The 114462-nt window shown below is 60.9% G+C and carries 104 protein-coding genes and 5 tRNA genes (2 of these 109 running past the window's edge); 42 read left to right on the plus strand and 67 right to left on the minus strand.

Annotated elements, in window-relative coordinates; all coding sequences use genetic code 11:
• Positions 1-185, plus strand: partial view of a hypothetical protein gene (locus tag ONG87_RS17410; RefSeq protein ID WP_192152099.1) — the 3' portion only. Its footprint begins 424 nt before the window's first position; the window shows 185 of its 609 coding nt (coding positions 425-609); its start codon lies off the left edge, out of view; its stop codon occupies positions 183-185.
• A 401-nt stretch (positions 186-586) separates the two neighbouring features.
• On the opposite strand, the gene ONG87_RS17415 is transcribed toward ONG87_RS17410, so the two are convergent.
• Entirely contained in the window at positions 587-2116 is a 1530-nt protein-coding gene (locus tag ONG87_RS17415; RefSeq protein WP_245226975.1) for a DNA polymerase, read from the minus strand.
• Between the two features lie 16 nt (positions 2117-2132).
• Complete coding sequence (locus ONG87_RS17420; RefSeq protein WP_192152101.1) at positions 2133-3950, minus strand: RNA-directed DNA polymerase; 1818 nt, start codon at positions 3948-3950, stop codon at positions 2133-2135.
• An 868-nt stretch (positions 3951-4818) separates the two neighbouring features.
• Between ONG87_RS17420 and ONG87_RS17425 the strand changes: the two genes are divergently transcribed.
• Positions 4819-6891, plus strand: a complete 2073-nt coding sequence (locus tag ONG87_RS17425; RefSeq protein WP_264381737.1) for a bifunctional diguanylate cyclase/phosphodiesterase — start codon at positions 4819-4821, stop codon at positions 6889-6891.
• Positions 6892-6898: 7 nt separating this feature from the next.
• Here ONG87_RS17425 and ONG87_RS17430 read toward each other — a convergent pair whose 3' ends face one another.
• Positions 6899-8113, minus strand: a complete 1215-nt coding sequence (locus ONG87_RS17430) for an MFS transporter (protein ID WP_122475240.1) — start codon at positions 8111-8113, stop codon at positions 6899-6901.
• 228 nt (positions 8114-8341) lie between these two features.
• Here ONG87_RS17430 and ONG87_RS17435 point away from each other — a divergent pair, with 228 nt between their 5' ends.
• Together ONG87_RS17435 and ONG87_RS17440 are read left to right on the plus strand one after the other, a co-directional pair.
• Positions 8342-9211 (plus strand): oxaloacetate decarboxylase, encoded by an 870-nt coding sequence (locus ONG87_RS17435; protein WP_122475242.1) that lies wholly within the window; start codon positions 8342-8344, stop codon positions 9209-9211.
• Between the two features lie 357 nt (positions 9212-9568).
• On the plus strand, positions 9569-10732 hold the full coding sequence (locus ONG87_RS17440; RefSeq protein WP_264381738.1) for a type III PLP-dependent enzyme: 1164 nt from the start codon (positions 9569-9571) through the stop codon (positions 10730-10732).
• Between the two features lie 42 nt (positions 10733-10774).
• On the opposite strand, the gene ONG87_RS17445 is transcribed toward ONG87_RS17440, so the two are convergent.
• Both ONG87_RS17445 and ONG87_RS17450 read right to left on the minus strand, forming a co-directional pair.
• Positions 10775-11533: a tetratricopeptide repeat protein gene (locus ONG87_RS17445; RefSeq protein ID WP_264381739.1), complete on the minus strand. Its 759-nt coding sequence runs from the start codon at positions 11531-11533 to the stop codon at positions 10775-10777.
• Positions 11530-12210: a Fe2+-dependent dioxygenase gene (locus ONG87_RS17450; protein WP_264381740.1), complete on the minus strand. Its 681-nt coding sequence runs from the start codon at positions 12208-12210 to the stop codon at positions 11530-11532. The genes ONG87_RS17445 and ONG87_RS17450 overlap by 4 nt, the downstream gene beginning before the upstream one ends.
• A 204-nt stretch (positions 12211-12414) precedes the next feature.
• Here ONG87_RS17450 and ONG87_RS17455 point away from each other — a divergent pair, with 204 nt between their 5' ends.
• Both ONG87_RS17455 and ONG87_RS17460 read left to right on the plus strand, forming a co-directional pair.
• A complete protein-coding gene (locus ONG87_RS17455) occupies positions 12415-14724 on the plus strand; it encodes a TonB-dependent siderophore receptor (RefSeq protein ID WP_192102626.1) in 2310 nt (769 codons plus the stop codon).
• Between the two features lie 159 nt (positions 14725-14883).
• Complete coding sequence (locus ONG87_RS17460) at positions 14884-17409, plus strand: sulfite reductase flavoprotein subunit alpha (protein ID WP_264381741.1); 2526 nt, start codon at positions 14884-14886, stop codon at positions 17407-17409.
• Between the two features lie 276 nt (positions 17410-17685).
• Here ONG87_RS17460 and ONG87_RS17465 read toward each other — a convergent pair whose 3' ends face one another.
• Genes ONG87_RS17465 through ptsP form a run of 3 tightly spaced genes read right to left on the minus strand, consistent with a single transcriptional unit; the run spans position 17686 to position 23242 of the window.
• Entirely contained in the window at positions 17686-19416 is a 1731-nt protein-coding gene (locus tag ONG87_RS17465; protein ID WP_122715150.1) for a PTS fructose-like transporter subunit IIB, read from the minus strand.
• An 11-nt stretch (positions 19417-19427) separates the two neighbouring features.
• Positions 19428-20369, minus strand: a complete 942-nt coding sequence (gene pfkB / locus ONG87_RS17470; RefSeq protein ID WP_122795355.1) for a 1-phosphofructokinase — start codon at positions 20367-20369, stop codon at positions 19428-19430.
• On the minus strand, positions 20369-23242 hold the full coding sequence (gene ptsP, locus ONG87_RS17475; protein WP_264381742.1) for a phosphoenolpyruvate--protein phosphotransferase: 2874 nt from the start codon (positions 23240-23242) through the stop codon (positions 20369-20371). Before ptsP ends, pfkB begins: the two co-directional genes overlap by 1 nt.
• Positions 23243-23576: 334 nt before the next feature.
• Between ptsP and cra the strand changes: the two genes are divergently transcribed.
• Both cra and ONG87_RS17485 read left to right on the plus strand, forming a co-directional pair.
• Positions 23577-24572, plus strand: coding sequence for a catabolite repressor/activator (gene cra, locus ONG87_RS17480; RefSeq protein ID WP_122475257.1), 996 nt, complete (start codon positions 23577-23579; stop codon positions 24570-24572).
• A gap of 2 nt (positions 24573-24574) precedes the next feature.
• On the plus strand, positions 24575-25363 hold the full coding sequence (locus ONG87_RS17485; RefSeq protein ID WP_264382879.1) for a TatD family hydrolase: 789 nt from the start codon (positions 24575-24577) through the stop codon (positions 25361-25363).
• Between the two features lie 93 nt (positions 25364-25456).
• Here ONG87_RS17485 and ampE read toward each other — a convergent pair whose 3' ends face one another.
• From ampE to ONG87_RS17500, 3 genes are all read right to left on the minus strand, one after another.
• Positions 25457-26293 carry a regulatory signaling modulator protein AmpE gene (gene ampE / locus ONG87_RS17490; RefSeq protein ID WP_264381743.1) on the minus strand — a complete coding sequence of 279 codons (837 nt, stop codon included), beginning with the start codon at positions 26291-26293 and terminating at the stop codon, positions 25457-25459.
• Entirely contained in the window at positions 26290-26853 is a 564-nt protein-coding gene (gene ampD, locus ONG87_RS17495; protein ID WP_264381744.1) for a 1,6-anhydro-N-acetylmuramyl-L-alanine amidase AmpD, read from the minus strand. Before ampD ends, ampE begins: the two co-directional genes overlap by 4 nt.
• A gap of 93 nt (positions 26854-26946) precedes the next feature.
• Complete coding sequence (locus tag ONG87_RS17500; protein WP_122475262.1) at positions 26947-29169, minus strand: DUF1631 domain-containing protein; 2223 nt, start codon at positions 29167-29169, stop codon at positions 26947-26949.
• A gap of 276 nt (positions 29170-29445) precedes the next feature.
• Between ONG87_RS17500 and nadC the strand changes: the two genes are divergently transcribed.
• The 5 genes from nadC to ONG87_RS17525 all read left to right on the plus strand — a co-directional run bounded on the left by nadC (position 29446) and on the right by ONG87_RS17525 (position 32198).
• Positions 29446-30294, plus strand: coding sequence for a carboxylating nicotinate-nucleotide diphosphorylase (gene nadC, locus ONG87_RS17505; RefSeq protein WP_264381745.1), 849 nt, complete (start codon positions 29446-29448; stop codon positions 30292-30294).
• Positions 30295-30338: 44 nt separating this feature from the next.
• Entirely contained in the window at positions 30339-30593 is a 255-nt protein-coding gene (locus tag ONG87_RS17510; protein ID WP_122475266.1) for a hypothetical protein, read from the plus strand.
• Between the two features lie 194 nt (positions 30594-30787).
• Positions 30788-31372 (plus strand): SMI1/KNR4 family protein, encoded by a 585-nt coding sequence (locus tag ONG87_RS17515; protein WP_264381746.1) that lies wholly within the window; start codon positions 30788-30790, stop codon positions 31370-31372.
• A gap of 221 nt (positions 31373-31593) precedes the next feature.
• Positions 31594-31845, plus strand: a complete 252-nt coding sequence (locus tag ONG87_RS17520) for a type II toxin-antitoxin system HicA family toxin (RefSeq protein WP_264381747.1) — start codon at positions 31594-31596, stop codon at positions 31843-31845.
• Positions 31842-32198, plus strand: a complete 357-nt coding sequence (locus tag ONG87_RS17525; protein WP_122475270.1) for a type II toxin-antitoxin system HicB family antitoxin — start codon at positions 31842-31844, stop codon at positions 32196-32198. Before ONG87_RS17520 ends, ONG87_RS17525 begins: the two co-directional genes overlap by 4 nt.
• Positions 32199-32229: 31 nt before the next feature.
• Here the strand turns inward: ONG87_RS17525 and ONG87_RS17530 are convergent, their stop codons facing one another.
• The 5 genes from ONG87_RS17530 to ONG87_RS17550 all read right to left on the minus strand — a co-directional run bounded on the left by ONG87_RS17530 (position 32230) and on the right by ONG87_RS17550 (position 35572).
• A complete protein-coding gene (locus tag ONG87_RS17530) occupies positions 32230-33003 on the minus strand; it encodes an EAL domain-containing protein (RefSeq protein ID WP_122475272.1) in 774 nt (257 codons plus the stop codon).
• Between the two features lie 90 nt (positions 33004-33093).
• Complete coding sequence (locus ONG87_RS17535) at positions 33094-33711, minus strand: TPM domain-containing protein (RefSeq protein WP_122475273.1); 618 nt, start codon at positions 33709-33711, stop codon at positions 33094-33096.
• Between the two features lie 18 nt (positions 33712-33729).
• The gene (locus ONG87_RS17540; protein WP_264381748.1) at positions 33730-34497 is read right to left on the minus strand and encodes a YgcG family protein; all 768 of its coding nucleotides are present in this window, start codon (positions 34495-34497) and stop codon (positions 33730-33732) included.
• Positions 34494-35093: a LemA family protein gene (locus ONG87_RS17545; protein WP_122475276.1), complete on the minus strand. Its 600-nt coding sequence runs from the start codon at positions 35091-35093 to the stop codon at positions 34494-34496. The genes ONG87_RS17540 and ONG87_RS17545 overlap by 4 nt, the downstream gene beginning before the upstream one ends.
• Before the next feature lie 260 nt (positions 35094-35353).
• Positions 35354-35572, minus strand: a complete 219-nt coding sequence (locus tag ONG87_RS17550; protein WP_192058563.1) for a hypothetical protein — start codon at positions 35570-35572, stop codon at positions 35354-35356.
• A 124-nt stretch (positions 35573-35696) separates the two neighbouring features.
• Between ONG87_RS17550 and ONG87_RS17555 the strand changes: the two genes are divergently transcribed.
• Positions 35697-35876 (plus strand): hypothetical protein, encoded by a 180-nt coding sequence (locus ONG87_RS17555; protein WP_122475279.1) that lies wholly within the window; start codon positions 35697-35699, stop codon positions 35874-35876.
• Positions 35877-35931: 55 nt separating this feature from the next.
• Here the strand turns inward: ONG87_RS17555 and ONG87_RS17560 are convergent, their stop codons facing one another.
• On the minus strand, positions 35932-36177 hold the full coding sequence (locus ONG87_RS17560; RefSeq protein ID WP_264381749.1) for a hypothetical protein: 246 nt from the start codon (positions 36175-36177) through the stop codon (positions 35932-35934).
• A gap of 166 nt (positions 36178-36343) precedes the next feature.
• Between ONG87_RS17560 and ONG87_RS17565 the strand changes: the two genes are divergently transcribed.
• Complete coding sequence (locus ONG87_RS17565; RefSeq protein ID WP_264381750.1) at positions 36344-37111, plus strand: hypothetical protein; 768 nt, start codon at positions 36344-36346, stop codon at positions 37109-37111.
• Here ONG87_RS17565 and ONG87_RS17570 read toward each other — a convergent pair.
• On the minus strand, positions 37108-37518 hold the full coding sequence (locus tag ONG87_RS17570; protein ID WP_264381751.1) for a VOC family protein: 411 nt from the start codon (positions 37516-37518) through the stop codon (positions 37108-37110). The genes ONG87_RS17565 and ONG87_RS17570 overlap by 4 nt on opposite strands.
• A gap of 471 nt (positions 37519-37989) precedes the next feature.
• On the opposite strand from ONG87_RS17570, the gene ONG87_RS17575 reads away from it, so the two are divergent.
• Entirely contained in the window at positions 37990-38295 is a 306-nt protein-coding gene (locus ONG87_RS17575) for a DUF1484 family protein (protein WP_192137714.1), read from the plus strand.
• 75 nt (positions 38296-38370) lie between these two features.
• Here ONG87_RS17575 and ONG87_RS17580 read toward each other — a convergent pair.
• Positions 38371-38446 (minus strand) — tRNA-Thr (locus ONG87_RS17580).
• Between the two features lie 261 nt (positions 38447-38707).
• On the opposite strand from ONG87_RS17580, the gene ONG87_RS17590 reads away from it, so the two are divergent.
• From ONG87_RS17590 to yacG, 6 genes are all read left to right on the plus strand, one after another.
• A complete protein-coding gene (locus ONG87_RS17590) occupies positions 38708-39133 on the plus strand; it encodes a pilin (RefSeq protein ID WP_301335539.1) in 426 nt (141 codons plus the stop codon).
• Positions 39134-39419: 286 nt separating this feature from the next.
• Complete coding sequence (pilB, locus tag ONG87_RS17595; protein ID WP_264381752.1) at positions 39420-41120, plus strand: type IV-A pilus assembly ATPase PilB; 1701 nt, start codon at positions 39420-39422, stop codon at positions 41118-41120.
• 3 nt (positions 41121-41123) lie between these two features.
• Positions 41124-42338, plus strand: a complete 1215-nt coding sequence (locus tag ONG87_RS17600; RefSeq protein WP_264381753.1) for a type II secretion system F family protein — start codon at positions 41124-41126, stop codon at positions 42336-42338.
• A 1-nt stretch (position 42339) separates the two neighbouring features.
• Positions 42340-43209, plus strand: a complete 870-nt coding sequence (locus ONG87_RS17605) for an A24 family peptidase (protein WP_264381754.1) — start codon at positions 42340-42342, stop codon at positions 43207-43209.
• On the plus strand, positions 43206-43829 hold the full coding sequence (coaE, locus tag ONG87_RS17610) for a dephospho-CoA kinase (protein WP_264381755.1): 624 nt from the start codon (positions 43206-43208) through the stop codon (positions 43827-43829). The genes ONG87_RS17605 and coaE overlap by 4 nt, the downstream gene beginning before the upstream one ends.
• Positions 43826-44029 (plus strand): DNA gyrase inhibitor YacG, encoded by a 204-nt coding sequence (gene yacG / locus ONG87_RS17615; protein ID WP_192102642.1) that lies wholly within the window; start codon positions 43826-43828, stop codon positions 44027-44029. Before coaE ends, yacG begins: the two co-directional genes overlap by 4 nt.
• 189 nt (positions 44030-44218) lie before the next feature.
• Here the strand turns inward: yacG and ONG87_RS17620 are convergent, their stop codons facing one another.
• A complete protein-coding gene (locus tag ONG87_RS17620; protein ID WP_264381756.1) occupies positions 44219-44644 on the minus strand; it encodes a DUF3830 family protein in 426 nt (141 codons plus the stop codon).
• Between the two features lie 100 nt (positions 44645-44744).
• Between ONG87_RS17620 and ONG87_RS17625 the strand changes: the two genes are divergently transcribed.
• Both ONG87_RS17625 and ONG87_RS17630 read left to right on the plus strand, forming a co-directional pair.
• Complete coding sequence (locus tag ONG87_RS17625) at positions 44745-45374, plus strand: DUF1780 domain-containing protein (RefSeq protein ID WP_122475299.1); 630 nt, start codon at positions 44745-44747, stop codon at positions 45372-45374.
• Positions 45375-45703: 329 nt separating this feature from the next.
• Complete coding sequence (locus ONG87_RS17630; protein ID WP_122795377.1) at positions 45704-47005, plus strand: NAD(P)/FAD-dependent oxidoreductase; 1302 nt, start codon at positions 45704-45706, stop codon at positions 47003-47005.
• Positions 47006-47172: 167 nt separating this feature from the next.
• Here ONG87_RS17630 and ONG87_RS17635 read toward each other — a convergent pair.
• The 7 genes from ONG87_RS17635 to rluD all read right to left on the minus strand — a co-directional run bounded on the left by ONG87_RS17635 (position 47173) and on the right by rluD (position 52497).
• Positions 47173-47249 (minus strand) — tRNA-Pro (locus ONG87_RS17635).
• Positions 47250-47346: 97 nt separating this feature from the next.
• Positions 47347-47422: transfer RNA gene (locus tag ONG87_RS17640), tRNA-Lys, on the minus strand.
• Between the two features lie 5 nt (positions 47423-47427).
• Positions 47428-47504 (minus strand) — tRNA-Pro (locus tag ONG87_RS17645).
• 10 nt (positions 47505-47514) lie between these two features.
• Positions 47515-47590, minus strand: a tRNA-Asn gene (locus ONG87_RS17650).
• A gap of 394 nt (positions 47591-47984) precedes the next feature.
• Positions 47985-50549, minus strand: coding sequence for an ATP-dependent chaperone ClpB (gene clpB, locus ONG87_RS17655; protein ID WP_122795378.1), 2565 nt, complete (start codon positions 50547-50549; stop codon positions 47985-47987).
• 251 nt (positions 50550-50800) lie between these two features.
• Entirely contained in the window at positions 50801-51538 is a 738-nt protein-coding gene (gene pgeF / locus ONG87_RS17660) for a peptidoglycan editing factor PgeF (RefSeq protein WP_264381757.1), read from the minus strand.
• Positions 51535-52497 (minus strand): 23S rRNA pseudouridine(1911/1915/1917) synthase RluD, encoded by a 963-nt coding sequence (gene rluD, locus ONG87_RS17665; RefSeq protein ID WP_122475306.1) that lies wholly within the window; start codon positions 52495-52497, stop codon positions 51535-51537. Before rluD ends, pgeF begins: the two co-directional genes overlap by 4 nt.
• Before the next feature lie 150 nt (positions 52498-52647).
• Between rluD and ONG87_RS17670 the strand changes: the two genes are divergently transcribed.
• The 4 genes from ONG87_RS17670 (at position 52648) to ONG87_RS17685 (ending at position 56950) form a co-directional block, all read left to right on the plus strand.
• The gene (locus ONG87_RS17670) at positions 52648-53670 is read left to right on the plus strand and encodes an outer membrane protein assembly factor BamD (protein WP_185795218.1); all 1023 of its coding nucleotides are present in this window, start codon (positions 52648-52650) and stop codon (positions 53668-53670) included.
• 112 nt (positions 53671-53782) lie between these two features.
• Complete coding sequence (locus tag ONG87_RS17675; protein ID WP_122475309.1) at positions 53783-54016, plus strand: PP0621 family protein; 234 nt, start codon at positions 53783-53785, stop codon at positions 54014-54016.
• Positions 54017-54050: 34 nt separating this feature from the next.
• Entirely contained in the window at positions 54051-55601 is a 1551-nt protein-coding gene (locus ONG87_RS17680) for a PAS domain-containing sensor histidine kinase (RefSeq protein ID WP_192054939.1), read from the plus strand.
• Positions 55598-56950, plus strand: a complete 1353-nt coding sequence (locus ONG87_RS17685) for a sigma-54 dependent transcriptional regulator (protein WP_122475311.1) — start codon at positions 55598-55600, stop codon at positions 56948-56950. The genes ONG87_RS17680 and ONG87_RS17685 overlap by 4 nt, the downstream gene beginning before the upstream one ends.
• Positions 56951-57245: 295 nt before the next feature.
• Here ONG87_RS17685 and thiO read toward each other — a convergent pair whose 3' ends face one another.
• The 7 genes from thiO to ONG87_RS17720 are packed head-to-tail and all read right to left on the minus strand — an operon-like array spanning position 57246 to position 64065.
• On the minus strand, positions 57246-58346 hold the full coding sequence (thiO, locus tag ONG87_RS17690; protein WP_264381758.1) for a glycine oxidase ThiO: 1101 nt from the start codon (positions 58344-58346) through the stop codon (positions 57246-57248).
• Between the two features lie 20 nt (positions 58347-58366).
• Entirely contained in the window at positions 58367-58762 is a 396-nt protein-coding gene (locus ONG87_RS17695; RefSeq protein WP_264381759.1) for a type IV pilin protein, read from the minus strand.
• Between the two features lie 8 nt (positions 58763-58770).
• Positions 58771-61866, minus strand: a complete 3096-nt coding sequence (locus ONG87_RS17700; RefSeq protein WP_264381760.1) for a pilus assembly protein — start codon at positions 61864-61866, stop codon at positions 58771-58773.
• Position 61867: 1 nt separating this feature from the next.
• On the minus strand, positions 61868-62377 hold the full coding sequence (locus tag ONG87_RS17705) for a PilX N-terminal domain-containing pilus assembly protein (RefSeq protein WP_192054757.1): 510 nt from the start codon (positions 62375-62377) through the stop codon (positions 61868-61870).
• Positions 62378-62387: 10 nt separating this feature from the next.
• The gene (locus ONG87_RS17710) at positions 62388-63122 is read right to left on the minus strand and encodes a PilW family protein (protein ID WP_185795213.1); all 735 of its coding nucleotides are present in this window, start codon (positions 63120-63122) and stop codon (positions 62388-62390) included.
• Positions 63119-63595 (minus strand): type IV pilus modification protein PilV, encoded by a 477-nt coding sequence (gene pilV / locus ONG87_RS17715; RefSeq protein WP_192054759.1) that lies wholly within the window; start codon positions 63593-63595, stop codon positions 63119-63121. Before pilV ends, ONG87_RS17710 begins: the two co-directional genes overlap by 4 nt.
• Entirely contained in the window at positions 63592-64065 is a 474-nt protein-coding gene (locus ONG87_RS17720; RefSeq protein WP_185795211.1) for a GspH/FimT family pseudopilin, read from the minus strand. The genes pilV and ONG87_RS17720 overlap by 4 nt, the downstream gene beginning before the upstream one ends.
• Positions 64066-64188: 123 nt before the next feature.
• Here ONG87_RS17720 and ONG87_RS17725 point away from each other — a divergent pair, with 123 nt between their 5' ends.
• Positions 64189-64713, plus strand: a complete 525-nt coding sequence (locus ONG87_RS17725; RefSeq protein WP_185795210.1) for a GspH/FimT family protein — start codon at positions 64189-64191, stop codon at positions 64711-64713.
• Here ONG87_RS17725 and ispH read toward each other — a convergent pair.
• From ispH to murJ, 6 genes are all read right to left on the minus strand, one after another.
• Positions 64710-65657 (minus strand): 4-hydroxy-3-methylbut-2-enyl diphosphate reductase, encoded by a 948-nt coding sequence (gene ispH / locus ONG87_RS17730; protein WP_185795209.1) that lies wholly within the window; start codon positions 65655-65657, stop codon positions 64710-64712. The genes ONG87_RS17725 and ispH overlap by 4 nt on opposite strands.
• Before the next feature lie 16 nt (positions 65658-65673).
• Complete coding sequence (locus ONG87_RS17735; RefSeq protein ID WP_264381761.1) at positions 65674-66111, minus strand: peptidylprolyl isomerase; 438 nt, start codon at positions 66109-66111, stop codon at positions 65674-65676.
• Positions 66104-66625 carry a signal peptidase II gene (lspA, locus tag ONG87_RS17740; RefSeq protein WP_264381762.1) on the minus strand — a complete coding sequence of 174 codons (522 nt, stop codon included), beginning with the start codon at positions 66623-66625 and terminating at the stop codon, positions 66104-66106. The genes ONG87_RS17735 and lspA overlap by 8 nt, the downstream gene beginning before the upstream one ends.
• The gene (ileS, locus tag ONG87_RS17745; protein ID WP_122475329.1) at positions 66618-69449 is read right to left on the minus strand and encodes an isoleucine--tRNA ligase; all 2832 of its coding nucleotides are present in this window, start codon (positions 69447-69449) and stop codon (positions 66618-66620) included. The genes lspA and ileS overlap by 8 nt, the downstream gene beginning before the upstream one ends.
• A 15-nt stretch (positions 69450-69464) precedes the next feature.
• Positions 69465-70400, minus strand: coding sequence for a bifunctional riboflavin kinase/FAD synthetase (gene ribF / locus ONG87_RS17750; RefSeq protein WP_122475330.1), 936 nt, complete (start codon positions 70398-70400; stop codon positions 69465-69467).
• 130 nt (positions 70401-70530) lie between these two features.
• Entirely contained in the window at positions 70531-72069 is a 1539-nt protein-coding gene (murJ, locus tag ONG87_RS17755; protein WP_264381763.1) for a murein biosynthesis integral membrane protein MurJ, read from the minus strand.
• A gap of 253 nt (positions 72070-72322) precedes the next feature.
• On the opposite strand from murJ, the gene rpsT reads away from it, so the two are divergent.
• The gene (gene rpsT, locus ONG87_RS17760; RefSeq protein ID WP_043192805.1) at positions 72323-72601 is read left to right on the plus strand and encodes a 30S ribosomal protein S20; all 279 of its coding nucleotides are present in this window, start codon (positions 72323-72325) and stop codon (positions 72599-72601) included.
• Positions 72602-72873: 272 nt separating this feature from the next.
• Here rpsT and ONG87_RS17765 read toward each other — a convergent pair whose 3' ends face one another.
• The 5 genes from ONG87_RS17765 to rplU form a co-directional block, all read right to left on the minus strand.
• On the minus strand, positions 72874-73332 hold the full coding sequence (locus ONG87_RS17765; protein WP_122475332.1) for a CreA family protein: 459 nt from the start codon (positions 73330-73332) through the stop codon (positions 72874-72876).
• Positions 73333-73351: 19 nt separating this feature from the next.
• Complete coding sequence (gene proB / locus ONG87_RS17770) at positions 73352-74470, minus strand: glutamate 5-kinase (RefSeq protein WP_122475717.1); 1119 nt, start codon at positions 74468-74470, stop codon at positions 73352-73354.
• Between the two features lie 193 nt (positions 74471-74663).
• Entirely contained in the window at positions 74664-75884 is a 1221-nt protein-coding gene (gene cgtA / locus ONG87_RS17775) for an Obg family GTPase CgtA (RefSeq protein ID WP_122475333.1), read from the minus strand.
• Positions 75885-76069: 185 nt separating this feature from the next.
• A complete protein-coding gene (rpmA, locus tag ONG87_RS17780) occupies positions 76070-76327 on the minus strand; it encodes a 50S ribosomal protein L27 (protein WP_008371588.1) in 258 nt (85 codons plus the stop codon).
• A gap of 34 nt (positions 76328-76361) precedes the next feature.
• Positions 76362-76676 carry a 50S ribosomal protein L21 gene (gene rplU / locus ONG87_RS17785; protein WP_003176051.1) on the minus strand — a complete coding sequence of 105 codons (315 nt, stop codon included), beginning with the start codon at positions 76674-76676 and terminating at the stop codon, positions 76362-76364.
• Positions 76677-77006: 330 nt separating this feature from the next.
• Between rplU and ONG87_RS17790 the strand changes: the two genes are divergently transcribed.
• From ONG87_RS17790 to ONG87_RS17800, 3 genes are all read left to right on the plus strand, one after another.
• The gene (locus tag ONG87_RS17790) at positions 77007-77975 is read left to right on the plus strand and encodes a polyprenyl synthetase family protein (protein ID WP_264381764.1); all 969 of its coding nucleotides are present in this window, start codon (positions 77007-77009) and stop codon (positions 77973-77975) included.
• A 348-nt stretch (positions 77976-78323) separates the two neighbouring features.
• A complete protein-coding gene (locus ONG87_RS17795; protein ID WP_122475337.1) occupies positions 78324-78665 on the plus strand; it encodes a zinc ribbon domain-containing protein YjdM in 342 nt (113 codons plus the stop codon).
• Positions 78666-78807: 142 nt separating this feature from the next.
• Positions 78808-79050, plus strand: coding sequence for a hypothetical protein (locus ONG87_RS17800; RefSeq protein ID WP_122475338.1), 243 nt, complete (start codon positions 78808-78810; stop codon positions 79048-79050).
• A gap of 212 nt (positions 79051-79262) precedes the next feature.
• On the opposite strand, the gene ONG87_RS17805 is transcribed toward ONG87_RS17800, so the two are convergent.
• From ONG87_RS17805 to ONG87_RS17815, 3 genes are all read right to left on the minus strand, one after another.
• Positions 79263-79880, minus strand: a complete 618-nt coding sequence (locus tag ONG87_RS17805; protein ID WP_264381765.1) for an FKBP-type peptidyl-prolyl cis-trans isomerase — start codon at positions 79878-79880, stop codon at positions 79263-79265.
• Positions 79881-80021: 141 nt separating this feature from the next.
• On the minus strand, positions 80022-80510 hold the full coding sequence (locus ONG87_RS17810; RefSeq protein ID WP_043192796.1) for a TIGR00645 family protein: 489 nt from the start codon (positions 80508-80510) through the stop codon (positions 80022-80024).
• 195 nt (positions 80511-80705) lie between these two features.
• Positions 80706-83147, minus strand: a complete 2442-nt coding sequence (locus ONG87_RS17815) for a Lon protease family protein (RefSeq protein WP_185795204.1) — start codon at positions 83145-83147, stop codon at positions 80706-80708.
• Positions 83148-83374: 227 nt separating this feature from the next.
• Here ONG87_RS17815 and ONG87_RS17820 point away from each other — a divergent pair, with 227 nt between their 5' ends.
• The 3 genes from ONG87_RS17820 to ONG87_RS17830 all read left to right on the plus strand — a co-directional run bounded on the left by ONG87_RS17820 (position 83375) and on the right by ONG87_RS17830 (position 86528).
• Entirely contained in the window at positions 83375-83863 is a 489-nt protein-coding gene (locus tag ONG87_RS17820) for a DUF3015 domain-containing protein (RefSeq protein ID WP_043192793.1), read from the plus strand.
• A gap of 69 nt (positions 83864-83932) precedes the next feature.
• A complete protein-coding gene (locus ONG87_RS17825) occupies positions 83933-85786 on the plus strand; it encodes a DUF4105 domain-containing protein (RefSeq protein ID WP_192058534.1) in 1854 nt (617 codons plus the stop codon).
• Between the two features lie 244 nt (positions 85787-86030).
• On the plus strand, positions 86031-86528 hold the full coding sequence (locus tag ONG87_RS17830; RefSeq protein ID WP_122475353.1) for a GreA/GreB family elongation factor: 498 nt from the start codon (positions 86031-86033) through the stop codon (positions 86526-86528).
• 84 nt (positions 86529-86612) lie between these two features.
• Here the strand turns inward: ONG87_RS17830 and ettA are convergent, their stop codons facing one another.
• Positions 86613-88277, minus strand: a complete 1665-nt coding sequence (gene ettA, locus ONG87_RS17835; RefSeq protein WP_122475355.1) for an energy-dependent translational throttle protein EttA — start codon at positions 88275-88277, stop codon at positions 86613-86615.
• A gap of 652 nt (positions 88278-88929) precedes the next feature.
• Between ettA and ONG87_RS17840 the strand changes: the two genes are divergently transcribed.
• Both ONG87_RS17840 and glyA read left to right on the plus strand, forming a co-directional pair.
• Positions 88930-92271 (plus strand): bifunctional diguanylate cyclase/phosphodiesterase, encoded by a 3342-nt coding sequence (locus tag ONG87_RS17840; protein ID WP_264382881.1) that lies wholly within the window; start codon positions 88930-88932, stop codon positions 92269-92271.
• 231 nt (positions 92272-92502) lie between these two features.
• Positions 92503-93756, plus strand: a complete 1254-nt coding sequence (gene glyA / locus ONG87_RS17845) for a serine hydroxymethyltransferase (protein ID WP_192137697.1) — start codon at positions 92503-92505, stop codon at positions 93754-93756.
• 161 nt (positions 93757-93917) lie between these two features.
• Here the strand turns inward: glyA and yjiA are convergent, their stop codons facing one another.
• From yjiA to ONG87_RS17860, 3 genes are all read right to left on the minus strand, one after another.
• The gene (gene yjiA / locus ONG87_RS17850; RefSeq protein ID WP_264381766.1) at positions 93918-94877 is read right to left on the minus strand and encodes a GTPase; all 960 of its coding nucleotides are present in this window, start codon (positions 94875-94877) and stop codon (positions 93918-93920) included.
• 146 nt (positions 94878-95023) lie between these two features.
• Positions 95024-95221, minus strand: a complete 198-nt coding sequence (locus ONG87_RS17855; protein WP_122475360.1) for a YbdD/YjiX family protein — start codon at positions 95219-95221, stop codon at positions 95024-95026.
• An 18-nt stretch (positions 95222-95239) separates the two neighbouring features.
• Positions 95240-97306 carry a carbon starvation CstA family protein gene (locus ONG87_RS17860; protein ID WP_122475362.1) on the minus strand — a complete coding sequence of 689 codons (2067 nt, stop codon included), beginning with the start codon at positions 97304-97306 and terminating at the stop codon, positions 95240-95242.
• Positions 97307-97478: 172 nt separating this feature from the next.
• Here ONG87_RS17860 and ONG87_RS17865 point away from each other — a divergent pair, with 172 nt between their 5' ends.
• Both ONG87_RS17865 and ONG87_RS17870 read left to right on the plus strand, forming a co-directional pair.
• Positions 97479-97940, plus strand: a complete 462-nt coding sequence (locus tag ONG87_RS17865) for an isoprenylcysteine carboxylmethyltransferase family protein (protein WP_192137694.1) — start codon at positions 97479-97481, stop codon at positions 97938-97940.
• Between the two features lie 40 nt (positions 97941-97980).
• Positions 97981-98349 (plus strand): PilZ domain-containing protein, encoded by a 369-nt coding sequence (locus ONG87_RS17870; protein ID WP_192058522.1) that lies wholly within the window; start codon positions 97981-97983, stop codon positions 98347-98349.
• A 51-nt stretch (positions 98350-98400) separates the two neighbouring features.
• Here ONG87_RS17870 and ONG87_RS17875 read toward each other — a convergent pair whose 3' ends face one another.
• The 3 genes from ONG87_RS17875 to radA form a co-directional block, all read right to left on the minus strand.
• Positions 98401-99093, minus strand: coding sequence for an HAD-IA family hydrolase (locus tag ONG87_RS17875; protein ID WP_185795199.1), 693 nt, complete (start codon positions 99091-99093; stop codon positions 98401-98403).
• A gap of 112 nt (positions 99094-99205) precedes the next feature.
• Positions 99206-100441, minus strand: a complete 1236-nt coding sequence (locus ONG87_RS17880; RefSeq protein WP_264381767.1) for a M20/M25/M40 family metallo-hydrolase — start codon at positions 100439-100441, stop codon at positions 99206-99208.
• A 151-nt stretch (positions 100442-100592) separates the two neighbouring features.
• Entirely contained in the window at positions 100593-101960 is a 1368-nt protein-coding gene (gene radA, locus ONG87_RS17885) for a DNA repair protein RadA (protein ID WP_122475371.1), read from the minus strand.
• A 211-nt stretch (positions 101961-102171) separates the two neighbouring features.
• Here radA and mscL point away from each other — a divergent pair, with 211 nt between their 5' ends.
• Positions 102172-102624, plus strand: coding sequence for a large-conductance mechanosensitive channel protein MscL (gene mscL, locus ONG87_RS17890; RefSeq protein ID WP_122475373.1), 453 nt, complete (start codon positions 102172-102174; stop codon positions 102622-102624).
• A 227-nt stretch (positions 102625-102851) separates the two neighbouring features.
• Here mscL and ONG87_RS17895 read toward each other — a convergent pair whose 3' ends face one another.
• On the minus strand, positions 102852-103628 hold the full coding sequence (locus tag ONG87_RS17895; RefSeq protein ID WP_122475374.1) for a ferredoxin--NADP reductase: 777 nt from the start codon (positions 103626-103628) through the stop codon (positions 102852-102854).
• A gap of 378 nt (positions 103629-104006) precedes the next feature.
• Here ONG87_RS17895 and ONG87_RS17900 point away from each other — a divergent pair, with 378 nt between their 5' ends.
• The gene (locus ONG87_RS17900) at positions 104007-105131 is read left to right on the plus strand and encodes a class I SAM-dependent methyltransferase (RefSeq protein ID WP_192175832.1); all 1125 of its coding nucleotides are present in this window, start codon (positions 104007-104009) and stop codon (positions 105129-105131) included.
• Positions 105132-105227: 96 nt separating this feature from the next.
• Here ONG87_RS17900 and ONG87_RS17905 read toward each other — a convergent pair whose 3' ends face one another.
• From ONG87_RS17905 to ONG87_RS17955, 11 genes are all read right to left on the minus strand, one after another.
• Positions 105228-105389: a DUF2474 domain-containing protein gene (locus tag ONG87_RS17905; RefSeq protein ID WP_082223659.1), complete on the minus strand. Its 162-nt coding sequence runs from the start codon at positions 105387-105389 to the stop codon at positions 105228-105230.
• 50 nt (positions 105390-105439) lie between these two features.
• Positions 105440-106447 (minus strand): cytochrome d ubiquinol oxidase subunit II, encoded by a 1008-nt coding sequence (gene cydB, locus ONG87_RS17910; RefSeq protein ID WP_122475377.1) that lies wholly within the window; start codon positions 106445-106447, stop codon positions 105440-105442.
• 2 nt (positions 106448-106449) lie between these two features.
• The gene (locus tag ONG87_RS17915) at positions 106450-107886 is read right to left on the minus strand and encodes a cytochrome ubiquinol oxidase subunit I (protein WP_264381768.1); all 1437 of its coding nucleotides are present in this window, start codon (positions 107884-107886) and stop codon (positions 106450-106452) included.
• A gap of 328 nt (positions 107887-108214) precedes the next feature.
• On the minus strand, positions 108215-108748 hold the full coding sequence (locus tag ONG87_RS17920) for a C39 family peptidase (RefSeq protein WP_264381769.1): 534 nt from the start codon (positions 108746-108748) through the stop codon (positions 108215-108217).
• Positions 108749-108846: 98 nt separating this feature from the next.
• Positions 108847-109125 carry a hypothetical protein gene (locus ONG87_RS17925; RefSeq protein ID WP_264381770.1) on the minus strand — a complete coding sequence of 93 codons (279 nt, stop codon included), beginning with the start codon at positions 109123-109125 and terminating at the stop codon, positions 108847-108849.
• An 11-nt stretch (positions 109126-109136) separates the two neighbouring features.
• Positions 109137-109658, minus strand: coding sequence for a transporter (locus ONG87_RS17930; protein ID WP_264381771.1), 522 nt, complete (start codon positions 109656-109658; stop codon positions 109137-109139).
• Between the two features lie 36 nt (positions 109659-109694).
• The gene (locus tag ONG87_RS17935) at positions 109695-110102 is read right to left on the minus strand and encodes a hypothetical protein (RefSeq protein WP_264381772.1); all 408 of its coding nucleotides are present in this window, start codon (positions 110100-110102) and stop codon (positions 109695-109697) included.
• Positions 110103-110163: 61 nt separating this feature from the next.
• Positions 110164-110667 carry a hypothetical protein gene (locus tag ONG87_RS17940; RefSeq protein WP_264381773.1) on the minus strand — a complete coding sequence of 168 codons (504 nt, stop codon included), beginning with the start codon at positions 110665-110667 and terminating at the stop codon, positions 110164-110166.
• A gap of 32 nt (positions 110668-110699) precedes the next feature.
• Positions 110700-111290 (minus strand): hypothetical protein, encoded by a 591-nt coding sequence (locus tag ONG87_RS17945; protein ID WP_122475383.1) that lies wholly within the window; start codon positions 111288-111290, stop codon positions 110700-110702.
• A 471-nt stretch (positions 111291-111761) separates the two neighbouring features.
• On the minus strand, positions 111762-113951 hold the full coding sequence (locus tag ONG87_RS17950; protein ID WP_264381774.1) for a xanthine dehydrogenase family protein molybdopterin-binding subunit: 2190 nt from the start codon (positions 113949-113951) through the stop codon (positions 111762-111764).
• On the minus strand, positions 113948-114462 hold the 3' portion of the coding sequence (locus ONG87_RS17955) for a xanthine dehydrogenase family protein subunit M (protein WP_122475387.1). Its footprint extends 475 nt past the window's final position; the window shows 515 of its 990 coding nt (coding positions 476-990); its start codon lies beyond the right edge, outside the window — the gene reads right to left on this strand; its stop codon occupies positions 113948-113950. The genes ONG87_RS17950 and ONG87_RS17955 overlap by 4 nt, the downstream gene beginning before the upstream one ends.

Consider the following 114462-nt stretch of genomic DNA (forward strand, 5'->3'; position numbering starts at 1 on the left):
GCCTCGCAACAGGCAGCATGGCGATGACCTGCATCAGCATCTTGTCGATGGCAGTGCCTTTCTCGATCCTTGCTATCAAGTGGAGCTATCGAGCTTGGCAGGTACTCACCGGAACGTTGTACGTCGAAGGCGCATTCAAGCAGTTTGTGAAGCGTGGGCTTTGGCTTCCAGGGGTGGAGGCATGATTGCGCATAAGTTTGTCCAAGGCGAACTGGTGATCTTAGATTCAGCCTATTGGGCGGCACTGGAATACGCTGCCGATCAGTTTTTGGCTCGTGAGGCCGCGTCTCGAAAATCCCGCCGAGACAATGCCATCCGCTCCGCTCGGGCCAAAGGGGCCTTGCCCCTCTGGACGCCCAAGTCTGCCTTGCGACGCGGCGGGAAGGTGATGGGAAGAGCGCCCATCACCTTCCTTGCATAGGCTTGGGTCGTTCCAACCGCATCAAGGGTGAAGGCTTCGCCCCGGCGCTCCGTTCGACGGGCAAGCCCGACGAGCCGGTGCGGCGGCCCTTGACCCGGCTTTCACTCAGAACAGATATGCTCAGTCCTTAAAGCTATTCGAAAACTGGATAACGCCGAAGTAGAATCATGAGTTTAATTTAGATGAGAAAGGGCTAAGCGACGCCTTACCGATAATCTTGCCACTAAAGTGGTCAGTCATCGTGCTCGAAAATAAATCGGCGACAACTTGAGGGTTGAATTCTAGTGAGTGCTCGAATAGGACAGCATCATGCATAGGAACTTTTAAGCCTGCCCCCGCCTCGTCCCGAAGTTTCATCAAGGATTTCTTGAAAATTAAAGACGCTGTACCTTGCACTAACTGGCTCACAGCAGATCGCTTTTCTTTGTCTGTTAGAGGACCCGTTCGATCTCGCTTGAGGTAATTACCTAGTACTGTGCCGATTCTCTGATCTGTACCAAATGAATCATGGACGGAAATTTTCCACTCTTCAAATTTGCAGAATTGCTTGAAAAAGGCTTTGGTTGCACGCCGATCAGCGCCATACCCGAAAGCTGCATCTATTAGATGTCTATTTTTCATACCATAGGCGTAAGAGAGGAAAAGCCGTTTGGCTTCTTTTCGCCGGCCCTCACCTTCAAATATATCCTTGGCCACCTGCTTATAAAGGTCGCCATCCGCATACAATTCTAACAACTTCTCGTCGCCGGATAAAGCAGCCATAATTCCCGCTTCATATTGCTCATAGTCCACATAAGAAAAAGCGCGGCCTTCATCGGGAACAAGTATATCTCTATGATGCTTTGCTAGATTTTGCAGAGACGGATCTTTAAAGTAAATTCTCGATGTAATGGAGCCGAAGCAATCAACTATGGGATAAATTCTTTTTTGGCTCAGCGGGATAGCGTTGAGAACACTTCGAGATTTTGCGATTTTTCTCAATTTTAGGAGATCGATCGCGAAGTTATCATTCATCGGAACAAAGTTGAGTACATACTCAACATCTACGCCCAAAAAATCGTAACCCATAGGTTCAAGCCGGCGAATTATGTCGTCATTTGATGGCAGCTCAAGGGGTACGTCGTATTTTGCGGAGAACTGCTTCAGAGCCATATAATAATCGAACTCGATATTCTCTTTATGAATCCGAAGCCTTGTCGTGTCAATTGCAATTCCCGCCGCTGCGGAACTAATCAGGTAGTCAGCAACAGGGCGCTCCACTGTTGTATACCTTGCCCATTCATTATTATCTTTAGCAACTAATTCTGCCTTCACCGATAGATTGAATAGAGCTTCCCCAATCGTCTGCAATATAACCTCGTCAATTGGAGATTTTTTCTGAAATATATCAATGTATGATTTAATCACCTCGCTATCAGCGAAATCTTGAAGCGCACTCGAAATATCTATTTTTTCTCGTTTTTCACGATCACCCTTTACGCCTGAGGACATTATTCTAAGTTCCTCCAAATCGGTTACAGTTTTCGGCAATCTACGAGCAGACGCAAATATCCTTGGAGCTATCAGCCAATAATCATGGCAAACTATTTCAGCTTCTTCGAGCACCAATTGCTGAATAGTAACACTACTCAGCGTGCTATCTCCCCAAAAGAAAAACTTATCATTTCCTGAGTCAGTATAATCCCGGACAAACATAAGCACTTTCTTTGCTCTAATCATAGGGAGTTATTTCTTCATATAGGTCTAGTGGGCTTCGCGGCTCCCTATCAAGAAGAGGCAAGCCATTATTATAGTGTGATCGAGCTCGATCAACTGTCCCCTTGAGTTTAATGGATAACTCAGGGATCAGTGGCTTAAGGGTATCCCTATCTAGGTCACTAGTTGCCAGTAGAAAATTTCGCTGATGGTAATAGGGCCAGGCTGAGCTGAACCTTTCTATCAGCGGCACTAGCAACACACTCTTGCCTACGCAGCGAAGATATATAAATATTGCGGGAATTTCGGGCTGGAGTAGGTCAAGGCGAATCCGATCAAGTGCAAGTTCTATCAGGCTTTCAGACTTATACAATTTTTTTGAAAGCAGCAACCACAGATGGAAATTTTGCCAAGAGTGTATAGATTTTTCATAATCACTAAGGTGCTGGGAAATCTGATCTAGATCATTCTCATTGAGTGCTAACACTCCGAGTATTCTGCAATACTGATCTGTTGATGCAGCATGTTCTTCCAACGTTTCAATTAGCAATTTTTTGAGATCTGTAGCTACAGAGTTATGGACGTCAAACAGGTTTGATTCAGCTAATTGTATGAGTCTGTTCACAGCAAACCGAAACTGTCGGGACTGCGTCTGCCTATTATCTATACATTCCTTTAGAAGATCGTAAATATATTTTGCAGAGCGAGCGATGACTCTTCGACTCCTAGAGCGCCACATGGTATCAATCGTCATGGTGCGATCATCGGTTGTGGGAAAGTGCTCTGCTATTTCCGTGTCTGAATTATCCTTAGTAAGTATTATAGTCTTTCCGGAGTTGATATTCATACCGACCGTTCGGAGCTGACTAATGAGCTCCGTTAGAACTTTTTTCGCGGAGCGCGGTGATGTGCATATTATTCTAATATCATCCACATAGCGGTAATAGTCATGCCCCATTGTGACCATGGCCTGGTCAACAGAATTAAGCACAATGTTAGCGACGAAGGATGATGCATCTCTATTTTGGGGAAGCCCATGAAGGTCATCATAGCTCCATCTAGCTAAAAGCTCACACAGCGTATGTATAGCGTTTCGTATCAAAGATTTTTCTGGACCTGTCGCGTTAACTTTCGGCAATAGCTCTTCGAATGCGCTTTTTATCGAAGCAACAGTAATATTTTCATAATAATTCAACAGATCAGTGACCAGTAGGCTCTGATTGTTTTTTAGCGCCGTCTTTGTTACCCCCTCAAAGGTTTTCCAAAGCTCAATCCTGCTTTTAAATATGTATCGCTCGGATGTTCTGTGCTTATTATAGCGATGACTCAAAACCCGATGGGAGAGTAAGGGATCGAAAAAAGGCATCAAATAGGAGCAGATTGCTTGGTATATGAATCGATCATAAAAATCCGTCTCTAATGAGTATCGGATTCCGAGCCCTTTTTTGGGTATGTCATAAATCTTTCTATCGCCTCCCAAATATCTACCGTTATCAGCTGACAACAGCATTCTCAAAGTATCACTAAGCGATGATTTATTCTCAAATAAATCTCGATGCTGGATCGCATCTACGAACCAGTCACTTCTCATATCCTGGTTCAGATGCTGTAGCACGGCTTCTGTATTTATGGTAAATGCCAACAGTTCAAAGCTCTCAATTTTTGTCTTAGCTCTGAGGTGTCGAGCGTTACACTCATCAACTAGTTTTGAGAGCTTCGAGCGAACAGACTTTCCTCTGACAAGTGAGTCATTATTTGCAATTGAACTTATCAGGTCATCAATTTTTTTGATTAAAGAATTAGCATCTTCTGGAATAGAGGATTGGTCGACCATTTTAATCTCCTTGATTCCATCTCGTAGTCATGACCGTTCCGTGTCTCTGCCATGCCCGTATAGTGAAGCGAGACAGGAGAGCTTTTGACGATGAGTAGCATCGCGTTTAATCAGGCATCTAAAAATCTTCCATAAAGATGGCTATGATGGCCACGAACCTCTGAATTGCCTCCGGACACCCCTATACCAGGATGTCCCCCTGGACCGGCGAGGACCTGCTGGTGCGTTCTGAGCCTCCAGGACGAGGCGGTAAACGACGCATGGCCACAGTCCGATGCCTCAACAATTGATTTTGCCGGGAAACCCACATTTTCGCACCATAATGCATTCACATCTGCGTCCGTCATCTCAGTCACGTAGCTAACCTCTGCACTAGGCCGTAGTAACAACCGGGAGGGTCAACCGTGCTTTAGCGATACTTTGTCCTTCCACGCGTCGACCACCGAGTGACGTGCGGACGCCTAATGGTTCGTCTGACGCGAATCAGCGGTTATCGGTCGATACTACATGGGAATGATTCGGTGCTATCTGGTGGCCGAATGAAGCAGAGAAGTGGCAGATGAGTATAAAATCGAGTACAAAATTGTCTTTTTATCAATTAATCGTTAATAAACAAGCACATAGACAGATATAGACGGTTTAACGTCTGAGCCGACCCGCTACACCGCCTCACGCGCCCCTCGAAAGCCCCGTCATCGCCCTGCGATACGGGGCTTTTTGCATTCAGGCTCCAAGGGTCGCCAGGCGCTAAAGATAGCGCATGGCCAGCCGACAACCTGTAGACCAGACACGTGCACGGGTTACCGCGCCCTGGTGACCACCCGCTGCCCTCGACCGCGCCGTAGTTTCCCCCAGCAGACGCCACCCCATGAACGAAAATTCCGATGTGATGTACAGGCTGCTCGTACAGGGCGTGGTGGATTATGCGATCTACATGCTCTCGCCGCAGGGGATCGTTTCGAATTGGAATGCCGGGGCGCAGCGGGCCAAGGGGTATCGTGCGGAGGAGATCGTCGGGCAGCATTTTTCGTGCTTCTACACCCCCGCGGACCGCGCCTGTGGCTTGCCGGCGCAGAGCCTGGCGACGGCGCTGGAGGCGGGGCGTTTCGAATGCGAAGGCCAGCGGGTGCGCAAGGACGGCACGCTGTTCTGGACCCATGTAGTGATCGAGCCCATCCATGACGACAGGGGCCAGTTGCTCGGCTTCGCCAAGGTCACGCGCGACATCAGCGAGAAGCGTGCGCGGGACTTGAGCCTGCTGGAAGCCAAGCGCCTGGCGGAAAGTCACAGCGCCGAAATGGCCTCGTTGTCGATGTTTCTCGATTCGGTCATCGCCAATATTCCGTCCAGCGTCATCGTGCAGGACGCCGTATCGCGGCAGATCCTGCTGGTGAATCTGCAGGCTGAGCGGCTGTTCGGCAATGCCCGTGAGCAGATGATCGGTCGGCAGCTGGAAGAGTGCCTGGCGCCGGCGTTGAGCGGTTATCTGCGCCGGTTGACCGACCAGTGCGTGCGTACCGAGGGGTTGCACCATGCCCAGAGCCAGCAGCACACCCTGCTGGGCCTGCGGACCTTGCGCAGCAAGACGGTGACCATACGCGGCAAGGAACTGGGCAGCAGTTACGTGCTGCTGATCGTGGAAGACATCACCGACGAAAACGCTGCCCAGGCGCGCATTCGCCACATGGCTCACCACGACAGCCTGACCGGGCTGCCCAATCGGGCGCTGTTCCGCCAACGTCTCGAAGAGGCCTTGCGTGAAGACGCCAGCCGCGACCGCGTGACGGCGACCCTGTGCCTGGACCTGGACAACTTCAAGAACGTCAACGATGCCCTGGGCCATGAGTTCGGCGACCGTCTGCTGCGCGCCATCGCCACGCGCCTGCGCGACGTGCTGCGGGTCAAGGACACGTTGGCGCGCCTGGGCGGCGACGAGTTCGCGGTGATCCTGCCCGAACTCAAGAACGGCGAAGACGCGCAGCTCACCGCACAACGCCTGATCGACACCATCGAGCCGGCTTTCCTGATCGAGGGGCACAGCCTCTGCGTGGGCTTGAGCGTGGGCATTGCGCTGGCGCCCAGGGATCAGAACACGCCCGAAGAATTGCTGCGCTGCGCCGACATGGCCCTGTACGAGGCCAAGCGCAACGGCCGCCATCGCTACGAATACTTTCATCCACGCATGGATGCCTTGGCGCAGAAGCGCCGCACCGTGGAAAGCGATCTGCGTCAGGCCATCGTCGACAAACAGCTGCATCTGTATTACCAACCCATCATCGACAAGCGCGACACGCGGATCATTGGCTATGAGGCACTGATGCGCTGGCAGCATCCGCAACATGGCATGATCATGCCGCTGGATTTCATCGCCATCGCCGAAGAAACCGGGCTGATCCACGAGCTGGGTGCGCTGGCTTTGCGCGAAGCCTGCCACGAAGCTCAACGCTGGCCCGGCGACCTGACCGTGGCGGTCAACCTGTCGCCGGTGCAGTTTCGCAACAATTGCCTGGTGGAGCTGGTGCAGGCAGCGTTGAGCGAGTCGGGCCTGGACGCCGCACGGCTGGAGCTGGAGATCACCGAATCGGTGCTGCTGGACAACAACCAGGCCAACATCAGTATCCTGCAGCGCCTGAAAGCCCTGGGTGTGCGCATCGCCCTGGACGATTTCGGCACTGGGTATTCGTCCCTCAGCTACCTGCGCGCATTTGCCTTCGACAAGATCAAGATCGACAAGTCGTTCGTGCACGACATGGGCGACAGCAACGAAGCCATCGCCATCATCCGCGCGATCACCGGCATGGGCCGCAGCCTGCAGATGCAGGTCACGGCCGAGGGCGTGGAAAGCGACGAGCAGTTCATGCGGCTCAAGGCCGAAGGCTGCTCGCATTTCCAGGGCTACCTGTTCGGTCGCCCGCAGCCAGCCGAGCACCGCGCCCGCTAGCGCTGCCTCACACCGCCTTCTTGGTGCTCGGCAGCAGGATCGTCAGGATGCCGAACAAGGGCAGGAACGAGCACAGCCAGTACACGTACTCGATGCCGTGAATGTCCGCCAGATGGCCGAGCAGCGCTGCGCCAATGCCGCCGAAACCGAACATCAGGCCGAAAAACACCCCGGCGATCATGCCCACGTTGCCTGGCACCAGCTCCTGCGCATACACCACGATGGCGGAGAATGCCGACGCCAAAATGAAGCCGATGACCACGCTCAGCACACTCGTCCAGAACAGGTCGACGTAGGGCAGCATCAGGGTGAACGGCGCCGAGCCCAGAATGGAGAACCAGATCACCGCCTTGCGGCCGATCTTGTCGCCGATGGGCCCGCCGAAGAAGGTCCCGGCCGCCACCGCGCCGAGGAACAGGAACAGGTGCAACTGCGAACTGGCCACCGACAGGTCGAACTTCTCGATCAGGTAGAAGGTGAAGTAGCTGGTGAAGCTGGCCATGTAGAAATACTTGGAGAACACCAGCAATGCCAGCACCACCAGCGCGGCCTTGACTCGCCCCTTGGACAGACCGTGGCTGGCGCTCTGGCCGGCGCGCGCCTTGAACTGGTTGAGATGGCCACGGTACCAGCGGCTGATGCCGTACAGCAGCGCCACGGCGAACACCGCGATCAGGCCGAACCAGGCCACATGCCCCTGCCCGAACGGAATGACGATGGCCGCCGCCAGCAGTGGACCGAACGCCGACCCGGTATTGCCCCCCACTTGGAAGGTGGATTGCGCCAGGCCGAAGCGTCCACCGGAGGCCAGTCGCGCCACCCGCGAAGTTTCCGGGTGAAAGGTCGAGGAGCCGATGCCGATCAGCGCCGACGCCAGCAGAATCATCGGGAAGCTGCCGACCATGGACAGCAGCATGATGCCAATCAATGTGCAGACCATGCCGGCGGGCAACAGCAGCGGCTTGGGATGGCGATCGGTGTAGAAGCCGATCCACGGTTGCAGCAATGATGCGGTGACCTGGAAGGTCAGGGTGATCAGGCCCACCTGGGTGAAGGTCAGCCCGTAGCTGGCCTTGAGCATGGGATAGATCGACGGCAGCACCGCCTGGATCAGGTCGTTGACCAGGTGCGCGAGGGCGCAGGCACCCAGGATGCGCATCACCAGCGGGCTGGTCTGTGCAGCGCCTGGCGCGGGGTTGGCGATTGTTGTGGGAGTGGCCATGGGAATTCCGTTGGCAGGCAGGCATGGCCGGACACTCTGCCATTTTGCGTGCGCCGTCGCCAGTTGCCGACGCAGGCGAATCAGGCACGGCGCAATGGCGCCAACGAATACAACTTCACCCGTGCGGTGATAAACTGGCGCCAGTCACTAAAAACCCATGAAGAATCGATAAAGTTCCAGAAACCCTCCGCATGAGGCATTGGGGTTTCGCCAGAATCAGGAGCGATCATGCCCAAAGTTTCCCACACGGCCCTGCGTCGCCAGTTCCGTGAGCTGCTTGCTTCAAAACAGTGTTATCACACCGCTTCGGTGTTCGATCCGATGTCTGCCCGCATTGCCGCCGACCTGGGCTTCGAGGTCGGTATTCTCGGCGGTTCGGTGGCGTCGCTGCAGGTGCTGGCGGCCCCCGACTTCGCCCTGATCACCCTGTCCGAGTTCGCCGAGCAGGCCACACGCATCGGTCGTGTAGCGCAGTTGCCGGTGATTGCCGACGCCGACCACGGTTATGGCAACGCGCTGAACGTGATGCGTACCGTGGTCGAACTGGAACGCGCCGGCATCGGTGCCTTGACCATCGAGGATACCCTGCTGCCGGCGCAGTTCGGTCGCCGCTCAACCGACCTCATCTCGGTGGCCGAAGGGGTCGGCAAGATTCGCGCAGCGCTCGAAGCGCGGGTCGATCCAGAGTTGACCATCGTCGCCCGGACCCACGCCGGGGTGCTTTCGACCCAGGAAGTGATCAGCCGCACCCAGGCCTACCAGGCCGCTGGTGCCGATGGCATCTGCATGGTCGGCGTGAAGGACTTCGAGCACCTGGAACAGATTGCCGAAAACCTCAGTGTGCCGCTGATGCTGGTGACCTACGGCAACCCTGCGCTGCACGACGACGCACGCCTGGCGGCGCTGGGTGTGCGCGTGGTGGTGGACGGCCACGGTGCCTATTTTGCAGCGATCAAGGCGACCTACGACTCGCTGCGCGAACAGCGCCAGCAGTTCAGCAAGAGCACCGACCTGAGCGCCACCGAACTGACCCACACCTACACCCATCCAGAGAGTTACGTAAGCTGGGCCAAGGAATTCATGAACGTGAAGGAGTGACCGACGGGCCAGCCCCTCGGGAACATCATGCGGTCATGTGGGTCGGTTAAAGGGAACCGCTGCAGCAGTGTGCAGCGGTTGCAGTGCCAGCAATCGAGCAACGTACGAAAACGCGACATTTTTAGTTGCTCTCAAGCCTTCCACGCCCTAAAGTTCGCGCCGACCGTCCATGCTGGAAACGATCCATCCGGCTCAAGTACTGACGACGAGACAACAGGCCACCGGAAAGCAGCTTTCCGTGGCCTTTTTGCTTTCGCCCGACATGCCTTGGGAAGTAGGCGAACCAAAGTGGGGATACGGAGGATGGTCATTTGAGCCCATTTATATTCACGACGTTTGCCACCAGGAGTCCCTAGCATGTCGATCAACGTCGAAGACTACTTCGCACCCGATACCTTCAACAAAATGAAGGCGTTCGCCGACAAGCAAGAAACCCCATTCGTAGTCATCGATACCGCCATGATCAGCAAGGCCTACGATGACCTGCGCGCCGGTTTCGAATTTGCCAAGGTGTATTACGCGGTCAAGGCCAACCCGGCCGTGGAAATCATCGACCTGCTGCGCGACAAAGGCTCGAGCTTCGACATTGCCTCGATCTACGAGCTGGACAAGGTCATGAACCAGGGCGTGGGGCCGGAGCGCATCAGCTACGGCAACACCATCAAGAAGTCCAAGGACATCCGCTACTTCTACGACAAGGGCGTGCGCCTGTACGCCACCGACTCCGAAGCCGACCTGCGCAACATCGCCAAGGCCGCGCCGGGTTCGAAGGTCTACGTACGGATCCTTACCGAAGGCTCGACCACGGCCGACTGGCCGCTGTCGCGCAAGTTCGGCTGCCAGACCGACATGGCCATGGACCTGTTGATCCTGGCTCGCGACCTGGGCCTGGTGCCGTACGGCATCTCCTTCCACGTGGGCTCGCAGCAGCGTGACATCAGCGTGTGGGACGCGGCGATCGCCAAGGTCAAGGTGATCTTCGAACGCCTCAGGGAAGAAGACGGCATCGTTCTCAAGCTGATCAACATGGGCGGTGGCTTCCCGGCCAACTACATCACCCGCACCAACAGCCTGGAAACCTATGCCGAGGAAATCATCCGTTTCCTCAAGGAAGACTTCGGTGACGAGCTGCCGGAAATCATCCTCGAGCCGGGCCGTTCGCTGATCGCCAACGCCGGCATTCTGGTCAGTGAAGTGGTGCTGGTGGCGCGCAAGTCGCGTACCGCAGTAGAGCGCTGGGTGTACACCGACGTGGGCAAGTTCAGCGGGCTGATCGAAACCATGGACGAGTCCATCAAGTTCCCGATCTGGACCGAGAAGAAAGGCGAGATGGAAGAAGTGGTTATCGCCGGGCCGACCTGCGACAGCGCCGACATCATGTACGAGCACTACAAATATGGCCTGCCGTTGAACCTGGCCATCGGCGACCGCCTGTACTGGCTGTCCACCGGTGCCTACACCACCAGCTACAGCGCGGTGGAATTCAACGGCTTCCCGCCTTTGAAATCGTTCTACGTCTGAATGCACCAGGGACTTGCGGGCAGCCTCGGGCTGCCCGTGACTCTACTGCTCCAGCGCCTGCAAGCGCTGCGCATAGAGGCTGGCCATCGCCCTGATGGCCGGCTGTCTAGCCTGCTCCAGCACCTTCAAGCTGCTGTGCAGAAAGTTTGCATTCCCCCCTTCGAGAGCCCGCTGCAGCCAGATCAGTGCGGTATCGACGTCGCCCTCCTCTGCCAGCATCGCGGCATGGCTGAATTGGCCGCGGAAGTCTCCCGCCTGGGCCGAACGCATGTACCAGACCTGCGGCCTGGGTAGATCGGCGCCTGCCACCAGCCCCTGTTCCAGGTACCGCCCTACCAGATTCATGGATTTGGCGTGGCCCATGGTGGCCGCCTGCAGATAGCAGGCGAACGCTCGCGGGTGGTCGAGTGCCACGCCGCGCCCGGTACCCAACAGATTGGCCAGGTTGTACAGGCCCCAATCGAGCCCGGCCCGTGCAGCGTGCAGGTAATGGCCGGCAGCACGTTCGGCACTGGCCTCGCAGCCCCAACCATGTTCATGGCAGCGACCGAGCATGTTGTGCGCCATGGCATGGCCCCGGCTGGCTGCGATGGCAAACCATTTCAGTGCAAGCGCCGCATCGCGTTCGATACCGCGGCCATCGAGCAGGATCTGCCCGAGCAATGCCTGTGCATCGACCACGCCCTGCCCCGCCGCGATCACCAGCGCCTGGGCGGCCTTGCGCGGTTCTGCGGCGAGCATCGCCTTCAGTTGCTCGTTGTCCAGCACCTCCCGGCGGCGCAGGCTGAAGTCGCCGCTCATACATCCACCCAGCGCCGCAGCAGGTTGTGGTAGGTGCCGGTGAGTTGAATCAGCGAGGGGTGCTCGGGGACGTCGCGGCTCAACTGCTGGATCGCCCCGTCCATCTCGAACAGCAGCGCCCGCTGGCTGTCTTCGCGAACCAGGCTCTGCGTCCAGAAGAACGACGCGAAACGCGCGCCGCGGCTGACCGCACGCACCTTGTGCAGGCTGGTGGCCGGGTACAGCAGCAGGTCCCCGGCCGGCAGCTTGACTTCGCGGGTGCCGAAGGTGTCCTGGATCACCAGTTCGCCGCCGTCGTAGTCCTGCGGATCGCTGAAAAACAACGTCGAGGACAGGTCGGTACGTACCCGTTCGAGGCTGCCCTTGGCCTGGCGTACGGCATTGTCGATGTGAAAATCGAAATTTCCGCCTGCGGTGTAGCAGTTGATCAGCGGTGGAAACACCTTGTTCGGCAATGCCGCCGACATGAACAACGGGTTGACCCACAGACGTTCGAGCAGCGCCGCGCCGATCTCCATCGCCAGCGGGTGGCCTTCGGGCAGTTGCAGGTTGTGCTTGGCCTTGGCCGACTGATGGCCTGCCGTCATCCGCCCATCCGCCCAATCGGCCTGTTCCAGGGCCTGGCGAATGCGCAGCACTTCGTCGCGCGCGAACAATCCGGGAATGTGTAGGAGCATGGAAAGTCACCGCAAGCCAAGGGGCAGCAATGGTATTGATTCCCATTGCCGAAACACAAGCGTGCATGTCCAGGAATGCAGACAAACAGCCGACGAAATTGTAAAGAATGTAAAACGATCTCGAATAGCAATATTTCGCAATTGATACATATATGCAGTTACATTATGCTCCGCGGCCTCATAACCTTGGGGAAGGTTTCCACCATGACGCGCCAACACCACTTCATTCCAGTCTCATCGCCACGGCTGCTGGCCTCTGCCATCGGCATGGCCCTGGGCGCTACCTGCGCCGCGCCAACGGCACAGGCCGCGCCGGCCAGCGAGGCCAAGGGCGCCTCGGTATCGCTCGGTGCCACCAGCATCACCGGCGACGCGCAGGAGCCGACGTCCTACCAGGTCGAGCGCGCCTCGTCCGCCAAGTACACCGCGCCGCTGGTCGATACCCCGCGCTCGGTGACGGTGGTGCCGCAACAGGTGATCAAGGACACCGGCGCACTCAACCTGCAGGACGCGTTGCGCACGGTACCGGGCATCACCTTCGGTGCCGGCGAAGGCGGTAACCCGCAGGGCGACCGACCCTTCATCCGCGGTTTCGATGCACAGGGCGACACTTACCTGGACGGCGTACGCGATGCCGGCGCGCAAAGCCGGGAAATCTTCGCCGTGGAATCCATCGAGGTCAGCAAAGGCCCCAACTCGGCCATCGGCGGCCGTGGCGCTGCGGGCGGCACCATCAACCTGGTGAGCAAGAAAGCGCACCTGGGCGACTCACTGGATGGCGGTTTCACCTGGGGCTCGGACCAGACCCAGCGCTATACCCTGGATGGCAACTACCAGTTCAGCGACAGCGCCGCCGGGCGACTCAACCTGATGAGCCACCAAAGCAACGTGGCCGGGCGCGACCAGGTCGACTACGACCGTTGGGGCATTGCGCCGTCGCTGGCCTTCGGCCTGGGCACCGAGACGCGGGTCTTCCTCGACTATTACCATCTGGAGAGCGACGACCTGCCCGACTCGGGCATTCCCTACAGCATTCCGGCGGCGGGCAACGCGGGCCGCACCTCGGCCAATCCGGACAAGCCTGAGGACGGTGGCAGCCGCAGCAACTTCTATGGCCTGAGCGACCGTGACTTCCGCAAGACCCGCAGCGACATCGCCACCTTCGCCATCGAGCACGACCTCACCGACGCCTTGACCGTGAAGAACACCCTGCGCCATGGCAACACCATGCAGGACTACATCCTCACCCAACCCGACGACAGCCAGCGCAACGTCAACAACGGCAGTGTCTGGCGCCGCGCCAACAGTCGCGTCGGCAACACCGCGACCACCACCAACCAGACCGATCTGTTCGGTGACTTCTACGTCGGCGGGTTGAAGAACAGCTTCTCCACCGGCATCGAATTCAGCCGCGAAGACAGTGACCGCAGTTCCTACACCGTCAACACCGACACCACGCCGCGCACCGCCGGCGCCAGCACCAACTGCACACCGGGCAGCATCGTTTCCAGCGGCTACAACTGCACGTCGCTGGCCAACCCCAATCCGGACGACCCGTGGAGCGGCGCCATTGCCCGCAACTACGCCGGCACCGACACGTCCAGCAAGACGCGGGCGATCTACGTGTTCGACACGCTGGAGCTGAGCCCGCAGTGGCAGGTGAACGCCGGCCTGCGCTACGACCACTTCGAAACCGACTACCGCACCTTCACCGCCGCCGGTGCCACCACGGCCAAGGGCAAGGACACCAGCGAGTTCGTCACCGGCCAATTGGGGCTGGTGTGGAAGCCTGCCGAGAACGGCAGCGTGTATGTTTCCTACGCCACCTCGGCCACCCCACCCGGTTCGCTGGTGGGCGAAGGCATGGAAGGCAACCCGCTGGGCGGAGCACCGGATCGCGCAGGCAACCTGCTGAGCAGTGACCTGGAGCCCGAAGAAACCACCAACTACGAAGTCGGCACCAAGTGGGACCTGCTCGACCAGCGTCTGTCGCTGACCGCCGCACTGTTCCGCACCGAGAAAGAAAACACCCGCGTGCAGACCAGCACCTTTGCCTACGAGAACGCCGGCAAGACCCGAGTCGATGGCCTGGAGCTGTCGGCGTCCGGCAAGCTTACCGAGCAATGGCAGGTGTTCGCCGGCTACAGCTACCTGCAGGCGCGCGTGGTCGACAACGGCCCGCTGGGCGCGGCCAACGACGGCAACCAGATGCCCAACACGCCGAACAACAGCGCCAGCCTGTGGACCACCTATAACCTGACGCCCAAACTGACCATCGGCGGCGGCGCCTTCTATGTCGACGACGTGTTCGGCAATGTCGCCAACACCACCATGGTCGACAGCTACGTGCGCCTGGATGCCATGGCCAGCTACAAGATCAGCAAGCATTTCGACGTGCAGCTGAACGTGCAGAACCTGGCCGACAAGACCTACTACGACAAGGCTTTCAGCACTCACTTCGCCAACCAGGCGGCGGGACGCACGGCGCTGTTGAGCACCAACTTCCACTTCTAGCCACTGCGCGTCGGTTGCTGCGCCCCGCTCGTTTCGACGACGCGGGGCGTTTCACGTCGCAACGGCAATGATCAGAATCGGTGCGCCTGAGACTGATTCTCAGCCAGTGCTGCATAATGCCGTCTGCCCTCCTTTCGATCGGCCCGCTCAAGGTGATTCGTGCTCAAGAACGTCCTCTTCCAGTTGCACTGGTTTTTCGGCATCACCGGCGGCCTGGTGCTGGCCCTGATGGGCATCACCGGGGCCAGCTACTCGTTCGAGGATGAAATCCTGCGCGCGCTCAATCCGCAGACCCTGAACGTGCAGATTCGCGATGGCGGCATCCTCCCTGCTGCGCAGCTGGTGGAAATCCTCGAGCAGCGGCAGGGCAGCAAGGTTGCCGCATTGCGTGTGGACCTGGTCGACGGCAGCGCCGCACGGGTGTCGTTCACCCCGCCGCCGGGGCAACGGCGAGGGCCTTCGGCCTATTTCGATCCGTACACCGGGGAGTTGCAGGGCGAGGTGGTCGGCGAGGGCTTCTTCGACTTGATGCTGGATCTGCATCGTTTCCTGGCCATGGGCGCGACGGGCCGGCAGATCACCGCCGCCTGTACCTTGATGCTGGTGTTCTTCTGTCTTTCCGGCCTGTATCTGCGCTGGCCGCGCAAGGCGCTGCAATGGCGCACCTGGCTGACCCTGGACTGGGCCAAGAAAGGTCGCGCCTTCAATTGGGACCTGCATGCGGTGTTCGGCACCTGGTGCCTGCTGTTCTATCTGCTGGCGGCCTTGACCGGCCTGACCTGGTCTTACCAGTGGTTCGGCAACGCGGTGAACAGAATGCTCTCCGACAACCCTGCCGCCCAGCGCATGGAGCGGCGCGCCGCGTCTTCTGCCGATGTGGCGCCCACGGTGGATTACGACGCGCTGTGGGCCAGCATACAGGGCGCGGTCGGTCCACAATTGAGCGTGGTCAACATGCGTATTCCGGGCAATGTCGGCCTGCCGGCAACGGTGTTCTACCTGCGCACGGATTCGCCCCATGACCGGGCCTTCGGCCTGCTCAGCCTCGACCCGGCCACCGGTCAGGTCAAGGACATCCAGCGCTATGAAGACAAGTCGCTGAAAGCGCAACTGCTGACCAGCATCTACGCCCTGCATGTGGGCAGTTATTTCGGCCTGGTCGGTCGTATCCTGATGATGCTGGCGAGCCTGGCGATGCCGTTGTTCCTCATCACGGGCTGGCTGCTGTACCTGGATCGGCGTCGCAAGAAGCGCCAGGTACGCCTGGCCCGCGGCGCCTTGCACCAGCAGGACGAGACGTCGGCCGGTTGGTTGATCGGGTTCGCCAGCCAGAGCGGTTTCGCCGAGCAACTGGCGTGGCAAACCGCCGGGCAACTGCAGTCGGCCGGTCAGAACGTGCGTGTCCGCGCCTTGGGCGAGGTGGATGAAGCGCAGCTGCGGCAGGCCGACAAGGCGTTGTTCGTGGTCAGCACCTTCGGCGACGGCGAGGCACCCGACACCGCGCGCGGCTTCGAGCGCAAGGTGCTGGGCAGTGCCTGTGCCCTGCCCGGCTTGCGCTACGCAGTGCTGGCGCTGGGTGACCGGCAATACCAGCAGTTCTGCGGCTTCGCTCATCGTCTGGACCAATGGCTCGATGAGCGTGGCGCCCAGCCGCTGTTTGCCTCGATCGAGGTCGACAACGCCGACCCAGCGGCCTTGCAGCACTGGCAGCAGCAATTGAGCGGGCTGACCGGGGGCGTCGCCCAGGCCGTGTGGCAGGCACCGGCGTTCAGCCCGTGGACCTTGCTCGAACGCCAGCTGCTGAATCCGGGGAGTGAAGGCGCAGCGGTCTATCGCATTGCCTTGCACAATGATGGCGAGGCCCACTGGCAGGCTGGCGATCTGGTCGACGTGCTGCCACGCAACGGCTGCGCGGCCATCGACCAGTGGTTGTCCGGGCTGGGGCTGCAGGCGTCTGCGCTGGTTGAGGTCGATGGCTTGCAGGAGCCGCTGGGTCAGGCGCTGGCCAGTCGGCAACTGCCGGCCAGTCGCGGGCACCTGGTAGGTTTGCATGCACAGGCGCTGGTGGATGCGCTGATACCCATCGCTGCACGTGAGTATTCCATTGCTTCGCTGCCCAGCGACGGCCGGCTGGAACTGATCGTGCGCCAGGAGCGCCACGCCGACGGCAGCCTGGGGCTGGGGTCGGGATGGCTGACCGAACACGCCCAGGTGCACGGCGCGGTCAGCCTGCGCTTGCGGCGCAACGCCGGCTTTCATCTACCGCAGGAGCCGGTGCCGGTGATTCTGCTGGGCAACGGCACCGGTCTGGCTGGCTTGCGCAGCTTGCTCAAGGGCCGCATCGAACAAGGTCAGCGGCGCAATTGGTTACTGTTCGGCGAACGTAACCGAACCCATGATTTCCTGTGCGCGGATGAGTTGCTGGGGTGGCTGGCCAGTGGTGATCTGGCGCGGCTGGATCTGGCGTTCTCGCGTGATCAGGCGCACAAGGTGTACGTGCAGGATCGGTTGCGCGAGGCCGGTGAGGTGTTGCTGCAGTGGGTGGAGGATGGTGCAGTGATCTATGTCTGCGGCAGCCTGCAGGGCATGGCCAGCGGCGTGGATGAAGTGCTGGCCCAATTGCTGGGCCGGGAACGCCTGGACGACCTGATCGAAACCGGCCGCTACCGACGCGACGTCTATTGACCCATCGCGTGTACCGCCGACGCGGCTCGCGCCGCTGCTACAGGGGTTGCGGTGTGTCAGCCTCACCGCGATGAAACCGCACACCGCATCCAGCCTGATCGCCCCCTCTGTAGCAGCGGCGCAAGCCGCGTCGGCGGTACATGCGGTGTATCAACCTCACCGCGATGAAACCGCACGCGCCCCCTGTAGCAGCGGCGCGAGCCGCGTCGGCGGTGCATGCGGTGTATCTGGTTCACCACAGTGAGGCCGGACGCGGCTTGCGCCGCTGCTACGGGATCAGGCCTTGACCGGTTCTACGGCAATTTCCTGGACTTCCGGCTTCTTGATTACGGCATACACCACCGCCGTCAGCAAGGCACCGGCAACGATGGCCAGTAGATACAGCAAGGCATGGTTGATCGCGTTGGGAATCAGCAACACGAACAGCCCACCGTGCGGCGCCATCAGCTTGCAGCCGAAGTACATCGACAATGCGCCGGTCAACGCGCCACCGACCAGGCTCGCCGGGATCACCCGCAGCGGATCCTTGGCAGCGAACGGTATGGCGCCTTCGGAAATGAAGCACAGCCCCAGCACCAATGCCGCTTTGCCGGCCTCACGCTCGGTCTGGGCAAACTTGCGCCGGGCCAGGAACGTGGCCAGGCCCAAGCCAATCGGCGGCACCATGCCGGCAGCCATGGTCGCGGCCATCGGTGCGTAGCTCTGCGAGGCCAGCAGCCCTACCGAAAACGCGTACGCCGCCTTGTTGATCGGTCCGCCCAGGTCGACGCACATCATCGCCCCCAGCAGCACACCCAGCAGCAAGGCATTGGTGGTGCCCATGCTGTCGAGGAAGGTGGTCAGCCCAGCGAGCATGCCGGCCACTGGTTTGCCCACTACGTAGATCATCACCAGGCCGGTGAACAGGCTGGCCAGCAGCGGAATGATCAGGATCGGCTTGAGCGCTTCCAGGCTCGCCGGCAGGCGCGCATAGCGGTTGATCGCCTTGGCGGCGTAACCGGCAATGAAACCGGCCGCGATACCGCCAATGAAGCCCGCACCCAGGGTGCTCGCCAGCAAACCACCGATCATGCCCGGCGCAAGTCCCGGACGGTCAGCGATGGAGTAAGCGATGTAGCCCGCCAGCAACGGCACCATCAGCTTGAATGCCGCCTCGCCACCGATCTGCATCAACGCCGCTGGCAAGGTGCCCGGCTCCTTGAACGCCTCGATACCGAACACGAACGACAGCGCGATCAGCAAACCGCCCGCCACCACCATCGGCAGCATGAACGACACACCGGTCAACAGGTGCTTGTAGACGCCAGTCTTTTCCTGCTTCTTGGGCGCACCGGCAGCGCTGCCGGTGGACTCCACTTCACCTTCGGCCAAGGCCTTGTTCAGCGTGGCCTGGGCCTGTTTCAAGGCGATGCCGGTGCCGCAGCGATAGATCTTCTTGCCGGCAAAACGCTCGGTAGCCACTTCGATGTCGGCGGCCAGCAGCACCACGTCGGCTTCGTCGATGGCCTGCACGCTCAACGGATTGCGCGCACCCACCGAACCCTGGGTTTCCACCTGCAGTTCATAACCCAACTGCTTGGCGCCTTGCTGCAAGGCCTCGGCCGCCATGAACGTGTGCGCCACCCCGGTCGGGCAAGCGGTGACCGCTACCAGCCGTGGCGCGCGCGACGCGGCCGCGGCGGCTGCCGGTGCCGCGGCATAGGGCTTGGCCTGATCGGCGGCTTGGCGCAGGAAGCCGTCGACGTCCTGCAGGGCGTGGGCCGGGCTGCTCTGGAACAGACGCTTGCCGACGAAGCGGCTCAGGTCCATGGCGCCGGTGTTGACCACCAGCACCCAATCCGCGTTCTCGATATCGGCTGCGCTCAGACGCAGTTCCGGGTGTTGCGGGTCGAACACTTCAACGAAGGTGGTCCAGCCCTGGCGACGGGCCGCAGCGTCGAGCAGACGTGCGCTCAAGACGCTGGACACCCGCCCGCTGGGGCACGCGGTGACAATAGCTAGTTTCATCTTCAACCCTCTTATTGTTCTGTCAGCGGACGTACGCTGACGCCGCTTTCAAGCCGCGCCAGGTGCGCGGCATCACTGATTCCGAAGCCGATCTGCGTCACCGCCATGGCGGCGATCGCCGTGGCCGTGCGCAGGCTGTGTTCCGGCGCCTGCTCGCTGAGCAAACCGTGCACCAGCCCGGCCAGCAGCGAGTCTCCGGCACCTACGGTGCTGGCGACCTCGACGGTGGGTGGCAAGGCCTGCAATGCCAGGCCGGCGGCGAACCAATTGACGCCGCGTTCGCCCTGCGAGATCACCACATTGGCGACGCCGTCAGCCAACAGGCGCTGCGCCGCAGCCGCCTGCTCGGCCGGCGTTTCCACGGAACTCCCAAGCACCTCGGTAAGCTCGTGGGTATTGGGCTTGATCAGCCATGGACGCGTCTTCAAGCCCGCGCGCAAGGCAGCCCCGCTGGTATCGAGTGCCACCTTCAAGCCCATGTGCGCAAGCTGTTCGAGCAGCGCCTGAAACCATTCAGGGCTCACCCCACGCGGCAGGCTGCCGGCCACTACGACGGCGTCGTGGCCCGCTGCAATATCGTGCAGGCGAGCCAGCAGAGCGGCCTGGGCTTGGTCGTCGACCACCGGCCCTGGACCATTGAGGTCGGTGACCCGGCCACTGCGTTCGGCCAGCTTGATGTTGCTGCGCGTCTCGCCCGGCACACGAATGAACGCATCGGTGAAACCGCGTTGAGCGAACAAGGCCTCGAACGGTTGCGGGTTGGCCTCGCCCAGAAAGCCGCTCACCGTCACTTGATGGCCGAGGTCGGCCAACACCTGGGCAACGTTGAGGCCCTTGCCGGCGGCGTGCCGGTGCAAGGCAGTGCTGCGATTGACTTCGCCCAGTTCCAGTCCGTCGATTTCCACGGTCAGGTCCAACGCCGGATTGAGCGTCAGGGTCAGGATGCGTGCCATCAAGATTTCTCCACCAGGGCACGTACCTGCGCAGCGGTGCCTAGCCCGAGCGCATGCCGGGCCAATTGTTGCGCGTGGCTGAGCGTCAGCTCGCGCACCCCCGCCTTGACCTCGGCGATGCTGCGCGCCGAGACACTCAATTCATCCACACCCAGGCCGACCAGCAACGGCACCGCCAGCGGATCGGCCGCCAGTTCGCCGCACACGCCGACCCACTTGCCGTAGTCGTGCGCCGCACGCACGGTAATGTCGATCAGTTGCAGCACCGCGGGGTGCAGGCCATCGGCCTGGGCCGAGAGGGTCGGGTGACCGCGGTCGATGGCCAGCGTGTACTGGGTCAGGTCGTTGGTGCCGATGCTGAAGAAGTCGACCTCGCGGGCCAACACCGGTGCCAGCAATGCCGCCGACGGCACCTCGATCATGATGCCCAGCTGCAGGTCCTTGACCGGGATCTCGCGGCGCACGCGCTCGGTCATGTCCTTGGCCTGGCGCCACTCTTCGAGGCTGCCGACCATGGGAAACATGATCCGCAACGGACGGTTGTCGGCAGCGCGCAGCAGTGCGCGCAGCTGGCCTTCCATCACGTCGGGACGCTGCAGGGTCAGGCGAATGCCGCGCACCCCCAGAAACGGGTTCTCTTCCTTGTCGATCGGCCAGTACGGCAAGGGCTTGTCGCCGCCCACATCGAGCGTGCGCACCACCAACGGCCGACCTTGCAGGCCATCGAGCACGCGGCGGTACTCGGCTTCCTGCACCGCCTCGTCCGGGGCTTGCGAATGGGCCATGAAAATCAGCTCGGTGCGCAGCAAGCCAACGCCTTCGGCGCCCTGCTCCACGGCCTTGGCGACACCGGCGCTTTCGCCGATGTTGGCGAACACTTCCACCGCGTGCCCGTCCAGGGTCACGGCGCTTTCCATGCGTCGCTCGGCTGCCGCCTGCAGGCGCTGCTCGCGACGGTCACGGTCGGCCAGCGCCTGTTCCAGCACCTCGGGCGCCGGGGCCACGGTCAGCAGGCCGCGCTGGCCGTCGATCAACAATGCGGTGCCGGCGGCAATCTGCAACACCGCCTCGCCTGCGCCCACCACGGCAGGAATGCCGAGGGCACGCGCAACGATGGCGCTGTGCGCAGTGGCGCCACCGCGGGCGGTCAGAATCCCGGCCACGCGCGCCGGGTCCAGACGGGCGACGTCGGATGGGCCGACCTCGTCCATCACCAGAATATAGGCCTGCTTGGGTTCTTCCAGGGTAGGCACGCCGCACAGCTGCGCCAGCACGCGACGGCCGATGTCGCGCAGATCGGCTGCGCGCTCGGCCAGCAGGGCATCCTGCAGCGATTCCTGCTGCACCGCGGCCGCTTCGATCACCGTGTTCCAGGCCGCGGCAGCGCTTTCGCCCTGCTGCAGGCGTGCAGCCACTTCATCGGTCAGGGCCGGGTCGTCGAGCATTTCCTGGTGAGTGACGAAAATCTCGCGGATGGCTTGTGCCTGGGCGCGCTGGATCAACCCGTCGATGTCCTGCCGGACCTGGCCGAGGGCGGCCTGCAAGCGTTCACGTTCCAGCGCCACGGACTCGCCACGCTGGGGAAATTCGAAATCGTGCAGCACCTGGATGTGCGCCGGGCCCATGGCGATCCCAGGGGCCGCGGCGACACCCTGGACCTGCGCGCCCGCGCCTGGCGCCTGTGGCTTGATCTTGGCCGCCTTGGTCACAGCGGGCGGCGCAGGCGCAGCCTCGGTGACGGTTGGCAGCGGTTCCACTTCCTCGCCCAGGCCCTCCTCGATGGCCGTCAGCAACGCCGGCAAGGCGTCGCCGGCAATGGTCGGCTCGGCGACCAGTTCCAGGGTCTGACCGCGCTGCGCACCCAGGCTGAGCAACTTGCTCAGGCTCTTGGCAGACACCGCGAGACCGCCGGACTCGACCACCCGCAAGCGAATCTCGCCTTCGAAGCTCTTGGCCAGCTGCGCCAGAATCTTCGCCGGCCGCGCGTGCAGGCCATGTGCGTTGGCCAGCACAATGCGTGCGCTGGGCCAATCGGCAGGCAGCTCGCCGCCCAGCGCTTCGAGCACGGCGCGGGTGCTGGTGGCAGCACCCAATTCGTTGCCGCGGCCTTCGATGAGCAACGCGCACAGGCGTTCGAGCAAGGCCTGGTGAGCTTCGCCCAGGCTGGCCAGGCAGAACAGCCCAGTCAGCGGCTGGCCCAGGTAGCGCAGGGGTTTGTCGGGGGTGACGAAGGCCAGGCCCGGACGCTTCACGGTCTGCTCGCTGTGCAGCCACCACAAGCCATCGCCCAGCGGCAAGGCTTCGACCTGCTGAAGCAGCGCGGCAAAACCATTGCTCACGCAGTCGGCCTGACGCAGCAGACGCGCACCACGCCAGACCAGTTCCTCGAAGTCTTCGGCCATCACGCTCAAGCCGATCATCTGCGCATCCAGCGCCAATTCCTGCGGCGCCCCTTGCAGCAGCTTCAGCAACGCGGGTGCATCGGTGGCCTGGCGCAGCGCTTCACCCAGGTCGGTTTCACCCAGCGCGCGGGTCAGCAGTTGCAGCAGGCGCAGGTGTTCGTCGGACTTGGCGGCGATGCCGATGGCCAGGTAGACCTTCTGGCCGTCACCCCAATCCACGCCTTCGGGAAATTGCAGCAGGCGCACGCCGGTGGTGAACACCAGGTCACGGGTATCGGGCGTGCCGTGGGGAATGGCGATGCCTTGGCCCAGAAAGGTCGAGCCTTGAGCTTCACGCGCTTGCAGGCCGGCCAGGTAACCTTCGGCCACCAGGCCATCGGCAACCAGTTTGTCGGCGAGCAATTGCAGGGCGGCGGGTTTATCCACGGCGCTCTGGCCCATGGATATCTGCTCTATAGTGAGCTCCAGCATTGCCTCTCTCCTTTACAGCGGCGGCAGCGCGCTGAGGTATTGTTGTGAAGTGTGAGCATAGAGCATCGAGGTGCGCGCTCTGTACTTCCGATAGGTCCGGCCTGCGTTGCCGAGGGTAAGGTTGAGACCTCGACAAGAGATGTTTTACGGCAGGAAACACGCAGGCTGAAACGTTTAATCTAGAATGCAGCGCACGTTACTCGATAATCTTCGATGATTGAAGTCCAACCTGTCGGTTACGTTGCCTGAACTTAGCCTGGCGCCACCCGACAAACGATGAATGAGCGCGCTTCAATGCCTCGGCATGGGCGCGACGACACTAAGGAATCAACGGTTGAAACTCAGCGATATTGCTCGCCTGGCTGGCGTCTCGGTCACCACTGCCAGTTACGTCATCAATGGCAAGGCCGCTCAACAGCGCATCAGCAAGGCGACGGTGGCGCGCGTCGAGGCCATCGTCCAGGAACAGGGCTTCACCCCCAACCCCCAGGCAGCCGGGTTGCGCAGTCGGCACACGCGTACCCTGGGCTTCATCCTGCCGGACCTGGAAAACCCCAGCTACGCGCGCATCGCCAAGCTGCTCGAACAAGGTGCCCGCGCCCATGGTTACCAGCTGCTGATCGCCAGCTCCGACGACGATGCGGCCAGCGAGCTGCAACTGCTGCAGCTGTTTCGTGCCCGACGTTGCGACGCGCTGTTCGTTGCCAGTTGCCTGCCGGCCAGCGACGACAGCTACCGTGAATTGCAGGCCAAGGGCACACCCGTGATCGCCATCGACCGGATGATGGACCCGGCGCAGTTCTGCTCGGTGATCAGCGATGACCGCAACGCCAGCCTGCAATTGACCCAGAGCCTGCTGCTGCCCAAGCCTCGACACATCGCCTTGATCGGCGCACGGCCGGAACTGAGCATCAGCCAGGCGCGAACCGAGGGCTTCAATACTGCGCTGGCCGATTTCGATGGCACGGTGCTGGTCGAGCACAGCGAGTACTTCAGTCGCGAAGGTGGCCAGCATTCCATGCAAGCCTTGCTCGACAAGCTCGGCCACCTTCCCGACGCGCTGGTGACCACCTCCTACGTGCTGCTGCAGGGCGTGTTCGATGTGCTGCAGGAGCGGCCGCTGGATTCCCAGGCAATGCACCTGGGCACGTTCGGCGACACCCAGTTGCTGGACTTCCTGCCGCTGCCGGTCAACGCCATGGCCCAACAGCACAACATGATCGCCAGCAAGGCGCTGGAACTGGCACTGGCCGCTGTGGAACAAAAGCACTACGAGCCCGGCGTGAATGCCTTGGCCCGGACCTTCAAACAGAGGATTCACGAGGCCTGATGGTGCGCTTGATCGACACCCATACTCACCTGGATTTTCCCGACTTCGATGCCGATCGCGCGCGTGTGCTGGATACCGCCGCAGCGCGTGGTGTGGAGCGGGTGGTGGTGCTGGGTGTGCATCAAGCCAACTGGCAGCGGGTGTGGGACCTGGCGGTGGCGGACGAGCGGGTGTATGCGGCCTTGGGCCTGCACCCCGTGTTTCTCGAAGAGCACCGGCCCGAGCATGTGACTGCCTTGCGCGCGTGGCTTGAGCGTTTGCACGGACACCCGAAGCTGTGTGCAATCGGCGAGTTCGGCCTGGATTACTACCTCAAGGACCTGGATCGCGATCGGCAGCAGGCGTTGTTCGAAGCGCAGTTGGACCTGGCCTTGGCGTTCGAGCTACCGGTGTTGCTGCACGTGCGGCACAGCCATGCGGCAGTGATCGCGACCTTGAAGCGCTTCAAACTGCCCCGCGCAGGGGTCATTCATGCATTCGCCGGCAGTTGGGAAGAGGCACGGGAGTATTTGAAGCTGGGCTTCAAGCTGGGCCTGGGTGGCGCGCCGACCTGGCCGCAGGCGCTGCGCATGCACAAGGTACTGCCGCGTTTGCCGCTGGAGACCATCGTTCTGGAAACCGATTCGCCGGACATGGCGCCTGCGATGTATCCGGGTGTACGCAACAGCCCGGAGCATCTGCCGGACATCGCCGAGGCATTGGCGCGCCTCATGGGCACCGATGCCGCCACCCTGGCAGCGGCCAGCACCCGGAACGCCAATGCAGTGTTTGGTTGGGCGGATGCGCAGTGAACCTGGACGCGGCTCGCGCCGCTGCTACAGGACATTGCGGCACGCCTTCCAACCCGCCGTCCCGCTTCGGCGAACACCATCAACCCTGCAACATCACGCCAACACCGAACACACCGCCAAAACCGCATACCACAACACCCCTGCGCGCACGACCATCTGCCACAGGCTGTCCAACGTTTCCACTCCTACCTGCCCTACCACTGGCGCCGGAACATCACCGGCCACTCGCCCGACGCGATCGATCAGCGCCGCAGCGGTAATTTCCCAGCTGAGCACCTCGTGCAGCATCACCCGGCTGACCGCCACGAAGTTGCCCACCAGCGCAAAGCTGGCCGCAAGCAAACGTACCGGCAGCCAGTCCAGAGCATGACGCAGCCGCTGCGCCCGCAGGGCTATCGCCGGATGCCGAGACTGCTCGGCCACCAGGGCCACCAGCCGATAGACCAGCGCCGCCACCGGGCCCAAGGCGGCGTACCAGAAAATCACCGCGAAAAAGCTTTGATAGGCTTCCCACAACAGGTGCCCCTGCACCCTTTGCAGCAGGCTGCCGCCGTTGTCGGCGAGGACGCCCATGTCGCGTTCGGCCACATGCACCGCCGCCTGGGTGTCTTCACGGCGCCAGGCATCGCGAAACGGCCCCAGGCCAACCGTGATGTCACCTCGACCCAGGCTGTAGATCAGCACCAGCAAATGCACCGGCAGCGCCAGCAAGCCATACGCCACCGGCTGCAGCGCATACAGCACGAACGCCAGCAGCAGCGCCGGCAGCGCCACGCCGATGCCAAGCACCAGCCACGGCTCGCGCGCCAGCCCCGGCCGGGCTTCGAGCCGATGCAGTTCACCCAGGAAAAAACCGTCACGTTGCACGCGCTGGCGCAGCCCGGAAAACTTCTCGGCCAGCAGGACCAGCAGCAGCACCAGAAAAATCATCGTGCATCCTCTTCATTCAGCAATGCGGCACGGTAACGTACCCAGTCGAAACAGGGGCCGGGATCGGTCTTGCGGCCTGGGGCAATGTCACTATGGCCGCAGATGCGCTCCACGCTCAGCGCCGCAAAGCGCTCGAGCAACAGCCGAGTCAAGGTCACGAGCGCTGCGTACTGGGCATCGGCGAAGGCTTGATCATCAGTGCCTTCCAGTTCGATGCCTACAGAAAAATCATTACAGTTTTCGCGGCCATGGAACAACGACACCCCGGCGTGCCAGGCGCGATCCAGACAGGAGACGAATTGCGTCACCGCACCGTCACGCTCGATGAGAAAATGCGCGGACACGCGCAGATGGGAAATCCCCTCGAAATAGGGATGCTCGCTGCAATCCAGACGGTTCTGGAAAAACTCGTGCACCTTGCCCGTGGCAAACTGCGCCGGCGGCAAGCTGATGTTATGGATGACCAACAGCGAGACTTCGCCGTCGGGACGCTCGTTGAAATTGGGCGAGGGGCAATGGCGAACGCCGTCGCACCATCCCGTAGGGCCGTTCAAGCGCATGAGGTCAACCGCATCTGGAGTCCTGCCGACAATCAAGGCGCTCCAGTATGAACCCTCACGCGCAGGAAGGCAGCCTGCGCGTGGCCGGGCTCATCAGTGTGCCTTGAGCTTGCGCAGGTTGGTGACCACCGAATCCAGGGCTCGATCGAACAACAAGGTGTCGTCGAGCACCCGCACGGTGCCGCGGCGGAACTCGATCGCCAGGCCCATGCGGGTCTTCTCCAGCACCTTCATGCCGGTGCGGTTGACGAACACGTATTTGCCCGAGGTCTCGATGATCGCGGTCAGCTTGCAGCGCAGCTTGAACTCATCGTTCTCCTGCAATTCCACCCAGCTGCCGACACGCAGCTTGTCGACCTGCAGCAGGCCTGGATCATCGTCGGCCAGGCGTACTTGGGCCTCGCTGTCGGCAGCTTCGCCCGGGGACGCCAGCACGATCTCTTCGACCACCTGCACCAGCGATTCCTCACCAGGCATCACCCCCTCGACATTCGCCAGATCACGTTGGAACGCCTGCACATGCAGCACCTCCAGCTGACTGAAGAATTCACTGGTGGCGAACGGATCGAACGCGGTGCTGGTAAGACCATCGCGAAGGGACTTGAGCAAGCCCGGCACCAGCTCCAGCAGACGCATGCGCATTTCCGGGTCGTCGTGGGGCTCGACGCTCCAGATCAAGTCGTCAACCGTAGACAGGGCCGCCTGCCACTCGGACGAATTGGCCCCGTGTTTCAGGCACACCAGCAGCAATACGCGGCTCCAGGCGTCCTGCAGCACATTGACCACCACCTGCGGCAGCTTGCGCCCCAGCAGACGGCTGTTGAGTTCTTTCTCGACCAGATGCCGCGCCAGATCCGCACGGGCGCGGCCCTCTTCGGCATCGCGGGTACGCTGTTCGAGCAACTCGCTGCGACGACGCTCGTCATTGCTGAACGCAAGGAAGTCGACCAGCAGCTCGGAAAACAACGAGGTGTCGTCGACGAAATCGTTGAGCAGGCGCTGGACGATCTGGTCGATGCGCAGGTACAGCGCATCGCGCTGATAATCGTCGCGGCTGCCCCAGCCCATCGCCGCCGAGGCGATTTCGTTGAGCAGCCGCCGCGCCGGGTGCGCACCCCGGCTGAAAAAGCTTTTGTCCAGTACCGCGACCTTGAGCATGGGAATCTGCAGACGTGCGATCAGGGCCTTCAGCGAGTCGGGCAGGTTGCGATCGTCGAGGATGAATTCGAACAGCATGGCAATCAGGTTGATGACGTCTTCGTCCATCACCCCCACTACCCGAAACTTGCCGCTCTTGACGCTGACGCGGGTAAGCAGTTGTTCCAGCTGCTGGCGCAGGTCGTAGTCGTTCTGCGGCGGCTGCTGGGGTACGTACTGCTGCAAGTGGGACAGCAGGCGCAGCAGATCGCTGGTCGAGATCGGCATGGCCTCGCTCGGTGGCTCCATCTTCGGCGCCATGCTGCCGCGCAGGTCGTGCAGCAAGTCCTGCAGGGCGCCAAACGCTTCCTGCACATTCTCGTCACGCTGAGCGGACTTGCTCGGCGCCTCGGCGCGTGTTTCCGGCTCGGTGGCAGCGGGGCGCGGGCGGTCGCTGGAGCGGTCGGCGGCGCGACGCGCAGGCGCGGCCTTGAGCTCGGGCAGGATGCCGGCCGCGATGAGCAGTTGATTGGCCTCGGCGTACAGCTGATCGGTATCGGTAAGAACGTATTTCTCGAACAGCTTGAGGATGATCAGCTTGACCTTGATCTCCACACCCAGGCTGCGCCCGGCTTGGAGAAAATAGTCGCACAGCATGACCGGCCCGAGCGGATTGGTGGAATCGTCCAGGCGGCGGGTCAGTAGCACATTCAAGCGGGTCGTCAGTTGGCCCAGGGCAAAACTGTCACGGCTGAGGACCTTGGCCACCATCGCATCCAGTGCCACCGTGCGTTCCAACTCGTCGTTGGGTACCAGCGCCAGCTTGTCGTAGCTCAGCGGCGGCGGCGCGCTGGCCTCGACCGTGTCGTACTGACCGACGCGCACGAAGCTCTCGTAGAATTTCTCGAGGAAACCGCGCTCGATGCTCTTGCGCTTGAGGCGCAGATCGCGCATGGCTTCGAAGAAGGTATTCTGATCGACGTTGTTCAACGCCCGGTCGGCCATTTCGAACAGGGTATCGTCGGCGTTATCGAACAACACCTGCAGGGCCTGCTTGAGCTGCAGCGCGGCTTTGTCGCGCACCTGCAACAGGACGACAGGCAGGCGCACACTGGCAGGCTGGCTCGCGTGATCGGCGGCAGCCTTGTTCAGTGAAACCACTTTCCCATCGTTCGCCATCAAGACCCCCACCAAGAGAAATAGAGCGTCGACATCCCTGTCAACCACGTGACGTCATTTACCTGACCTCACCGACAGTGATCTCTGACTACCAAGGTGGCAAGCAGTTCAGCGAACACGGGGCTAAGTAGGAGATTGACCGTAAATATGTACGAAAGCTCACAGCAGCCGACCAAATGCACAGCTTTTTACAGTGCGTGAAGGCGCGGGCTACAGGGCTTCGCTCCAAGCGCTGCAGTATCCTATAATCCGGCCACTTTGCCGATGGAGCGCGTCATGTCCAATCTTCGTCTTGCCGATCTGACCGCTGAAATCGAAGCCAACGTGCGCCGTGCGTTGTTCGAAGACGTGGGCAGCGGCGATATCACTGCGCAACTGATCCCGGCCGAGCGCCTGGCCAAGGCCAGCATCATCACCCGCGATGCCTGCACCGTTGCCGGCAGCGCCTGGGTCGATGCCGTGTTTCGCCAACTCGACCCGCGCGTGGCGGTGCATTGGCAGGTAGTGGATGGGCAGCAGGCCCAGCCCAACCAGCCCTTGTTTCACCTCGAAGGCCCGGCACGCTCGCTGCTGACCGGTGAGCGCAGCGCGCTGAATTTTCTGCAACTGCTGTCGGCCGTGGCCACCCGCGCGCGGTATTTCGCCGAGCGTGTCGGCCATACCCAGGTCAAGCTGCTGGACACGCGCAAGACCTTGCCGGGCCTGCGCCTGGCGCAAAAGTACGCGGTAACCTGCGGTGGCTGCCACAACCACCGCATCGGCCTGTACGATGCCTTCCTGATCAAGGAAAACCACATCGCCGCCTGCGGTGGCGTGGCTCAGGCGGTAGCTGCGGCGCAGCGCATCGCGCCGGGCAAGCCGGTGGAAATCGAAGTCGAAAGCCTGGATGAGTTGCGCGAAGCCCTGGCAGCGGGTGCCGACATCGTCATGCTCGACGAGCTCAGCCTCGCCGACATGCGCGAAGCCGTGAGCATCAATGCTGGCCAGGCCAAACTCGAAGCCAGTGGCGGCATCAACGATTCGACCCTGGTCAGCATTGCCGAAACAGGGGTGGACTACATCTCGATCGGCAGCCTGACCAAGGATGTAAAAGCGGTAGACCTGTCCATGCGCCTGAGCCTGTGACAGCCCACATAGATATCGACCAGCAAAGGTATGGAGTTTTCGCAGTGACCAGCACATCCACCCAAGGCGCTTACCAGGTCTACATCATCCGCATCGACGGCACCCGCTTCGGCCCCTTCGACTCGTCCCTGGAGCCCAACAAGGCGTTGATCTACGAGGTGACGCTCAATGCCGGCGCAGGCGACCGGATCGAATTGCATGACGCCGCCGGCGAGGTACAGACCCACGTGATTTCCAACACCCATTTCCAGCCGCAGATGAGCGACGTGCCCGCCCACTACACCGTTCGCTGGCGCTGATACCCCGGGGCCTCTGTGGGAGCAGAGCTCTGTGGGAGCGGGCTCTGTGGGAGCGGGCTCTGCCCGCGAAGAGGCCAGCAGCCCAACAACCCCCTCCAAGTCCCCCCACATACCCCCTAAACAGTAAATTCCCTTGACTCACCGCCACGAATCGCCCAAAGGTGCTCAAACAAAACCCGTGTAAGGAAGCAGCCTTGAGCATCGTCGAACAGTTCCACTCAGGCCTCAAAGCCGCCCTGCCCGCCGCCAGCCTTGACGAACTCGCGTTCGCCACCGGCGCCTCGCCCACCCAACTGGACGCTCTCAAAGAGGTCTACCCGGACTGCCCGGACAGCCTGCTGCAACTGCTTGCCAAGGTGAACGGCACGCACTGGCAGAAGTACGAACAAGGTGAAGTCTCGGTGCTCATCCTGGGCTCGGACATCGCCGAATACCCGTACTACCTGCGCTCGGTCGAGCAGATCCTCGAAGACCGCGCCGCCAACGACAAAAGCATCGCCGACATCTACGACGACTTCTTTCTGGAAAACCCGGAAATGGTCGATCGACGCATCGACGCCGACGTCAGCCTGGGCGAGCGCCTGTGCTTCTCGCACTGCATGAACAACGGCGGCACGTCCACGCTGTTCATCGACTTCAACCCGACCGGCAAAGGCACCAAAGGCCAGGTCATCCGCTTCGTCCACGACCCGGACGAATACGTGGTCATCGCCGACAGCTTCGACGACTACCTGAAGATGCTGATCGACGACAAGTTCGCGTTCATTCTCGAAGATTGATGCACCCCTGACCGAGCTCATTCCACGAATGAGCTCGGTCATTGCATGGATAGTTACAACTCGTATTACCCCTCGGCCTCAGGGCCTTCCCGTACCCCCGCACACCCTTCGTATCACTTCCATTTGTCCGAAAACCCGGCCCTGCGCTACACATAGCTGGGCAGCACACATTGACTAGAAAACGGACAGCAACTAAATTCAGTTGCACAAAAGGAGTGGCAATGTCCAGGCATGGAAAGCTGGTCGCCAAACTGATCTCGCAGGAAAGTGAGTTCACATGGCCTGAACTGGTGAGCCTGCTGCAGGGGTTCGGCTTTCAGCCAGTCCAGGGAAGCGGCAGCCGCGTGAAGTTCCACAATGGTAATCCCGCAGCGTTGATCAGCCTTCATCGCCCTCATCCGGGTAGTGAAATCAAGCCCTACATCCGCCGCCAGATCATCGCGCAATTGAAAAATAGAGGCTTGCTGCCATGAACCAACTGCTTCAACACCGCGGCTACTTCGGATCGATCGAAGCAAGCCCGGAAGACGACTGCCTGTATGGCAAAGCACAGTTCATTCGGGCGCTGATCAGCTATGAAGGGCAAACCGTTGCGCAATTGATTGCCGCTTTTCAGGCCGCAGTGGATGACTATCTGGACACCTGCGCGGATTTGAAGGCTACGCCGGAGATTTCCTGCAAGGGCTCCTTCAATGTGCGCATTGGCCACGAACTGCATCTGGCGGCCAGCATCGCGGCAAATCGGCAAAGCATTACGCTCAATGACCTGACCAAACAGGCACTCGCCAGTTATTTGCATTACGAGTCAACAAACCGTGCCGAATGATCAGCCTGCCAGACACTTCAAGGCTTGAGCGTCAACGCTTGAGCGGCAACTCGCCGATGGCGGGGCGGGCGAACAGGTAGCCTTGCTGCAGATCGATACCTAATGATTGCAAGGCCGTGCTTTCACCCACGGTTTCGACGCCCTCGGCCACCACTGTGATGTTCAGCTTGCCGGCCACCAGCACGATCCCCGCCACGATGGCTTGCCGCACAGCGTCTTGATCCAGCGCGCGAGTCAGCGCCATGTCGATTTTCAGCACGTTGGGCTGGAATGTCGCCAGCATGTTCAAACCCGAATACCCCGAACCGAAATCGTCGATTGCCGTAGTGAAGCCCTGCTTCTCGTATTCAGCGAAAATCGACTGCAGATGCGCCGGATCATCCACACGCTCACCTTCGGTGACTTCGAACATCAGACGATTCAGCGGAAAACCGAATTCACGCGCAGCCTCGAGCGTCGCGCGAATGCACGTCTCGGCGCGGTAGACGGCCTTGGGCAGGAAATTGATGCTCAGCAGGCAGTCGGGCAAATCGAGCAGACCCCACCGGGTTGCCAGTTCGATGGCCTTGACCCGGCAGGCCTGGTCGAAGCGGTAGCGATTGCCATCGTTCACCATACTCAGGATGCTGAACGCGGACTCGCCGTTGATGCCGCGCACCAGCGCCTCGTACGCCCAGGGCTTGCCACTGCGCACATCGAGAATCGGCTGGAACGCCATGGTGAAGTCGAAACCCAGTGCATCCAGGTTTCGACAGTCGGAACAACCCACTGCCTTGAACGGCTGGGGAAAAATGATCGGGCTCATAGCGAGGCTCCGTGGGCAAAGAACGAATGATAGCGCATTGCCACTTCGACAGCTCATAGCCTCGCTAGATCCGTCTGATTGGCCGAACGGTCAGCCCAGTACGACCAACCGATCCGGTAGCTCGTTACGAGGATGAGTGACCGGCACGTGCTCACGCAACACCTCGCCACACGCCTGGATACAGCCGACGAAACCTTCCATCGTTTCACCACGCTTGACCCGCGCAGTGAACGCTTCGACGATCGCGTTCCAGGTGTCATCCCCGACGCGACTGGAAATCCCCTCGTCCACCAGAATTTCCACGTACCGTTCTGCCTCCGAAACGAAGATCAGCATTCCCGTTCCGCCCTGAGTGTGATGCAATTTGCGCTCCAGAAACTGCCGGCGCGCCATGTTCGCCGCTCGCCAATGCCGCACTCGGCGCGGTACCAACGCCGTGGTCAGAGCCGGAATGCGAAACAGCAGCCCCAGCACGATGAAGGTTGCCCACTGCGCCAGCAGCAACTGATGAGCGTTCAGCCAACCGGGGTAATAGTTGATCAGACCCGGCACCAGCAACGCGATCAACCCCGCCCACAACAACGGAATGTAGGTGTAGTCGTCCGAGTGCGGTGCAAGCACCGTGACCAACTCGGCGTCGGTGTGCAGTTCTGCCTCGGCAATCGCCGTGGCCACGCGTTTCTGCGCGCTTTCGTCCAGTAATGTCATGCTGCGTACCCGCTCGATTTACCAGCCACCCGATGCACCCCCGCCGCCGAAGCCGCCGCCACCGCCACCAAAACCGCCACCGCCGCCGCCGAAGCCACCGCCACCACGGCCTCCGCCGCCTAGCAGGCCGCCCAGCACCGCACCCGTGAGTACCGAACGACCACCGCCGCCTCGGCCACCGCGCCCCCCTCCGCCACCGCCGCGAATCATTACTATCACGATGATGATCAGTATCAGGAAGGCCGGCCAGGGCAGACGCTGCTGATCCCGGCCCTGGTCCTGCGCATCGCTGCGCTGCGGCTCGGCCAGGGGATCGCCCCCCAGCACCTGCAGCATGGCCGCTGCACCCGCACGAATGCCGCCGGCGAAATCGCCTTGGCGAAACGACGGCACGATCACGTTATTGATGATGATGGAGGACTGCGCATCGGTCAGTTGCCCTTCCAGGCCATAACCGACCTCGATGCGCACCTTGTGCTCGGCCTTGGCGACGATCAGCAAGGCGCCATTGTCCTTGCCTTTCTGGCCAATGCCCCAGGCACGCCCGAGCTGGTAGCCGTAATCGGCGATGTCCGTGCCTTGCAGGTCCGGCACGGTGACCACCACGACCTGCTCGGAGGTCGCCTGCTCGTGGGCCTCGAGCATCTGGCTTAGCTGGCTGCGAGTCTGCCCGTCGAGCAGGCCCGCCTGGTCCACCACTCGACCGCTGAGCGCCGGAAACTCCAGCGCCCCGGCCGTGGCAGCCCACAGCAGCATCAACAGCGGCAGGCACCGCCATGGCTTCATTGGAACTTCACGCTCGGCGCTTGCTCGGCATTGGGTGCCGTGGCCTTGAAGTTCTCGCGAACTTTCTGATCACGGTACATGGTCATCTGCCACAGCTTGCCGGGGAAGGTACGGATCTCGGTGTTGTACTTCTCGACCGAGGCAATGAAGTCACGACGCGCTACCGCAATACGGTTCTCGGTGCCTTCGAGCTGCGACTGCAACGCCAGGAAGTTCTGGTTCGACTTCAGATCGGGATAACGCTCGACGGTCACCATCAAACGGCTCAAGGCGCCGCTGAGTTGCTGCTGGGCCTGATCGAACTGCTGCAGCTTGGCCGGATCGTCCAGCGTGTTGGCATCGACCTGGATCGACGTGGCTTTGGCGCGTGCCTCGATCACTCGGGTCAGGGTGTCCTGCTCCTGCTTGGCGTAGCCCTTCACCGTTTCCACCAGATTGGGGATCAGGTCGGCACGACGCTGGTACTGGTTCTCCACCTGAGCCCAGGCCGATTTCACCTGTTCGTCATATTGCGGAATGTTATTGACGCCGCAGCCACTGAGCAGCGTGGTGAACATCAGCACGGTCAACAACCGTGTGCGCAGGGAAATGGTCATGGTGGGGTCAAGCTCCTTGGAAGGCAGTGGTCATGGCCACTGCAACGCGCCGACGCCCGGTTCGGGTCGACGCTTGAATAGGTGAGGTTAGCAGGCCTGGCTGGGCGAAACGCCAAATCGCAGACAAAGAAAAGCCCGCCGACGGGGAGGAAAGCGGGCTTGAAGAAGGAGCAAGGTCAACATTACGCCCAAGAATGTAAATGCCGCGTGAAACGGATGTGAACGGACGGTTAGCTGCACTTTTCTCCTTTTTCACGACATCAACGACCGTCGGCGATCTTGCGTTCGATCTCGGCGGTCTTGCGCTGCAAGGTCTCGGCGTCCTGCTCTTTCTCCTTGATGGAGGTAGGCGTGATGACCTTGTCGACGCCTTCGGTGGCCGGCGTTTCATGCTCGATGTCGCGCTCAACCACGTTCACCGGCTTGCCGCTGGCATCGAGGGTCGGGGCTTTTGGCTGGATTTCATCGCGTGTGGTCATGGTAGGAAGCCTCTGATGATAGGTAGAGATTCGAGGCATTGCAGGCAAGGTAAGTTCCTGTGCAACGCTTCGGACTGCACCTTGGCCGAGGGCGCCGGTCACAGCTTCTTTGGGAGGAAAAACCATGGCCATCTCCGTCAAGAAACTCGAAGGCAATGACATCCCCGAGCAGTACCGGACACACGACATGGACCCGGTGTTTCAGGTTCAGGACAGCGAAGGACAGTTGCACATACGCACCAGTGACGTGGAAGCCGCTGCCCTGGCAGTGGAATTCAGCGAACAGGACAAGCAGCCCGAGTGACCGAGCAAGGGGTGCAGGACGTTGCCGACCTGCACCCCTCGTTCAATGGCCCCGCCTAATCGCCGAGCAACCACACACCGGCGCTGACCAATGCCGCAATCAGCGTGCCGCCGAACAGGGCGTACTCAAGCTTGCTGCGATTCAGCGCCTGGACCACGTGCTCGATGTAGGCCTCGATATCCGCCGCCCGGCGACGCATCTCCAGGCCTTCGATGACGTCCTGCACGCGTGCATCCAACAACGGCGATACACACAGATAGACCGAAGCGTAGCTGGCCAGAATGATGAAGAAGTATTTCACGGTTGGCATCCTTGCCCAGAGTCAGGGGCGGGCTTATAGGCTGTCGGCATACAGGACGAAAACGATACAGGTCGAGGCAAACAATCGCCATTCCCGGTGCCGATTGAATAAAAGCCCAACGTCGAATCATGTACAACGTATGGACTAAAAACAACGACGCACGTACATGACTGTTTTCTACCTCAAGCTGCTCATCACGCCGATGCTCATGCTGTTCATCTCCATCGCTGCCAAACGCTGGGGTACACACGTTGGCGGGCTGCTGTCCGGGCTTCCAGTGACCTCCGCCGTGGTGATGCTGTTTCTCAGCCTCGAACAAGGCCCGGGGTTCGTGGCAATGGCAGTGCCCGGCGCATTGGCCGGCGTGGCGGCAATTCAGGCGACCTACCTGTTCTATCTTGCGGTGACCCGCCGTGTTTCAGTGGTGCTCGGCTGCCTGGCCGCAGTGGTGTTCTACGTTGCCACAGCGCTACTGATGAACCGGCTGGGATCACCCATTGCCTCCATCGCCATTACCCTGTGCCTGGTGGTCGTGCTGATTCGGGTGACGTCGAACGATGGCAAACCCCCGGCGCGCCCGGTTGCGTTACCCAGCTGGATCATCCCCATGCGGATGTTGACCGCTACCCTGCTGCTGCTACTGATCACCGCAGGGGCGCAGTGGTTGGGCCCCGTGGTCAGCGGCTACCTGGCGCCTATTCCGATCATCGCCTGGCCGCTGGCGGTTTTTGCGCATGTGCAAGGCGGACGCCAGGAACTCGCGGCGATTGTCAGAGGCAACGCGATTGGCGCCATCGGCGTAATCGGCTTCTACCTCAGCTTGCAGGAGATGGTAGTGCAACTGGGCATACTGCCCGCCGTGGCGACAGGCGTGGTGCTGGCGGTGCTGCTGACGGCCGGGGTCGCGCGACTGGCCAACTCGCGTCGTAGTTAAGCTGAACTGGCCATATCCGATGCGTGAACGAAACATAACTTGTTGCCTTCGGGGTCCCGGCAATAAGCGCCGTAGTAGTCCTCTGAATACTGCGGCCGCAAACCCGGCGCCCCCTCGTCCATACCGCCGTTATCCAAAGCTGCCTGCCATACGTCCCGCACCTCCTGCTGCGACTGCGCCGCAAAGCTGACCTGCATGCCGTTGCCCCAGGTGGCCGGGAGGCCGTTGAACGGGAGTTGGACGTAGACCTGGGGCCAAGGTTTATCGGGCCGCTGCCAGCCGGCGCCAGCTGGGCCCCCGTCGTTTTCTTCCGGCATGCGGATGAGGCCCAGGGCTTGGAAAATTTGGTCGTAGAAGGCGACCATTTTTTGTAGGTCGCGGGCGCCGATTTGGATGTGGCTGAACATGCTCTACCCCTAGGCTTGATCACATGTGGATGACTGACAGGATGACAGCATTTCCAATGATGTCGGCCAAGCATCCTGCCTTGATTTTATATTCCCATCGAGCGTACATTCGCCTCGTCGCTGCAAAATCAGCGACCGGGTTTGGTCGCCCGAGTAGATAAAGGCGCTACAGCGCCCCATCACGATTGCAGGCGCCTTTTTTGCGCAGGCAGCCTCGTGTCATGGCGGCTGTGCGCAGGACACCCTCGGGTGTGCCGGATTCCTTTATCGCCGGTCGACCAACCTTCGTACAGCTGCCACCCACTCGTTTGGTCGCGAGCGTGGCGGCGTCTACTCGATAGAGGAACGCTTCATGAAAATTACTTTTGCGCTTGTAGCCCGCTCATACCTCATTAGCTGGCCGAGACCTTGTCGGCATAGCGCTGCGACAAATTTGAAGTCGTCATTGCCATCGCCAAGCGAGGGTACACGATGAATACGCATTCGAACCGACTTACCCGTGTACAAACGGATCTGCAGTGCTGGCTCGGGGCAGACGGTCCCAATGGTTCCGGTGAAGACGTGAGTGGAAGACTTTCGGCGCTTGCGGATGGGATTGCCGTGTTGCAGGAATCCGTCAGTGCGTTGAGCGAGGTGAATGGAGCACTGGAGGTGGTGCTGCAGCTGTTGTTCGACGCGGAAGCCGAGAAAATTTCGTGCAACCACCTTTACTGCTTGATGGAGCCTATTCAAGGGAAGCTTGATGGGGCGTTGGAGCGGATGGGGGGTGTGGTTTAGCAGGAGGGAGGTGTGGTCGTGCGCGGGGGTTTAAGGGTTAACGAAACTGGTCTTAGGATCTGGGCTGAGATTGGATGGTGCCGGAGATAGGAATCGAACCTACGACCTTCGCGTTACGAGTGCGCTGCTCTACCGACTGAGCTACACCGGCTATCGATGAACCCTAGCATTATGATCTAGAAATCTCTATGCCTGCAATGGACCCTGCCGCTGGATGCTGGACCAAACTGTATCTGCGTACTGGAACGCGGCCGTGAAAAGGCATGTCATGACGAAAATTGTCAGTTCATATAAGACCCGTACAAACGAACCGCGCAGATCAAGCCAATTAGCTCCTGGCACAGCAATTGCTTGAAACCAAATCAGAGGCACCGGAACGGATGCCTGTAGATATTACTCACGAAGGTGCCCTATGAAATCTATCCAAAAAGGCTTTACGCTGATCGAACTGATGATTGTGGTTGCAATCATAGGCATTCTTGCCGCGATTGCATTGCCCGCGTATCAGGACTATACAACACGTGCTAAAGCATCTGAAATAATGCTCGCAGCAGCTGCTGGCAAGGTTCAGGTGGCGGAATACTTCCAAGTAAACGGCAAACTTCCAGCTACCGCTGATCTTGTTCTTCCATCACAAGTTTCTACATATGTAGCATCGGTGGTACAAACTGGTGGAACCATTACTGCAACAGGCAGCACTGCCGATGCGCGACTGAGCGGCAAAACTATCACCTTGGTTCCAACAGACGCTGGCGGTGGTGTTTTGAACTGGGTTTGCTCTGGGACAATTGAAGCGAAATACCGCCCTGCCAGTTGCAAACAAGACGCAAAAACCTAATACGAATATTGCTGTCGCTTTCGGCTGGGCCCTCACAAAATAGGGCCCGGCCTTTGCTTTTTTCAGACTGTATATCAGAATTGAGAAAGACATGGACATAAGAATGCGTCCCCAACCTGATACGTTATCTGTTCAAACCGTGTACCATTTTAATTCTTGGCACAATATCCAGATAACAGCTACCTCAACTCAAAAAAAGATTAATGACTTTCTTAAGCAAGCCAAGCTGATCGATTCCAGAGTGGACTCCATCAGCACCTTCGGACTGTAAGTAGCGAGCCTTCCCATGAACGAAGTGGTCCTTTCCGGATTAGCCAAACATTTAGTTCAAGCAGAGCTCTTGACCGAGATAGTTGCTCAGCAGGCACAGCAGCGTGCCTTAAAAGAGAAAATAGGTTTCGTACACTATTTAGTCCAGAATAAACTTGCCAAGGGACGTGAGATTGCAGAAATAGCGTCCGACCAGTTCGGCGTATCATTAATTGATGTCACTGCTTTCGACCCTGAACATCAGCCAAAAGGGTTAGTCAGTGAAAAATTGATTCGACAGCATCATGTACTACCTTTATGGCGGAGGGGAAACAAGTTATTTATAGGAATATCTGACCCTACAAATCATCAATCTATCACCGACATACAGTTCAGCACAGGACTGAACACAGAAGCCATTCTTGTTTCTGATGAGCAACTGACCTCTGCTATAGAGAAATATTTCGACACCAATGCAACTGGTCTTGAATCATTAGCAGACATAGATCTAGATGGACTGGATATTGAGAGCGTAGATGATCACAAGACAGAGCCAGTTGCGGGTCAAGATTCGGACGACGCTCCAGTGGTCAGGTTTGTAAACAAAATGTTGTTGGACGCTATCCGCGGAGGCTCATCCGATCTCCACTTTGAGCCTTACGAAAAAATATATCGTGTACGCTTTCGAACGGATGGCATGTTAAAAGAAGTGGCTCGCCCCCCAATAAACTTGGCGGGTAGAATTTCTGCCCGTTTAAAAGTAATGGCCAACCTCGATATCTCAGAAAGACGTAGACCGCAAGATGGCCGTATCAAAATGCGAATCTCAAAAAATAAATCGATCGATTTCCGAGTTAACACTTTGCCTACCCTGTGGGGCGAAAAGATAGTAATGCGGATATTGGACCCGTCCAGCGCACAACTCGGGATTGATGTTTTAGGGTATGAGGCCGACCAAAAAGAGCTCTACCTTCAGGCTCTTAGCCAACCACAAGGCATGATCCTAGTAACTGGGCCGACTGGTTCTGGTAAAACCGTATCGCTGTACACTGGATTGAATATACTCAATACCATAGATATAAACATATCGACTGCCGAGGATCCAGTCGAACTCAATATGGAAGGAATAAACCAGGTAAACGTAAATAATCGTCAAGGTTTAGATTTTGCCCAAGCACTACGATCATTCCTGCGCCAAGATCCGGACGTTATCATGGTCGGCGAAATTCGAGATCTTGAGACTGCTGAAATCGCTATAAAAGCAGCGCAGACAGGTCATTTGGTACTTTCTACCCTACATACGAATAGTGCAGCGGAGACACTAACTCGCCTGCAGAACATGGGCGTAGCCAGCTTTAACATTGCCACATCTGTCAGCCTGATAATCGCCCAGCGCCTAGCTCGAAAGCTATGCCCACACTGCAAAAGAGAAGCTAACATTCCTCAAGAAGCTTTGCTAGCCGAAGGCTTTCCCGAGAATGCTGTGAGCGGCCTAAAAATATATGAGCCGGTAGGATGCGACCAGTGCAATGGAGGCTATCGTGGACGTCAAGGCATCTATGAAGTTGTTAAAAATACCAAGGCACTACAACAGCTAATTATGGAAGGCGCTAACGCGATAATGATTGATGAGCAGATGCGCAAGGATGGCTTTAATAGCTTACGAACTTCCGGCCTGAGAAAAGTCATTCAGGGCGTAACCAGCCTCGCAGAAATCAACCGGGTAACCAAGGACTAAGCAATGGCAGGCAAAGCGAAGACCTCGGTATACACGTGGGAAGGCGTAGACCGGAAAGGTATAATTGCCAAAGGTGAAACGAGCGGAACTAGCTTACCTTTGATACGTGCTCAATTGCGCAAACAGGGCATTACCGCTACGAAAATCCGCAAACGTTCGATTCCTCTATTTGGCAAGGGAAAGAGGATAAAGCCGGCAGACATTGCACTATTCACACGTCAAATGGCTACCATGATGCGCGCCGGTGTTCCTCTATTGCAATCGTTTGATATTATCGCTGAGGGTGTCGACAATCCTAACATGCGAACGTTGGTGGAGGGAATAAAACAAGAAGTTGCAGCCGGTAACAGCTTTGCAACATCTCTCCGAAAAAAACCCGAATACTTTGATGACCTGTATTGCAGCTTGGTTAACGCAGGCGAGCAGGCTGGCGCACTTGAAACCCTTCTAGATCGCGTAGCGACATATAAAGAAAAAACAGAAGCACTAAAGGCTAAAATCAAGAAAGCCATGACTTACCCTATAGCCGTAGTGGTCGTAGCCATTATAGTTTCTGCCATACTTCTAATCAAAGTAGTTCCTCAATTTGAGTCTGTTTTTGCTGGGTTTGGTGCCGAGCTGCCCGCATTTACACTGATGGTTATGGGGCTATCAAAGATAGTCCAAGATTGGTGGTTAATAATACTCGCCGGAATGGTAGGTTTGTTTTTTTTTATAAAACACACAAACAAGCGAAGTGAGAAGTTTCGCGACGGCAAAGACAGGACCTTACTGAAAGTTCCAATCGTGGGTCAAATCCTTTATAAATCGGCAGTTGCTAGATACGCTCGCACACTTTCCACCACTTTCGCTGCAGGCGTTCCATTAGTCGAGGCGCTTGACTCAGTAGCAGGCGCTACTGGGAACGTCGTATTTAGAAATGCCGTTAACTCGATTAAGCAGGACGTATCCAATGGTTCGCCCATGCATCAATCCATGCGCTCCACTGGGGTCTTCCCCACCCTTGCCATCCAAATGACCGCCATCGGCGAAGAATCCGGCGCTCTGGACGACATGCTCGACCGCGTAGCAACCATCTACGAAGCCGAAGTCGACAACATGGTCGACAGCCTCACCAGCCTCATGGAGCCGATGATCATGGCGGTACTGGGCGTGGTGGTCGGTGGCCTGGTTATTGCGATGTACCTCCCCATCTTCCAACTCGGCTCCGTCGTCTAACATGCTCCTACTCGAATTCCTGGCCAGCCCGCTGGCCCTGATGTTCTGCGCCCTCCTCTTGGGCCTCATCATCGGCAGCTTCCTCAACGTCCTCATCCATCGCCTGCCCATCATGCTCGACCGTGACTGGACCACACAGTCCCGGGAAATGCTTGGCCTGCCGCCAGAACCAAAAGGCGCGGCGTACAACCTGCTGCTGCCCCACTCCGAATGCCCGCACTGTGCCCACAAGATCCGCGCCTGGGAGAACATCCCGGTGGTGAGCTACCTGATGCTGCGGGGCAAGTGTGCCAGTTGTCGGGCGAAGATCAGCCTGCGTTATCCGCTGGTGGAACTGGCCACGGGCCTCTTGAGTGCCTTTGTGGTGTATCACTTCGGCTTGAGCTGGCAGGCCGGTGCGTTTCTGCTGCTGACCTGGGGCTTGCTGGCGATGAGTCTGATCGATGCCGATCAGCAGTTGCTGCCGGATGTGCTGGTGCTGCCGTTGCTGTGGCTGGGGTTGATCGTCAATGGCCAGGGGTTGTTTACCAATCTCTACGACGCGCTGTGGGGCGCGGTGGCGGGTTATCTGAGCCTGTGGCTGGTGTATTGGGTGTTCAAGCTGATCACCGGCAAGGAAGGCATGGGCTACGGCGATTTCAAGTTGCTGGCCATGCTCGGGGCTTGGGGTGGCTGGCAGATTTTGCCGCTGACCATTCTGTTGTCGTCGCTGGTGGGGGCGGTGCTGGGGGTGTTGATGCTGCGGATGCGCAACGCGCAAACCAGTACGCCTATCCCGTTCGGGCCTTATCTGGCCATCGCGGGGTGGATTGCATTGCTGTGGGGTGATCAAATAACCACTTCATACATGCAGTTTGCCGGGTTCCGATGACAACAGCTGTGGATAAACCTTGGGTGCTAGGCCTCACCGGTGGCATTGCCAGCGGCAAGAGCGCTGCGGCGCAACGCTTTGCCGAGTTGGGCGTGCACGTGGTTGATGCCGACCAGGCTTCGCGCTGGGTGGTGGAGCCGGGGCGGCCAGCGCTGGCGGCGCTGGCCGAGCGCTATGGTGCGGCGCTGTTACAGGCCGATGGCAGCCTCGACCGTGGGGCGTTGCGCAAGGTGATCTTCGAGGATGCGCAAGAGCGGCGCTGGGTCGAGGCTTTGCTGCATCCGTTGATTGCCGAGGAAATCGCCCGGGCGCTGGCTTCGGCGACGTCGCCCTATGCAGTGTTCGTGTCGCCGCTGATGGTCGAGTCGGGGCAGTACCGCACCACGCAGCGCTTGCTGGTGGTGGATGCGCCGGAGGCGGTGCGGGTTGCGCGTACCTTGCTGCGCGATCACACCACGCCCGAGCAGGTCCAGGCGATTCTGAAAGCCCAGGCGAGCCGCGAGCAGCGGCTGGCGCTGGCGGACGATGTGCTGGTCAACGACCGTGACTTGGCCTGGCTGCACTCGGAAGTCGAGCGGCTGCATGCTTTTTATCTGACTTTGCGTGGAGGCCGAGAATGAGCCAACCCTTGATCGTTGATTGCCCAACTTGCGGGGCGCCGGTGGAATGGAAGGCAGCGAATGCGAACAGGCCGTTCTGTTCCGATCGTTGCAAATTGATTGACCTGGGCGCCTGGGCGTCCGAGGAGCACAAGATTCCGGTGAGCCCGGATGCCGAGGACGACCTGTTCAGCGAGGACTTGCCACCGCGCGGGCATTGAGGCAATCGGGCACCAGTCAATAGTGCTTGCACCTGTGTCTGGTTCGCGGCCACGGACCGCTCCTACAGTGGATATCGGGTACCCGTAGGAGCGGTCATCGGCCGCGAAGAGGGCTCTGCGGATTGTCTGGGATACCGCAGTGTCTGGTTCGCGGCCACGGACCGCTCCTACAGGGTATCTACAAGGCGGTCACGCCAATTCGAACAACACCTCTTGCGCACCTTCCCACAAGGTCTTCACGCCCAGGGCGCGGAGGTTTTCCTTGCCCTGCACCACAGTAAGAAAGTGATTGCCGGCCAACTGCCCCATCTTGCTGGCGAAGCAGCAGGATCCGTATGCCAACAGAATTTCCGTCTCGCTGTACGGGCCCGGATAAAACAACACGTCCCCTACCGACGGGTGGCTGGTGTGGTTCTCGAACCCGACCGGCTCTTCACCGCGCAGCAACTGGAATTCACCCAGCGGCACCCAGCACGCCTCGCCACTCCAGCGCACATGGATGATCTTCTGCCGATACGGCAGCAGCTTGAGAAACGCATCCACCGTCTGCGGTGCATCGGGATGGGTTTCGGCCAAGAATTCGTAGCCGCCGGAGGTGATCTTGATGCTGGGCATGGTGCAGCTCCTGGGAAAATCCCATCCTTACCCATCGCCGAGATATTTTGAAGCGTCGGCCGTTATTCTTTTCGTCGCACAGGCGGGCTAAGCTAGGGCCATGGATGACTCCGACTACCTGCGTTTGCTCACCAGCCAGGCCGAACAGGCCAATGCCTTCCTCTCCAATGCGCGCAAGTGGGAGCGCGAGCGTTGGGTGTGCGAGCGCCTGTTGCAGGGCCTGAACATCGCCTACCGTGACGATGAATTCACCCCCGCCGGCCAGGAGCCGCCGGACGTGCTGTTCCGTGAAGCCAGTTTCGAAGTGTTCTTCGTGCTCGACGAAGGGCGCAGGCTCAACGATGAATGGCGCGAGGAGTTGCAGCGCCGCCGCAGCGCTTTCTCCCTCAGCCAACTGGTCCGGCGCGAGGCACGCCCCAAACGCATCCGCGCGCCCGAGCTGCTGCAGCGGCTGGCACCGACCTTGCGCAAGAAAGCCCACAACTACCGCGAACGCGGGCTGGACCTCGGTGAGCTGGACATCATTGCCTTCGCTAGCCTCAAGCGCGAAACCCTGGACTTGAACAGCCATTTTCCGCCGCCTACCGAGTTTCTTCGCCAAGGCTGGCGCTCGCTGTCGCTGGTCGGACCCACCTTTGCCCGGGTCTTGTTCGCTCATCCGGATGCGCCGGATTTCCTGCGCAACAACCTGGGCCGCAGCATCGTTTTCGATGTGGGCATCAGTTTGTGAACCCACCCTTTTACCAGTCATGGCGCAGGGGCCGTGCGGATGATACAAAGCGCTCTCGCCCGCACCGCCCGTCAGGAACCCTGTAGCCTTGCCAGCGTCTGAAACGTCTACCTGTTCAGGGTCGCCTGCCCTGCCACGTGACACTCGCCCATTGATCGGCGGTCACTCGTGCGCGCCTCGGTTGCAAGTCGAGCACCTGCTCCTTGCCCTGGGGACAGCCGTAGCAGGGCTTGTCGATCCATCTGTTCGAAGGTGTGGCGCTCTGAGCTGCCTTGCGCTCGCCCACCCCTCGCAGACACCCGAATTCGTTAACCTTATGAGAGCTTTCCATGACACATCGCATCGTTATTGTCGGCGGCGGCGCCGGCGGCCTGGAACTGGCCACCAGCCTGGGCAAGACCCTGGGCAAGCGCGGTACGGCCAGCGTCACGCTGGTGGACGCCAACCTGACCCATATCTGGAAGCCACTGCTGCATGAAGTGGCCGCCGGCTCCCTGAATTCGTCTGAAGACGAGCTCAACTATGTGGCCCAGGCCAAGTGGAATCATTTCGAGTTTCAGCTTGGCCGCATGAGCGGTCTGGATCGCGCGGCCAAGCAGATCCAATTGAGCGCCACCCTCGATCCGGAAACCGGCCTTGAGCTGGTCCCGGCGCGCAGCATCGGCTATGACACGCTGGTCATCGCGGTGGGCAGCACCACCAACGATTTCGGCACGCAAGGCGCGGCGGAGCATTGCCTGTTCCTCGATACCCGCAAGCAGGCCGAGCGCTTCCACCAGCAACTGCTCAATCACTACCTGCGCGCCCATGCCGGGCACGACGAGAGCCGTGCGCAGATCAGCGTCGCCATCGTTGGCGCCGGTGCTACCGGTGTCGAGCTGGCAGCCGAGTTGCACAACGCGGCAAAAGAACTGGCGGCTTACGGCTTGGGCCGCATCGCGCCGGAGAACATGCGCATCACCTTGATCGAAGCCGGCCCACGGGTGCTGCCGGCGCTGCCCGAGCGCATCGGTCAGCCGGTGCACCAGACCTTGGAAAAGCTGGGCGTGACGGTCCTGACCAATGCCGCGGTGAGCGAGGTGACTGCCGAAAGCCTGCTGACCAGCAGCGGCCAGGTGATTCCGGCCAGTTTGAAGGTGTGGGCAGCCGGTATTCGTGCGCCTGGCTTCCTCAAGGAGATCGATGGTCTGGAAACCAACCGCATCAATCAGTTGGTGGTACGCCCTACCCTGCAGTCTACCCGTGACGATGACATCTTTGCCTTCGGTGACTGTGCGGCGTGCCCGCAGCCGGGCACCGACCGCAACGTGCCACCGCGCGCGCAGGCAGCCCACCAGCAGGCCTCGTTGCTGGCCAAGTCGCTGAAGCTGCGCATCGAAGGCAAGGCGCTGCCGGAGTACACCTACAAGGATTACGGCTCGCTGATTTCCCTCTCGCACTTTTCGGCGGTGGGCAACCTGATGGGCAACCTGACCGGCAGCGTCATGCTCGAAGGCTGGCTGGCGCGGATGTTCTACGTGTCGCTGTACCGGATGCACCAGGCGGCGCTGTATGGCCTGTTCCGCACCGGCATGTTGATGCTGGGCAGCCGTATCGGACGCGGCACGGAGCCGCGACTGAAGCTGCATTGACCCATCGTTGCCTGCAATCCCCGTAGCAGCGGCGCGAGCCGCGTCATTGGCGATGCGGTGTGTTTGACACTCCGCGGTGTGGCCGGACGCGGCTTGCGCCGCTGCTACAGGGGCGGAATGGAAGGCAAAAAAAAGGCGCCCATGACAGGCGCCTTTTTTCATGAATATGGTCGGGGTAAGGGGATTCGAACTCCTGACATCCTGCTCCCAAAGCAGGCGCGCTACCGGACTGCGCTATACCCCGGTACAAAAAAGGCACCCGGAAGGCGCCTTTTCTGCTGCCCACTGCTGTTAAACGGTGGGGCTTTTTAAGATTCGATCCAGCGAACCGGAATCAAAAATGGTGGGTCGTGTGGGATTCGAACCTACGACCAATTGGTTAAAAGCCAACTGCTCTACCAACTGAGCTAACGACCCAAATATGGTCGGGGTAAGGGGATTCGAACTCCTGACATCCTGCTCCCAAAGCAGGCGCGCTACCGGACTGCGCTATACCCCGATATGAAATTTGGCTCCGTGACCAGGACTCGAACCTGGGACCCAATGATTAACAGTCATTTGCTCTACCGACTGAGCTATCACGGAACTATCAATTTCAGTACATCTACAACCGCTGCAGCTTCAAGCCTGTATCACTACCGCCTTGAACTCTTCGACCCGTTCGCATCGCTGCGTTCATGTCTCTGAGGCGCGCTATTCTACAATTTTCAAAACCTCTGTCAACCCTTTAAATTGCTTTCAAGACACTGATTTGCAACTTTTTTTCAGAACCGGTGAAGCCAGTGGCTCTGCGGGATGACGTACAGCGGGGCGCACTTTACAAGCCTTGAAACGAAAATGCAACGGTAAATCAATGGGGTGGGTTAGTGAGGGCCTCTTCGCGGGCAGAGGGCTTGCCGCCCGCCCCGCTCCCACTAAAGCCTGAGTACCTGTGGGAGCGGGCTCTGCCCGCGAAAAGGCCCTCACTGCCACTCATCACTCAAGCAAACACAATCTCATCATCCACCACCGACGCCTGCACCGATGTCCCTGGCAGGAATTTGCCCGAGAGAATCAGCTGCGCCAGCGGGTTCTCGATCCAGCGCTGGATCGCACGCTTCAAGGGACGTGCGCCATACACCGGGTCGTAGCCTACCGCGATCAGCTTATCCAGCGCCTCGTCGCTCAGCTCCAGGCTCAGATCGCGCTCGGCCAGACGGCTGCGCAAGCGGGCCAGCTGGATCTGCGTGATCCCGGCGATCTGGTCGCGCGCCAGCGGCTCGAAGATCACCACCTCGTCGATCCGATTGACGAACTCGGGACGGAAATGGCTGGTGACCGCATCCATGACCGCTGCGCGCTGCGCCTCGCGGTCGCCGACCAGCTCCTGGATGCGCGCCGACCCCAGGTTCGAAGTCATCACGATCACGGTGTTGCGGAAGTCCACGGTACGTCCGTGGCTGTCGGTCAGACGGCCATCTTCCAGCACTTGCAACAGCACGTTGAACACGTCCGGGTGAGCCTTTTCGACTTCATCGAGCAGCAACACCGAGTACGGTTTGCGACGCACCGCTTCGGTCAGGTAGCCGCCCTCTTCATAGCCAACGTAGCCGGGTGGCGCACCGATCAGGCGAGCGACCGAATGCTTCTCCATGAACTCGGACATGTCGATGCGCACCATTGCTTCTTCGGTATCGAAGAGAAACTCGGCCAGCGCCTTGCACAGTTCGGTCTTGCCCACACCGGTCGGGCCGAGGAACATGAACGAGCCGCTGGGCCGGTTGGGATCGGACAATCCGGCACGCGAGCGCCGCACTGCGTTGGACACCGCCACCACGGCCTCTTCCTGGCCGATCACGCGTTGGTGCAGCAGGCTTTCCATCTTCAGCAGCTTGTCGCGCTCGCCTTCGAGCATCTTCGACACGGGAATCCCCGTCCACTTGGAAACCACCTCGGCGATTTCTTCCTCGGTCACCTTGCTGCGCAGCAACTGGTTCTCGCTTTTGCCGTGCTGGTCGACCATCTGCAGGCTGCGTTCCAGATCGGGGATGACCCCGTACTGCAACTCGGCCATACGGCTCAAGTCGCCGCGCCGACGCGCTGCTTCCAGTTCTTGACGCGATTGTTCGATCTTCTGCTGAATCTGCGCCGACCCCTGCACTTCGGCCTTTTCCGAGGTCCAGATCTCTTCCAGGTCGGCGTATTCGCGCTCCAGTCGGTTGATTTCCTCGGTCAGTTTCTCCAGACGCTTGATCGCGGCTTCGTCATCCTCTTTCTTCAGGGCCTGGGACTCGACCTTGAGCTGGATCAGACGGCGCTCCAGGCGGTCGAGCACTTCGGGCTTGGAGTCGATCTCCATGCGGATGCGGCTGGCTGCCTCGTCGATCAGGTCGATGGCCTTGTCGGGCAACTGGCGGTCAGTGATATAGCGATGGCTGAGCTTGGCTGCCGCGATGATCGCGCCGTCAGTGATAGCCACCTTGTGGTGAACCTCGTAGCGCTCCTTGAGGCCACGCAGGATGGCGATGGTGTCTTCCTCGCTCGGCTCCTCGACCAGCACCTTCTGGAAACGCCGCTCCAGGGCGGCATCTTTCTCGATGTACTGGCGGTACTCGTTGAGCGTGGTGGCACCTACGCAGTGCAGCTCGCCACGGGCCAGTGCCGGCTTGAGCATATTGCCCGCATCCATCGAGCCTTCGCCTTTGCCGGCGCCGACCATGGTGTGCAGTTCGTCGATGAACAGAATGATCTGCCCTTCCTGCTTGGACAGCTCATTGAGCAGCGATTTCAGGCGCTCCTCGAACTCGCCGCGAAACTTGGCGCCGGCGATCAGCGCGCCCATGTCCAGGCTGAGCAGGCGTTTGCCGCGCAAGCCATCGGGGACTTCGCCATTGATGATGCGCTGGGCCAGGCCTTCGGCAATGGCAGTCTTGCCCACACCGGGCTCACCGATCAGTACCGGGTTGTTCTTGGTGCGGCGCTGCAGCACCTGGATGGTCCGACGGATCTCGTCGTCACGGCCGATCACCGGGTCGAGCTTGCCTTCCTCGGCGCGCTTGGTCAGGTCGACGGTGTATTTTTCCAGGGCCTTGCGCGACTCCTCGGCGTTGGGGTCGTTGACCGCCTCGCCACCGCGCAGGTTGCTGATGGCATTTTCCAGCGCCTTCTTGCTGACGCCCTGGCCCAATAGCAGCTTGCCCAGCTTGCTGTTGTCGTCCATGGCCGCCAGCAATACCAGTTCGCTGGAGATGAACTGATCGCCCTTCTGCTGCGCCAGCCGGTCGGCCTGGTTGAGCAGGCGCGCCAGGTCCTGGGACATGTTGACGTCGCCGGTCGGGTTCTGGATTTTCGGCAGCTGGTCGAGCTCTTTGCTCAGTGCCTTGCGCAGGCTGTTGACGTCGAAGCCCACCTGCATGAGCAACGGACGGATCGAACCGCCCTGCTGGTCGAGCTGCGCCTGCATCAGATGCGCCGGTTCGATGGCCGGATGATCCATGCCAACGGCCAAGGATTGTGCGTCGGATAACGCGAGTTGAAGCTTGCTGGTCAAACGGTCTATACGCATGAGTCACCTTCCTGAAAAGGGGCAGGCCGGAGCGATGGACACACCTGATGAAGAAAACCTGCCGGGGATGACAGTTAGATGGGGGGTGTTGGTGAAGATTCAAGGACGGGGGTTGCAGATCTAGATAGGTTGTGTCAGTGCCGGCCTCTTCGCGGGCAGAGCCCCGCTCCCACAAATGCAGATTGATGGCCTCTCAGCGAGCCCAGTCTGGGAGCCAGGCTCTGCCCGCGAAGGGGCCATCGGCTGCGAAGCTAAGGTTCCAGCCACACCAGTGAAGCAAACCGCCCTGTGACCGACGCGCGACGATAGGAAAAGAGCCGCTCATCTTCCACGGTACACATCCCCCCGCCATACACCGCCGTCACCCCTACCGCCGCCAGGCGAATCCGCGCCAAGGCGTAGATATCAGCCAGGAACTTACCAGGCGCGGCACCTGGCACGAACGCCTCATTTGCTTGCGGATGAGTCGCCATGAACGCCTCACGCACCTCGGCGCCAACCTCGAACCGACGCGGACCGATGGCTGGCCCCAGCCAAGCCATCAGTTGCCCGGGCGGTTGCTGGAAACCATCGACAGTGGCTTCCAGCACCCCGGCCGCCAACCCGCGCCACCCGGCGTGGGCCGCCGCCACACGGGTACCTGCCTGATTGCAGAACAACGCAGGCAGGCAATCGGCAGTCATGGCGGTACAGGCAATGCCGGGGGTGGTGGTCCAGCTCGCATCCGCTTCGAGCACGCGGCTCGGGTCGGCCTCGACCACACGGATACCATGCACCTGGTTCAGCCAGGCCGGCAGGATGCCGAAGTGGGCAGTCAGACGTAGGCGGTTCTGCACCACGCACTGTGGATCGTCGCCCACATGCGCGCCCAGGTTCAAACTGGCATACGGCGCCGGGCTGACGCCGCCTTCACGGGTGGTCACGCAGGCCCTCACCGACGCCGGAGCCGGCCAGTCGGGAAACAGCAGGCCCTGCGCGAACGTGGTCACCCGATGAAGGCCTCACGATCCTGCTTGAGCAGCGACAGCAGCCAGACGAAGTCGTCGGGCAAGGGCGATTCCCAGCCCATGCGCTCACCGGTCGTCGGATGATCCAGCTCGAGGAAGCGCGCATGCAGGGCCTGGCGCGGGAAGGTTTTCAGCGCGTCGACCATGGTGGCGCTGGCCGCAGGCGGAATGCGGAAGCGGCCGCCGTAGGCCGGATCGCCCACCAACGGAAAGTTGATGTGCGACATATGCACGCGGATCTGGTGGGTCCGACCGGTTTCCAGCTTGACCCGCACATGGGTGTGGGAGCGGAAACGCTCGAGCACGCGATAATGGCTGACGGCTTGCTTGCCGCCCTCCATCACCGCCATGCGCTGGCGCTGCTGGCCGTGCCGACCGATCGGCGCGTTGATCTTGCCGCCTGCGGTAACCACTCCGATCACGATGCATTCATAGATGCGGCTGACCGAGCGGCTCTGCAGTTGGGTCACCAGTTGCGTCTGCGCCTGAATGGTCTTGGCCACCACCATCAGACCGGTGGTGTCCTTGTCCAGGCGGTGGACGATGCCGGCACGCGGCACGTTGATGATGTCCGGCACGTGGTGCAGCAGTGCGTTGAGCAGCGTGCCGTCGGCGTGGCCGGCGGCCGGATGGACCACCAGGCCGGCCGGCTTGTTGATGACAAGGATCTGGTCGTCTTCGTAGACGATGTCCAGATCGATGTCCTGGGCCACCCATTCACCTTGGGCTTCCTGTTCGGCATTGAGCTCGAGCAGGGCACCGCCATGCACGGTATCGCGCGGGCGCAGAACGCCCCCGTCCACGGTCAGGCGGCCCTCTTTTATCCAGGCGGAAAGGCGCGAGCGCGAGTGCTCAGCGAATAATTGGGCGGCGACTTGGTCGAGGCGTTGTCCGCCCAAATCGGACGGTACCTCTGCGCGAAGTTGTATGATCTCGGACATGCTCGGACTAGGCGGCGGCACAGCCTTTGGTTTCGGCTGCACGCTTGTGGTTAAATACGGCGTCTTTTGCCCCGGTGGTTCCACGGGGTGCTCATCATAACAGGACGGCCACGCCCGAGACAGCGGCCGTTTATAGGGACGCTAGCCGCCATGCAAGTGAAACACCTGCTGCTGATCGCCATCCTCGGATTCACCGCGGCCTGTTCTTCGACCAAGGAAGTGGTCGATGAAAACCTCAGCGAAGTCGAGCTGTACCAGCAGGCGCAGGCCGACCTGGACAACAATAGCTACACCAGTGCCACGGCCAAGCTCAAGGCGCTGGAGTCGCGTTATCCGTTCGGCCGCTATGCCGACCAGGCGCAGCTCGAGCTGATCTACGCCAACTACAAGAACTCCGAGCCGGAAGCGGCGAAGTCGGCTGCCGAGCGTTTCATTCGCCTGCACCCGCAGCACCCGAACGTCGACTATGCCTATTACCTCAAGGGCCTGACCTCGTTCGACCAGGACCGTGGCCTAGTGGCGCGCTTCCTGCCGCTGGACATGACCAAGCGTGACCCGGGTGCTGCCCGCGACTCCTACAACGAGTTCGCCCAGCTCACCAGCCGCTACCCCAACAGCCGCTACGCGCCCGATGCCAAGCAGCGCATGATCTACCTGCGCAACCTGCTGGCGTCCTACGAGATCCACGTGGCTGACTACTACCTGACCCGTCAGGCCTACGTCGCTGCTGCCAACCGTGGCCGCTACGTGGTGGAAAACTTCCAGGAAACGCCGTCCGTCGGCGACGGCCTGGCGGTGATGACCGAAGCCTACATGCGTCTGCACCTGGATGACCTGGCCGCGACCAGCCTGGACACCCTGAAAACCAACTACCCGGATCACCCGAGCCTGGAAGACGGCAAGTTCGTGCCCCAGCAGGACGAAGCGGACAACCGCTCGTGGATCTCCAAGGCCACCCTGGGCTGGATCGGCAACAACACCGACCCGCTGCCGCCGGGCGAAACCCGCGCCAACCAGGATGTGCAGCGTCAGTATCAGGAAGCGCGCGACGCCATTCCGAAAGAACTGCTGCCACCTGAAGACGGCGGCACCGCCGACCAGCAGCAGCCAAACGCCGAAGAAGGCAAGAGCCGTTCGTGGTTCAGCTACGCCACCTTCGGTCTGTTCGACTGAAGCTGGGTTGCATTGAAAAAAGGGGCCTGATGGCCCCTTTTTTTTCGCCGCTTGCTCCGCATCGGACGCGCTCCTACACTGCGCCATCTTCCCTGGCAAAGCTGACCATCCCATGATTCGCCTGATTTTCTGGATCGCCGTCGTGTTCGCCGCCATTTGGCTGTGGCGCAAATTCAAGAACCCGGCGCGCGCGCCTCGCCAGGATGACAAGCCGGCATCGCTGAGCATGGTTCGATGCGCCCAGTGCGGCGTGCATCTGCCAGAAGACAGCGCGCTGCGCCGCGACAGCCACTGGTATTGCAGCAAGCCGCACCTGGAGCAAGGGCCCGGCAACGGTGCCCGCTGAAGCGCAGTTTCTCGGCGGCGCCCAGGCGCAGCGGATGCTGCGCCTGTACCACCTCTACCGCTTGACCATCGGCCTGTCGCTGGTCCTGCTGATTTCCAGCAACATGGACAACCGCCTGCTGGAAGTGGCCGATGGCGAACTGTTTCGCGCCGGCAGCTGGCTGTACCTGATCCTCAACATCCTGGTCGTGGTGCTGATGGGCAACCCGCGTCGGGTCTTGCCGGTGTTCAGCCTGGCCACTGCCGACGTGATCATGCTCGCGGGCCTGTTCTACGCCGGCGGCGGTACACCCAGCGGTATCGGCAACCTGATGATCGCCTCGGTGGCCATGGGCAATCTGCTGCTGCGCAACCGCCTGGGCCTGTTGATCGCCGCGCTGGCCACCATCGGCATCATCTACCTGACGTTCTACCTGAGCATCTCGCGCCCCACTGCCGCCAACGACTACCTGCAGGCCAGCACTCTGGGTGTGCTCTGCTTCGCCGTGTGGTTCGTGGTTCAAGGCCTCAGTCGCCTGCTGCGCACCAGTGAGAACCTGGCCGAGCAGCGCGCCAGCGACGTCACCAGTCTGGAAGCCCTGAACGCGCTGATTCTGCAGCGCATGCGCACCGGCATCCTGGTGCTGGACACCGAACTGCGGGTGCAACTGGCCAACCAGGGCGCCTTGGGGCTTTTTGGCCGCATGACACTCAATGGTGAGCTGATCGCCGTCCACTCACCCGACCTGATCGAACGGTTGCTGCAGTGGCAGACCAACCCTGCCCTGCGCGTGAAAAGCCTCAAGTTCTCCCCTACCGGGCCGTCGATCCAGGCCAGCTTCATTGCCCTGCGTCGCGGCGGTGAACAGCAGCAGACCCTGGTGTTTCTCGAAGACCTGTCGCAGATCGCGCAGCAGGCCCAGCAACTCAAGCTGGCCGCGCTCGGCCGACTTACGGCCAGCATCGCCCACGAGATCCGCAACCCGCTGGGCGCCATCAGCCATGCCGGGCAATTGCTGCAGGAATCCGAAGCCCTGCCGGTAGCCGACCGGCGTCTGACGCAGATCATTCAGGATCAATGCAAGCGCATGAACCTGATCATCGAGAACGTGCTGCAGCTGTCGCGCCGGCGCCCCAGCGCACCGCATCCGCTGGACCTCAAGGCGTGGCTGGAAAACTTCGTCAGTGACTTTCGCACCACCGCGCGCCCGGGCCAGCAACTGCACATGTACGTCAGCGACGGCACCCTGGAAACCCGCATGGATGCCAACCAGCTGACCCAGGTATTGAACAATCTGGTGGAAAACGGCCTGCGCTACAGCGCCCAGCAACAGGGTCGCGCGCAGGTCTGGTTGAATCTTTTCGTGGAGCCGACCGACGGCCTGCCGATCCTCGAGGTGCTGGACGATGGTCCGGGCTTTGCCGCCGATCAGTTGCAGCACATGTTCGAGCCTTTCTTCACCACCGAAAGCAACGGCACCGGGCTGGGCCTGTATATTTCCCGCGAGCTGTGCGAAAGCAACCAGGCCCACCTAGACTACAGAGCACGTGAAAAAGGGGGCAGCTGCATGCGCATCACCTTCGCCCACCCGCGCAAACAGGGATGACTATGAGCGCCAGGCAAAAAATTCTGATCGTGGATGACGAGCCGGACATCCGCGAACTGTTGGAGATCACCCTCGGCCGCATGAAACTGGAAACCCGCAGCGCACGCGACGTCAACGAGGCCCGCGAATGGCTGGGGCGCGAACCGTTCGACCTGTGCCTGACCGACATGCGCCTGCCCGACGGCACGGGTCTTGAGCTGGTTCAGTTCATCCAGCAGCGCTACCCGCATGTGCCGGTGGCGATGATCACCGCGTTCGGCAGCCTGGACACCGCCATCAATGCGCTCAAGGCCGGCGCCTTCGATTTCCTCACCAAGCCGGTCGACCTGCCGCGCCTGCGCGAGCTGGTCGGCACCGCGCTGCGCATGCCGGCGCCCGCCCCGGTCGGCAAGGAACCGAGCATCGACCAGCGCCTGCTTGGCGATTCGCCACCGATGTTGGGGCTGCGCAAGCAGATCGGCCGGCTGGCACGCAGCCAGGCGCCGGTCTACATCAGCGGCGAGTCGGGCAGCGGCAAGGAACTGGTCGCCCGGCTGATTCACGAACAGGGCCCGCGGGCGGATCGGCCGTTCATTCCGGTCAATTGCGGCGCCATCCCCGCCGAGCTGATGGAGAGCGAATTCTTCGGCCATCGCAAGGGCAGTTTCACCGGTGCCACCGAAGACAAGCCGGGGCTGTTTCAGGCGGCCAATGGCGGCACGCTGTTTCTCGACGAAGTGGCCGACTTGCCGTTGACCATGCAGGTAAAGCTGCTGCGCGCCATCCAGGAAAAGGCCGTGCGCGCCGTGGGCGGGCAGACCGAAAACGTGGTCGATGTGCGTATTCTGAGCGCGACCCACAAGGACCTCGCAGCCGAGGTGGCGGCGCAGCGTTTTCGCCAGGACCTTTACTACCGACTCAACGTGATCGAGCTTCGGGTGCCCTGCCTGCGCGAGCGCCGTGAAGACATTCCGCTGCTGGCTGCCAGTGTGCTGGCACGCCTGGCGCAGGGCAGTGGCCTGCCGCCCGCGCAGTTGACCCCGGCAGCACTGGAAACCCTCAAGGGCTACCGCTTTCCCGGCAACGTGCGCGAACTGGAAAACATGCTCGAACGGGCCTACACCCTGTGCGAAGACGATCGCATCGAGGCGAGCGACCTGCGCCTGAGCGAAACGGCAGTCAGCGTGGAGTCCGGCGAACCCAGCCTGGCCCAGGTCGACAACCTGGAAGACTACCTGGAAAGCGTCGAGCGCAAGCTCATCCTGCAAGCGCTGGAAGAAACCCGCTGGAACCGCACGGCAGCAGCGCAGCGGCTGAACATGTCGTTCCGCTCGATGCGCTACCGCCTGAAAAAGCTGGGCCTGGATTGATTCCCTGCCACCGTGTCAAGCCGCGTCGGCGGTGTATGTGGTATGCCTGAATGAACGCGGTGCGGCCGGACGCGGCTCGCGCCGCTGCTACAGGACAATATGATCCCCGTAGCAGCGGCGCAAGCCGCGTCGGCGGTGCATGCGGTGTGCCTGAATGAACGCGGTAGGGCCGGACGCGGCTTGCGCCGCTGCTACAGGACAACGGGATCCCCGTAGCAGCGGCGCAAGCCGCGTCGGCGGTGTATGCAGTGTGCCTGAATGAACGCGGTGCGGCCGGACGCGGCTCGCGCCGCTGCTACAGGGGGATGCGGTTTTGCGGCGCGTAGGGGGCTGGATCGATCACGGCTTCGCGACCCAGCAGCAGGTCGGCCAGCAGGCGACACGACGCTGGCGCCAGCACCAACCCATTGCGGTAGTGCCCGCAGTTCAACCACAAACCCGGATGCTGCGGCAGCGCACCAATGAACGGTACCCCCTCCGGCGACCCCGGACGCAACCCAGCCCACTGTTGCACCGGCGTGGCCTCGGCCAGGGCCGGCAGCAGATCGACCGCCGAGGCCTGCAAGCTGTTCAGCGCCTCTACCGTTGGCGTCTTGTCGAAGCCCGCATGCTCCAGCGTGCTGCCGATCAATACATGCCCATCGCGGCGGGGAATGGCATAGCGCCCCTTGGCCAGTACCATGCTCGGCAAAAAATCGGCTGCGCATTTGAACAGGATCATCTGCCCCTTAACCGGCTCCACCGGCAAGTCGATGCCCAGGGTCTGCAACAACTCACCGCTCCAGGCACCCGCGGTCAGCACCACCTCGTCGGCCAGCACCTCCCCCTGCGCTGAATGCACGCCGACCACCCGCTGGCCATCGAGCAAAAAACCCTGCACTTCACACTGCTCGCGCACCGTCACGTTGGGCAGCGCCGACAAGGCCGCTTTCAAAGCCTTGATCAAGCGTGGATTGCGCACATTGGCGACATCGGCCATATGGATCGCCCGCCCGAACCCGGGCCCCAGCACCGGCACGGCCTCGTAGGTAGCTGAAATATCCACTGCCGCCAGCGGCCGACCATTGGCCCGTGCCCAGGTAAGCGCCTCGGCTTCATCGTCCAGGTCCAGCCAGTACAAACCGGTGGTGTACACCTGCGGATCGATGCCCGTATCGACGGCCAGGCGCTGCCCCAGGCGCGGATAGAAATCCTGCGACCAATGCGCCAACGCCGTAACCGCCGGGCTGTAGCGCCAGGGATACAGCGGTGAAACGATGCCACCGCCGGCCCAGGAAGACTCCTGGCCGACCGCACTGCGGTCGATCAGGGTAATGCGACCCGCATGGGCAGCAAGGTTGTAGGCCGTCAGCAGGCCCATCACACCGCCGCCGACAACCAACACATGGTCAGACATGAAACGATTCCAAAGAAGGCTCAGCGGCCCCAGCAGGTGGCAGAGGTGTTGCCGGCAGCCATGCCGGTGTTGGTCCGCGCGCCGGTTTGATTGATGACGAAACTGCCGCACTTGTCACCGACCATCATGCTGCCGGGCTTCGGCGCGGCCGTCAGGCTGAACGTTGTGGCGTCCTTTGCCGTCACGATGTTGTACCAGGCATTGCCCGCCACGTCGGGCACGTTGCCGTAGCTGCCGGTCCGTGTGAACCCCCTCTCGAAATTCTGCGCACCTTCGGCCAGCACCTGGCCGATCTCAACCCGGTGCGTGCGCTTCACGTACTCGGTGTAGCTGGGGTAGGCAATGGCCGCCAGGATACCGACGATGGCGACCACGATCATCAACTCGATAAGGGTGAAGCCTTGTTGCCTGCTCATACGGACACTCATTGTCGTTGTTGCCACATGATACGGCGGTTCGGGGAAACCACCTGTTGTTTAGGAGACCCGCCGCCACTGCCTGTCGTAGAGTCACCCGTGCTAGGCAGTTGAATAGCAACCATGTCATTCCCGTTGGAATCGACATAAGAGATCATTGATGCGGTATTGATCAAACCTCCCGATACGATCATTCCCGCAGTTGCCTCAGTACCGTTCAGGATGTTGAAATTCGTGATCATCTTGCCATTTTCGGCGTTCACTTCCATCAGCTTACTTGACCCAGCGCTCGAACATGGGTCCGAAACGTCAAGAATAGCGGTAGTGAAAAAAATGTTACCGTCGATCAACAAGGGTGGATAAAGCACCCGCTCCCCTGTCGATGTGGTGCCGTAGGTCAGCGGCATGTACCAACCCTTGCGGGTGTTGTAATCCACCTCATTCTGGCTGGTGTAGACCTTGGTGCCGGTGATATTGGTGATGGTCTGGCGTTGCAGCACCGACTCGGTGTAGTTCGCGGTCGAACCATTGGCGTCGACGATGGCGTAGAAAGACTGGGTCGTAGTTGTAGTTTTGTCCGCCACCTCGTTGAGCTTGCCTGTACCAAAGAAGATGATCTGCCGGCCCAGAGTGTAATTGCCTATGGTTGGCTGTGCGGTGATAGCTTGGGTCGCGCCACCCGAAGCTGTGAACAGTGGCGTATTGGCGAACCCGACCACGCCATTCGTGGTACTGGTGAAATCAAATTTCCACATGCGCCCTTTCAGATCGCCACCATAGGCGTACTGAATAACGCCTTGGCTGTTTATGTCCAGCGCTACCGAGGACAGACCGTTGTCGGTTTCGCCTGTTGTAACGATCGGGGTCTGGATCTCTTTGATCAACGCGCCGGTAGCCAGATTGATCACAAACAGCGACGCGCGCCCCGTCGTACTGCCGTAACCGTTCGAGATGAATGCTGCCCAGGTACCGTCTTTCAATCGGGCCACTTCCGGCTTGCCATAGGCATAGCCCATGTTGCTGTAGCCCGTGGTGTTACTGTTGATTTCCCAAAGGGCACGAGTGGTATTGCTACCACCGGCTTCAAACAGCTGCAACGCATAATAAGCCCTGCCGCCAGCCCCCACACCGCCCAAAGCCAGCGTTTTCCAGCCGTTGTTGATTTGAGCGTCTGCGACAGTCAACTGACCGTCATTCAAGAACTTATGGCCAACACCATTGATATAGTTGGGGTTGGCTACTGCGTTCAAATTGGCCAACGTAGTAGATGGCAGATAGGCATAGCGCCTTGTGCCATCGGTATTCAAAACGTTGGTCATCCCATCATTGCTGTTGACAACCAGAGCGGGGTTCATGCTCGCAGCCTTGGTCCCAAGGTACGTGGTATAGCTGAAATCGCCTGTCGTGTCGGTAGTGGTAATGGCAGTGGGCGAGGCATACACCAAGGGTGAGTTGATGATGTCGCCCAGCAATACCGAGCGCGTCTTCAGCCCGGTCTTGTTGGTGCCTTTCGTCCACTCGATCAGGTCATTGGCGGTAACTGGATTGAGCAGAGTGTTGAGACTCGATGCACCGACGGCCAGGGTAGCGATCTGGGCAGGAGAGAAATTCAGCAATGATAGTGCGATGGGCTGGCTGGTGAGTATGTTCCACGACTGAAAAATCGTAGTCCCGGCCGACTTAACCTTGTCATCCGTGCTCCATACCGCCGTTGCGCCAGGATTGCCTGAACTGTCCAGGTTATAGGCGCGTACCGTACCGCGCCAGTCGGTCGGGTCGTAGAATGTTTGATAGTACTGCGAAGACGCTGTGAGATTGACCGAGTTCACCGAACCGCCCCCGCCTGAACCAGCCTTGGAAGCAATATCGTTAAGCGCAGCGGTCAAGGCAGCGCTCAAGCCTGCAGCATCAGTGGCTTGATAGTATTTGCCTTGGCCATAACCGGTCTTTTCAGCCGCATCTTTGAGCATCTGATTGTCAGCAGCGAAGCCTACTGTGTAAGTGGACATGTTCTGCTTGGGAAAATCCGCAGCATCCCAGCTCTTGCCGGCGGTATCTGTCCCGCCGGACCGCATGTCAATATCATTGGCAAACTTGGCGATGTCATCCAGGTACAACGTGTCACCCTCACCGTCACCAGTCAGGTTATCGCCATCATTGCTGCTGTCACCGTCCCAGTTTGGCAGCCTTGATCCCCCGAGTGGGTCATTGGTGGGGAAAGTGCGGTCATAAGTAGGCAGGCCGTCAGTGATCACTACCCCGTAGTTCTTTTGGCAGCGGTACTGAATAGGGCTGGTGTAGGTATTGGGCGTGCTGTTGTAGTAAGGCGCCATCCCCCTGAAATAACGCGTCACCTCGTAGTAGGCTTCCGCCAACGGTGTGTTGGCGATGGCCCCCAGGTCGCCGATGGCATTGATCAATGCGTTGTAGTTGCTGTTCGCTTGGGCTGTGGTGGTAGAACTGTTGGCGCTCAAGTCGGCAATCGCGCGGGGAATATTCCCACCCGGGCCTGGGTTGCCGGGAGCCGGCGGGTTAAAGGTGGCCAGACCGATACGCAGGTTGCGATTGGCGTTGACCAGCGCGGTCGCCGCGTCTCGTGCAACGTTGATCCGATAGTCTCCGGGCACCGTTGTGTCGGCAATGTAGTCACGGCTGGTGCTGCCGCTCGGCAGCCGGTCGATCAGGTAAGAGATGTACCGTGATGAATAGCGGGTGCTGCCGTTGCCCACCGGATCCGGGAGGCGCAGGCAATACACCGTGTTGGTACCTCGCGTGAATCCCGAATAACCGAATGAGCATCCACCCCGGTTGAAGCTGCTGTAGAACAGATTTTCACTGTCCATGTCGATGTTTGTGACACTGAATCGGTCGCAGAACGTGGCGTAGTAGCAGTTATAGATCGTTGGACGACTGGTAGCCTGATTGAAGTCGGCTGTGCGGATCAGGTTATTCATACTACCGGAGTCATCCACCAGCAACATCACATTGGGCGTGACCGACCCCGAGCTGAGCAACGGAGAGTCCGCTGGTGCGAAGGCATACAGCGGAGCACTGACGTACAATCCAGCAAGCATCCCGGAACAGAACTTGATCACGCCGCGCATTCTACTGCTGCTTGGCATAGACACTCTCCAGCACCGTTCGCGAAGTACCCTGGATGCCTACCCCGGTAATGCGATACAGCTCATAGAATTTTTTGGTGGTGTTGATTGGCGAACCACTTGCAAGAATCGACGGGTTGTTGGTGGTACCCACTTTCTGAATGGCGTAATAGCCAGACCCGGACTGCACCCAAACCACACCATTGGCGGCAATATAGTTGCTGGTGCCAATGGTATTGGCGTTGGTCGGCGGGGCACAGGTAACTGCGGTATTGCAGAAAGTCAGGGTGTAGGCTTCTGGCTTCACTGTATTTTCGCCAATGCGCAGCATGGCTTCGGCTATCTGGAACGAGCCGTTGCGCAGGGTCACGCTGCCTGCCATCTTTTCCTGCAATGTCGCGTTCTGCATCGACGACACGCCGATCAAAGTCAGCAAGAGCAGAAAGACCAGGCACACTACCAACGTCATCCCACGTTGCGTGCTCGTTGCGCTGTAATGGGTGTGCATACTCATTGAGTCCTCATCACAGCAGCCGATTGCGTAAGGCAATCACGGTGTTGAAAGTCCGGGTTTGCGCGCGGGTATTGGGTGCAGCCGCCTGGTCGGCGAGCTGCAAACTGATGCGCACACTGCGGATCAAGTCGAAGTTGGTAGGCGTGGCAACGTAGCTGCTGGCATTGATGTTAGCCGCGGATGAGGCCACGCCGAAAGTCACGTCAAAAGCCAGCACGTTGCTGATCAACGGGCTTTGGCTGTTGGCTAAACTACCCGCCAACACTTGATTGTTGGCAAAGGTATAGACGACCCGACGTATCGGAATGACCTGCTGACCAGCCAGTGCGGCAGGCATGGCTGCCGGTAAGTAGGCTGTTGAAAAACTGCGGCAGTCAGTAAGAATGTTCCAGTCGGCATTGGCGCCGTTATTGCCCACGTCGGCAGTGATCAACGTGAGAATCACGCTGTTGTTAGTGCCGCGGGTAATAGTGATCGGCGAGGCGTACGCGGCGGTGAAGTCTTTGGTAAGCGTGCTGTCGAGCGGATTGGCTTGGCAGCCAAAAAACCCTGTCATGCGAATTTCCTGGGCCATCTTGCTCATCAGAAAGCGTCCATCTTCCTGAATGCCCGCCGCAGCGTTCTGGCTCTGGTAAGTATTCTTCGCCGTGAGAAATATCTGGGTGACGCCCAACACGATGACCAGGCCCAGGGTCATGGCGACCATCAGCTCGATCAGGCCAATGCCTCGGGATGAGCGTCTCATTTGATCCCCTTGTCGATGGCCACGCGACTGGTCAGCGTGAAACTCTGCAGGCCATCGCCGACGCTCTGCACATTGGAAACGTTGGCTGCGTTAGTCGCACGCGCGTCACTCCACTGCAAGGTGATGGTAACGACGCGGTTATTTACGGCGATGCTGCTACCCGCGCTGACCCCGCCGATGGCCTTGGCATTGGCGGCGAAATCGGCAAGATCCTGGGCCCGGACGTCGCTTGCGTTGCCCGCGGGTGCCGCATCGAGGTTGGCCAGCACGTAGTTGGCGTCGGGGTTGGCACGAATGCGGTCCATCATGTCATAGGCAATGAAACTGGCCTGGCTGGTGAGCGCCGAGCTGTCGGTGAACTTCAGGGCGTTGAGCTGCAACGCTGCTGCCCCGAGCAGGCCGATCCCCATGATCAGCAGCGAAACCAGGACCTCGATCAGGCTGACCCCTGCTTGCCCCCTGCGCATGCTCATGGACAGGTGCCCCCCAGTATCACGCGCCCGTTGAGGCACACACCGATGGCCTTGGTGTAGGTACCCTGCGTGTAGGAAAACGCGACTGCCGTGACGGGATTGGCCAGTGCGCCCAAATTGTTGTACTCGATGTTGGCAATGTTGTTGGGTTTCACTACAGCTGACGCAGACATGTCTGCAATCACGCGTAACACCGGGTTGGTCACGACGCCAGCATTGACGACTTGAATATCGAGGCGGCTGGTCCAGTCGTTCGCGACCGAGGGCGTGACACGTATGCTCGCTCCCCGGTTTATCGCCTCGAGGCGCGCATAGTTGAGGGCGCGGTACAAATCTGTCGACTCGGTGTCAGCCTTGGTGTTGTTGATCAGGCCGACAAACGACGGGATTCCTATGGTCACCAGTATGGCCAGCACTGCGATGGTCACCATCAGCTCGACCAGCGTAAACCCCTTGTAACCATGCCGCATTGGACGCCTCCCCCAAGAGCATCGACTATAAACCAGCGCTCGCGCGGTTCGGTGCGCGCACAGGATATACGGTTGTTCTAGAGGGATCAGCGCCTATTGCAGGGAAACCCAGGGAGGGTTGGCATGTACAGTAAAGGAGTTACGTTAGTGGAGCTGGTGGTGGTGCTGGCGGTGGTCGCGATACTGGCTGCGATTGCCATGCCAGCCCTGCATGAGTTTCTGCAGGAGCAGCGGCGAAAAGTGGTGGCGCAGGAACTTGCTTTCACATTGCGCATGGCCCGGTCGGAAGCGATCCTGCGGCAGACGCCTGTGGTGGTAAGGGGGTTCCACCGGGGCTGGGGTTGGGGCTGGGTCACACTGCTGGATATTCGAGGTCTGAGCACCGCCAGAGGTACGCACCTCAATACCCATATCCTCGATGGCAAGGTGCCTGTCATCGGCAATAAATGGGTACGCCACGAGGTGCGCTTCGATAGTTTCGGCGCACCTGCCGGCGTCAAAGGGGAGTCAAATGCCGGGTCTCTGTTTTTTTGCGATCCGAAGCGCGCACGGTTACGCTGGCGTGTCGTGATCGACTGGGTCGGCAGGGTCCGAATCACTGATCTTCCAGATCCGCAGTCTGCCGACTGGTGCGGCAAACCGCGCTAACCGATCGTCTTCACCCGCAATTCCTTGGGCATCGAGAACGTGATGTTCTCCGGCCGACCGATCAACTCGTCGGCACCGGTCGCACCCCAGGCGTGCAGTTGCTCGATGACACCGCGCACCAGCACCTCGGGCGCCGAGGCGCCAGCGGTAATGCCGATACGCTGCACGCCGTCGAACCAGCCTTGCTGCATGTCCTGCGCGCCGTCGATCAGGTACGCCGGGGTGGCCATTCGCTCGGCCAGCTCGCGCAGCCGGTTCGAGTTGGAGCTGTTCGGGCTGCCCACTACCAGTACCACGTCGCACTCGTCGGCCAGGATCTTGACGGCGTCCTGGCGGTTTTGCGTGGCGTAGCAGATGTCGTCCTTGCGCGGCCCGCCAATGGCCGGGAAGCGCGCGCGCAACGCGTCGATGACCCGGCTGGTGTCGTCCATCGACAAGGTCGTCTGGGTCACGAAGGCAAGGTTTTCAGGGTTGATCACATTCAGGTTGGCAACGTCTTTCTCGTCTTCGACGAGGTAGATGGCGCCGCCGTTGCTGGCATCGTACTGCCCCATGGTGCCTTCGACTTCCGGATGCCCGGCGTGGCCGATGAGAATGCACTCGCGGCCGTCGCGGCTGTAGCGAGCCACTTCGATGTGCACCTTGGTGACCAGCGGGCACGTTGCATCGAACACCTTCAGGCCGCGCCCGGCCGCTTCCTGGCGCACGGCCTGGGAAACGCCGTGGGCACTGAAGATGACGATGACGTCGTCAGGCACCTGGTCGAGTTCGTCGACGAAGATGGCGCCACGATTGCGCAGGTCTTCGACCACGAACTTGTTGTGCACCACTTCGTGGCGGACATAGATCGGTGCGCCGAAGACTTCCAGGGCGCGGTTGACGATCTCGATCGCTCGGTCCACACCCGCGCAGAAGCCACGTGGATTGGCGAGTTTGATTTGCATGCTTGCCTCGGTGCCCTTAAAGGGCGGTGACCGAAAGAATTTCCACCTCGAAGGTCAGGGTCTTGCCTGCCAACGGGTGGTTGAAGTCTACCGTCACTTCGTTGTCGTCGAATGCTTTCACCACGCCCGGAAGCTCGGTGTTGGCCGCGTCGTTGAAGATCACCAGCAACCCTTCGGACAGCTCCATGTTCGCGAACTGCGCGGCCGGCATGACTTGCACGTTCTGCGGATTGGGCTGGCCGAAAGCGTTTTCCGGCAGCACCTTCACGGTCCGTCGGTCGCCGGCCTTGAAGCCGAACAAGGCGGCTTCGAAACCCGGCAACAGGTTGCCATCGCCGACCTTGAAGGTCGCTGGCGACTTGTCGAACGTACTGTCGACGGTGTCGCCGTTTTCCAGGTGCAGGGCGAAGTGCAAGGTCACTTCAGTGTTTTCCCTGATGCGCTGATCAGTCATTCACCGCTTCTCCGGTTTTCTTGCTCTTGAACATATCCAACGCCAGCATGATCGCACCGACGGTGATGGCGCTGTCGGCCAGGTTGAACGCCGGGAACCGCCAGCGATCCTGCCAATGCACCAGAACGAAGTCGACCACATGGCCGAGCACGACACGGTCGAACAGGTTGCCGACCGCGCCGCCCAGCACCAGGGCCAGCGCTATCGCCAGCCAGGTGTCGCTGCGCCCCAGGCGCTTGAGCCAGACCACCAGCACCACGCTGACCACCACGGCGATCAGGGTGAACAGCCAGCGCTGCCAGCCGCCACTGTCGGCCAGGAAGCTGAAGGCGGCGCCGGTGTTGTAGGCCAGGGTCCAGCTGAGCAGGTCGGGAATGACCACGATCTGCTCGTACATCTGCAGGGTGCCGTCGAAATAGAACTTGGTGGCCTGGTCCAGCACCATCACCAACACGCTGAGCCACAGCCACTTCAAGTGGCCGTAGCGACCGAAGGACGCCGACGAATCAGGCATAGTGGCGCACCTCGCCATCACCGCTGATGTTGTCGACGCAGCGCCCACAGATTTCCGGATGCTCGGGGTCCACGCCCACGTCGTCACGGAAGTGCCAGCAACGCGCGCACTTCACGCCACTCGACTTGACCACTTTGAGCTTCAATCCGGCGACCTCGGTGACCACCGCATCGGCCGGAGCCTGGGCGAATGGTGCCAAGGTGGCACCCGAGGTGATCAGCACGAAGCGCAGCTCGTTGCCAAGCTTGGCCAGGTCGGTGTTCAGGGCGTCTTCGCTGTACAGGGTCACTTCGGCCTGCAGGTTGCCGCCGATGGCCTTGGCGGCGCGCAGGTTTTCCATTTCCTTGTTGACTGCGGTCTTCACCGCCATCACGCGTTCCCAGTAGGCGCGATCCAGCTCGAAGCCCTCGGGCAACTCGCTCAGGCCCTGGTACCAGGTGTTGAGCATCACCGATTCGTTGCGCTCGCCCGGCAGGTACTGCCACAGCTCGTCGGCGGTGAACGCCAAGATCGGCGCGATCCAACGCACCAGCGCCTCGCTGATGTGGTACAGCGCGGTCTGGCAGGAACGCCGGGCAACGCTGTTGGCGCCGGTGGTGTACTGGCGATCCTTGATGATGTCCAGATAGAAGCCGCCCAGCTCCTGCACGCAGAAGTTGTGCACCTTGGAGTAGACGTTCCAGAAGCGGTATTCGCCGTAGTGCTCTTCCAGCTCGCGTTGCAGCAGCAGCGCCCGGTCGACGGCCCAGCGGTCCAGGGCGATCATCTGATCGGCCGGCAGCAGGTCGGTGGCCGGGTTGAAGCCGCTGAGGTTGGAGAGGAGGAAGCGCGCCGTGTTGCGGATGCGACGGTAGGCGTCGGCACTGCGCTGCAGGATGGTGTCCGACACGGCCATTTCGCCCGAATAGTCGGTGGCCGAAACCCACAGCCGCATAATGTCGGCGCCCAGGGTGTCGTTGACCTTCTGCGGGGCGATGACGTTGCCCAGCGACTTGGACATCTTGCGGCCGTTTTCGTCAACGGTGAAGCCGTGGGTCAGCAGCTCGCGATACGGCGCATGGTTGTCGATGGCGCAGCCGGTCAGCAGCGAAGAGTGGAACCAGCCGCGGTGCTGGTCCGAACCTTCCAGGTACAGGTCGGCACGCGGGCCGCTTTCGTGGCCCATCGGGTGCGAGCCGCGCAGCACGTGCCAGTGGGTGGTGCCCGAGTCGAACCAGACGTCCAGCGTGTCGCTGATCTTGTCGTAGTTGGCGGCGTCATCGCCCAGCAGCTCGGCGGCGTCCATCTTGAACCAGGCTTCGATACCTTCGACTTCGACGCGCTTGGCCACCTCTTCCATCAGCTCGACGGTGCGTGGGTGCAGCTCACCGGTGGCCTTGTCGAGGAAGAACGGAATCGGCACGCCCCAGTTGCGCTGGCGCGAGATGCACCAGTCGGGACGGTTGGCGATCATCGAGTGCAGGCGTGCCTGGCCCCAGGCCGGGACGAACTTGGTTTCCTCGATGGCTTTCACCGCGCGCTCGCGCAGGGTATCGCCTTCGACGGGTGGCTTGTCCATGCCGACGAACCACTGCGCCGTGGCGCGGTAGATCAGCGGGGTCTTGTGCCGCCAGCAGTGCATGTAGCTGTGACTGACCACTTCGGTGTGCATCAACGCACCGACTTCGGTCAGCTTGTCGACGATGTTCGGGTTGGCCTTGAAGATGAACTGGCCGCCGAAGAACGGCAGCGATTCGACATACACGCCATTGCTCTGCACCGGGCCGATGATGTCGTCGTTGGTCAGGCCGTACTGCTTGCAGATGTTGAAGTCGTCCACGCCATAGGCAGGCGAGCAGTGAACCACACCGGTGCCCGCGCCCAGTTCGACGTAGTCGGCCAGGTACACCGGCGACAGGCGGTCATAGAACGGATGTCGGAAGTTGATCAGCTCGAGCTTGGCACCCACGGTAGTGGCGAGCACCGTACCTTGCAGGCTGTAGCGCGCCAGGCAGCTCTCGACCAGTTCTTCGGCGAGCACCAGCAGGCGATCACCGACGTCGACCAGGGCGTAGGTGAATTCTGGATGGACGTTGAGCGCCTGGTTGGCCGGGATGGTCCACGGGGTGGTGGTCCAGATCACGATGCTGGCCGGCTTCTCCAGGCCGGGCAGGCCGAAGGCGTCGGCCAGGGCCTGCTGGTCGGCGATCGGGAAAGCGACGTCGATGGTCGGCGACTTCTTGTCGGCGTACTCGACCTCGGCCTCGGCCAGGGCCGAGCCGCAATCGAAGCACCAGTTCACCGGCTTGAGGCCCTTGAACACGAAGCCGTTGCGGACCATTTCGGCCAGGGCACGGATCTCGCCGGCCTCGTTGGGGAAGCTCATGGTCTTGTACGGGTTGGCCCAGTCGCCCAGCACGCCCAAACGGATGAACTCGGCCTTCTGCCCTTCGATCTGCTCGCTGGCATAGGCGCGACACAGTTCGCGGGTCTTGTCGCCGCCCAGGTTCTTGCCGTGGGTGACTTCGACCTTGTGCTCGATCGGCAGGCCATGACAGTCCCAGCCCGGCACGTACGGCGCATCGAAGCCGGCCAGGGTCTTGGAACGGGTGATCATGTCCTTGAGGATCTTGTTGACCGCATGACCGATGTGGATATTGCCGTTGGCATAGGGCGGGCCGTCGTGCAGGACGAACTTGGGACGGTCCTTGCCAATCTCGCGAAGCTTCTGGTACAGGCCAATGCTGTCCCAGCGCTGCAGAGTTTGCGGCTCGCGCTGGGGCAGGCCGGCCTTCATTGGGAAGGCGGTGTCCGGAAGGTTTAGCGTGGCTTTGTAGTCGGTCATTTCAGGCTCTTCAATTTAAGCGGTTGGCTTGGCCCAGTGGGCACGCGCGGCGGCGACATCCGCATCGATCGCCGACTTCAGCGCCTCAAGCGAGGCGAAACGCTGCTCATCACGCAGCTTGTGGTGGAACGCCACCGTTAAATGCCGGCCATAGAGGTCACCGGCAAAGTCCAGCAAATGCACTTCCAGGTGGGCACTGCCATCACCTGCAACGGTTGGCCGCACGCCTATGTTGGCGACTCCTGGCCAGGTCTTGCCGTCGATGTCGACACTGACCAGGTATACCCCGGTGAGCGGCGCACGACGGCGCTTGAGTTGCACATTGGCAGTGGGCCAGCCCAGTTGGCGGGCCAGCTTCTGACCATGCAGGACCCTTCCTTCGATGCAGAAGGGCCGGCCGAGCAACTGCCCGGCACGTTCGAAGTCGGCCGCAGCCAGAGCCTTGCGGACCTGGGTGCTGCTGACGCGGACGCCGTCCATTTCGACGGTCTGCGCCGACTCGACGGTAAAGCCCTGGAGGCTGCCGGCCTGGGTCAGGAAATCGAAGTCCCCTGCCCGGTCGCAGCCGAAGCGGAAGTCGTCACCAACCTCCAGATGTTTCACGCCCAGGCCGTCGATCAGGATGGTGTCGACGAACTCCGATGCACTGAGCTGGCTCAGGCGCTTGTTGAAAGCCAGGCACAGCACCAGATCGACCTGTTCCGCAGCCAGCAGCTGCACTTTGTCGCGCAGCCGGGCCAGACGTGCCGGCGCGGTCTGCGGGCTGAAGTATTCGCGCGGCTGGGGCTCGAAGATGACCACACAACTGGGCACGCCCAACTCGCGGGCACGCTCGCGCAGCCGGGCCAGAATAGCCTGGTGGCCACGATGGACACCGTCGAAATTGCCAATGGTGGCGGCGCAGCCCCGATGCTGGGGCCGCAGATTGTGAAGGCCTCGAACCAGCTGCATAACGCGCTTCTTGCTCATAAAGTGGTCGATTATAACCATACCCACGCGTCGACGACAGGCAACAGCGTGCATGGATGTTCGCTAACGCATAAAACCGCTCGCGGCCAAGGGCAGCCAGTGCGCTCGAGGATCACGCCAGCCCGCGGCGAGCGAAGTCCTTGAGGCGGAAGCCCATGGCCAACAACATTCCGAAATACACTAGCACGCCTGTCAACACCAACAGCCCCAGGCGCAGGAAGCGCTCGAGCATCTGCCCGTCGGCCCAGGCCGGCATGTACTGCAGCAGCACCAGCAAGGCAGCGGCCATGGCCAGCACGGCCACGCCCAATTTGCACAGAAAGGCGGTCCAGCCCGGCTGCGGCTGGAACAGGTCCTGCTGACGCAGCTTCCAGTACAGCAACCCGGCGTTCAGGCAGGCGCCCAGGCTGATCGCCAGCGCCAGGCCTGCGTGCTGCAGATGGCTGATGAACATCAGGTTGAAGACCTGTGTCGCCACCAGGGTGAAGATGGCGATCTTCACCGGCGTGCGAATGTTCTGCTGGGCGTAGAACCCGGGCGCCAGCACCTTGATCAGGATGATCCCCAGCAGGCCGATGGAATAAGCGATCAGCGCGCGCTGGGTCATGGCCGCATCCAGCGCGGTGAACTTGCCGTACTGGAACAAGGCCACGGTCAAGGGCTCGGCGAGCAACGCCAGGGCCACCGCGCACGGCAGGACCAGCACGAAACACAGGCGCAGCCCCCAGTCGAGGATGCGCGAGTATTCATGACGATCCCTGTTGGCGTAGGTCTTGGCCAGGGTCGGCAGGAGGATCGTGCCCAAGGCTACGCCCAATACCCCCGACGGCAGCTCCATCAGGCGGTCGGCGTAGTACATCCAGGACACCGAGCCGGCCACCAGGAACGAGGCGAACACGGTATTGATGATCAGCGAAATCTGGCTCACCGATACACCGAGGATTGCCGGCAGCATCTGCTTCATCACCCGCAGGGCACCGGTATCGCGCAGGCTCAGGCGTGGCAGCACCAGCAGGCCGAGCTTTTTCAGATGCGGCAGTTGATAGAGCAATTGCGCCAACCCACCCGCCAGCACGGCCCAGCCGAGCGCCATGACCGGCGGATCGAAATAGGGCGTGAGGAACAGGGCAAACAGGATCATCGACACGTTCAGCAGCGTGGGCGTGAAAGCTGGAACCGAGAAGCGGTTGTAGGTGTTGAGGATGGCACCGACGAAGGACGACAGCGATATCAGCAATATATAAGGAAAGGTCACCCGCAACAGATCGCTGGTGAGCGCGAATTTCTCCGGGGTATCGGCAAAACCCGGAGCGGTTGTCCAGATCACCCACGGCGCAGCGAGTATCCCGGCCACCGTCACCAGCGTCAGTGCGAGGGTCAGCAGGCCGGCGACGTAGGCAATGAAGGTACGCGTGGCCTCCTCGCCCTGCTGGCTCTTGTACTCGGCGAGAATGGGCACGAACGCCTGGGAGAAGGCGCCTTCGGCGAAGATCCGGCGCAGCAGGTTGGGCAGCTTGAAAGCGATGAAGAAGGCATCGGTGGCCATGCCGGCGCCGAAAATGCGCGCAATGATGGTGTCGCGGACGAAGCCCAACACCCGCGAAACCATGGTGATGGAGCTGACCGCGGCCAGGGATTTAAGTAGGTTCATCGAAAGTTTTTCATGCCCGTTGACGAAGAGCAGGCCCATATCCGGCCCAGGTGTGCGATACTCCGCGCCGCATCAGCAGGCAGAGCCAGAACTTCGCGAGTGTACAGGTCGCGGGACAGAAGTGAATCACTTCGACACCCGGCCAACCACTTAGCGGATCGTCTCACGTACCCTTGACAACCAACTCGTTGATGGGCATGATTCGCGGCCTTATTTGTTTGCTATTTCAAAAAGTCTTTCGAGGAGCTCGACGGTGGCCAACTCACCTTCCGCCAAAAAACGTGCAAAACAGGCTGAGAAGCGTCGCAGCCACAACGCCAGCCTGCGTTCCATGGTTCGCACCTACATCAAGAATGTAGTTAAAGCCATCGACGCAAAAGACGCAGAAAAAGCACAAGCTGCTTACGTTCTGGCCGTGCCAGTTATCGACCGTATGGCCGATAAAGGCATCATCCACAAGAACAAGGCTGCTCGCCACAAGGGCCGTCTGAACGGCCACATCAAAGCACTGAACCAGGCTGCTGCTGCCTGATCAGCTGTACGATGTAGAAAAAGCCGACCCCAGGGTCGGCTTTTTTGTGCCCGTGTGAATGTGCCGGTATCGCAGTGCCCTTTTCGCGGCCGATGACCGCTCCTACGGTGGGCTATGCATGTCTTCCGCAGGAGCGGTCCGTGGCCGCGAAGGGTGCGACGCGGCTTACCTGACACACCGCAGTGCCCTTTTCGCGGCCGATGACCGCTCCTACGGTGGGCCATGCATGTCTTCCGTAGGAGCGGTCCGTGGCCGCGAAGGGTGCAACGCGGTTATTCGGTCCAGGGGCGAATCGGGATGGCGGTCACGGCGTTTTGCGGGCTGCCTTCGATCATGCGGTCGCTGTAGACCAGATACACCAGGGCGTTGCGCTTCTTGTCGTGGAAACGGACCACCTGCATGGTCTTGAACACCAGCGAGGTGCGCTCCTTGAATACTTCCTCGCCCTCCTTCAAGTTGCCCGGCAGCTGGATCGGCCCGACCTGGCGGCAAGCGATGGATGCTTCCGCACGGTCTTCGGCCAGGCCCAGGCCACCCTTCACTCCGCCCGTCTTGGCGCGCGACAGATAACAGGTCACGCCAGGCACCTTGGGATCATCGAACGCCTCGACGACGATGCGATCGTTGGGGCCGACAACCTTGAACACCGTGGACACCTGGCCGATTTCCTCGGCACTCGCCAGCATCGGCAGGCACAACATGGCAGCCGCGAGGGCTTTGAGCACTTTCATCGAAACGTTCCTGTAGGGATCAAACGAGGATCAGGTTGTCGCGGTGCACCAGCTCGGGCTCGGCCATATAGCCCAGCAAGCGCTCGATAACGTCCGACGACTGACCAATGATTTTCTGGGCTTCCAGCGCACTGTAGTTGGCCAGGCCGCGTGCGATCTCGCGACCATCGGGCGCCACGCACACCACCATTTCACCCCGCCGAAAACTACCCTGGACCACTTTCACGCCTACCGGCAGCAGGCTCTTGTGGCCACCGGTCAGGGCTTGCACGGCCCCTTCGTCGAGTACCAGGGTGCCGCGGGTCTGCAAGTGTCCGGCCAGCCATTGCTTGCGCGCGGCGAGCATTTCACGCTCGGGCGACAGCAGCGTACCCAGGCGCTCGCCGGCCTTGAGCCGATCGAGCACGCGCTCGATACGGCCACCGACGATCACCGTATGCGCCCCGGAGCGAGCCGCCAGGCGTGCGGCCCGCAGCTTGGTCTGCATGCCGCCACGCCCCAGCGCGCCGCCGGTACCGCCGGCAACCGCATCCAGCGATGGGTCGTCGGCACGCGCTTCGAAGATCAATTGTGCATCGGGGTTGGTGCGCGGATCGGCATCGAACATGCCGTCGCGATCGGTGAGGATCACCAGCAGGTCCGCCTCCACCAAGTTGGCCACCAGGGCCGCCAGGGTGTCGTTGTCGCCGAAGCGGATTTCGTCGGTGACCACCGTATCGTTTTCATTGATGACCGGCACCACGCCCAGCTCGACCAGGGTCCGCAGGGTACTGCGCGCATTGAGGTAGCGTTTGCGATCGGAGAGATCGTCGTGGGTCAGCAGGATCTGCGCAGTGTGCCGGCCATGCTCGGCAAAGCTAGACTCCCAGGCCTGCACCAGCCCCATCTGGCCGATGGCGGCGGCAGCCTGCAGCTCGTGCATGCCACTGGGGCGCTTGACCCATCCAAGACGACTCATGCCGGCCGCTACAGCCCCCGAAGAGACCAGCACCAGCTCGACCCCGGCATTGTGCAAAGCAACCATCTGCTCGACCCAGACACTCATCGCCGCGCGATCCAGACCCTTGCCGTCCGCGGTCAGCAGCGCACTGCCGATCTTCACGACCCAACGCTGCGCACCCGTCACCTTGCTCCGCATCATCTGCCAACCTTTGCCCGGTAGAAAAACAAAAACGCCGCTCATGGTGAGCGGCGCTTAGTTTAACACTGGAGATCACTGTGGGAGCGGTCATCGGCTGCGAAGAAGACACCGTGGAGTGCCAGGCACACCGCGGTGCGCCCTTCGCGGCCGCGGGCCGCTCCTACAGAAGCGGGACCTGCACCCATACGCACTAGTCGCGGACGTAGATGATTTCCGGGCCGTCTTCGGCGTCTTCTTCTTCCCAATCGTCGTCATCGCCGATGTCGTGGACGCTCTTCACGCCGCTGCGGCGCAGTGCGCGCTGATCATCCAGGGCCTGCAGCTGCGCGCGAGCCTCGTCTTCGATGCGCTGGTCGAGCTCGGCCAGCTCATCGGCATAGGCCGGGTCACGGGCCAGGCGATCGGCACGGTCTTCAAGGTAGCGCATGATGTCGCGGCTCAGGCGCTCGGTACCTTCCTTCGCGATGGCCGAGATCACGTAGACCGGACCTTCCCACTCCAGGCGGTCGACGATTTCCTTGACCCGCTCTTCGTGCTCCTCTTCCAGAATCTGGTCGCACTTGTTGAGCACCAGCCAGCGCTCGCGCTCGGCCAGCGACGGACTGAACTTGACCAGTTCGTTGACGATCACTTCGGCGGCATCGGGAGCGCTGGTTTCATCCAGCGGCGCCATGTCGACCAGGTGCAACAGCACGCGCGTACGCGCCAAGTGCTTGAGGAAGCGGATACCCAGGCCGGCACCGTGCGAAGCGCCCTCGATCAGACCGGGAATGTCGGCTACCACGAAGCTCTTCCAGCGATCGACACTGACCACACCCAGGTTCGGCACCAATGTGGTGAACGGGTAGTCCGCCACCTTGGGCTTGGCCGCGGAGACCGAGCGGATGAAGGTGCTCTTGCCAGCATTGGGCAGGCCCAGCAAGCCAACATCGGCCAGCACTTTCATTTCCAGCTTGAGGTCACGCTGCTCACCCGGCTTGCCCGGACTGGTCTGGCGCGGCGCGCGGTTGGTACTGGACTTGAAGCGGGTGTTGCCCAGACCGTGCCAGCCGCCGTGTGCGACGAGCAGGCGCTGACCGGCCTTGACCAGGTCACCGATCACTTCCTGGGTGGAAGCATCGATCACCGTGGTACCTACCGGTACGCGCAGCTCCATGTCTTCACCTTTCTTGCCGGTGCAATCGGTGCTACCACCGTTGGCGCCGCGCTCGGCATCGAAGTGGCGGGTATAGCGATAGTCGACCAAAGTGTTGAGGTTTTCGTCGGCGATCATGTAGATCGAGCCGCCATCGCCACCGTCGCCGCCGTTGGGGCCGCCATTCTCAATGAATTTTTCACGGCGAAAGCTCATGCAGCCGTTGCCACCGTCACCCGCTTTCACGCGGATGGATACTTCATCTACAAACTTCATGAAAAATACGCCTCTCGCCGCAGGGACGAGCTAATGAAACTGAAACGTAAGGCTCTTGCGAAAATGAGCGCGGCAAACCCGTCAATGACTCTCGTACCGACAGCCCATGCAAACCTTTGCAAGAGACTCACTCCAAAAACGAAAAAGCCCCGTCGCAAGACAGGGCTTCTCCAGCGACGTCGCGATTAAGCTGCGACAACGCTCACGTAACGACGACCGAAGGCGCCCTTTACTTCGAACTTGATCACGCCTGCGACTTTCGCGAACAGGGTGTGATCCTTGCCCATGCCAACGCCGTAGCCAGCGTGGAACTGGGTGCCGCGCTGACGCACGATGATGTTGCCTGGGATGATAGCCTGGCCGCCATACATCTTCACGCCAAGGCGTTTGGCTTCTGAGTCGCGACCGTTACGGGTACTACCACCAGCTTTTTTGTGTGCCATGAGTCAATTCTCCTAGTGAGGAATTAGGCTGAAATTAAGCCTGAATACCGGTGATTTTGATCTCGGTGTACCACTGGCGGTGGCCCATGCGCTTCATGTGGTGCTTACGACGACGGAACTTGATGATGCGGACCTTATCGTGACGACCTTGGGAAATCACTTCAGCCACAACGGTAGCGCCGGCAACCACTGGAGCGCCGATGTTCACGTCGTCGCCATTGGCGACCAACAGAACGCGATCAAAGGTAACGGATTCGCCGGTGGCGATTTCCAGTTTCTCGATCTTCAGGTATTCACCTGGGGCGACCTTGTATTGCTTGCCACCGGTAACGATTACTGCGTACGACATGGTATTTCTCCGATAATCCTGCTCACCCAGCTCTTTATAAGTAGAGTGTCGGCTGGCATGGCTGCATGGGTTGGAACGCCCCAAATGCAATTGCGTAAGGCAGGTGCTGCCCAGGAAGTTCAGGGTGCGCGATTGTACGCAAGCGGCGAACCTCTGACAAGAGGCCGCCAGTCGCCTCATTGGCTTGGCGGACCTGGCAGAACGCCTTTCACGGGCCATACCGGGCCGTGCCGGGCCTGCACGCGGGCGCCCAGGGCCATGGACGCGCCTTGACACACCCCGACCCGCGTCCTAGCATGCCGCGCAACCCTTCTGGAGCGACTCTCGCTGATGCAACCCCAAGCTTTCTACCGCGCGGTGGCGGACGATTTCAGCGCCGTCGACGGGATCATCAAGCAGCAGCTGACCTCGCGCGTGCCGTTGGTATCGACGATCAGCGACTACATCACCTCCTCTGGGGGCAAGCGCCTGCGGCCGCTGCTGGTGCTCCTCGCCGGCAAAGCATTGGGCCATCAAAGCGACGACCTGCGTCTGCTGGCAGCCACAATCGAGCTGTTGCACACCTCGACCCTGCTGCATGACGACGTGGTCGACATGTCCGGCATGCGCCGTGGTCGGTCCACCGCCAATGCCAAGTGGGGCAACGCGCCAAGCGTGCTGGTGGGCGACTTCCTCTATTCGCGCTCGTTCGAAATGATGGTCGAACTGGGCTCGATGCCGGTGATGAAGATTCTGTCGCATGCCACGCGCATCATTGCCGAGGGCGAAGTGCTGCAGCTGTCCAAGGTGCGGGACGCCAGCACCACCGAAGAAATCTACATGGAAGTGATCCGCGGCAAGACAGCGATGCTCTTCGAGGCGTCGGCACACAGCGCCGCGGCGCTCACCGGTGCCAGCCCCGAACAGTGTGAAGCGCTGCGCACGTTCGGTGATCATTTGGGCGTCGCTTTCCAGCTGGTCGACGATCTGCTCGATTATCGAGGCGACGCCGAAACCCTCGGCAAGAACGTGGGCGACGATCTGGCCGAGGGCAAGCCGACCTTGCCACTGATCTATACCATGCGTGAAGGCACCGCCGAGCAGGCAGCGCTGGTCCGCCAGGCGATCCAGAAGGGCGGGATCGAGGATCTGGAACGCATCCGCACTGCGGTCGAGGATTGTGGCGCGCTGGATTACACCGCGCAGCTGGCACGCGATTATGTGGCCAAGGCCATTGCTCAGCTGGAGGCGCTGCCTGCCAGCCAATACCGGGATGCCCTGGTCGAGCTGAGTGAATTTGCGGTGGCGCGTACGCACTGATTCGGTGGTGGGCCATTCGCGGGCAGAGCCCGCTCCCACAAGTGTCCGATTCTACGGTGGGTTAGCGGTAGGCTCTCGCGGGCAGAGCCCGCTTCCACAAGGGTCTGATTCTACGGTGGGTGGGCGGTGGGCTCTCGAGGGCAGCGCCCGCTCCCACACGTGTCTGATTCTACGGTGAGTGAGCGGTGAGCTCTCGCGGGCAGCGCCCACTTCCACAGCAGCCCTGCTCCCAGGCAAGAACCATACTCCCCATAAAGGCGCGCCTTGCATGGCAGCTGGCGCTGATGGGCTCTTGCGGCAAAAACCCTATATACTGCGCGCCTTTATTCCCTACCCCCGAGGAATCTCGTGAGCACGCTGCCGCCCTGCCCCAAATGCAACAGCGAATACACCTACGAAGACGGCACTCAGCTGATCTGTCCCGAATGCAGCCATGAGTGGTCGGCCACGAGCGACGAGAGTGCCGACGGCGATGCTTTGACGATCAAGGACTCGGTGGGCAATGCCCTGGCCGACGGCGACACCGTTACCGTGATCAAGGACCTCAAGGTCAAAGGCTCTTCGCTGGTGGTCAAGGTCGGCACCAAGGTCAAGAACATCCGCCTGTGCGATGGCGACCATGACATCGACTGCAAGATCGACGGCATTGGCGCGATGAAGCTCAAGTCCGAGTTCGTGCGCAAGGTCTGAGGCGTCGCCCGACCAGCGGTCCGGGCCGTCGCGAGGCGCCCGGCCTGACTTCCAAGGGTGCAATGCCTGCGGAAGGCAAATAGTCGCTTGCTATTATATTAATAAGAATTATTCTCATTGAATGCCCTCAAGGAGAATTGCCATGACCTATCTGATCGACGCCTGGCTCGACCGCCCACACCCCTACCTGCGCATCCTGCATCGCGAGACGGGTGAAGTCTGTGCGGTGCTTGGCGAGGATGCTCTGGATGAGCTACGCGACCAGGGCGACCTCGACCTGCATGGCCTGAGTTCGAGCGAACCTGGAGTGCTCAAGGAAGTGGTGCGCAACCTGTTTTTGTTCTGCTACGCACGGGCACTGCGGCCAATGGGGGAGTTGCACTGATACACCGCGCCGAAGCCGGACGCGGCTTGCGCCGCTGCTACAGATACCGCACTCCCCGCAGCAGCAGCGCGAGCCGCATCGGCAGTGCATGCAGGCCCCCTGCAGCAGCGGCGCAAGCCGCGTCGGCGGTGGGTGCGGTGTTTCTGGACGCACGCGGTGAGGCCGGACGCGGCTTGCGCCGCTGCTACAGGGAGTGCGTTTCCGCTGGCGGGTTACAGAACTTCGAGCAGCTCGACGTCGAACACCAGCACGCTGTGCGGTGGGATGCTGCCGACGCCCTGGGCGCCGTAGGCCAGTTCGCTCGGTACGTGGACACGCCACTTACTGCCGGCAGGCATCAGTTGCAGGGCTTCGGTCCAGCCAGCGATCACGCCGTTGACCGGGAATTCGGCCGGCTCGCCACGGCTGTAGGAGCTGTCGAACACGGTGCCATCGGTCAGGGTACCGTGGTAGTGAACGCGCACGGTGCTGTCACCGGCCGGCTTGCTGCCTTCGCCTGTGCTCAACACTTCGTACTGCAAGCCGCTGGCGGTGCTGGTGATTTCGGCACGCTTGGCATTTTCGGCCAGGTACGCCTTGCCTTCGCCAGCCGCAGCTTCGGCCTTCGCCTGCTGCTCGGCCTGCATGATGTCGCGGATCACCTTGAAGCTGGCGTTCAGCTCTTCTTCGCTCACACGGCTTTCATGGCCACGGAACGCATCGGTCAGGCCGACCAGGATGGCTTCCAGGCTGACGCCAGGTGGTGGGTTGTCGCGCAGTTGGCCGCCCAGTTGACGGCCAATGCCATAGCTGACGCGGGTTTCGTCGGTCGACAATTGTACTTCGGACATAACACTGCTCCGCTGCGGGGCCGCGCCGCAATCTTCATGCGGGGATGAAGGGCGCGCCCGGATAAAAGGGCCAGCAGACTAGCACACTGCAGGCCCGCACTTCAGCAGGCCGGGCCGTATGCGCCCGTGCTACAGGTGCAATCAGTGCTTGGTCAGCTTGTCCAGGTAGCCCATGGCAAACGCCGAAATGACGAAGGTCATATGGATGATCACGTACCACATCAGGTACTGCGGCTCGATGTTCTTGGCATCCATGAACACGCGCAGCAAATGGATGGACGAAATGGCCACGATCGACGCGGCGACTTTCATCTTCAGCGAAGACGAGTCCATCTTGCCCAGCCAGCTGAGCTTCTCGACGCCCTCTTCGATGTCCAGTTGCGACACGAAGTTTTCATAGCCGGAAATCATCACCATCACCAGAAGGCCGCCAACCAGCGCCATGTCGATGAGCGAAAGCAGCACCAGAATCACTTCCGATTCGGCCATGGCGAAGATGTTGGGCAGGACGTGAAAGATTTCCTGGAAGAATTTCAGCGCCAGCGCCAGCAGACCCAAGGACAGTCCAACGTAGATCGGCGCCAGCAACCAGCGCGAGGCGTACATGGTTTTTTCGATGAAGCGTTCCATTGAGGCTCACAGGGTGGTGGAAATTGGCGACGATTATAGCCACGGCCATGGCAAAGCACGACGTGCGACGGTGTGTCGCAGCCGCCTGCCGCCTACAGATGTCAGTTTTCCACAAATTGACGGCGCACCCTGGCCGGGTGACGCCTGCACGATGGCGCAGAGGGGCCGACCCGTGCTGGGTGGCCCCTCGGAGACCTACACCGTTGGCCGGACCTCGACCAATTCTTCCAGCGCGTGTTCTTTCTCGGCTTCCTTGAGGTCTTCCTCGCTGATCATTTCCGCGATGACCCGCAGCCGCTCAACCACGCGGGCATTGATGCTGCCCTCGGGAAACGCGCCGTTCTCGTCGGGTTCACCGGCTGGCTCACCGGCCAGCAGGCTCAATGCCTCGTCCGCCTGGCGCACGGCATAGACATGGAACTTGCCGTCGCGGACCGCCTGCAGGACCTTTTCGTCGAGCATCAAGGTGGCGACGTTGGCCTGCGGAATGATCGCACCCTGTTCGCCAGTCAGGCCGCGGGCCTCGCACAGGCGGAAGAAACCCTCGATCTTCTCGTTGACCCCGCCCACCGCCTGGACTTCGCCGAACTGGTTGATGGAACCGGTGATCGCGAAGCACTGTTTGAGCGGCATTTTCGAGAGCGCCGAGATCAAGGTGCAGGCCTCGCCCAGCGACGCGCTGTCGCCATCCACGTATCCGTAGGATTGCTCCAGGGCGATGCTGGCGGAAATGGCCAGGGGAAATTCCTGTGCATAGCGACTGCCCAGGTAGCCGGTGAGAATCATCACCCCCTTGGAGTGGATCGGCTGACCCAGGTTGACCTCGCGCTCGATGTCGACGATGCCGCTGCCGCCCGGATACACCGTGGCCGAGATGCGCGCCGGCACGCCGAACGCCGAGTCGCCCACTTCCAGCACCGTCAGGCCGTTGCACTTGCCGACCGCGGCGCCGCTGGTGTCGATCAGGATGATGCCCGCCAGCATGTCGTCGAGGATGCGCGCCGAAACCCGGCCGGTGCGCGTGGCCTTGGCCTTGAGCGCACGCTCGATGTGGCCGGCGTCGGTACGTTCTTCGTTGGCCAGGTGGCGGATGAAGTCCGCCTCGCTGACCAGCTGGAACAAGTCGCCGATACGGGCCGACAGCCGCCCCTGGTTTTCTGCCAGCCGCGCACTGTAGGTGGCCAGGCGCGCGACGGCGTCACCGGTCAACGGCGCCATGCCCTCCTCCGAGGTACGCGTCTTCAGCAGTTGGGCGAACTGCTCCAGGCTCTCGTCGACCATAGGGATGTCTTCGTCGAAGTCCACCAGGACGCGGAACATCTCCTGGAAGTCGGGATCGTGATCCTGCAACGCGTAGTACAGCTGGCGAGCGCCGATGATGATGACCTTGACCTGGAGCGGAATCATCTGTGGCGTGAGCGTGACAGTGGCCAACCGACCGAACTCACCCAGTGGCGATTCCATCTTCAGCTTGCGCGATTGCAAGGCGCGCTTGAGCGCGTCCCAGACGAAGGGCTCGCCCAGCATCTTCTCGGCTTCCAGAATCAGGAAGCCACCGTTGGCCCGGTGCAGGGCGCCGGGGCGCAACTGTTTGTAGGTGGTGTAGAGCGCGCCCTGATCGGTGCTGTATTCGATCCGGCCGAACAGGTTGTCGTAGGTCGGGTGTGGTTCGAACACCACTGGCGCGCCACCGCTCTGGTGATGGCCGACCACCAGGCTGGGGCTGTACTGCTCTTCCAGCAGCTTGCGGGCCTGGGCATCGGCCTTGCTGTCATCGACCAGCTGCTCGACCACGGTCTTGAGCAAATTGACCTGAATGGCCTGCAGGTAACCGCACACCGCAGCGTTCTCGGCGTATTTTTCCGACAGCGGCGCGAGCAATGGCTGCAGGGCCAGGGTGATGGTTTCTTCGTTCAGGTGACGCAACTGGTTGCTCGACTCGCGTTTCCACTGCGGCAGGCTGGCCAGCTCCTCGTTGAGGCGCTCTTCCAGATTGGAGATATCGGTATGGAAGCGCTCGCGGTCGACTTCGGGCAACTGGGCGAACTCGGCTTCGTCCAGGGCCTTGCCGTCGAGCATCGGGGTGAAGGCGATGTTGCTGCTGTCGCGGTACAACGCGATGTCTTTTTCCAGCGAGAGTTTTTCGATCACATCCAGTGCGCGGTCGTAACGCTGATTGAAGGCGCGGTCGATGGCGCTCTTGCGCTGCTGGTAGGACGGATGCTCGAACACCGCTGGAAATGTCGCCAGCAGATTGTCGATGAGCCCCCCGATGTCGCCGATGAAGGCACCTGCACTGCCGGGCGGCAGCTCGAGGGCGCGGGGTTCGCGCGGCTCATCGAAGTTGTTCACATAGACCCAGTCGGCCGGGGTCTGCAGGCGCTTGCCCTCGGCTTTCAGGTAGCGTTTGACGAACGAGAAGCGGCCGGTGCCGGGCTCGCCCATGACGAACACGTTGTAGCCGGGGCGTGGCATGGCGACGCCGAACTGCAAGGCCTCGACGGCGCGCTCCTGGCCCAGGACGCCGCGGAAGGGTTCCAGGTCATTGGTGGTGGTGAAGTTGAACTGTTCAGCGGAAAACGGGCGGGTCAGTGCCTCGGGTGCAAGACGCAGGCTGGCAGCTACGGAATCGGGCATCGGGCATCCTTACTTCGGCGGGGCAGATGCGGTCATTCTGGGCGCTTCTGTGGCGGCGGTGCAAGCTGCAGCGGGGCTGGACGCTCAAGGCTGCAAGTTACTCATTTCGTGCGGAACTGCAACGCTTGCCTAAACTCCAAGTTACGCGGCTGGCCAAATAACCGGCCCGTCCTGGATCCCCAGGCACTTAGACCCTCGGTAAGCACATCAAAAAAGAGAACAACGCTATGAAACGGATTCTGCTGGGTACTCTGTTCGCCGCCGTCTCGATCAATGCCATGGCGCAAGCGCCAGGCGGTCCGGATTGCGGTTGGGGCAACATGTTGTTCGAAGGCCAGCGCGGCACTCCGGCGCACTTCCTGGCTTCCACCACCAACGGCACTTCGGGCAACGCCACCTTCGGCATGACCTCGGGCACCAACGGCTGCTCCACCAACGCTGCACTGACCTATGGCGGTAAATCCTGGATTGCCATGAATGGCATGATGGACGAGCTGTCCGAAGACATGGCCAAGGGCCAAGGCGAAGCACTGACCACCTATGCCGTGGTTCTGGGCGTCGCTCCCGAAGATCGTGCCTACTTCCAGTCGGTTACCCACGAGCACTTCCAGCAGATCTTCAGCAGCGCCGACAGCACCGCTGAAGACGTACACAGCAACACCATCGCGGTCCTGAAAAACGATCCACGTCTGGCCAAATACGCCACCCAGGCTTAAGCTCGACCCGCCCGCTCCTTTCGGAGCGGGCATCCCCCCTTTCCGATTTCGCCGAACTAGTTGCCGACAATGCTCAAACGCCTTGCCTTCCTGGCGCTCTGTGTGTGCGCCCCGCTGCATGCCGCTCCGCACCTCGACGCTCAGCGTCTGCAACAGTTGGCCAACGATCCGTACTGGATTTCCGTCGGCCATTACGAGCGTGGCAAGCTCGGCGGCTGGCGCAGCTATGTCGATGACCGCAAATTCTTCCTGGCCGATGATGGCGCGCACCATCCGGATGCCGAGCTGCAGGCCACGTTGAAGGCCATCTATGCACCCGCAGGCACGGGCGATCGCCATGCACAGTGCGTGTTCCCAGCGCGTACCCGCTGGTTGCGCGAGCAGCTTGGCCTGAGCGACCTGCCGACCGTGGACTGCGCCGAGTTCCGCAAGTGGTTCTCGGACGTGGCCCCCCACAGCGCCGTGCTGATATTCCCGGCGGCGTACCTGAACAGCCCCTCGTCGATGTTCGGGCATACCCTGCTGCGCATCGATCAGGCCGATGTGCAAAGCAACAACACTGCGCTGCTCAGCTATGCGATCAACTTCGGCGCCTATGTCGAAGGCGGTGACAACAGCATTCTCTACGCCTGGAAGGGCCTGGCCGGCGGCTATCCTGGCTTGTTCGCCCTGGTGCCCTACCAGGAAAAGCTTTCCGAATACCGCAGCCTGGAAAACCGCGACCTGTGGGAATACCGGCTCAACCTCACGCCGGAAGAAACCGGGCGCATGGTCGAGCATGTGTGGGAACTCAAGCAGGTGCAGTTCGACTATTTCTTCTTCGATGAAAACTGCTCGTATCGTCTGCTCGAACTGCTTCAGGTGGCCAGGCCTGGCCTGGACCTGACCTCACAATTCCCCCTGACCGCCATTCCCACCGACACGGTGAAGGCGGTGAAGGCTGCCGGGCTGGTCGAGAAGATCGACTATCGCGCATCTCGCGAGCGCGAGCTGCTCGAACGCGCCAAGCCGCTGGACAGCAGCGAGCAGCAATGGGTACAGCGGATCGCCGCCGACACTGCGCAGATCGACAGTGAAGGTTTTCAGGCGCTGGGCAGGGAGCGTCAGGCGCTGATCCAGGATGCCGCGTTTCGTCTCGAGCGCTATCGGGCCACCGGCCAGGAGCGCGATCCGGCGAGGACCCAGCGCAGTTTCCAGTTGCTGCGCGCGATCAACCGCAACCCCCCGCCCCCGCTGGACATCGCCCGGCCGGGCTTGCCCGAGGATGGCCATCAGTCACGCACCTGGAGCGCGGGTGTGGGTACCCGCGGTGATACCGCGTTCGCCGAGTACGGGCTGCGCATGGCGTATCACGACCTCAACGACAACGCCGAGGGCTTTCCGCTGGGCGCGCAGATCGAGATCCTGGGCTTGAAAGTGCGCCAGTACGAGGGCAATGACTGGCAATTGCAGCAGCTTGACCTGGCAACGATCCGTTCGCTGACGCCGCGCAACGAGCTGTTGCAACCCCTCTCCTGGCAGGTCACCGGCGGCCTGGAACGGGTGCTGGGCAAGCATGGCGACGAAAACCTGGTGTCCCATGTGAACGGCGGTGCCGGCGGTACGTGGCAGCTTGGCGAGCACCTGCTGGGCTTTGCCCTTGGCACGGCACGGGTGGAACACAACAACGACTTTGCCCAGTTCGTCACGCCGGCGGCGGGTTTCAACAGCGGTGTGCTGTGGAAGAACGACTTGGGCAATTTCAGCCTGGAGGGCAAGGGTGACTACTTCACCAATGGCGAAGTGCGCCGCAGCCTGAGTCTGAATCAGCAGTGGGAAATTTCTCGCAACCTGGGCCTGCGCCTGAGCGCTCAGCGCGAGTTCAGCCATTTGAGCTCGCCGCGCAACGAGGTCATGCTCGAGGTGAAGTGGTACCACTACTGAAAGGTGATGAACGCAGCTGCAACCTTCACCGATCTCGCGGGCTGCAGCCCCGCTCGATTCAGCTGAGCCGGTTGGAGACGGCTTATGCAACTCTGATGCGGTTTTGCGGCCCAATCTTCTACAAGCATCCGTTCTTGTAGGAGTAGGGCTTGACCGCGATCCTCGTACAGCCTCTCGGTTGGCACATCTCGGCTCCCCTACAGCAAGCTGGGCGAGTTGTACCGCCCCTCAAGGGAGGAAGACCATGAGCCGCGCATTCGTGAATGAAGACCAGGCCGCCGAACAGGCGAGCCAACCCGTGGAGCGACTGATCAGTACGCAGCCCAACTACGTGACCGCCAGTGGCCTGGCCCAGTTGCAGGCGCGGGTCGCTGAAGTGCAGATACTGCAGGCCGAGCAGATGGCAATGGGTGAGCGCGCCGACCGTCAGCGTGTGGCCGACCTGAGCCGGGACATGCGCTACTACCAGCACCGCCTGCAACATGCCCAAGTGGTGGCACCGGTCACGTCCACCGCCAAGGTGCAGATCGGCAGCTGGGTGACCTTTGCCGATGACCAGGGCGCCGAGCAGCGCGTGTGTCTGGTCGGCGAAGACCAGGCGGACGCAGGCGTTGGTTTGATCAACTGGGCGTCGCCGCTGGGTCGCGCACTGCTGGGCGCGGAAGTTGGTGAAGAACGCGTATGGCGTCGGCCTGCGGGTGACCTGACCGTGGAAGTCACGGGCATCCAGACAGGCCCCTGAGTGATACGCCGGCTCTGTTGGCCAGCCGATATCCATTCACCAAGCAAAAAAATGGGGCCCTGCAAAGAGGGCCCCATTTTTCATTCACGCCAGCTTCTTGTGGCGAACCCGGTGCGGCTGGGCAGCCGCTTCACCCAGGCGTTTCTTGCGATCGGCTTCGTACTCGGTGTAGTTGCCTTCGAAGAACACGGCCTGGGAGTCGTCCTCGTAGGCCAAGATGTGCGTGGCCACGCGGTCGAGGAACCAGCGATCGTGAGAGATCACGATGGCCGCGCCGGGGAAGTCGAGCAGGGCTTCTTCGAGCGAACGCAGGGTTTCCACGTCGAGGTCGTTGGACGGTTCGTCGAGCAGCAGGACGTTACCGCCCTCCTTCAGCGTCAGCGCCAGGTGCAGGCGACCGCGTTCACCACCAGAGAGGTCCTTGACGAACTTCTGCTGGTCGCCGCCCTTGAAGTTGAAGCGGCCTACGTAGGTGCGTGACGGAATTTCGTAGTTGCCGATGCGGATATTGTCCGAACCGTCGGAGACCTGCTGGAACACGGTCTTGCTGCCGTCCAGGTCGTCGCGGCTTTGATCCACGCACGCCAGCTGCACGGTTTCGCCCACTTCGATGCTGCCCGAATCCGGCTGTTCCTTGCCCATGAGCATGCGGAACAGGGTGGATTTACCGGCACCGTTACCGCCAATCACGCCGACGATGGCGCCTTTGGGCATGGCGAACGACAGGTTGTCGATCAGCACGCGGTCGCCGTAGCCCTTGGTGACGTTCTTGAATTCGATGACCTTGTCACCCAGGCGCGGACCGGCCGGGATGTAGATCTCGTTGGTTTCCGAACGCTTCTGGAATTCCTGCGACTGCATTTCTTCGAAACGCTGCAGGCGCGCCTTGGATTTCGACTGACGGGCCTTGGCGCCTTTGCGCACCCACTCCAGTTCTTCTTTCATGGCTTTTTCGTGAGCCGACTGTTGTTTGGATTCGGCAGCCAGGCGATCGGATTTGGCTTCGAGCCAGCCCGAGTAGTTGCCTTCGTACGGAATGCCGGCGCCGCGGTCGAGCTCCAGGATCCAGCCGGCGACGTTGTCGAGGAAGTAACGGTCGTGGGTGATGGCGACCACGGTGCCAGGGAAGTCGTGCAGGAAGTGCTCCAGCCAGGCGACGGAATCGGCATCCAGGTGGTTGGTCGGTTCGTCGAGCAGCAGCATGTCGGGGGCCGAGAGCAGCAGGCGGCACAGGGCCACGCGGCGTTTCTCACCACCAGACAGGTGCTCGATCTTGGCATCCCAGGCCGGCAGGCGCAGAGCGTCGGCAGCGACCTCCAGTTGCCGTTCCAGGTTGTGGCCGTCGCTGGCCTGGAGGATGGACTCGAGCTTGGCCTGTTCGGCGGCCAGCTTGTCGAAGTCGGCGTCCGGTTCGGCATAGGCGGCGTAGACCTCGTCCAGGCGGGCCTGGGCGTCCTTGATCACGCTGACCGCTTCCTCGACCACTTCGCGCACGGTCTTGGTCGGGTCGAGCTGTGGTTCCTGAGGCAGGTAGCCAACGTTGAGCTCGGGCATCGGGCGGGCTTCGCCGTCGAATTCCTTGTCGACACCAGCCATGATCTTCAGCAAGGTGGATTTGCCCGAGCCGTTCAGGCCGAGCACGCCGATCTTGGCGCCGGGGAAAAAGGACAGCGAAATGTTCTTGAGGATTTCCCGCTTCGGCGGAACGACTTTGCTCAGCCGATGCATGGTGTAGACGTATTGAGCCATGGAATGAACCTGGATAAAGAAGGTGCGAGATAGAGGATGGAAGCTTGGGCCCCCGCAAGGTGTTCAAAGCTACCGGAATGCGGGAGTCAGGGCAAACCAGGGCGCGCCCGGTGACGCGGTGTGCCAGGCGGATCGCGGTGGGCCCGACGCGGCTTGCACCGCTGCTACGGGATTGCGGCGCCTGTAGCAGCGGCGCGAGCCGCGTCGGCGGTAAACGCGGTGCGCCAGGCGGATCGCGGTGTGAACGAACGTCCGGAAGCGACACGAGCGCTGTAGCAGCGGCGCGAGCCGCGTCGGCGGTAAACGCGGTGCGCCAGGCGGATCGCGGTGTGAACGAACGTCCGGAAGCGACACGAGCGCTGTAGCAGCGGCGCGAGCCACGTCGGCGGTGGGTGCGGCGTGTCAGGCGCAGCACGGTGGTTTTACGCTGCGCTAGCCGGCCTTGGGCGCTAGCGCTTATAGTGCGAGGTGTAACACGCATGATTCACGTGCCCTCTGGTGGGGCGCGCGCCTATGCCTGCCCCCGACTGTCATATCGCAGGATTTCAGTTTGACCAATTTCAATCAGCCGTCCTCCTTGCGCCCGCCTGTCCAAGGGTCAGGTACGCCGCTGCACGGTTCGTTGAAAGGCGCGCTGGCATTCGTGGTTTTGATGTTGCTGATGCTGTTGTTCTGGCAGCTGCTCGACCAGTTCCAGCGCACCCAGGCCGACCAGCGCCAGCACAGCATCGACTACAGCGCGGACCTGGCCGATCACGTCAACCTGAACATGGCACTCAATGCGCAGATCGCGCTGAACCAGTTGCTCACGACTCAGCCCTTCCCCAGCGCGCGGGAACGGGCCGAAACGCTCACTCGCGTCCGCCGCTCGGTGCCGGAACTGCAAAGCCTGGCCTGGCTCAGCGGCGATGCCCGAGTCATCGCCGACACCCTGCCGGACGCCACTGACGCGCCGTTCATTGCCCTGCTGACAGGTCGCCTGGATGGCGATAGCCACTACTACACCAACAACACAGCCGCAGACCTGGTCTATCTGCTGATCCGCCAGCCTGGCGAAAACACCAACGGCTATTGGCTGCTGCGCATGAGCCCGACCGTCATCAGCCGCCTCATCCACCAGGTCGAGCGCGAGGAGAACCCCAGCTGGGTCCTGGAAAATCACGCGAACAAGCACATCATCGGCCGCGCCGGCCCAGCCCCGCTCACTGCCTCGGAACTGAGCGCCACCGAGCTTGCGCAGAGTGTGCTGGTGACCCCGCTGAGCCATAGCGACTGGCAATTGCGCAGCCTGTTCGATGCCAGGCAGGCGCGTCTGGCGCTCTTGCCGCCCTTGGTAGGCAAATGCCTGTTGGGCCTTCTGGTGTCATTGATACCATTGCTCGCGCTGCTGGGCATGCGCCGCCGCCAGCGCGAGCTCAACGAAGAGCGTCGCCGCTATCAGGACATCTTCGAAGGCGCCGGAGTGGCGCTGTGCGTGCTCGACCTGTCGGGCGTCCTGGCGTTCTTCGAGCGGGTCGGGCTCAACGGGCACACCGACTCTGCACAGTGGCTGCAGGACAACCCAACCAAGCGCCTCGACCTGCTGCAGGCACTGCGCATCACCGAAGTGAACCAGGTTGCCTTGCGGGTGCTGCAGGTGGACACTGGCGAACAGGCGTGGCGCAAGCTCATCGAAGGCGGCTCGGCCACCGGCATCGGCCACCGTCTGATCGCTGCGCTGCTGGAGCGCCAACAGCAATTGGAACAGGAAATCCGCCTGGTCAACCAGCAGGGCCAGGACCAGTACCTGTGGCTGACCGTGCGCTTTCCCGAGCGCCCGGAGGACTACCGTGCGGTCATTCTCAGCATCACCGACATCACCAGCCACAGGACGGCGAGCGAATCGCTGCGCCAGAGCGAAAAGCGCCACCGCATGCTCGCCGAGAGCATCAGCGACGTGATCTTCTCGACCAACAACCGTTTGGAACTGAACTACGTCAGCCCTTCGGTACAGAGCGTGCTGGGCTACGAGGCAGACTGGGTGCTGGAGCACGGTTGGCAGGGCATGCTGGCCAATCCCGCACAGATGACGGGGATCAATGCGCTGCTGACGCAGGTCCGTCGGGCGTTGCATGTGCCGGCCGAGCTGGCCGCGCTGCGCAGCGACCTCAAGACCCAGGTCTTCATGTTCGACTGCATGCGCAACGATGGCCGCAAGATTCCCATCGAGCTGCGCCTGGTGTTGATCTGGGACACCCACGGGGCTCTGGAAGGCATGCTGGGCGTAGGGCGCGACGTCAGCCAGCAGCGCCGAGCGGAGAAGGACCTGCGCATGGCTGCCACGGTGTTCGAACATTCGACGTCGGCGATTCTCATCACCGACCCGGCGGGCTATATCGTCCAGGCCAACGAAGCCTTCAGCCGCGTCAGTGGTTATGCCGTGGCCCAGGTGCTGGACCAACTGCCCAACATGCTGACCGTGGATGACCAGCAGGAAGCCCACCTGCGCTATGTGCTCAAGCAACTGCAACTGCGCGGCACCTGGGAAGGCGAAGTCTGGCTCAAGCGGCGCAATGGCGAGCACTACCCGGCCTGGGTCGGCATCACCGCGGTACTCGATGACGAAGGCGATCTGGCCAGCTACGTGTGCTTCTTCAGCGACATCAGCGAGCGCAAGGCCAGCGAACAGCGTATTCATCGCCTGGCCTACTACGATGCCCTGACCCACCTGCCCAACCGCACGCTGTTTCAGGACCGCCTGTACAACGCCCTGCAGCAGGCCGAACGCCAGCAGTCGTGGGTGGTGCTGATGTTCCTCGACCTTGACCGCTTCAAGCCGATCAACGATTCGCTCGGCCACGCCGCCGGCGACCGCATGCTCAAGGACATGGCCACGCGCCTGCTGGGTTGCGTCGACGACGATGACACCGTGGCGCGCATGGGCGGCGACGAATTCACCCTGCTGCTGCAACCCCGCGCGACCCGTGAGCTGGCCTTGAACCAGGCCATCCATGTGGCGGAGCAGATTCTCGGCAGCCTGGTCAAACCGTTCGTGCTCGAAGGCCGCGAGTTCTTCGTCACGGCGAGCGTGGGCATTGCCTTGAGCCCCCAGGATGGCGGCGAGCTCAGCCAATTGATGAAGAACGCCGACACCGCGATGTACCACGCCAAGGAGCGCGGCAAGAACAATTTCCAGTTCTATCAGGCCGACATGAACGCTACGGCGCTGGAACGTCTGGAGCTGGAAAGCGACTTGCGCCATGCCCTGGAGCAAGAAGAATTCGTGCTGTACTACCAGCCGCAGTTCAGCGGCGACGGCAAGCGTCTGACCGGTGCCGAGGCGCTGTTGCGCTGGAACCATCCACGGCGCGGCCTGGTGCCGCCTGGCGAGTTCATTCCGGTGCTCGAGGAGCTCGGCCTGGTGGTGGACGTGGGCGATTGGGTGCTGGCCGAGGCGTGTCGTCAGCTCAAGGCCTGGCATCTGGCCAAGGTGCGGGTGCCCAAGGTGTCGGTGAACATCTCCGCGCGGCAGTTCGCCGACGGCCAGCTGGGCAATCGGATTGCCCGAATGCTGGAACGTATCGGCCTGCCACCGGCGTGCCTGGAGCTCGAACTGACCGAGAGCATCCTGATGCGCGAGGTCAACGAGGCCATGGTGATCCTCGATATCTTGAAGAACCTCGGCCTGAGCATCGCCATCGACGATTTCGGTACTGGCTACTCGTCGCTCAACTACCTCAAGCAATTCCCCATCGACGTGCTGAAGATCGACCGCACCTTCGTCGACGGTCTGCCCTCCGGCGAACAGGATGCGCAGATCGCCCGGGCCATCATTGCCATGGCGCACAGCCTCAATCTGTCGGTGATCGCCGAAGGCGTGGAGACCCACGAGCAGCTGGAGTTTCTGCGCGAGCATGGCTGCGACGAGGTTCAGGGCTACCTGTTCGGCCGGCCGATGCAGGCTCATCGCTTCGAGTCGCAGTTCAGTAACGACGCGCTGTTCCTGTTTCAGTGACCCTCGCTTGTGGGAGCGGTCAGTGGCCGCGAAGGGCGCCCTGCGGTAGATCAGTGGAACCGCGGCGTGGCTTTCGCGGCCAATGACCGCTCCTACGGGGTGCCGGGGTGCCGGGGTGCCGGTGGACATGAGGCCCGCTTGTTCACGCAGTGACTGCCTTTCATATGCCAGATAAAAGCCTATGGGGTAGAATGCTCGCCTTTCCCAACATCCCGATCCTTGAGGACCGCCATGTTCAGCCGTAGCCAGACACTCGCCAAGTACGATGCCGATCTCTTTGCCGCCATGGAGCAAGAAGCCCTGCGTCAGGAAGAGCACATCGAGCTGATCGCCTCGGAAAACTACACCAGCCCCGCTGTCATGGAAGCCCAGGGCTCGGTGCTGACCAACAAGTACGCCGAAGGCTATCCGGGCAAGCGTTACTACGGTGGCTGCGAGTACGTCGACGTGGTCGAGCAGCTGGCCATCGATCGCGCCAAGGAACTGTTCGGCGCCGACTACGCCAACGTCCAGCCGCATGCCGGCTCTCAGGCCAACAGCGCGGTGTACCTGGCTCTGCTGCAGGCAGGCGACACCATCCTGGGCATGAGCCTGGCCCACGGCGGTCACCTGACCCACGGCGCCAGCGTTTCTTCGTCGGGCAAGCTGTACAACGCCGTCCAGTACGGTATCGATGCCCAAGGCCTGATCGACTACGATGAAGTCGAGCGCCTGGCCGTCGAGCACAAGCCGAAGATGATCGTGGCCGGTTTCTCCGCCTACTCGCAGATCCTCGACTTCCCACGCTTCCGTGAGATCGCCGACAAGGTCGGTGCCTATCTGTTCGTCGATATGGCCCACGTGGCAGGCCTGGTCGCCGCTGGCGTGTACCCGAACCCGGTGCCGTTCGCCGACGTGGTCACCACCACCACCCACAAGACCCTGCGCGGTCCGCGTGGCGGTTTGATCCTGGCGCGTGCCAACGCCGAGATCGAGAAGAAGCTCAACTCGGCGGTCTTCCCGGGCGCCCAGGGCGGCCCGCTGGAGCACGTCATCGCTGCCAAGGCCGTGTGTTTCAAGGAAGCGCTGCAGCCTGAATTCAAGACCTACCAGCAACAGGTCGTGAAGAACGCCAAGGCAATGGCCAAGGTGTTCATCGACCGTGGTTTCGACGTGGTGTCCGGTGGTACCGAGAACCATCTGTTCCTGCTGTCGCTGATCAAGCAGGACATTTCCGGCAAAGACGCCGATGCCGCGCTGGGCAAGGCATTCATCACCGTCAACAAGAACTCGGTGCCGAATGACCCACGTTCTCCGTTCGTCACCTCGGGCCTGCGCTTCGGTACGCCTGCAGTGACCACTCGCGGTTTCAAGGAAGCCGAGTGCCAGGAGCTGGCCGGCTGGATCTGCGACATTCTGGCCGACCTGAACAACGACGCGGTGATCGATGCCGTGCGCGAAAAGGTCAAGGCCATCTGCGCGAAGCTGCCGGTGTATGCCGACTGATAGCTGTGCCTTGATATGAAAAAGCCCGGCTCATTGAGTCGGGCTTTTTTATGTATCAGGGGCGGCCCCATCGTGGGCAGAGCCCGCCCCCACAGGGATCGTTGTCGTGCTGGAGATCCCTGTGGGAGCGGGCTCTGCCCGCGATAAGGCCGGCACAGGCTTTAGAGGGTTTCGAATCCGGCGCGGATCTTGGCTTCGGGTAGATCATCGGCGATGAACACCATCACGCTTTCGCGTACCTCCCCCTCGGCCCATTCGGTGTCCCAGTCGAAGCCGTAGAGTTTCAGCACGCCCTGGAACACCAGGCGTCGATCTTCCCCAGCGATATTCAAAACGCCCTTGTAGCGCAGCAGTTGCTTGCCGTGCTCTTCCAGCAGTTCATTCATGAAGGTACTGAGCCGATCGATGTCCAGCGGCTTGTCGGTGCGCAGCACCAGGCTGGCAATACGGTCGACGCTGGGACCCTGGTTGACCGGGCGCAACGCCAGGCCTGCATTGAGATTGAAACCCCGCACATCGAGCAGTTCTGCCAGGTCGATACGCCCATGTTCGACCACTCGGATCGGGGCCCGACGGTTGATGCGGGTCAGGCGCTCGCTCAGTTCTTCCAGCACCGTTGCTGGCACCAGATCGGTCTTGCTGATCAACAGGCGATCGGCGAACCCGACCTGCGCCTGGGCGATGGTCTGGGCCAGATGAATGCCGGCATGGGCAGCGTCGACCAAGGTCAGAATGCCATCCAGGATGTAGCGCTCGCGCAGCTCTTCATTGATGAAAAAGGTCTGCGCGACGGGCGCTGGGTCGGCCAGGCCAGTGCACTCGATGACCAGTCGATCGAAGGCGATCTCGCCACTGTCCAGGCGTTCGAGCAACAGGTACAGCGCCTTGGTCAGGTCGGTGTGGATGGTGCAGCAGACGCAGCCGTTGGCCAGCGTCATGATTTGCACCGGCTCGTCGCCCAGCAGCTGGGTGTCGATGCCGGCGTCGCTGAATTCGTTCTCGATCACGGCGATCTTCAAGCCATGTTCGGCCTTGAGCATATGGCGCAGCAAGGTGGTCTTGCCGGCGCCGAGAAAGCCGCTGAGGATGGTGACGGGAATCGGGGGTGCGGCTTCGGACAAGTTTGTTGGCTCCGGAATCATTTAAATGCAAATGGCCTCTTCGCGGCCACTGGCCGCTCCTACAGGGATAATCGATCACTTGTAGGAGCGGCCATTGGCCGCGAAAGGGCCGTCACTCACGACACATCTCTACGAGATGGCATGCCTCAACAACACTTGGGCCCACCCTTGCCGCCGTACCTGGCCTCCTGGCGTTCGCGGAAGAACGCCTGGTAATCCATCATCGGCTTGTCCGGGTGCTTGGTCTGCATGTGTTCGACATAGTTGTCGTAGTCCGGCATGCCCACCATCAGACGTGCCGCCTGGCCCAGGTATTTTCCCAACTTGCTCAAGTCATTGAACATGGCGGCAGCCCTCGATCATCACGCATTGGGGAACGGCTGGAACGGTGCTTCCTTGTCGGTACGTTCCTTCTTGCCCCAGGCGGCGACGCCGACCTTCAAGGCGAAGAACAGGATGCTGAAGACCACCAGCAGGAACAGTACGGTCAAGGTTGCGTTGGTGTAGGCATTGAAGATTACGTGCTGCATCTGCTCGACGCTCTTGGCCGGTGCAATGACCTGGCCCTGGGCCAACGCGTCGCTGTACTTCTTGGCCAGCGCCAGGAAGCCAACTGCGGGGTTGGCGTCGAACAGCTTGATGAAGCCTGCAGTGGTGGTGCAGATCAGCAGCCACACGGCCGGCAGCATGGTGACCCAGATATAGCGCTGACGCTTCATCTTGATCAGCACGACGGTGGCGAGCATCAGGGCAATACCGGCCAGCATCTGGTTGGAGATGCCGAACAGCGGCCACAGGGTATTGATACCACCCAGCGGATCGATCACGCCCTGATACAGCAACCAGCCCCAGAGTGTCACGCAACCGGCGGTGGCGATGACGTTGGCGGTCCACGACTCGGTGCGTTTGAGCGCCGGGACGAACGAGCCGAGCAGGTCTTGCAGCATGAAGCGTCCGGCACGGGTACCGGCGTCCACGGCGGTCAGGATGAACAACGCCTCGAACAGGATTGCGAAGTGGTACCAGAAAGCCATGGTGTTTTCACCCGGCAGCACCGAGTGCAGGATCTGCGCGATACCCACGGCCAGGGTCGGTGCACCGCCGGCACGCGCCAGGATGGTGGTTTCGCCGATGTCATGGGCCACCGCCTGCAGCGCTTCCGGGGTAATGGCAAAGCCCCAGCTGCTGACCGCCGTTGCCACTGCGACCACATCGGTACCGACCACTGCGGCCGGGCTGTTCATGGCGAAGTAAACGCCCGGTTCGATGACCGAAGCGGCAACCATGGCCATGATCGCCACGAACGATTCCATCAACATGGCACCGTAGCCGATGTAGCGGGCGTTGGTTTCGTTGTCCAGCAGCTTGGGCGTGGTGCCCGAGGAAATCAGCGCATGGAAACCGGACACCGCGCCGCAGGCGATGGTGATGAACAGGAACGGGAACAGACCGCCCTTCCATACCGGGCCGGTGCCGTCGGTGAACTGGGTCAGCGCAGGCATCTTCAGTTCCGGCATGGTCACCAGAATACCGATGGCCAGGGCGATGATGGTACCGATCTTGAGGAAGGTGGACAGGTAGTCGCGGGGTGCCAGGATCAGCCACACGGGCAGCACGGCTGCGACGAAGCCATAGCCCACCAGCATCCAGGTGATCTGAATGCCGGAGAAGGTGAAGGCCTTGGCCCAGACCGGGTCGGCCGCCACCTGGCCCCCCAGCCAGATCGAGAGCAACAGCAGAAACACGCCGATGATGGAGATTTCACCGATGCGGCCCGGGCGGATGTAGCGCATGTACACGCCCATGAACATGGCGATCGGGATAGTGGCCATGACCGTGAAGATGCCCCACGGGCTTTCGGCAAGTGCCTTGACCACGATCAGCGCCAGCACCGCGAGGATGATGATCATGATCAGGAAGCAACCGAAGAGGGCGATGGTGCCGGGGATGCGGCCCATTTCCTCGCGCACCATGTCGCCCAGCGAGCGGCCGTTGCGGCGGGTGGACAGGAACAGCACCATGAAATCCTGCACGGCGCCGGCCAGGACCACGCCTGCGATCAGCCACAGCGTGCCAGGCAGATAGCCCATCTGCGCGGCCAGCACCGGCCCGACCAGAGGGCCAGCACCGGCAATGGCTGCGAAGTGGTGGCCGAAGAGAATGTGCTTGTTGGTCGGTACGTAGTCCAGACCGTCGTTGTTGAGCACCGCGGGCGTGGCCCGGCGCGAGTCCAGCTGCATGACGTGGTTGGCGATGAACAGGCTGTAGTAGCGGTAGGCGACCAGGTAGATGGCCACTGCCGCGACGACGATCCATAACGCATTGATTGCTTCACCGCGGCGAAGTGCAACGACGCCCAGGGCACAGGCACCAATGATCGCCACGATCAGCCACGGAACGTGGCGGAACGCACTGCTATTATTCTTCATATTATTGTTTCCAGCTCAGTGGATGAGTGTCAGCCTTATCGAGTCTAGCGATTTTTTGCTCGATGGCCATCCCCACGTTGGTCTAGAGCGGTGCGGCGCGTGAGGCAGGGACGAATCGGAACACCTGCAGCCGGTGTGGGTCGCACTTAAGGTGTCCAAAACGAGTTGACCCATGCCCAAGCCACCTGCCCAAGCCGTCCTGCCGCCACCGTTGCTGTATCTGGCGTTCATCGCGGTGGCCATGGCCCTGAGCTATGCGCTGCCCATTGCGTTGCCGGTCAACAGCTGGACCGCCGCCACGGCGGCGGCCTTGATCATCCTCGGCCAGAGCCTCTCCTTCTGGGCCATGCTGCGTTTCAAGCGCCAACACACGGCAACCAGCAATTTCGACGCCCCCCACCGATTGCTGCGCGACGGGCCGTTCGCGCTGTCGCGCAACCCGATCAATCTGGGTGACACCCTTGCCTATGTCGCGCTGTCGTTGCTGATGGGCAGCCTGTGGCCGTGGCTGTTGCTGCCGGTGTTGTTGTACCTGATGAACTGGCTGGTGATCAGGCCTGACGAAATCCAGCTGGAAGGGCTGTTTGGCGAGACTTATCGCCAGTATTGTCGACGGGTTCGCCGCTGGCTTTGAGTCACTGCGCTATAGTCCAGCAAAACTGGAGAACCCGATCATGACGCAAACCCATACCGAACGCCGGCGCTTCAAGCGCATCGCCTTCGATGCCAAGACCGAACTGCGCCAAGGCACCGAGCGCTGGCCGGTGAAGCTGCTCGATCTGTCATTGAAGGGGCTGTTGATCGAAAAGCCGTCGCCCTGGCTGGGTGATGCCAGCCAACCCTTCAATGTGGATGTGAAGCTGGGGCCGCAGGAAGATGTGGTGATGGAGGTCAAGCTGGCCCATGACGATCATGGGCAGCTGGGTTTCGTGTGCACCCATATTGGTCTGGATTCGATCAGCCATCTGCGTCGCTTGATCGAACTCAACCTGGGCGACCCCGAGGAGCTGGAGCGGGAGCTGGGGGCTTTGTTGGAGGTTTGAGGACGGCGGCGAGACCTTCGCGGCCGATGACCGCGCCTACGGCGAGTATTACTACACCAAGTGAGCCGGCAGCCCCCACTGGGCGGGATCGAAACCCAGCAGGCTTTGCAGACGATCGTCGGCGTGGTGATAGCGTTCTGGCGCCATGGCGGCATCCGGCACGGCCACGGCGAACATGCCGGCAGCCTTGGCGGCGGTGACGCCGAAGGGCGAATCCTCGAACACCAGACAATCCTTGGGCTCCACCCCCAGACGCCTGGCCGCGACCAGGAAAATATCCGGCGCAGGCTTGGCCGCACCCACCTCTGGGTCATCGGCAGTGACAACCGTGTCGAACAGCGCAAACCACTCCTGATGCAGGGTGGTTTTCATCGCAAAGTGCCCGCGAGACGAACTGGTACCTACGGCGATCGGAATATTGTGCGCCTTCAAATGCCGCACCAGCGCCTCGGCGCCAGCCATGGCCTGCGCGTGGGGAAAGCGCTCGGCCATCAGCGGCGCGCGTGCTTCGATGAATTCAGCGGGCGTCAGCGGCAGGCCCAATGTCTCGACGATATAGGTCGACAGGTCAGTGGCACCCAGGCCGATGGTGTTCTGCTTGATACTCCAGTCGAAGACCTTGCCGTAACGCTCGGCAATCATCTGCGTGACTTCGGTGTAGATGCCTTCGGTGTTCAGCAGCAAGCCATCCATGTCGAAGATGACAGCCTTGACGGGGCCCATGCCCGGCACTGCAGTATTCATAGGGCGCGCTCCATGGTCGGTGAGAGGACCTCAGAGTACGGGGCGCGCCGGGGGTTGAGCAAGTTTGCATGGCAGTGCGGGCGCCTGCGCCAGGCGCCCGCACTGCAGTGGATCACGGTACCGACAGCGTGCGAATCATCGACAAGGTCAGATACAGCCGCGGCGCGATGCTGTCCAGTTCGATGTATTCGTCGTCGGCATGCAACCCCGCCCCAACCACGCCCATGGTTTCCAGCACTGCTGGCTTGTCGCTGCCGGGCACGTAGGCATAGCCGGCATCGGTACCGAAGCGCATGGCGATCGGCTCGATGGATTTGTCGATGGCGGCATAGGCTTTCTGCGCCACGCCGGCCAGTTGTTCAGAACCACTGTTCTTGGCCAGCGGTGGGCGGCCCTTCTCCAGGCGCAGGCTGACTTGAGTGTCGTCGATCAATTGCTTGCGGATCAGACGCTGGCCTTGCGCAAGCACGCGGTCGGTTTCCTCGATGTCCGAGTAGCGCATGTCGGCTTCAGCTGTTGCAAGGGCCGGGATGATGTTGCGCTTCTCGCCTGCCTTGGCCATGGTCCAGTTCACGGTGGTGCCCTTGTCGGGATCGCCCAGGTCCTTGAGCTGGACCAACTGGTGGGCCAGTTCGGTGAGCGCGTTGCGGCCCTCTTCGGGCGCGGAGCCGGCGTGGGACGAGCGCCCTTTGACTTCCAGGACCAAGCCGTTGATACCGTTGGTGGCAGTGGTCACTGCGTCCTTGTTCGGCGGCTCGTAGGAAAAGACGTAATCGTTCTGGGCAGCCAGTTCGGCGATGATTTTCTTCGAGCCGGCCGAGCCCATTTCCTCGTCCGGGTTGAACAGCACAGTGAGCGTGCCGTAGCCGTCGAAGCCTTGGGCCTTGAGCAGTTTCAACGCGTGCAGGATCATCGCCACACCGCCCTTGGCATCGGCCACGCCAGGGCCATAGGCGCGTGCTTCGTCGGTGCGGAACGGACGCTTGGCCGCAGTGCCGGGCAGGAAGACCGTGTCGTAGTGGACCATGAGCAGGAAGTTCTTGCTGCCGCTGCCCTTGAAGGTGCCGACGATGTTGTCGCCCACCGACGGCGTGGCCGGGGTGGTCTGGACCGTGGCACCCAGCTCCTTGAGGCGCTTGACCAGCAGCGCGCTGACCGTGGCCAGGCCTTTTTCCTGGCCGGTGCCCGTGTCTACCGAGACCAGTTCCTTGACCGTTTCCAGGTAGCTGGGTTGTTCGGCCTGGGCCTGTTTGTAGAGATCGGCGGCAGGCAGTTCGGCAGCCTGCGTCGACAGCGAAAACAGGCAGGCTGCAGCGATTGCGATGACGCGTGAAGGTCGAACGGGCATAGGTCGGGAGCCTCGGGCGGTTGTGGTTTTTGTAGGCAGGATTGGCCTCTTCGCGGGCAGAGACCCGCTCCCACAATGGAACAGCGGGAGCGTCTACGCCGATAGGGCAAGTCCTGACACCCAACAACCTTAGCCTACTGCAGCGTTCGTGCTACTCGAACAAGGCATCCAGCGCTTGTTCCAGACGCGTCACGGCAATGACCTGCAAGCCTGGCGGCGCTTCCTTGGGCGCATTGGCCTTGGGCACGATGGCACGCTTGAAGCCATGCTTGGCCGCTTCCTTGAGCCGTTCCTGACCACTGGGAACCGGGCGCACCTCGCCGGACAGGCCGACTTCGCCGAACACCAGCAAGTCGTGCGGCAGCGGACGGTTGCGCAGGCTGGACATGATTGCCGCGAGCAACGCCAGGTCGGAAGCGGTTTCCAGCACTTTCACGCCGCCGACCACGTTGAGGAACACGTCTTGGTCATGGGTGGGGATGCCGCCATGCCGATGCAGTACTGCCAGCAGCATGGCCAGGCGGTTCTGGTCCAGGCCCAGAGTGACCCGGCGCGGGTTGGACAGGTGGCTGTCGTCGACCAGCGCCTGCACTTCCACCAGCATGGGCCGGGTACCTTCCCACGTGGCCATGACCACACTGCCGGGGACTTCTTCCTGGGCACGAGTGAGAAAGATCGCCGACGGGTTGGAGACTTCTTTCAGGCCCTTGTCGGTCATGCCGAACACGCCCAGCTCGTTGATCGCGCCGAAGCGGTTCTTCACGGCCCGCAACAAGCGCAGGCGGCCATCGGATTCGCCTTCGAAGTACAGCACGGTATCGACCATGTGCTCGAGCACGCGGGGGCCGGCCAGGGCGCCTTCCTTGGTCACGTGGCCAACCAGAAAGATGGCCGTGCCGCTCTGTTTGGCATAACGCACCAGCAGCGCGGCGCTTTCGCGCACCTGCGACACGCCGCCGGGCGCGGACTGCAGGTTTTCGGTGAAGATGGTCTGGATCGAGTCGATCACCATGACCTTGGGCTGCTCGACCTTGGCGGTGGCGATGATGGTTTCGATGCAGGTCTCGGTCATGACCTTGAGCTTGTCCTGGGGCAGGCCCAGGCGTCGCGCGCGCATGGCCACCTGTTGCTGCGATTCTTCGCCGGTGACGTACAGCGCGGGCATGCGCATGGCGATGTTGCACAGGGTCTGCAGCAGAATGGTGGATTTGCCGATGCCGGGGTCGCCGCCGATCAGCACCACCGAGCCGTCGACCAGGCCGCCGCCGAGCACGCGGTCCAGCTCGGCCGATGCAGTCGAGAAGCGCGGGATCTCTTCGATGCTGACTTCGGCCAGGGTCTTGAGTTGGGCCTGCTGCCCTGTCCAGCCGGTGCGGCCACTGGGCGGTGCGGCAGCGCCGCTTTCGATGACGGTCTCCACCAGGGTGTTCCAGGCACCGCACTCGCCGCATTGGCCTGCCCATTTGGGAAACGTGGCACCGCACTCGGTGCAGCCGTACATGCGCTTTGCCTTGGCCATGAAAATTCCTGTTCGAAAAGTGCGTTCATGATAATCGAGCGCGCTGGAATAGTGGGCAAATCAAGCCCTTGCAGCGCTGAAAAGCGTCTAGTCTGTACTTTGACAAAACTTCTAGGGCGCAGTTGGGTCCCTTGCAGCAGGCATGGAAAATGAAGCATCTCGCTGATTTGGAATGCGTTGACCAACCTCATCTGTAATAAGGAATAACCTCATGAGCGTGCTAAGTGAATTCAAGGCCTTTGCGGTCAAAGGCAATGTAGTCGACATGGCCGTTGGTATCATCATCGGTGCAGCGTTCGGCAAGATCGTTTCATCCTTCGTTGGCGATGTGATCATGCCGCCGCTCGGGTTGCTGATCGGGGGCGTGGATTTCAGCGACCTGGCCATTACCCTGCGCGCCGCGGTTGGCGATGCGCCGGCGGTGGTGCTGGCCTATGGCAAGTTCATCCAGACGGTCATCGACTTCATCATCGTGGCGTTCGCCATCTTCATGGGCGTGAAGGCCATCAATCGCCTGCGTCACCAGGAAGAAAAGAAGCCTGCAGCGCCGGCTGCGCCAACCAAGGAAGAGCTGCTGCTGGGCGAAATCCGTGACCTGCTCAAGGAGCAGAACGGCAAGGGCACCGTGGTCACCACTGCGCCGACGCCCGGGCCGCAGATCTGATACCGCGGTGCGCCGTTCGCGGCCGATGACCGCTCCTACGGGTGGGCCGGGGTGGGCACTGATCCACTGTAGGAGCGGTCTGTGGCCGCGAAAGGTTGATGCGGTGAGCCAGGCACAGCGCAGTGCTGCCTTCGAGGCCGATGACCGCTCCTACGGATGAAAGCTGCTGCAGGAGCGGTCATTGGCCGCGAATGGTTGATGCGGTAGGTCAGGTGGTGGGGCGATTGCTACCAGTAGTTTTCGACCGCGACCTGGCCGGGACGGCGGCTGAGGCTGAGGTTCATGGCGCGGCCTTTGAGCAGTTGCCGGGTGTCGTCGATCATCTGCGGGTTGCCGCAGATCATCACCCGTGAATGCTCGGGGGTCAGTTCCAGCCCTGCGGCCCTTTCCAGTTCGCCGCTTTGAATCAGGTCGGTAATGCGCCCGTGCAAGGTGCCAGGCACCCTTTCCCGGGTCACGATCGGGATAAATTGCAGCTTGCCGGCGAACTCGGCCAAATAGTCGCGCTGTTCAAGCCCGGCGATCAGCTCACGATAGGCCAGCTCCTGGCCCTGTCTGGCGCTGTACACCAGTTTGATCCGTTCGAATTTCTCCCACACGGGAAAATCCTGCAGGATCGAAACGAAGGGCGCCACGCCGGTGCCGGTTGCCAGCATCCACAGGTCCCGACCGTCGACGAAGCGGTCCAGGGTAAGGAACCCGGTGGCCATCTTTTCCACCAGCAGTTCGTCCCCTGCGCGGAGCCGGCTCAATTCGCTGGTGAACTCGCCACCCGGTACGACGATGGAGAAGAACTCGAGAAACTCGTCGTGGGGCGACGACACCATCGAATAGGCGCGCCACACCACGGTGCCGTCGGCCTTGGTCACACCCAGACGAGCGAACTGACCGGCGACGAAGCGGAAACCGGCATCGCGGGTTGTGCGCAGGGTGAACAGGCTGGGGGTCAGCGGCTGGACCTCGATGAGGGTCTGGCGAGTGAATTTTTCTGCGCTGGCGGTCATGAGGCGCTCCGTTGTTCAAGTGCCGGCATTTTCCCGCAAACCAGCGAAGATAAACACCGCTGGTTTGTGTGGCGACCGGTGAGCCATCTGCTCGCAAAGGTCGTACCGCAGTGAGTCTGATGTTGGGCGGTGAGCCCTTCGCGGGTAGAACCCGCTCCCACAGGGTGCAGCTGCAGGGTGGAACCCGCTTCCACAGGGTGCAGTTGCAGGGTAGAACCCGCTCCCACAGGGTGAGGCTGCGGTGAACCCATCGCGGGTAGGACCCGTTTGCGCAGGGTGTGGCTGCGGCGCGGCTTTCGTGGCCGATGACCGCTTCTACAGGCTCCGCGTGCGATCGGGTAGAATCGCGGCTTTATTGCCGCTTTCGTGCCCTTCGCCATGCCTGTACTGACCTCGCCTTTCGCTGAACTCGATCTGATCCGCCAGCCCGATCAACCCAACGAACCGTTGCAGGCGTTCGATGCGGCGGACGAGTATTTGCTGGCCTACATGGCCGAGCACGCGCTGCCGGCCCAGGCCCGCGTGCTGATTCTCAACGACAGCTTCGGCGCTCTGGCCATCAGTCTGCAGAGCGTCGTGCAGGTGGTCAGCAGCGGCGATTCGTTTCTGGGCGCGCTAGGGCTGGAAAAGAACCTCACGCGCAACGGCCTGCCATTCGACAGCGTCGAGCTCATCCCGGCCAGCACCGATGTGCAAGGTCCGTTCGACCGTGTGCTGGTGCGCGTGCCCAAGACCCTCGCGCTGCTCGAAGAACAACTCATCCGCCTGCACGGCCACCTGAAGCCTGGCGCCGAGGTAGTGGCCGCCGGCATGGTCAAGCACCTGCCTCACGCCGCCGGCGAGCTGCTGGAAAAATACATCGGCACGATGCGACCGTCATTGGCCGTCAAGAAGGCCAGGCTGTTGATCGCCACCCATGAAGACAAACCTGCACAAGCATCGCCCTACCCTACCCGCTATGCGCTGGACGAACCTGCGCTGACGCTGCTCAACCACGCCAACGTGTTCTGCCGCGAGGGCCTGGACATCGGCACTCGCGCATTCCTCCCCCACCTGCCGCGCAACCTGGGCTCGGCGCGGGTGGCCGACCTGGGCTGCGGCAACGGCGTGCTGGCCATCGCCAGCGCCCTGGCCAACCCGGAGGCGCACTACACGCTGGTCGATGAATCGTTCATGGCCGTGCAATCGGCGCGGGAGAACTGGCAAGCAGCCCTGGGTGCCCGCGAGGTCGAGGTCCGTGCCGGTGACGGACTTGCGGGCCAGGCACCGCAGTCGCTGGACGTGGTGTTGTGCAACCCGCCGTTCCACCAGCAGCAAGTGGTGGGCGATTTCCTGGCGTGGCGTATGTTCCAGCAAGCCCGCGAGGCCCTGGTTGCCGGCGGCGACCTGTACATCGTCGGCAATCGCCACCTGGGCTATCACAGCAAACTGGCGCGGCTGTTCCGGGCCGTAGAACAGGTGGCGTCCACGCCCAAGTTCGTGGTGCTGCGCGCACGCAAGTAGACGCACTGGCCAGCCACGCAGTTGCCCTCAGGCAAAAAAAAGCCCTCCGCAAGGAGGGCTGTAAAATGAGCACTGCCAGGGCAGCACTGATGGGATTCAATGGGATTTCATCCCCGCCGCCGTCATGAACAGGCGGATCAACATGGCAAACAAGCCCAGCGCGACGACGCTGCCGGCGTAGATCACCACCAGCCAGCCCAGGCGTTTCCACAAGGGCTTTTTCTCTTCGCTGTGCGTAACGATCGGTTTCTCGCTCATGCTTCTACTCCTGCCCGACCCAGGCCTTGGCCTGGGCAGCGGCGGTTGGACTAGTGGTAGCCGTCTTCGTGGGTAACCTTGCCGCGGAACACGTAGTAGCTCCAGAAGGTGTACACCAGGATGATCGGAATGATGAACAGCGTGCCCACCAAGATGAACCCCTGGCTCTGCGGCGGCGACGACGCGTCCCAGATCGAGATCGACGGCGGGATGATGTTCGGCCACAGGCTGATGCCCAGCCCGCTGTAGCCCAGGAACACCAGCAGCAGGGTCAGCAGGAACGGCGTGTAGTGCGCGTTGCGTTTCACCGAGCGCAGCAGGCCGACGACCGTGGCCAGCACCAGAATGGGCACGGGCAGGAAGTAGAACAGGTTCGGCGTGCTGAACCAGCGCGTGGCGATGTCGTCATGGGCCAGCGGCGTCCAGATGCTGACGATACCGGTCACGATCAGCAGCCCGTAGGTCAGCGGCGGCGCCAGCTTGTGCATGGCCTGCTGCAGGCTGCCTTCGGTTTTCATGATCAACCAGGTGCAACCGAGCAACGCGTAGGCAACGATCAGTGCCAACCCGCAGAACAGGCTGAACGGCGTCAACCAGTCGAAGCCACCACCGGCATAGTTGCGGTCGACCACGGCAATGCCGTCGATGTACGCACCCAGTGCCACTCCCTGGAAGAACGTGGCCGCCAGCGAGCCGCCAATGAACGCCTTGTCCCAGACATGGCGCTTGGCCGCAGTGGCCTTGAAGCGGAACTCGAACGCCACGCCACGAAAGATCAGGCCCATCAGCATCAGGATCAGCGGCAGGTACAGCGCCGACAACACCACCGAGTAGGCCAGCGGGAAGGCGCCGAACAACGCCGCACCGCCCAGGACCAGCCAGGTTTCGTTGCCGTCCCAGACCGGCGCCACGGTATTCATCATGACATCGCGGTCACCTTCGTCCTGCATGAAGGGGAACAGGATGCCGATGCCCAGATCGAAGCCGTCCATGATCACGTACATCATGATGCCGAAGATGATGATCACGGCCCAGATGAACGGAAGGTCGATACCCATGCTTAGTGCCCCTTGCTCAAGGTGTCGGTGTGGCCTTCTTCGGTGCCTTCATGGGCAGCCGAAAGAGGACGTGCAGGCGTGCGCTGGGTACCAGGGCCACCGGTGTTGATCTTGTCTTCGTGCGCCTTCGGCCCCTTGCGCACCAGGCGCATCATGTAGCCCAGGCCCACGCCGAACAGCGCGAAATACACCACGACGAACATCACCAGGGTGAAGGTCATCTGGCCGATGCTGTGGTTGGAGGATGCGTCGGCAGTGCGCATCAGGCCGTAGACCACCCACGGCTGACGGCCGATCTCGGTGGTGAACCAGCCCGCCAGTATCGCGATCAGGCCCGATGGCCCCATCCACAGGGTGAGGTAGAGGAACGGGCGGCAGGTGAACAGCGCATCTTTCTTGCGCAGCCACACGCTCCACAGACCGACGAAGATCATCAGCATGCCCAGTCCGGCCATTACGCGGAACGACCAGAAGATGATGGTCGAGTTGGGACGGTCTTCCTTGGCAAACGTCTTGAGCGCGGGTACCTGCTTGTCCAGGCTGTGGGTCAGGATCAGGCTGCCCAGGTACGGAATCTCGACGGCGAAACGGGTCTTTTCCGCTTCCATGTCGGGCCAGCCGAACAGGATCAGCGGCGTTGCCTCGTCACCCTTGTTTTCCCAGTGGCCTTCGATCGCGGCGATCTTGGCCGGCTGGTGCTCGAGCGTGTTCAAGCCGTGCATGTCACCCACGAAGGCCTGCACCGGCGCCACGATCAGTGCCATCCACATGGCCATGGAGAACATCCGGCGTATGGCCGGGGTGTTGCGACCGCGCAGCAGGTGCCAGGCCGCCGAGGCGCCGACGAAGAACGCCGTGGCCACGAACGCGGCAATGGACATGTGCACCAGGCGATACGGGAACGAGGGGTTGAAGATGACCGCGAACCAGTCGACCGGAATCACCCGGCCGTCGATGATCGCATGGCCCTGGGGGGTCTGCATCCAGCTGTTGGACGCAAGAATCCAGAACGTGGAAATCAGCGTGCCGATTGCCACCATTATCGTCGAGAAGAAGTGCAGGCCACGGCCCACGCGGTTCCAGCCGAACAGCATGACACCCAGGAAGCCCGCTTCCAGGAAGAACGCAGTGAGCACTTCGTAGGTCAGCAACGGCCCGGTGACGGCACCGGCGAAGTCGGAGAAGCGGCTCCAGTTGGTGCCGAATTGGTAGGCCATCACCAGACCGGACACGACGCCCATGCCGAAGTTGACTGCGAATATCTTCGACCAGAAGTGATACAGATCGCGGTAGGTGTCGTCACGGGTTTTCAGCCACATGCCTTCGAGCACAGCCAGGTAGCTGGCCAGACCGATGGTGATGGCGGGAAACAGAATGTGGAACGAGACCGTAAACGCAAACTGCATTCGGGCGAGATCGATTGCCTCTAAACCGAACATGGGGCTTCCTCTATCAGGTGAACCGGCGCAGGCGGGCGGCCCATGCCAGCGGCCCCTGCGAGGGGAGCGCGGTCTGATGACTTCGTTCTAGTGGAGTCCACGTCGCAGGGATTGTGGCCGTTTGGCCGCCATGCCGCGCCAGACGAGGCGTTGACATGGATGAAGACACCTTCAAAGAGTAGCCTTGTTTGCAGCCTTGGCCTGTGTGGTTTAGTGCCGCACGACCAGATGTCGCACCCGGTTTACTTTCCTCTGGTATGGGGTTTGGAAAGGCTATCTGTACGGCTTTGGTGGATCTGATACCTAGGCGCAAGGTAGCCGTACGGCATCATTGCACTGGGGTTCGTTGCATTGTCCGAACAGTTTCCCGCTCGGATGCAATCAAGCGACGCGATGGCAGCCTTAACCCATGCTCCGATGGCAGTCCGAAATGGTCTCGGCCCAGTGCAAGCGTTTCACCCTGCCATTGTTCGAACAGTTCAAACAGGGGCATACGGATATGTCCCCGTGCGGGATCTGCCACCAAAGCACTACCATTGCTTATACCTTTGAGCACGACAAAATGATTCAGCGTTTTTTGCCTGAGCAGGATGATCACCGGACCTTTCAGCAAGGCCAATGCCTGACGAGGCAACATCACACCTTCGGCCAGATAGCCTAAACGCTGGGCGGTGGTTTTGAGGTCAAGCAAGGAAAATCCTTGAGTGGTTCGCTCCATAGCCTGCTCATTGGTAAGCCTGGCAACCATGTCGGCGAGTACGTCCTGCTCACTCAGGGTCTCGCCGAAATACAAGTTGAGCAGAATGGTCAATGACGCAGCACCACAGGAGTAATCCAGCGTTTGGCGATCGATGTTAGCCATGCGCAATGCGACAAAGGATCTGGGAGCCTGGAATGGCGAAGCGCTCGCCATGATGGTCAACCCAAACATGAACGCCAGGCCAACCGCTAGATGACGCATCAATTGAACTGGCGCTTGAGGTTCAATGACATGGAAGCCGGCCCTGCATCGTCATTTAGCCCAAGCATGATTTGAGGAGAGACCACCCAATCGTCATGAAGCCGGTAGGACAGGTTGAAGGCAAGGTCCGCCGGATCGATATCAGTACCTTTGATGATTTGTCTATCTGCCTTCAAGTTGGCGCTGTAGCTATATGAGAATCTCGCCCCTATGGACAGCTTCTCATTCAGTGCAAAACCTGCACCCAAGTAACTCCGCAACGCCCAGCCCGGCTTCACGGCATAGCCGTCTATGGTGCTCTTAAAAAGTGCTGATAGCTGAGACCGCCAAACAAAATGGCAGGGTCTGTGCTGCGCACCCACGCAATGCCTGGCGCTACGTTCCAGTGTCCCGAGCCGTTGTTCAACGGGTCCTTCCATCTGTTGGCTGCGTCGTTGTAGCGTTTTCGGCCGGTGGGGGCGCCGATGTCGAACGTGAACGAGAGAGCTGGATGTGCGGAGGTTTCGTCCAGCCACTGATACTGGACTCCAAAGCCTATGTCCGCGAGGTCCCACGCGCCGGTGGTACTTACATACTCATTGGAAGAGACATCTTCGACGCTCGTATAAGTGAAGGGCACTGCAAGATGCCCTTCCAACCGGTCGAAAAGCCCTGTGCGAAGCGTAGGTTCGAACTGGATGACGCGTGCACTGTAGGAGGATTTCTGGAAATAGCCAACGTCAAACAGATTGTGTTGCCGGCGGCTTTGCTTGTAAACAAGCCCCATATCGAACTCATACTCACCCGGCCCGAGCAATACCGTAGAGCCCACCAGGAAATCCAGCGGCGGTTGTTCGGTACGTTCGCCTTATTCGGCGGGAACATCCTCGGCTTCGGGATTCCGCTCTTCGACGAAGCTGCGAGTCAGTGCTTGTATTTCGGTCATCCTGACCTCGACCTCACCGAAGGTCGTGGATGTGAGCAAGGTCAACGTTGCGCCATTACTCATCAAGCGCCCCGAGGCTAGTTCGCCATTCTTGAATCGCACTTCATAATCATGGTCGGTTTGCAATGACGCAATGTCCGGACCCGGAATATTCAACCCCGTGCCGTAGGAAGCGCTGAAAACGCAGACGTCGCCCTCATAGCTGATCAACCTGCCTGAGAGGCTGTCGCCATTCTTCAGGTGGACAGTATCAGCCATTGCAACAGGAGCGGTAGATAACAGAATGCTGACACTCGCGGCAAAGTGCGTGAGTGAAGACGGGATAGACATTGGCGTCCTTGCGGTTATCGAAAAAAGTAGGCGCAGCACGTATCAAGGCTGCGCTTATGGGTCACCAGCGGAATGTGGAGATGGGCCGTGACCATTGACTGGCGCGGAAGCCATAGTTGCGCGGCGCCTTGGTCTCGCGATCCAGAGCCTGGTAGTGATGCTCGATTTCGCGGGCATTGGCACGATTCCAGGCGTTCATACGGCTAGTTGAATCGGCCAGCCAGACATCGCCTGCAACAAGCTCCAGCGTCCCGCCATCTCGATACCACTTATATTCATGCGGGCTATAATCGAATCCTTGATATTGATAGGCTCGATAATCAGACTGACTACCGCGCTTTTTCCATGTGACCTGATGAGTTTTGATACCTTGGGTGACACTGGGTCGGGCGTATCCAGTGATGCGGGCCGTACCTTTTATTAGCGCCATTTGTCCATCGTCAAGTGTGCGCACTTCCATACCCGCGCCGCGCAGTGCTTCAACCATGGGAACCGCAGCATAACTGCCCACTGACGCCGCGACCAACATTACGCCTATCGAAAGAGCTTTCCATTGCATGGACATATTTCTGTACTCCTTTATTAAAAAATCGGGACTTATACGTCAGGCGATTCAATGTCCGTCATGTAAAAGCCTATTTCAGCGATAAGTGCCACAAGTCGGGCGTCCGAACGGATTGCCTCGTTCATCTCTCGATGCAGGGTAGCTTCAATGCCCGGCGTGGTATTCATGATCACGTAATGTTCCAAATCATCGACCCCCCACAAACCATGACCCTCCGACACCGTTTGCTGTACGGCCTGCAGGCGCTCGCGGAACTCTTGCATCTGACCGTCTGAAACGTTGTGGGTCAGACGGGTTTCGATAGTTTGTGAACCCACGACTTCAACAATGGAATTGGCAAAGCCAATCATCCAACTCGGCACTTGGCATATCGCCAACTCTGCGCGACTCACCCCGCACTCACTCAATTCCCGCCCCTGCGCCCGCACTCGCTCGATTTCCCGTTCTTTGTCAGCCAGACTCACGGCAGCTGGAGAAAGCGTTACGTTATCGTGCCGAGAAGGTGGCGTTTCCGATGATAGGTTCAGTATCTGCTTGAAACTTTCCGTTGTGTCCGATGCTGGCTTTGACTCTTTAACCAACGGATTTACAACTCGAGTAAAATCGACTTTCGATACATTCATCGGTTGCCTCCTGGCAAGTAATGTCCGTTGCGAATCTTGCAGAAATTGAGCGTTAACAATGATGCGCCTGACTGCAGCGCGACGGTACTGTAGTCGACTTAACCCTACCGACGTCAAGGCGCGCCATAATCTGGAAAGTTAAAAAACATTGCGAGATAACAGCCCGACCAAAGACTATTCGCAACAAGCTGTAAGAACATTCTGAAAAAAACCGCGTCGCTACATACTTAGCGCGCAAAATCCGCTGGAGAGATAGTGAAATATTCCTTCTTCCTGCGGGTTTGCTCAGATAGCTGATGCCCATGATTATGGGTAGGCGGGCGACGGAGCCCGCACTGATCAACGCGAATACGCAGTCGCGATCGAAAGATTCTTCTGGTGTGCGTACTTGGCTTGCACCTGCAAGAACACTCCCCAAAAAACCTAAACGGCTCTTGAGGAGTGCACTGTCCTACCAAGACACCAGATGCGTTACATCACCTTGTCCAGCGTGATCGGAAACTCGCGGACACGCTTGCCGGTGGCGTGGTAGATGGCGTTGGCCACTGCAGCGGCAACCCCGACGATGCCGATTTCGCCGACGCCCTTGGAACCCAGGGCGTTGACGATGTCGTCGGGCTCGTCGACGAAGATCACTTCGATGTCGTTGATGTCCGCGTTCACAGGAATGTGGTACTCGGCCAGGCTGTGGTTCATGAATCGGCCCAGGTTATGGTCGGTCTGGGTTTCTTCCTGCAGCGCCATGCCCAGGCCCCAGACCACGCCACCGAGAATCTGGCTGCGGGCCATCTTCGGATTGACCACGCGCCCAGCGGCCACGGCGCTGACCACACGGGTCACGCGGATAGTGCCCAGGTCTTCGTCGACCTCCACTTCAACGAACACCGCCGAATGGGTGGCCGTGGCATAGCCTTCGCGCTTCTTGTCCGGCTTGGCGTCGACCTGCGCTTGGAAAGTGTCCGAGCCGTCGATGCTGGCCAGGTTTGCCAGCGACAAATGGTGGCCAGGGCAACGCAGTTCGCCGCCCTCGACGAACACCTGCGCAGGATCGGCGTCGGCAAACGCCGGCTGCACCTGGCTGGCGGCATGGATGAGCTTGGCCTTGAGCGCTTCGCAGGCCTGCTGCACGGCCGTACCCACCGAAGACACGGTGAACGAGCCGCCCTGCAGCGGCGCCGTAGGCAGCGACGAGTCGCCCAGCTTGAACTCTACGTCCTGCGCGGCGACGCCGGCCGCCGCAGCGGCAATCTGGGTCATCACGGTGTAGGTACCGGTGCCGATGTCGGTGGTTGCACTGCTCACCACCAGCTTGCCTTGCTTGTCCAGCCTGGCCTTGGCGCTGGCCGGCATCTGCATGGCTTCCCAGACCCCACCGGCCATGCCCATGCCCACCAGTTGGTTAGCGCGGCGCATGCTGCGCGGCTCGACCTTGCGCTGGCTCCAGCCAAAGCGTTCGGCACCCTGCTGATAGCAGGCCTTGAGCTCTTTGCTGGAATACGGCTTGCCTTCGTTCTGGTTGGTGTCGGAGAAGTTGACCAGGCGCAGCTGGACCGGGTCGATTTTGGCCGCCACGGCCAACTCGTCCATCGCGCACTCCAGGCCGATCATGCCCAGGGCTGCACCAGGTGCGCGCATGTCCAGCGGCGTGAACACGTCCAACGGCACCAGGTTGTAGGTCAACTTGACGTTGTCACAGTGGTAGAGCATGCCGCTCCATTCCACGACGTGCTCCGAGAAGTCTTCGAAGCGCGAAGTCTGCCCGGTCGCAGTGTGACCGACCGCCTGCAACTTGCCGTCGGCGCTACAGGCCAGTTGCAACTGCTGCACGGTGCGTGGACGGTAGCCGAAGGTGAACATCTGCTGGCGGGTCAGAGTCACGCGCACCGAACGCTTGAGGTGCAGGGCCGCCATGACGGCCAAAGGCAGCTGATACTGCGGACGCAGGCCAGAACCGAAGGCACCGCCGACAAAGGCGGCCATGACACGGATCCGCTCCTTGTCCATGCCGAACACGTTGGACAGGTAGGTCTGACAGTTCTGCGTGCTCTGGGTCTTGTCGTGGATGACCAGGCTGCCATCGGCCTGGTAGAGCGCGGTGCTGGCGTGGGGCTCCATCGGGTTGTGGTGCTCGACCGGTGTGTCGTAGGTCGCGTCGACGGTGATCGGCGCAGCTGCGAATTGCCCGGCGAAATCGCCACGTGGCTCAGGTAGCTCGGCGGGTGCCGGCTTGGCGGCGGACAGCTGGGCGCGCAGGTCGGTCTGGTGGGATTCCTGGGCGTACTCGATCTGCACCAGCGAGCCTGCATGGCGGGCAAGCTCCAGGTTATCAGCGACGACCAGGGCCAGGGGCTGACCACTGTAGAGCACGTTGTCGTTGTACAGCGGGCGAAACGGCGAGCCATCGGCGGAGTCGTCGTCTTCGTATTTTTCGTCGTAGCTGGCCAGCTTCGGCCGGTTGCTGTGGTCGATCACGGCCACCACACCGGGCAGCGCCAGCGCCCTGGAAGCGTCGATGGAAACCACTCGACCATTGGCGATGGTGCTGGAGACAACGCTGCCGAACAGCAGGCCGTCTTCCGGGAACTCGCCGGCGTAGCGCGCTTGACCCGTCACTTTGAGCAGACCGTCGACGCGGTCCATGGGTTGGCCGAGTGTGCTCATGGCTGCATCTCCCCTTTTGCGGCATCGCTCAGGGCACGGACTATCGCGCGGCGGGCCAGCTTGATCTTGAAGGTGTTGTGTTGCAGGCCGCGAGCGTCCTGCAGCAACAGGTCGGCGGCTTTGCCAAAGGTTTCGGCAGTGGCGGGCTGGCCGATCAGCAGGCGTTCCACCGCCTCGTCGCGCCATGGCTTGTGAGCCACCCCGCCCAGCGCCAGGCGGGCGTCGCGGATGGTCTCGCCGTCGAGTTCCAGAGCGGCCGCAACCGAGACCAGTGCGAACGCATAGGACGCCCGATCGCGAATCTTCACGTACTGGCTGTGGGCGGTGAAGCCGGCGGCAGGCAATTCCACTGCGGTGATCAGCTCGTCATCGGCCAATTGGTTGTCGCGCTCGGGGGCGTCGGCAGGCAGGCGATGAAAGTCGGCGAACTCGATGGTACGTGCGCCGTTCGGGCCTTGCACATGGACCACGGCAGCCAGGGCCGCCAAGGCCACGCACATGTCCGACGGGT

Origin of the sequence: Pseudomonas sp. MM227 (assembly GCF_947090715.1) — a bacterium.
GTDB classification, from domain to species: domain Bacteria; phylum Pseudomonadota; class Gammaproteobacteria; order Pseudomonadales; family Pseudomonadaceae; genus Aquipseudomonas; species Aquipseudomonas baltica.

Bases quoted from the DNA above. Each gene is read 5' to 3' on its own strand.
- ONG87_RS17415 (WP_245226975.1), bottom strand. From the start codon at position 2,116: ATGTTTGTCCGGGATTATACTGACTCAGGAAATGATAAGTTTTTCTTT.
- ONG87_RS17420 (WP_192152101.1), bottom strand. From the start codon at position 3,950: ATGGTCGACCAATCCTCTATTCCAGAAGATGCTAATTCTTTAATCAAA.
- ONG87_RS17425 (WP_264381737.1), top strand. From the start codon at position 4,819: ATGAACGAAAATTCCGATGTGATGTACAGGCTGCTCGTACAGGGCGTG.
- ONG87_RS17430 (WP_122475240.1), bottom strand. From the start codon at position 8,113: ATGGCCACTCCCACAACAATCGCCAACCCCGCGCCAGGCGCTGCACAG.
- ONG87_RS17435 (WP_122475242.1), top strand. From the start codon at position 8,342: ATGCCCAAAGTTTCCCACACGGCCCTGCGTCGCCAGTTCCGTGAGCTG.
- ONG87_RS17440 (WP_264381738.1), top strand. From the start codon at position 9,569: ATGTCGATCAACGTCGAAGACTACTTCGCACCCGATACCTTCAACAAA.
- ONG87_RS17445 (WP_264381739.1), bottom strand. From the start codon at position 11,533: ATGAGCGGCGACTTCAGCCTGCGCCGCCGGGAGGTGCTGGACAACGAG.
- ONG87_RS17450 (WP_264381740.1), bottom strand. From the start codon at position 12,210: ATGCTCCTACACATTCCCGGATTGTTCGCGCGCGACGAAGTGCTGCGC.
- ONG87_RS17455 (WP_192102626.1), top strand. From the start codon at position 12,415: ATGACGCGCCAACACCACTTCATTCCAGTCTCATCGCCACGGCTGCTG.
- ONG87_RS17465 (WP_122715150.1), bottom strand. From the start codon at position 19,416: ATGAAACTAGCTATTGTCACCGCGTGCCCCAGCGGGCGGGTGTCCAGC.
- pfkB (WP_122795355.1), bottom strand. From the start codon at position 20,369: ATGGCACGCATCCTGACCCTGACGCTCAATCCGGCGTTGGACCTGACC.
- ptsP (WP_264381742.1), bottom strand. From the start codon at position 23,242: ATGCTGGAGCTCACTATAGAGCAGATATCCATGGGCCAGAGCGCCGTG.
- ampE (WP_264381743.1), bottom strand. From the start codon at position 26,293: ATGATTTTTCTGGTGCTGCTGCTGGTCCTGCTGGCCGAGAAGTTTTCC.
- ampD (WP_264381744.1), bottom strand. From the start codon at position 26,853: ATGCGCTTGAACGGCCCTACGGGATGGTGCGACGGCGTTCGCCATTGC.
- ONG87_RS17500 (WP_122475262.1), bottom strand. From the start codon at position 29,169: ATGGCGAACGATGGGAAAGTGGTTTCACTGAACAAGGCTGCCGCCGAT.
- nadC (WP_264381745.1), top strand. From the start codon at position 29,446: ATGTCCAATCTTCGTCTTGCCGATCTGACCGCTGAAATCGAAGCCAAC.
- ONG87_RS17520 (WP_264381747.1), top strand. From the start codon at position 31,594: ATGTCCAGGCATGGAAAGCTGGTCGCCAAACTGATCTCGCAGGAAAGT.
- ONG87_RS17525 (WP_122475270.1), top strand. From the start codon at position 31,842: ATGAACCAACTGCTTCAACACCGCGGCTACTTCGGATCGATCGAAGCA.
- ONG87_RS17530 (WP_122475272.1), bottom strand. From the start codon at position 33,003: ATGAGCCCGATCATTTTTCCCCAGCCGTTCAAGGCAGTGGGTTGTTCC.
- ONG87_RS17535 (WP_122475273.1), bottom strand. From the start codon at position 33,711: ATGACATTACTGGACGAAAGCGCGCAGAAACGCGTGGCCACGGCGATT.
- ONG87_RS17540 (WP_264381748.1), bottom strand. From the start codon at position 34,497: ATGAAGCCATGGCGGTGCCTGCCGCTGTTGATGCTGCTGTGGGCTGCC.
- ONG87_RS17545 (WP_122475276.1), bottom strand. From the start codon at position 35,093: ATGACCATTTCCCTGCGCACACGGTTGTTGACCGTGCTGATGTTCACC.
- ONG87_RS17550 (WP_192058563.1), bottom strand. From the start codon at position 35,572: ATGACCACACGCGATGAAATCCAGCCAAAAGCCCCGACCCTCGATGCC.
- ONG87_RS17555 (WP_122475279.1), top strand. From the start codon at position 35,697: ATGGCCATCTCCGTCAAGAAACTCGAAGGCAATGACATCCCCGAGCAG.
- ONG87_RS17565 (WP_264381750.1), top strand. From the start codon at position 36,344: ATGACTGTTTTCTACCTCAAGCTGCTCATCACGCCGATGCTCATGCTG.
- ONG87_RS17570 (WP_264381751.1), bottom strand. From the start codon at position 37,518: ATGTTCAGCCACATCCAAATCGGCGCCCGCGACCTACAAAAAATGGTC.
- ONG87_RS17575 (WP_192137714.1), top strand. From the start codon at position 37,990: ATGAATACGCATTCGAACCGACTTACCCGTGTACAAACGGATCTGCAG.
- ONG87_RS17590 (WP_301335539.1), top strand. From the start codon at position 38,708: ATGAAATCTATCCAAAAAGGCTTTACGCTGATCGAACTGATGATTGTG.
- pilB (WP_264381752.1), top strand. From the start codon at position 39,420: ATGAACGAAGTGGTCCTTTCCGGATTAGCCAAACATTTAGTTCAAGCA.
- ONG87_RS17600 (WP_264381753.1), top strand. From the start codon at position 41,124: ATGGCAGGCAAAGCGAAGACCTCGGTATACACGTGGGAAGGCGTAGAC.
- ONG87_RS17605 (WP_264381754.1), top strand. From the start codon at position 42,340: ATGCTCCTACTCGAATTCCTGGCCAGCCCGCTGGCCCTGATGTTCTGC.
- coaE (WP_264381755.1), top strand. From the start codon at position 43,206: ATGACAACAGCTGTGGATAAACCTTGGGTGCTAGGCCTCACCGGTGGC.
- yacG (WP_192102642.1), top strand. From the start codon at position 43,826: ATGAGCCAACCCTTGATCGTTGATTGCCCAACTTGCGGGGCGCCGGTG.
- ONG87_RS17620 (WP_264381756.1), bottom strand. From the start codon at position 44,644: ATGCCCAGCATCAAGATCACCTCCGGCGGCTACGAATTCTTGGCCGAA.
- ONG87_RS17625 (WP_122475299.1), top strand. From the start codon at position 44,745: ATGGATGACTCCGACTACCTGCGTTTGCTCACCAGCCAGGCCGAACAG.
- ONG87_RS17630 (WP_122795377.1), top strand. From the start codon at position 45,704: ATGACACATCGCATCGTTATTGTCGGCGGCGGCGCCGGCGGCCTGGAA.
- clpB (WP_122795378.1), bottom strand. From the start codon at position 50,549: ATGCGTATAGACCGTTTGACCAGCAAGCTTCAACTCGCGTTATCCGAC.
- rluD (WP_122475306.1), bottom strand. From the start codon at position 52,497: ATGTCCGAGATCATACAACTTCGCGCAGAGGTACCGTCCGATTTGGGC.
- ONG87_RS17670 (WP_185795218.1), top strand. From the start codon at position 52,648: ATGCAAGTGAAACACCTGCTGCTGATCGCCATCCTCGGATTCACCGCG.
- ONG87_RS17675 (WP_122475309.1), top strand. From the start codon at position 53,783: ATGATTCGCCTGATTTTCTGGATCGCCGTCGTGTTCGCCGCCATTTGG.
- ONG87_RS17680 (WP_192054939.1), top strand. From the start codon at position 54,051: ATGCTGCGCCTGTACCACCTCTACCGCTTGACCATCGGCCTGTCGCTG.
- ONG87_RS17685 (WP_122475311.1), top strand. From the start codon at position 55,598: ATGACTATGAGCGCCAGGCAAAAAATTCTGATCGTGGATGACGAGCCG.
- thiO (WP_264381758.1), bottom strand. From the start codon at position 58,346: ATGTCTGACCATGTGTTGGTTGTCGGCGGCGGTGTGATGGGCCTGCTG.
- ONG87_RS17695 (WP_264381759.1), bottom strand. From the start codon at position 58,762: ATGAGCAGGCAACAAGGCTTCACCCTTATCGAGTTGATGATCGTGGTC.
- ONG87_RS17700 (WP_264381760.1), bottom strand. From the start codon at position 61,866: ATGCGCGGCGTGATCAAGTTCTGTTCCGGGATGCTTGCTGGATTGTAC.
- ONG87_RS17705 (WP_192054757.1), bottom strand. From the start codon at position 62,377: ATGAGTATGCACACCCATTACAGCGCAACGAGCACGCAACGTGGGATG.
- ONG87_RS17710 (WP_185795213.1), bottom strand. From the start codon at position 63,122: ATGAGACGCTCATCCCGAGGCATTGGCCTGATCGAGCTGATGGTCGCC.
- pilV (WP_192054759.1), bottom strand. From the start codon at position 63,595: ATGAGCATGCGCAGGGGGCAAGCAGGGGTCAGCCTGATCGAGGTCCTG.
- ONG87_RS17720 (WP_185795211.1), bottom strand. From the start codon at position 64,065: ATGCGGCATGGTTACAAGGGGTTTACGCTGGTCGAGCTGATGGTGACC.
- ONG87_RS17725 (WP_185795210.1), top strand. From the start codon at position 64,189: ATGTACAGTAAAGGAGTTACGTTAGTGGAGCTGGTGGTGGTGCTGGCG.
- ispH (WP_185795209.1), bottom strand. From the start codon at position 65,657: ATGCAAATCAAACTCGCCAATCCACGTGGCTTCTGCGCGGGTGTGGAC.
- ONG87_RS17735 (WP_264381761.1), bottom strand. From the start codon at position 66,111: ATGACTGATCAGCGCATCAGGGAAAACACTGAAGTGACCTTGCACTTC.
- lspA (WP_264381762.1), bottom strand. From the start codon at position 66,625: ATGCCTGATTCGTCGGCGTCCTTCGGTCGCTACGGCCACTTGAAGTGG.
- ileS (WP_122475329.1), bottom strand. From the start codon at position 69,449: ATGACCGACTACAAAGCCACGCTAAACCTTCCGGACACCGCCTTCCCA.
- ribF (WP_122475330.1), bottom strand. From the start codon at position 70,400: ATGCAGCTGGTTCGAGGCCTTCACAATCTGCGGCCCCAGCATCGGGGC.
- murJ (WP_264381763.1), bottom strand. From the start codon at position 72,069: ATGAACCTACTTAAATCCCTGGCCGCGGTCAGCTCCATCACCATGGTT.
- ONG87_RS17765 (WP_122475332.1), bottom strand. From the start codon at position 73,332: ATGAAAGTGCTCAAAGCCCTCGCGGCTGCCATGTTGTGCCTGCCGATG.
- proB (WP_122475717.1), bottom strand. From the start codon at position 74,470: ATGCGGAGCAAGGTGACGGGTGCGCAGCGTTGGGTCGTGAAGATCGGC.
- cgtA (WP_122475333.1), bottom strand. From the start codon at position 75,884: ATGAAGTTTGTAGATGAAGTATCCATCCGCGTGAAAGCGGGTGACGGT.
- rpmA (WP_008371588.1), bottom strand. From the start codon at position 76,327: ATGGCACACAAAAAAGCTGGTGGTAGTACCCGTAACGGTCGCGACTCA.
- rplU (WP_003176051.1), bottom strand. From the start codon at position 76,676: ATGTCGTACGCAGTAATCGTTACCGGTGGCAAGCAATACAAGGTCGCC.
- ONG87_RS17790 (WP_264381764.1), top strand. From the start codon at position 77,007: ATGCAACCCCAAGCTTTCTACCGCGCGGTGGCGGACGATTTCAGCGCC.
- ONG87_RS17800 (WP_122475338.1), top strand. From the start codon at position 78,808: ATGACCTATCTGATCGACGCCTGGCTCGACCGCCCACACCCCTACCTG.
- ONG87_RS17805 (WP_264381765.1), bottom strand. From the start codon at position 79,880: ATGTCCGAAGTACAATTGTCGACCGACGAAACCCGCGTCAGCTATGGC.
- ONG87_RS17810 (WP_043192796.1), bottom strand. From the start codon at position 80,510: ATGGAACGCTTCATCGAAAAAACCATGTACGCCTCGCGCTGGTTGCTG.
- ONG87_RS17815 (WP_185795204.1), bottom strand. From the start codon at position 83,147: ATGCCCGATTCCGTAGCTGCCAGCCTGCGTCTTGCACCCGAGGCACTG.
- ONG87_RS17820 (WP_043192793.1), top strand. From the start codon at position 83,375: ATGAAACGGATTCTGCTGGGTACTCTGTTCGCCGCCGTCTCGATCAAT.
- ONG87_RS17825 (WP_192058534.1), top strand. From the start codon at position 83,933: ATGCTCAAACGCCTTGCCTTCCTGGCGCTCTGTGTGTGCGCCCCGCTG.
- ONG87_RS17830 (WP_122475353.1), top strand. From the start codon at position 86,031: ATGAGCCGCGCATTCGTGAATGAAGACCAGGCCGCCGAACAGGCGAGC.
- ettA (WP_122475355.1), bottom strand. From the start codon at position 88,277: ATGGCTCAATACGTCTACACCATGCATCGGCTGAGCAAAGTCGTTCCG.
- ONG87_RS17840 (WP_264382881.1), top strand. From the start codon at position 88,930: ATGTTGCTGATGCTGTTGTTCTGGCAGCTGCTCGACCAGTTCCAGCGC.
- glyA (WP_192137697.1), top strand. From the start codon at position 92,503: ATGTTCAGCCGTAGCCAGACACTCGCCAAGTACGATGCCGATCTCTTT.
- ONG87_RS17855 (WP_122475360.1), bottom strand. From the start codon at position 95,221: ATGTTCAATGACTTGAGCAAGTTGGGAAAATACCTGGGCCAGGCGGCA.
- ONG87_RS17860 (WP_122475362.1), bottom strand. From the start codon at position 97,306: ATGAAGAATAATAGCAGTGCGTTCCGCCACGTTCCGTGGCTGATCGTG.
- ONG87_RS17865 (WP_192137694.1), top strand. From the start codon at position 97,479: ATGCCCAAGCCACCTGCCCAAGCCGTCCTGCCGCCACCGTTGCTGTAT.
- ONG87_RS17870 (WP_192058522.1), top strand. From the start codon at position 97,981: ATGACGCAAACCCATACCGAACGCCGGCGCTTCAAGCGCATCGCCTTC.
- ONG87_RS17875 (WP_185795199.1), bottom strand. From the start codon at position 99,093: ATGAATACTGCAGTGCCGGGCATGGGCCCCGTCAAGGCTGTCATCTTC.
- ONG87_RS17880 (WP_264381767.1), bottom strand. From the start codon at position 100,441: ATGCCCGTTCGACCTTCACGCGTCATCGCAATCGCTGCAGCCTGCCTG.
- radA (WP_122475371.1), bottom strand. From the start codon at position 101,960: ATGGCCAAGGCAAAGCGCATGTACGGCTGCACCGAGTGCGGTGCCACG.
- mscL (WP_122475373.1), top strand. From the start codon at position 102,172: ATGAGCGTGCTAAGTGAATTCAAGGCCTTTGCGGTCAAAGGCAATGTA.
- ONG87_RS17895 (WP_122475374.1), bottom strand. From the start codon at position 103,628: ATGACCGCCAGCGCAGAAAAATTCACTCGCCAGACCCTCATCGAGGTC.
- ONG87_RS17900 (WP_192175832.1), top strand. From the start codon at position 104,007: ATGCCTGTACTGACCTCGCCTTTCGCTGAACTCGATCTGATCCGCCAG.
- ONG87_RS17905 (WP_082223659.1), bottom strand. From the start codon at position 105,389: ATGAGCGAGAAACCGATCGTTACGCACAGCGAAGAGAAAAAGCCCTTG.
- cydB (WP_122475377.1), bottom strand. From the start codon at position 106,447: ATGGGTATCGACCTTCCGTTCATCTGGGCCGTGATCATCATCTTCGGC.
- ONG87_RS17915 (WP_264381768.1), bottom strand. From the start codon at position 107,886: ATGTTCGGTTTAGAGGCAATCGATCTCGCCCGAATGCAGTTTGCGTTT.
- ONG87_RS17920 (WP_264381769.1), bottom strand. From the start codon at position 108,748: ATGGCTAACATCGATCGCCAAACGCTGGATTACTCCTGTGGTGCTGCG.
- ONG87_RS17935 (WP_264381772.1), bottom strand. From the start codon at position 110,102: ATGTCTATCCCGTCTTCACTCACGCACTTTGCCGCGAGTGTCAGCATT.
- ONG87_RS17940 (WP_264381773.1), bottom strand. From the start codon at position 110,667: ATGTCCATGCAATGGAAAGCTCTTTCGATAGGCGTAATGTTGGTCGCG.
- ONG87_RS17945 (WP_122475383.1), bottom strand. From the start codon at position 111,290: ATGAATGTATCGAAAGTCGATTTTACTCGAGTTGTAAATCCGTTGGTT.
- ONG87_RS17950 (WP_264381774.1), bottom strand. From the start codon at position 113,951: ATGAGCACACTCGGCCAACCCATGGACCGCGTCGACGGTCTGCTCAAA.